The 115,343-nt window shown below is 46.3% G+C and carries 91 protein-coding genes, 1 pseudogene and 1 riboswitch (1 of these 93 running past the window's edge); of the genes and pseudogenes, 47 read left to right on the top strand and 45 right to left on the bottom strand.

Annotated features, from left to right (window positions below):
* On the bottom strand, window positions 1–1,852 hold the 5' portion of the coding sequence (locus QUB63_RS25045) for a GumC family protein (protein ID WP_332948039.1). Its footprint begins 356 nt before the window's first position; the window shows 1,852 of its 2,208 coding nt (coding positions 1–1,852); the start codon lies at window positions 1,850–1,852; its stop codon lies off the left edge, out of view.
* A 546-nt stretch (window positions 1,853–2,398) separates the two neighbouring features.
* Between QUB63_RS25045 and QUB63_RS25040 the strand changes: the two genes are divergently transcribed.
* From QUB63_RS25040 to QUB63_RS24960, 17 genes are all read left to right on the top strand, one after another.
* Window positions 2,399–5,203: a polysaccharide biosynthesis protein gene (locus QUB63_RS25040; RefSeq protein WP_332948038.1), complete on the top strand. Its 2,805-nt coding sequence runs from the start codon at window positions 2,399–2,401 to the stop codon at window positions 5,201–5,203.
* Between the two features lie 73 nt (window positions 5,204–5,276).
* Window positions 5,277–6,662 (top strand): lipopolysaccharide biosynthesis protein, encoded by a 1,386-nt coding sequence (locus QUB63_RS25035; RefSeq protein WP_332948037.1) that lies wholly within the window; start codon window positions 5,277–5,279, stop codon window positions 6,660–6,662.
* Window positions 6,622–7,818, top strand: a complete 1,197-nt coding sequence (locus QUB63_RS25030; RefSeq protein WP_332948035.1) for a glycosyltransferase family 1 protein — start codon at window positions 6,622–6,624, stop codon at window positions 7,816–7,818. Before QUB63_RS25035 ends, QUB63_RS25030 begins: the two co-directional genes overlap by 41 nt.
* Window positions 7,819–7,863: 45 nt before the next feature.
* The gene (locus QUB63_RS25025) at window positions 7,864–9,057 is read left to right on the top strand and encodes an O-antigen ligase family protein (protein ID WP_332948034.1); all 1,194 of its coding nucleotides are present in this window, start codon (window positions 7,864–7,866) and stop codon (window positions 9,055–9,057) included.
* Between the two features lie 71 nt (window positions 9,058–9,128).
* Complete coding sequence (locus QUB63_RS25020) at window positions 9,129–10,409, top strand: hypothetical protein (protein ID WP_332948033.1); 1,281 nt, start codon at window positions 9,129–9,131, stop codon at window positions 10,407–10,409.
* Window positions 10,410–10,478: 69 nt separating this feature from the next.
* Window positions 10,479–11,681 (top strand): glycosyltransferase family 4 protein, encoded by a 1,203-nt coding sequence (locus QUB63_RS25015; protein WP_332948032.1) that lies wholly within the window; start codon window positions 10,479–10,481, stop codon window positions 11,679–11,681.
* Between the two features lie 11 nt (window positions 11,682–11,692).
* On the top strand, window positions 11,693–12,835 hold the full coding sequence (locus QUB63_RS25010) for a glycosyltransferase (RefSeq protein WP_332948031.1): 1,143 nt from the start codon (window positions 11,693–11,695) through the stop codon (window positions 12,833–12,835).
* Window positions 12,832–13,779 carry an NAD-dependent epimerase/dehydratase family protein gene (locus QUB63_RS25005; RefSeq protein ID WP_332948030.1) on the top strand — a complete coding sequence of 316 codons (948 nt, stop codon included), beginning with the start codon at window positions 12,832–12,834 and terminating at the stop codon, window positions 13,777–13,779. The genes QUB63_RS25010 and QUB63_RS25005 overlap by 4 nt, the downstream gene beginning before the upstream one ends.
* Before the next feature lie 402 nt (window positions 13,780–14,181).
* Entirely contained in the window at window positions 14,182–14,391 is a 210-nt protein-coding gene (locus QUB63_RS25000; protein WP_332948066.1) for a sugar transferase, read from the top strand.
* 12 nt (window positions 14,392–14,403) lie between these two features.
* On the top strand, window positions 14,404–15,384 hold the full coding sequence (locus QUB63_RS24995; RefSeq protein WP_332948029.1) for an ATP-grasp domain-containing protein: 981 nt from the start codon (window positions 14,404–14,406) through the stop codon (window positions 15,382–15,384).
* Window positions 15,384–16,082 carry an HAD family hydrolase gene (locus QUB63_RS24990; RefSeq protein ID WP_332948028.1) on the top strand — a complete coding sequence of 233 codons (699 nt, stop codon included), beginning with the start codon at window positions 15,384–15,386 and terminating at the stop codon, window positions 16,080–16,082. The genes QUB63_RS24995 and QUB63_RS24990 overlap by 1 nt, the downstream gene beginning before the upstream one ends.
* Before the next feature lie 200 nt (window positions 16,083–16,282).
* Window positions 16,283–16,570 carry a sugar transferase gene (locus tag QUB63_RS24985; protein WP_332948065.1) on the top strand — a complete coding sequence of 96 codons (288 nt, stop codon included), beginning with the start codon at window positions 16,283–16,285 and terminating at the stop codon, window positions 16,568–16,570.
* Between the two features lie 9 nt (window positions 16,571–16,579).
* Entirely contained in the window at window positions 16,580–16,747 is a 168-nt protein-coding gene (locus tag QUB63_RS24980) for a hypothetical protein (RefSeq protein ID WP_332948027.1), read from the top strand.
* A gap of 128 nt (window positions 16,748–16,875) precedes the next feature.
* On the top strand, window positions 16,876–17,946 hold the full coding sequence (locus tag QUB63_RS24975; RefSeq protein WP_332948026.1) for a GNAT family N-acetyltransferase: 1,071 nt from the start codon (window positions 16,876–16,878) through the stop codon (window positions 17,944–17,946).
* Between the two features lie 13 nt (window positions 17,947–17,959).
* A complete protein-coding gene (locus QUB63_RS24970) occupies window positions 17,960–18,718 on the top strand; it encodes a class I SAM-dependent methyltransferase (RefSeq protein WP_332948025.1) in 759 nt (252 codons plus the stop codon).
* A gap of 17 nt (window positions 18,719–18,735) precedes the next feature.
* Window positions 18,736–19,368 (top strand): sugar transferase, encoded by a 633-nt coding sequence (locus QUB63_RS24965; RefSeq protein ID WP_332948024.1) that lies wholly within the window; start codon window positions 18,736–18,738, stop codon window positions 19,366–19,368.
* A 10-nt stretch (window positions 19,369–19,378) separates the two neighbouring features.
* Window positions 19,379–20,512: a DegT/DnrJ/EryC1/StrS family aminotransferase gene (locus QUB63_RS24960; protein WP_332948023.1), complete on the top strand. Its 1,134-nt coding sequence runs from the start codon at window positions 19,379–19,381 to the stop codon at window positions 20,510–20,512.
* An 86-nt stretch (window positions 20,513–20,598) separates the two neighbouring features.
* On the opposite strand, the gene QUB63_RS24955 is transcribed toward QUB63_RS24960, so the two are convergent.
* Window positions 20,599–21,285: a Coq4 family protein gene (locus QUB63_RS24955; protein WP_332948022.1), complete on the bottom strand. Its 687-nt coding sequence runs from the start codon at window positions 21,283–21,285 to the stop codon at window positions 20,599–20,601.
* Window positions 21,286–21,910: 625 nt separating this feature from the next.
* Between QUB63_RS24955 and QUB63_RS24950 the strand changes: the two genes are divergently transcribed.
* Both QUB63_RS24950 and QUB63_RS24945 read left to right on the top strand, forming a co-directional pair.
* Entirely contained in the window at window positions 21,911–22,849 is a 939-nt protein-coding gene (locus QUB63_RS24950) for a UDP-glucuronic acid decarboxylase family protein (RefSeq protein WP_332948021.1), read from the top strand.
* Window positions 22,850–23,229: 380 nt separating this feature from the next.
* Window positions 23,230–24,618: a UDP-glucose dehydrogenase family protein gene (locus tag QUB63_RS24945; protein WP_332948020.1), complete on the top strand. Its 1,389-nt coding sequence runs from the start codon at window positions 23,230–23,232 to the stop codon at window positions 24,616–24,618.
* A 101-nt stretch (window positions 24,619–24,719) separates the two neighbouring features.
* Here the strand turns inward: QUB63_RS24945 and QUB63_RS24940 are convergent, their stop codons facing one another.
* Both QUB63_RS24940 and QUB63_RS24935 read right to left on the bottom strand, forming a co-directional pair.
* On the bottom strand, window positions 24,720–25,190 hold the full coding sequence (locus QUB63_RS24940; protein ID WP_332948019.1) for a hypothetical protein: 471 nt from the start codon (window positions 25,188–25,190) through the stop codon (window positions 24,720–24,722).
* Entirely contained in the window at window positions 25,187–25,393 is a 207-nt protein-coding gene (locus QUB63_RS24935) for a hypothetical protein (protein WP_332948017.1), read from the bottom strand. Before QUB63_RS24935 ends, QUB63_RS24940 begins: the two co-directional genes overlap by 4 nt.
* A 93-nt stretch (window positions 25,394–25,486) precedes the next feature.
* Here QUB63_RS24935 and QUB63_RS24930 point away from each other — a divergent pair, with 93 nt between their 5' ends.
* From QUB63_RS24930 to ppk1, 4 genes are all read left to right on the top strand, one after another.
* Window positions 25,487–25,705: a helix-turn-helix domain-containing protein gene (locus QUB63_RS24930; RefSeq protein WP_332948016.1), complete on the top strand. Its 219-nt coding sequence runs from the start codon at window positions 25,487–25,489 to the stop codon at window positions 25,703–25,705.
* Window positions 25,706–25,862: 157 nt separating this feature from the next.
* Complete coding sequence (locus QUB63_RS24925; RefSeq protein WP_332948014.1) at window positions 25,863–26,069, top strand: hypothetical protein; 207 nt, start codon at window positions 25,863–25,865, stop codon at window positions 26,067–26,069.
* A 129-nt stretch (window positions 26,070–26,198) separates the two neighbouring features.
* Window positions 26,199–30,173, top strand: coding sequence for a HEAT repeat domain-containing protein (locus QUB63_RS24920; RefSeq protein WP_332948013.1), 3,975 nt, complete (start codon window positions 26,199–26,201; stop codon window positions 30,171–30,173).
* Window positions 30,174–30,656: 483 nt separating this feature from the next.
* Complete coding sequence (gene ppk1, locus QUB63_RS24915) at window positions 30,657–32,840, top strand: polyphosphate kinase 1 (protein ID WP_332948011.1); 2,184 nt, start codon at window positions 30,657–30,659, stop codon at window positions 32,838–32,840.
* Window positions 32,841–33,308: 468 nt separating this feature from the next.
* Here the strand turns inward: ppk1 and QUB63_RS24910 are convergent, their stop codons facing one another.
* The gene (locus QUB63_RS24910) at window positions 33,309–33,479 is read right to left on the bottom strand and encodes a hypothetical protein (protein WP_332948010.1); all 171 of its coding nucleotides are present in this window, start codon (window positions 33,477–33,479) and stop codon (window positions 33,309–33,311) included.
* Between the two features lie 191 nt (window positions 33,480–33,670).
* On the bottom strand, window positions 33,671–33,931 hold the full coding sequence (locus tag QUB63_RS24905; protein ID WP_332948009.1) for a hypothetical protein: 261 nt from the start codon (window positions 33,929–33,931) through the stop codon (window positions 33,671–33,673).
* A 318-nt stretch (window positions 33,932–34,249) separates the two neighbouring features.
* On the opposite strand from QUB63_RS24905, the gene QUB63_RS24900 reads away from it, so the two are divergent.
* A complete protein-coding gene (locus QUB63_RS24900; RefSeq protein ID WP_332948008.1) occupies window positions 34,250–34,801 on the top strand; it encodes a DUF2854 domain-containing protein in 552 nt (183 codons plus the stop codon).
* A 299-nt stretch (window positions 34,802–35,100) separates the two neighbouring features.
* A complete protein-coding gene (locus QUB63_RS24895; protein ID WP_332948007.1) occupies window positions 35,101–35,472 on the top strand; it encodes an FAD-dependent oxidoreductase in 372 nt (123 codons plus the stop codon).
* Between the two features lie 256 nt (window positions 35,473–35,728).
* Here QUB63_RS24895 and QUB63_RS24890 read toward each other — a convergent pair whose 3' ends face one another.
* Both QUB63_RS24890 and exaC read right to left on the bottom strand, forming a co-directional pair.
* Entirely contained in the window at window positions 35,729–36,133 is a 405-nt protein-coding gene (locus QUB63_RS24890) for a DUF779 domain-containing protein (protein WP_332948006.1), read from the bottom strand.
* 180 nt (window positions 36,134–36,313) lie between these two features.
* On the bottom strand, window positions 36,314–37,834 hold the full coding sequence (gene exaC / locus QUB63_RS24885; RefSeq protein WP_332948005.1) for an acetaldehyde dehydrogenase ExaC: 1,521 nt from the start codon (window positions 37,832–37,834) through the stop codon (window positions 36,314–36,316).
* A 281-nt stretch (window positions 37,835–38,115) separates the two neighbouring features.
* On the opposite strand from exaC, the gene QUB63_RS24880 reads away from it, so the two are divergent.
* Complete coding sequence (locus tag QUB63_RS24880) at window positions 38,116–38,853, top strand: A/G-specific adenine glycosylase (protein WP_332948004.1); 738 nt, start codon at window positions 38,116–38,118, stop codon at window positions 38,851–38,853.
* A 276-nt stretch (window positions 38,854–39,129) separates the two neighbouring features.
* Here QUB63_RS24880 and QUB63_RS24875 read toward each other — a convergent pair whose 3' ends face one another.
* Window positions 39,130–40,422 carry an ATP-binding protein gene (locus QUB63_RS24875; RefSeq protein ID WP_332948003.1) on the bottom strand — a complete coding sequence of 431 codons (1,293 nt, stop codon included), beginning with the start codon at window positions 40,420–40,422 and terminating at the stop codon, window positions 39,130–39,132.
* A gap of 460 nt (window positions 40,423–40,882) precedes the next feature.
* Here QUB63_RS24875 and QUB63_RS24870 point away from each other — a divergent pair, with 460 nt between their 5' ends.
* From QUB63_RS24870 to QUB63_RS24855, 4 genes are all read left to right on the top strand, one after another.
* The gene (locus QUB63_RS24870; RefSeq protein WP_332948064.1) at window positions 40,883–43,579 is read left to right on the top strand and encodes an endonuclease MutS2; all 2,697 of its coding nucleotides are present in this window, start codon (window positions 40,883–40,885) and stop codon (window positions 43,577–43,579) included.
* A gap of 373 nt (window positions 43,580–43,952) precedes the next feature.
* The gene (locus QUB63_RS24865) at window positions 43,953–44,558 is read left to right on the top strand and encodes a DUF3038 domain-containing protein (RefSeq protein ID WP_332948002.1); all 606 of its coding nucleotides are present in this window, start codon (window positions 43,953–43,955) and stop codon (window positions 44,556–44,558) included.
* Between the two features lie 39 nt (window positions 44,559–44,597).
* A complete protein-coding gene (locus QUB63_RS24860) occupies window positions 44,598–46,208 on the top strand; it encodes a DUF4335 domain-containing protein (protein ID WP_332948001.1) in 1,611 nt (536 codons plus the stop codon).
* Window positions 46,209–46,253: 45 nt separating this feature from the next.
* Complete coding sequence (locus QUB63_RS24855) at window positions 46,254–46,892, top strand: tetratricopeptide repeat protein (RefSeq protein WP_332948000.1); 639 nt, start codon at window positions 46,254–46,256, stop codon at window positions 46,890–46,892.
* A gap of 148 nt (window positions 46,893–47,040) precedes the next feature.
* Here the strand turns inward: QUB63_RS24855 and QUB63_RS24850 are convergent, their stop codons facing one another.
* Together QUB63_RS24850 and QUB63_RS24845 are read right to left on the bottom strand one after the other, a co-directional pair.
* Entirely contained in the window at window positions 47,041–47,520 is a 480-nt protein-coding gene (locus QUB63_RS24850; RefSeq protein ID WP_332947999.1) for a VanZ family protein, read from the bottom strand.
* Between the two features lie 151 nt (window positions 47,521–47,671).
* Complete coding sequence (locus QUB63_RS24845) at window positions 47,672–48,595, bottom strand: nucleoside hydrolase (RefSeq protein ID WP_332947998.1); 924 nt, start codon at window positions 48,593–48,595, stop codon at window positions 47,672–47,674.
* Between the two features lie 226 nt (window positions 48,596–48,821).
* Between QUB63_RS24845 and QUB63_RS24840 the strand changes: the two genes are divergently transcribed.
* Both QUB63_RS24840 and QUB63_RS24835 read left to right on the top strand, forming a co-directional pair.
* Entirely contained in the window at window positions 48,822–50,798 is a 1,977-nt protein-coding gene (locus QUB63_RS24840) for a S9 family peptidase (RefSeq protein WP_332947997.1), read from the top strand.
* A gap of 235 nt (window positions 50,799–51,033) precedes the next feature.
* The gene (locus tag QUB63_RS24835; protein ID WP_332947996.1) at window positions 51,034–51,252 is read left to right on the top strand and encodes a hypothetical protein; all 219 of its coding nucleotides are present in this window, start codon (window positions 51,034–51,036) and stop codon (window positions 51,250–51,252) included.
* A 147-nt stretch (window positions 51,253–51,399) separates the two neighbouring features.
* On the opposite strand, the gene QUB63_RS24830 is transcribed toward QUB63_RS24835, so the two are convergent.
* The 4 genes from QUB63_RS24830 to ntrB form a co-directional block, all read right to left on the bottom strand.
* Window positions 51,400–52,188 carry a universal stress protein gene (locus QUB63_RS24830; protein ID WP_332947995.1) on the bottom strand — a complete coding sequence of 263 codons (789 nt, stop codon included), beginning with the start codon at window positions 52,186–52,188 and terminating at the stop codon, window positions 51,400–51,402.
* 46 nt (window positions 52,189–52,234) lie between these two features.
* On the bottom strand, window positions 52,235–53,074 hold the full coding sequence (locus QUB63_RS24825; protein WP_332947994.1) for an ABC transporter ATP-binding protein: 840 nt from the start codon (window positions 53,072–53,074) through the stop codon (window positions 52,235–52,237).
* 296 nt (window positions 53,075–53,370) lie between these two features.
* Window positions 53,371–54,801 carry an ABC transporter substrate-binding protein gene (locus QUB63_RS24820; RefSeq protein WP_332947993.1) on the bottom strand — a complete coding sequence of 477 codons (1,431 nt, stop codon included), beginning with the start codon at window positions 54,799–54,801 and terminating at the stop codon, window positions 53,371–53,373.
* Window positions 54,802–55,036: 235 nt separating this feature from the next.
* Entirely contained in the window at window positions 55,037–55,885 is an 849-nt protein-coding gene (ntrB, locus tag QUB63_RS24815) for a nitrate ABC transporter permease (protein WP_332947992.1), read from the bottom strand.
* A 99-nt stretch (window positions 55,886–55,984) separates the two neighbouring features.
* A riboswitch (cyclic di-AMP (ydaO/yuaA leader) is annotated at window positions 55,985–56,198 on the bottom strand.
* 171 nt (window positions 56,199–56,369) lie between these two features.
* On the opposite strand from ntrB, the gene QUB63_RS24810 reads away from it, so the two are divergent.
* Window positions 56,370–57,566 carry a sensor histidine kinase gene (locus QUB63_RS24810; protein WP_332947991.1) on the top strand — a complete coding sequence of 399 codons (1,197 nt, stop codon included), beginning with the start codon at window positions 56,370–56,372 and terminating at the stop codon, window positions 57,564–57,566.
* A 162-nt stretch (window positions 57,567–57,728) separates the two neighbouring features.
* Here QUB63_RS24810 and QUB63_RS24805 read toward each other — a convergent pair whose 3' ends face one another.
* Window positions 57,729–59,066 carry an ArsB/NhaD family transporter gene (locus tag QUB63_RS24805; RefSeq protein WP_332947989.1) on the bottom strand — a complete coding sequence of 446 codons (1,338 nt, stop codon included), beginning with the start codon at window positions 59,064–59,066 and terminating at the stop codon, window positions 57,729–57,731.
* A gap of 207 nt (window positions 59,067–59,273) precedes the next feature.
* Between QUB63_RS24805 and QUB63_RS24800 the strand changes: the two genes are divergently transcribed.
* Window positions 59,274–60,557 carry a HAMP domain-containing sensor histidine kinase gene (locus tag QUB63_RS24800; RefSeq protein ID WP_332947987.1) on the top strand — a complete coding sequence of 428 codons (1,284 nt, stop codon included), beginning with the start codon at window positions 59,274–59,276 and terminating at the stop codon, window positions 60,555–60,557.
* 176 nt (window positions 60,558–60,733) lie between these two features.
* Here the strand turns inward: QUB63_RS24800 and QUB63_RS24795 are convergent, their stop codons facing one another.
* Window positions 60,734–61,096 (bottom strand): hypothetical protein, encoded by a 363-nt coding sequence (locus QUB63_RS24795; protein WP_332947985.1) that lies wholly within the window; start codon window positions 61,094–61,096, stop codon window positions 60,734–60,736.
* A 204-nt stretch (window positions 61,097–61,300) separates the two neighbouring features.
* Here QUB63_RS24795 and QUB63_RS24790 point away from each other — a divergent pair, with 204 nt between their 5' ends.
* Window positions 61,301–63,424, top strand: coding sequence for a VWA domain-containing protein (locus QUB63_RS24790; protein ID WP_332947984.1), 2,124 nt, complete (start codon window positions 61,301–61,303; stop codon window positions 63,422–63,424).
* 519 nt (window positions 63,425–63,943) lie between these two features.
* On the opposite strand, the gene QUB63_RS24785 is transcribed toward QUB63_RS24790, so the two are convergent.
* The gene (locus tag QUB63_RS24785; protein ID WP_332947983.1) at window positions 63,944–64,270 is read right to left on the bottom strand and encodes a PEP-CTERM sorting domain-containing protein; all 327 of its coding nucleotides are present in this window, start codon (window positions 64,268–64,270) and stop codon (window positions 63,944–63,946) included.
* 226 nt (window positions 64,271–64,496) lie between these two features.
* Window positions 64,497–64,679 carry a hypothetical protein gene (locus QUB63_RS24780; RefSeq protein ID WP_332947982.1) on the bottom strand — a complete coding sequence of 61 codons (183 nt, stop codon included), beginning with the start codon at window positions 64,677–64,679 and terminating at the stop codon, window positions 64,497–64,499.
* A 164-nt stretch (window positions 64,680–64,843) separates the two neighbouring features.
* Between QUB63_RS24780 and QUB63_RS24775 the strand changes: the two genes are divergently transcribed.
* The 5 genes from QUB63_RS24775 to rpsU all read left to right on the top strand — a co-directional run bounded on the left by QUB63_RS24775 (window position 64,844) and on the right by rpsU (window position 70,362).
* Window positions 64,844–65,572 (top strand): Bax inhibitor-1/YccA family protein, encoded by a 729-nt coding sequence (locus tag QUB63_RS24775; RefSeq protein WP_332947981.1) that lies wholly within the window; start codon window positions 64,844–64,846, stop codon window positions 65,570–65,572.
* 388 nt (window positions 65,573–65,960) lie between these two features.
* Window positions 65,961–67,556: a tetratricopeptide repeat protein gene (locus QUB63_RS24770; protein ID WP_332947980.1), complete on the top strand. Its 1,596-nt coding sequence runs from the start codon at window positions 65,961–65,963 to the stop codon at window positions 67,554–67,556.
* 110 nt (window positions 67,557–67,666) lie between these two features.
* Window positions 67,667–68,786 (top strand): PCRF domain-containing protein gene (locus tag QUB63_RS24765; RefSeq protein WP_442921848.1). Its coding sequence is split into 2 segments (ribosomal slippage): window positions 67,667–67,740 and window positions 67,739–68,786, totalling 1,122 coding nucleotides; the frame shifts between segments, so codons are not numbered across the junction.
* A gap of 66 nt (window positions 68,787–68,852) precedes the next feature.
* Window positions 68,853–69,963, top strand: a protein-coding gene (gene prfB, locus QUB63_RS24760) for a peptide chain release factor 2 (protein ID WP_332947979.1) whose coding sequence is annotated in 2 segments (ribosomal slippage) — window positions 68,853–68,924 and window positions 68,926–69,963 — 1,110 coding nt in all. Because the reading frame shifts where the segments join, the coding sequence is not laid out codon by codon here.
* A 204-nt stretch (window positions 69,964–70,167) separates the two neighbouring features.
* The gene (gene rpsU / locus QUB63_RS24755; RefSeq protein WP_006632476.1) at window positions 70,168–70,362 is read left to right on the top strand and encodes a 30S ribosomal protein S21; all 195 of its coding nucleotides are present in this window, start codon (window positions 70,168–70,170) and stop codon (window positions 70,360–70,362) included.
* 8 nt (window positions 70,363–70,370) lie between these two features.
* Here rpsU and QUB63_RS24750 read toward each other — a convergent pair whose 3' ends face one another.
* The 13 genes from QUB63_RS24750 to fbp form a co-directional block, all read right to left on the bottom strand.
* Window positions 70,371–71,834, bottom strand: coding sequence for an AtzE family amidohydrolase (locus QUB63_RS24750; protein ID WP_332947978.1), 1,464 nt, complete (start codon window positions 71,832–71,834; stop codon window positions 70,371–70,373).
* A gap of 14 nt (window positions 71,835–71,848) precedes the next feature.
* Window positions 71,849–72,025 carry a DUF4089 domain-containing protein gene (locus QUB63_RS24745; RefSeq protein ID WP_332947977.1) on the bottom strand — a complete coding sequence of 59 codons (177 nt, stop codon included), beginning with the start codon at window positions 72,023–72,025 and terminating at the stop codon, window positions 71,849–71,851.
* A gap of 120 nt (window positions 72,026–72,145) precedes the next feature.
* Window positions 72,146–72,601, bottom strand: coding sequence for a KGK domain-containing protein (locus tag QUB63_RS24740; protein ID WP_332947976.1), 456 nt, complete (start codon window positions 72,599–72,601; stop codon window positions 72,146–72,148).
* 99 nt (window positions 72,602–72,700) lie between these two features.
* Window positions 72,701–73,153 (bottom strand): hypothetical protein, encoded by a 453-nt coding sequence (locus QUB63_RS24735; protein ID WP_332947975.1) that lies wholly within the window; start codon window positions 73,151–73,153, stop codon window positions 72,701–72,703.
* Window positions 73,154–73,164: 11 nt separating this feature from the next.
* The gene (locus tag QUB63_RS24730) at window positions 73,165–73,473 is read right to left on the bottom strand and encodes a hypothetical protein (RefSeq protein ID WP_332947974.1); all 309 of its coding nucleotides are present in this window, start codon (window positions 73,471–73,473) and stop codon (window positions 73,165–73,167) included.
* A gap of 26 nt (window positions 73,474–73,499) precedes the next feature.
* A complete protein-coding gene (gene codA / locus QUB63_RS24725) occupies window positions 73,500–74,765 on the bottom strand; it encodes a cytosine deaminase (protein WP_332947973.1) in 1,266 nt (421 codons plus the stop codon).
* 212 nt (window positions 74,766–74,977) lie between these two features.
* On the bottom strand, window positions 74,978–75,469 hold the full coding sequence (locus tag QUB63_RS24720) for an ureidoglycolate lyase (RefSeq protein WP_332947972.1): 492 nt from the start codon (window positions 75,467–75,469) through the stop codon (window positions 74,978–74,980).
* 208 nt (window positions 75,470–75,677) lie between these two features.
* On the bottom strand, window positions 75,678–77,270 hold the full coding sequence (locus tag QUB63_RS24715; RefSeq protein WP_332947971.1) for a cobyrinate a,c-diamide synthase: 1,593 nt from the start codon (window positions 77,268–77,270) through the stop codon (window positions 75,678–75,680).
* 247 nt (window positions 77,271–77,517) lie between these two features.
* The gene (opcA, locus tag QUB63_RS24710; protein ID WP_332947970.1) at window positions 77,518–78,882 is read right to left on the bottom strand and encodes a glucose-6-phosphate dehydrogenase assembly protein OpcA; all 1,365 of its coding nucleotides are present in this window, start codon (window positions 78,880–78,882) and stop codon (window positions 77,518–77,520) included.
* Between the two features lie 268 nt (window positions 78,883–79,150).
* Window positions 79,151–80,680 carry a glucose-6-phosphate dehydrogenase gene (zwf, locus tag QUB63_RS24705; RefSeq protein WP_332947969.1) on the bottom strand — a complete coding sequence of 510 codons (1,530 nt, stop codon included), beginning with the start codon at window positions 80,678–80,680 and terminating at the stop codon, window positions 79,151–79,153.
* On the bottom strand, window positions 80,681–81,502 hold the full coding sequence (locus QUB63_RS24700; protein ID WP_332947968.1) for a hypothetical protein: 822 nt from the start codon (window positions 81,500–81,502) through the stop codon (window positions 80,681–80,683).
* 516 nt (window positions 81,503–82,018) lie between these two features.
* Window positions 82,019–83,170 (bottom strand): transaldolase, encoded by a 1,152-nt coding sequence (gene tal / locus QUB63_RS24695; protein WP_332948063.1) that lies wholly within the window; start codon window positions 83,168–83,170, stop codon window positions 82,019–82,021.
* A 197-nt stretch (window positions 83,171–83,367) separates the two neighbouring features.
* Entirely contained in the window at window positions 83,368–84,441 is a 1,074-nt protein-coding gene (gene fbp / locus QUB63_RS24690) for a class 1 fructose-bisphosphatase (RefSeq protein ID WP_332947967.1), read from the bottom strand.
* A 767-nt stretch (window positions 84,442–85,208) separates the two neighbouring features.
* Between fbp and QUB63_RS24685 the strand changes: the two genes are divergently transcribed.
* Window positions 85,209–86,387 (top strand): response regulator, encoded by a 1,179-nt coding sequence (locus tag QUB63_RS24685; protein ID WP_332947966.1) that lies wholly within the window; start codon window positions 85,209–85,211, stop codon window positions 86,385–86,387.
* A 40-nt stretch (window positions 86,388–86,427) separates the two neighbouring features.
* Here the strand turns inward: QUB63_RS24685 and QUB63_RS24680 are convergent, their stop codons facing one another.
* The 6 genes and pseudogenes from QUB63_RS24680 to QUB63_RS24655 form a co-directional block, all read right to left on the bottom strand.
* Window positions 86,428–92,925: an AAA family ATPase gene (locus QUB63_RS24680; protein ID WP_332947965.1), complete on the bottom strand. Its 6,498-nt coding sequence runs from the start codon at window positions 92,923–92,925 to the stop codon at window positions 86,428–86,430.
* Window positions 92,926–93,565: 640 nt separating this feature from the next.
* Window positions 93,566–94,150: a class I SAM-dependent methyltransferase gene (locus QUB63_RS24675; RefSeq protein WP_332947964.1), complete on the bottom strand. Its 585-nt coding sequence runs from the start codon at window positions 94,148–94,150 to the stop codon at window positions 93,566–93,568.
* Between the two features lie 43 nt (window positions 94,151–94,193).
* On the bottom strand, window positions 94,194–95,861 hold the full coding sequence (locus tag QUB63_RS24670) for an ABC transporter ATP-binding protein (RefSeq protein ID WP_332947963.1): 1,668 nt from the start codon (window positions 95,859–95,861) through the stop codon (window positions 94,194–94,196).
* A gap of 1,494 nt (window positions 95,862–97,355) precedes the next feature.
* Window positions 97,356–99,059, bottom strand: coding sequence for a tetratricopeptide repeat protein (locus QUB63_RS24665; RefSeq protein ID WP_332947962.1), 1,704 nt, complete (start codon window positions 99,057–99,059; stop codon window positions 97,356–97,358).
* Window positions 98,999–99,796, bottom strand: a complete 798-nt coding sequence (locus QUB63_RS24660) for an RNA polymerase sigma factor (protein WP_332947961.1) — start codon at window positions 99,794–99,796, stop codon at window positions 98,999–99,001. The genes QUB63_RS24665 and QUB63_RS24660 overlap by 61 nt, the downstream gene beginning before the upstream one ends.
* 942 nt (window positions 99,797–100,738) lie before the next feature.
* A pseudogene (locus tag QUB63_RS24655) lies at window positions 100,739–101,161 on the bottom strand (homoserine kinase); the annotation flags it as partial.
* Window positions 101,162–101,833: 672 nt separating this feature from the next.
* Between QUB63_RS24655 and QUB63_RS24650 the strand changes: the two are divergent.
* On the top strand, window positions 101,834–104,344 hold the full coding sequence (locus QUB63_RS24650) for an ankyrin repeat domain-containing protein (protein WP_332947960.1): 2,511 nt from the start codon (window positions 101,834–101,836) through the stop codon (window positions 104,342–104,344).
* 29 nt (window positions 104,345–104,373) lie between these two features.
* Window positions 104,374–105,750 (top strand): serine/threonine protein kinase, encoded by a 1,377-nt coding sequence (locus QUB63_RS24645; protein WP_332947959.1) that lies wholly within the window; start codon window positions 104,374–104,376, stop codon window positions 105,748–105,750.
* Here QUB63_RS24645 and thrB read toward each other — a convergent pair whose 3' ends face one another.
* The 5 genes from thrB to QUB63_RS24620 all read right to left on the bottom strand — a co-directional run bounded on the left by thrB (window position 105,751) and on the right by QUB63_RS24620 (window position 109,895).
* Window positions 105,751–106,761 carry a homoserine kinase gene (thrB, locus tag QUB63_RS24640; protein WP_332947958.1) on the bottom strand — a complete coding sequence of 337 codons (1,011 nt, stop codon included), beginning with the start codon at window positions 106,759–106,761 and terminating at the stop codon, window positions 105,751–105,753.
* Between the two features lie 87 nt (window positions 106,762–106,848).
* Entirely contained in the window at window positions 106,849–107,418 is a 570-nt protein-coding gene (locus QUB63_RS24635) for a Uma2 family endonuclease (protein ID WP_332947957.1), read from the bottom strand.
* 52 nt (window positions 107,419–107,470) lie between these two features.
* Window positions 107,471–107,947 (bottom strand): tetratricopeptide repeat protein, encoded by a 477-nt coding sequence (locus QUB63_RS24630; protein ID WP_332947956.1) that lies wholly within the window; start codon window positions 107,945–107,947, stop codon window positions 107,471–107,473.
* A 4-nt stretch (window positions 107,948–107,951) separates the two neighbouring features.
* Window positions 107,952–108,518 carry a Uma2 family endonuclease gene (locus tag QUB63_RS24625; protein WP_332947955.1) on the bottom strand — a complete coding sequence of 189 codons (567 nt, stop codon included), beginning with the start codon at window positions 108,516–108,518 and terminating at the stop codon, window positions 107,952–107,954.
* 141 nt (window positions 108,519–108,659) lie between these two features.
* Window positions 108,660–109,895: a vWA domain-containing protein gene (locus tag QUB63_RS24620; RefSeq protein WP_332947954.1), complete on the bottom strand. Its 1,236-nt coding sequence runs from the start codon at window positions 109,893–109,895 to the stop codon at window positions 108,660–108,662.
* Window positions 109,896–109,967: 72 nt separating this feature from the next.
* Here QUB63_RS24620 and QUB63_RS24615 point away from each other — a divergent pair, with 72 nt between their 5' ends.
* From QUB63_RS24615 to QUB63_RS24600, 4 genes are all read left to right on the top strand, one after another.
* Window positions 109,968–110,627, top strand: a complete 660-nt coding sequence (locus QUB63_RS24615; protein ID WP_332947953.1) for an ATP-dependent Clp protease proteolytic subunit — start codon at window positions 109,968–109,970, stop codon at window positions 110,625–110,627.
* 202 nt (window positions 110,628–110,829) lie between these two features.
* Window positions 110,830–111,423: an ATP-dependent Clp protease proteolytic subunit gene (locus tag QUB63_RS24610; RefSeq protein ID WP_332947952.1), complete on the top strand. Its 594-nt coding sequence runs from the start codon at window positions 110,830–110,832 to the stop codon at window positions 111,421–111,423.
* 293 nt (window positions 111,424–111,716) lie between these two features.
* The gene (locus QUB63_RS24605; RefSeq protein ID WP_332947951.1) at window positions 111,717–112,928 is read left to right on the top strand and encodes an RNA-guided endonuclease InsQ/TnpB family protein; all 1,212 of its coding nucleotides are present in this window, start codon (window positions 111,717–111,719) and stop codon (window positions 112,926–112,928) included.
* A 33-nt stretch (window positions 112,929–112,961) separates the two neighbouring features.
* The gene (locus QUB63_RS24600) at window positions 112,962–113,588 is read left to right on the top strand and encodes a J domain-containing protein (RefSeq protein ID WP_332947949.1); all 627 of its coding nucleotides are present in this window, start codon (window positions 112,962–112,964) and stop codon (window positions 113,586–113,588) included.
* An 89-nt stretch (window positions 113,589–113,677) separates the two neighbouring features.
* Here the strand turns inward: QUB63_RS24600 and QUB63_RS24595 are convergent, their stop codons facing one another.
* Both QUB63_RS24595 and QUB63_RS24590 read right to left on the bottom strand, forming a co-directional pair.
* A complete protein-coding gene (locus QUB63_RS24595; protein WP_332947948.1) occupies window positions 113,678–114,595 on the bottom strand; it encodes a serine/threonine-protein kinase in 918 nt (305 codons plus the stop codon).
* A 537-nt stretch (window positions 114,596–115,132) separates the two neighbouring features.
* Window positions 115,133–115,343, bottom strand: a 211-nt coding sequence (locus QUB63_RS24590) for a hypothetical protein (protein WP_332947947.1), incomplete at its 5' end; no start/stop codon positions are given.

Genomic DNA, 115,343 nt, shown 5'->3' with positions numbered 1-115,343 from the left:
CGCCACAACTGAGCACTTCTAAATTATCCATCACTTGGGCGATCGCACTTTTCAATTCAGCTTGTCCCACAATCACATTGCTCAAACCCACCTGATTCGGAAGTTCCCAAATTCGGTGCTGAACCGGACGGTGCATATCCGCATCTACCAGCAAAACCTTTCGTCCCAATTGAGCCACAGTCGCCGCCAAATTAGCAGCTACTGTAGACTTCCCCTCATGCGGCAGCGAACTGCTAATCACAATAACCTTTAGTTCTGTATCAGAACTGAGAAACCTCAGATTTGCCTGAAGCATCCGGTAAGCAGCACTGACATTAGTGTGAGGAGTATCTTTCACAACAATCTGTCGAGAAGATGGTTCCGAATCCCCAGCACCAGAACTAGGCCGCAGGAAATTTCGCCAGCTATTTTTTTCAAATTTATGCGCAGGAATCACACCCAGCAAGGTAAACCCAAACAATTCCTTCGCTTCTTCAATAGTTTTGACAGATGTGTCTTGAGATTCTAAAGCTAGAGCCGTAGCTATACCGAACAAGGTTCCCAGCAAACTACCCGAAACTAGCAATAGAGATTTGCGAGAAGCAATTGGTTCTTGAGGAACACTAGCTTTTTGGATAATGCGAGCGTTACCCACTTTCTGACTTTCTGCGATCCGAATTTCCTGAAGTTTTTTTTGCAATTCTGCATAAGCAGATTCAGTTTCTTGCAGTTTCCTGGATAATTCGCGCTGTTCTTTCTCCAGATTTGGCAAATTATGCACCCGCTGCTTGTAGCTAGCTAGCGCGTTTAATAAAAGAGAAACTCGCTGAGCTAAACCTTGCCGTTCTACTTCGACGGAGACCAACTCTTCGATCAGTTTTGGCTTCACTTCTCCTATCTGCAAATTCCCGTCATACCCTTGTTGCTGACCGCCAGGAACCTGCTGTATTTGCTTGTCCAGTAGAGCTTTCAGGGTAGCTTTTTTAGTTTCTAGCCTAGTTATTATAGGGGAAGTGTCCAGATAGCGATTTTGCTCGATTGCCAACTGCCGTTCTACCTGCTGGTATTCTTTGAGAGCTTCCTGCACAGCAGTAGACTGGCTGAGGTTGCTCGCCGTTAATGCCTGCTGCGGATTCATCTGCAATTCTTTTTGGAATGCTTGGGACTTAGCCGTTGCTTTGACCAAATCAGACTTAGCTTCGTCTATTTGCCTTTCTAAAGTCGCCATAACAGTTACTGCCGATCTAGATTCTTCTTCTAAATTGACTACTTTATTTCCTTCTTTAAATCTGCTCAGTTCTGCTGCGGCTTTCCGCATAGAGTTGTCAGCAGTAGGTAATTTCTTTTCAATAAACTGGCGGACAGCCACAGCTTCTAGTCGATTGACTTGCACATTATTTTCTATATAAAAATCCATCATGTTCTTTACAATATCTGCGGCTTCTTTGGGGTTTTTATCTTTGTAAGAAACCGTCAGGATATCGGCTCCACGAATAGTAGTTACTGTCAGGTTTTTCAAAAACGCTTTTATTGTTAGATTATCGCCTTTGTGATCCTTGAGATTGAGTTTTTTTATGGTCTTGGCTGCAAGTTCAACAGAACGAATCAGCTCGATTTCGGTAGTCAAGGGGTTGCTTTGCTCTGCCGCGGGAGTCAACTGTCCTATTTCTTTTCCCAATTCTGTTAAGGCAGAGGCAGGATTTGTCTTTTTAAATAAGAGCTTGCCTTCGGCTTCATAGACGGGCTTTTCCTTGAGTACACTATAGCTAGTTAATGCGAGAACCGAGGCAAATACGACTAAGGCGGGCAACCAACGCCTTTTCAAAATCTGCCAGTATTGCTGAAACCCTATACCAGTTTCTGCGGACTCCATAAATTCCTCCTAAACTTATGACATTAAAATTATTTTATTGTCTCATATTTCGTAGCCTATGTCAATAATACTTAAGTATTATATTTTTTTGATATATTTAGTTTTATTACAACAAAAATCAATCAGTAGCGCTCAATAAGTGAAAGATTTACCGTGTCTATACTATACGAATTCCCTGTAACAGAGGTGCCAATTTATACATATATCTAAATATTATTGGTTTGATAAAGTATTTAAAATACTAGAACAAAAGCAAGAGGTTGGTGGGATAATAAAGAGCGTACATCAAAGTGGAATCAAAAAGATGGCAGATAGTAGAGCTTCTCTATGCGATCTCCTTTCAGCGATCTGCTTTAGGTTCTCCCCCCGAAGCGGTTAAAAATTGGAGCGTGCGGGTGTGGGTCTACGAATAGCTTATAAGCAGTGGCAGTCAAAGGTAGATAAATAGGATAAGTAGGATTCTCCCAGACAAGAGGGAAGGAAGATTCTACATTTTAAAGCAATTTGGTACGATCGTAAGCTGTAGTTGTTGTTGTAGGGCGTGTTATGAACCGGATAATCAGAAAAATCAGCAAAGGTTTGCTGAGATTGAGAAACCGTCATTTTTTATTGATTGACACGATTTGTTTGGCGATCGCGCCCGTATTGGCGCTAGCTATTCGTTTAGATGATTCTTTTACTCTTGCACCCTACTTGTACGGGCTAGCGGTAGCTACTGTATTGTTCGTTGCGCTCAAACTAACTGTATTTTATAGCTTCGGGTTCTACAGGCGTTACTGGCGGTATGCCGGTATTGACGAATTGGCACAAATAGCGGTGCTGATCGGTGTGGCTTTAGCAGTAGAAATTATGCTGTTCCAAGAGCTGGCTCACCTGAGTATTTTTGGGGTCAACAAACTGCCGCGATCGCTGCCGCTGCTCGATGCGATGCTGAGCTTTTTGTTAATTGGCGGCATTCGTTTCAGCATTCCCGCGATCGAAAGGTTGAGCCAAAGACGGCGGAAATTTCAGCGTTGCGATCGCTTGCTGATAGTCGGTGCAGGGAGTGCAGGCATTTCTTTGATGCAGAAAATGCAGCGGAGTCCGCAGCTAGGGCTTTATCCTGCGGCTTTCATTGACGACGACCCGAAAAAGCTCAACTTGCGGATTCGCGGAGTAAGTGTAGTAGGCGATCGCCATCAAATTCCCCAAATAGTTAGCTCGTTAAATATCTCTAAAGTTATCATTGCCATTCCCACAGCTCCGGGAAGAGAAATTCGAGAAATCGTTGAAATTTGTCAGTCAATTGGAATTCCCACCAGTACGCTGCCCGGCATCAATGAAATTATCAACTGCCGCATCAGCTTAGGCAGCGTCAGGGAAGTACAAATTGAGGACTTGCTCCGTCGCGAATCCATCCAAACTGATGTCGAGAAAGTTTCCGAATTTATCAGAAACAAGAAAGTTCTAATTACCGGAGCTGGTGGCTCCATCGGCAGCGAACTTTGCCGACAAGTTTTAAAATCAGCACCTGCGGAAATGATTCTTGTAGGACACGGAGAAAACTCTGTATTCAACATTCAACAAGAACTCAACAGGGTGATTGCCGATCTCCAAAAAGCAGGCAAAATCATCAACATTCCCCAATTAACAACATTCATAGCAGATATTCGTTTTATCGATCGCTTAGAGTACGTCTTTGAAAAAATCAGACCAGATATTGTTTTTCACGCGGCTGCTCACAAACACGTACCCATGATGGAATTAAACCCGCCAGAAGCCATTACTAATAATGTGCGGGGAACAAAAAACCTCTTGGATCTGGCATTGAAGTACGATGTCGAACACTTTGTGATGATTTCGACTGACAAGGCGGTGAATCCAACTAACATCATGGGAGCCAGCAAAAGAGTTGCTGAAATGCTGGTGCTGCAAGCTGCCAAAACAAGCGGAAAACCCTTTGTAGTTGTGCGTTTCGGCAATGTTCTCGGCAGTCGCGGCAGCGTCGTCCCCACCTTCAAACGGCAAATTGCTGAAGGCGGCCCGATCACCATTACCCATCCAGATATCTGCCGGTATTTCATGACAATTCCCGAAGCAGTACAACTGCTGTTGCAGGCGGCAGTGCTCGGTGACGGGGGTCAAGTATTCATGCTCGACATGGGGCAGCCAGTCAGAATTGTTGACTTGGCAAAGGATTTAATTCGCCTCTCAGGATATGAGTTGGGCAAAGACATTGATATTGTTTTCACGGGGCTGCGGCCTGGAGAAAAATTGTTTGAAGAACTGTTTATTCCCGGCGAAACCTACGACAAAACTGAACATGAAAAAATTCTGATTCTCGGCAATGCCAGCCGCATTGTCCGAGAAAATATTGAGCAGGAAATAGAAACCCTTTGTCAAGCAGCTCATCGGAATGATGGCAATTTAATTGTGTTTTTGCTAGAGCAGTTAGTGCCTGAATACATACCGGGATATTCAACGGTTAATTTGCATGCCAATACAGCCAAAGAAAAAACGGAACTCGCAGGAAATTCCTCGCAGGTTCAGACAAATTCCAACAGTGCTGTATCGGTTCAGGTAGAGAATGATTTGCGGCAGGCTCTTAAACTTGAGGAGTTTCGCCTTTACTATCAACCGATAGTATGCCTGAAAACTCATAAGATTACTGCTTTTGAGGCGCTGTTGCGCTGGCAGCACCCGACTCGCGGATTTCTTGCCCCAGACGAGTTTATTCCAGCGGCAGAAGCCACGGGCTTGATTTTGCCTATTGGCGAGTGGGTGCTGCGGCAAGCTTGCAGTCAGTTGCGAATTTGGCAACAGCGATTTGATATTGACCATCCCTTAAGTGTCAGCGTGAATCTGACTAGCAAACAGTTTTTCCAGCCTGACTTAAGCGAGGTACTCTACCAAATTCTAACGGAAACTAAGCTTGATGCTTCTAGTTTGAAGATCGAGATTCCTGAGCAAGTTGCGATCGACAATTCTGAGTTGGCTACCGCTGTGTTTGTGAAACTCAAAGCTTTAGGGGTGCAATTCCAAATCGATCACTGCGGTTTGAGCGATCGATCTTTAACTCGCCTCCACCGCTTGATACGCATGAAGTATGGGAAATTCGACAGTTTGAAGCTAGATTGCTCTGTGGTCAGCGGGCTGGAGGATAATCACGCTAATTTAGAAACTCTCCAAAAAATTATTGCGATCGCGCAGGAGCTAGATATGGGTATGATTGCAACTGGGGTGGAAACATCCGAGCAAATAACTCAGCTCAAAGCTTTGAAATGCGTCTACGGTCAGGGATACTTTTTCTCGAAGCCCGTGGCAGGCTCTAAGGTGGAGACATTGATTGGGGCTATGACTGCTAAAAGTTAATGGCGGCATTTGTCAAGGAATTTTGGATTAGAGATTTACGGTTTTGAATTGACAAATTAATCATTAGCTACGAATGCAACAGCTCAAACCACTAACATTACGCCGGAATTTTTCCTGGACTTTCACTGGTAATCTCGTTTATGCGGCTTCCCAGTGGGGGATGTTGGTGTTGCTTGCTAAATTGGGCAGTCCTGAAATGGTGGGTCAATTTACTTTGGGTTTGGCGGTGACAGCACCTGTTATCATGTTTACTAATCTGCAACTGCGGGCTATTCAGGCGACAGATGCTAAACAACAGTATGTTTTCGCCGACTACTTGGGCCTGAGACTAATTGGCACTGGTTTGGCGCTGCTGATTATTGCAGGAATTACGTTGAAAGCTGGTTATCGCTGGGAGACTTCGCTAGTGATTTTGGCGATCGCCCTAGCGAAGGCTTTCGAGTCAATTAGCGATGTGTTTTACGGCTTAATTCAGCAGCACGAACGGATGGATCGAATTGCGATCGCGCTGATGATTAAAGGCCCTCTGTCGCTGTTATTTTTAGGTCTCGGAGTGCATCTAACTGGGAGCGTTTTGGGAGGTGCAGTGGGATTAGCTGTTGCTTGGGCGATCGTGCTAATTGCCTGCGACATTCGCAACGGTGCGTTAATCCTAAACAATTCCCAAAAGGCAGAAGAGAACAATTTTGTAGAGACAGGATTCATCGCATCTGAATTCGGGGAGCATTCTGAATCAACCGAAAATCCACCCCCACCCCCCCCTTGCCAAGGGGGGGAGAAAATTCAAAATCAGTTACTCCCCCGCTGGCATTGGAAAACCTTGGGAAAGTTAATATGGCTGGCTTTGCCTCTGGGTTTTGTGATGATGTTGATTTCGCTGAATACTAATATTCCTCGATACTTTATCGAGCGGTATTTGGGAGAGCGACAACTGGGTATTTTTGCTGCAATGTCTTACTTAATGGTGGTCGGACAAATGGTGGTGAGCGCGCTGGCGGAGTCTGCTAGTCCCCGACTCGCGAAATATTATGCAGCAGGAAATACCACTGCTTTTCGCACACTTCTATTCAAGTTGGTAGGGGTTGGTGCAGCGCTAGGAGGGGCGGGTGTTTTAGTCGCTGTTGTTGCTGGGCGGGAGATATTGACTCTTCTCTATCGACCAGAATACGGTCAACAAGCTGATTTGTTTGTGTGGCTGATGGTGGCGGCGGGAATGGGTTATATGTCTTCGTTTCTTGGTTACGGGATGACGGCTGCTAGATACTTCCGGGTGCAAATGCCTTTGTTTGCTTTGGTAACAGGGAGTTCTGCGATCGCTTGTCTGTGGTTGATTCCGACTATGGGAGTGCGAGGGGCGGCGATCGCGCTGATCGTTGGGGCAGTTGTTCAAGCAAGTTTTAGTTTAGGGGCGATCGCTCATGCAATATACAAGCTCGACAGATATACAGAAAGAAAATAAAAACTGCAAAGGATCTCGTTCCCTACGCATTCTTCATGTCGTCGGTGGGATGAACCGGGGCGGGTTGGAAACGTGGCTGATGCACGTTTTGCGACATATCGATCGCGATCGCTTTCAAATGGACTTCCTGGTTCACACAAGGGAACCCTGTCCTTATGACGACGAAGCGCGCAGTCTTGGTAGCAAGATTATCCCGTGCCTCGATCCGTCAAAACCTTGGCTGTACGCGAGCAACTTCAAACGAATTTTACGCGAATACGGGCCCTATGACATTGTTCACAGTCACGTCCATCACTTCAGCGGTTACGTGCTTTGGTTAGCAAAACAGGCCGGAATATCTGTCCGCATTGCTCACAGCCACAACGATACCTCTTCAACAGAGGCTAAAGCAGGATTGTACCGACGTTTGTATCTTGATTTAAGCAAATGGTCGATCGCCCGATATGCAACAGTTGGTTTGGGATGCAGCCACAACGCTGTCGCGGATTTATTCAGTTCAGCTTGGAAAACTGACCAGCGTTGGCGGGTACTTTACTACGGAGTGAATCTGAAATCGTTCCGCGATCGCGTCAGCGCGATCGTCGTTCGTAGTGAATTGGGCATTCCTGCGGATGCTTTTGTTATCGGTCACGCCGGCAGATTTGAAGCGCAAAAAAATCATCTATTCCTTCTAGAAATTGCAGCAGAAGTTATCAAGCAAGAACCCAAAATGCACCTGTTATTGATGGGAGACGGCTCACTACGTCCAAATATTGAGCAGAAAGTTGTCCAAATGGGTTTGGGCGCTCGCGTCATCTTTGCCGGCAACAGGTCGGACGTACCCCGACTGATGTTAAATGCTGTAGATTTATTTCTTTTTCCATCCCTCCATGAAGGTTTGGGCTTAGTATTAATCGAGGCACAAGCAGCAGGACTGCCCTGCGTTTTCTCGGACGTTGTTCCAGCAGAAGCGGATTTAGTGAGACCTCTGCTACAACGAATTTCCCTGTCTAAATCCGCATCAGTTTGGGCAGAAGCGGTTATGTCAGCAAGAAATGGCGCATCAGCGATTAGCCAAACAGATACCTTAGCTATCGTTGAAAACAGCCCTTTCAATATAGCAGCGAGTGTCAAAACCCTGACAGAGGTTTACGAAGCTAACCTCTCAAACTCCTGACAGCAATCCGATCGTATCGTTCGTATTAAACCAGTTATTCAATTTATGTTGCGACAAGTCATTATAGTTATCGCGCTATCTGTGCTGTTTGGTGGCACATCTCTAATTAGCTTGGGCAGTTATAATATTCCTCTCGATCCAGCCGTCCTTAAATTGCGCTATTTGTTAGTGGCCTCAAGTTTACTAATTCTCATCCTCATGTCCCCGTTCAAACAGTGGGGTTTTCATCGTCAAGCTCGACCTCTTCTCCTGTTGTGGATGCTATTCGGCTGTGCATTAGTCGTATCGGGACTGGTTAACAATGACAAAGCTGTTTTTACGAACGGTTTTTGGCAGATGATTGCTGTCCCATTAGTTTTTTTTAATGCTCTACCAAAAGCTATGAAAGAAAATGCTAACATCCTCATGGGAATGGGACTTTTTCTAGGTCATACTCCCTATATTGTTACCTCTCTTGTCTCCTCTCCCCCTGGCAACGGTACACTATATCGCGGAGTATTTGCTAACTCCAATCAAATGGGATTTACCTGTGCAACCATGTCCGCTGGTTTATTTATTTTACTAATTGGTGCTTGGTTTGCCAAAAAATTATCGCTATATTTATGGCTAATTGCTGCCGGTTTGTTCAGCACTTTTATGCTAATTATTTTAGCAAACTCTCGGACTTCAATGATGGTATGCTTTATTATGCTTGCTATGTTTTTTTGGCAGGTTTTAAAAAATCCCATAGCAGTCAAAAAAATGATAACCATCGTGGCTGTGAGTGTGACGACAATCTTGCTATTTGGAGGAGAACAAATTGAGGCTATTAGCAAGAGTCTCAACAATAACTTTGAAGCTAAGGAAGGTTTGAGCGGAAGAGATCACATTTGGGGACAGACATTAGACGAATCAGATTTAGTGGGTCACGGCACCAATTATTTTCAGTTAAACTTTGGACTGGGAGGACATAATACAATTATTGAAGTCATCGGACAAAATGGAATTATAGCAGCATATTTGCTAGTCGCTTTTGGGAGCGCGAGTTTTTTCTATAGTTATGCCTATTTCAAAACTTATATCAAAGAGGATTGTGCTGCGATCGCTCCCTTCCTGATTACAGTATGCTTCTGGTTTTTATCTATGGCTGAAGGGATGTTTGGATCGTTAGGCAACGCTATGACACTTGCCTATATGCTGTCTGTAGGTATTGTGATTTCTAAACCACTAGAAACCAAAAGTAGGAAGGCCGAAATATGACTCAAAAATCTCCATTATGCCTAATTTAAATCAATTCTCTCGACCTGGACATTCAAAGAAAACAAGACGGAATGAATTACAAATATCGTAAAAAAAATGGCAACAAATGGCGTCGCTCGATTCTACGGCCCTCTCTCTTATTGATGTGGGCAATTATTTTTACTTTCGGTTCTAGCCTGATGGCAAATGTTGACTCATATTGTTCTCCTGCTATTGTCGCACCTGTAGCTGCTCTAACTCCGAAAAACCAGAAAATAGTAGAGATTCGTGCTGGCGGTACTACAGTGATTAATAAGAAACCATTTTTTCCATTTGGTTTCTATCACGTTTCCTGGGAATCAACAGCGGAAGAACGAAAGTCTGCTCTCCGCGATATCGCTGCTGCTGGATTTAACACAATTCATGCTTCGGCTACTAACATCGATGATTACGGAGATTTTCTAGACGAAGCTGAGCGGCTGGGAGTCTATGTTTTGACAGAGCAAAATTCCATCGGTCTCCAGAATTTAGTCAACGCTTTTAAGCAAAAACCTGCTGTACTCGGCTGGAGTATTGCTGACGATGTTGATAACGGCAAATGGAATGGCGATGATATTTTGAAATCTCACCAGCAAGCGAAGACAGCAGATCCAAACCACATCACTTACGTTAGCGGCTACTCAAATAAACTCAAGGGGTTTGGGAATTGTGCCGATGTGATTGCGAGGCAGTCTTATCCCATCAAAGGTCGGAAACCAGAAGAATTGCCGGCGACTTATTCTGATATATCGGAGGTGTGGGAAGCCACATCTAAATTTAATCGCTCTACTTATGCTAATTTACAGACATACAATTGGCAATTTCACCCTTCCAAAAAATACGAAGGCTCGCAAGCACCCACGTTTGAGGAAGTGCGCAATATGACCTATCAAGCCTTGCTTGCCGGAAGCAAAGGGATTCTGTACTACACTTATCACGATTCGGTTTGGCATTTGCCAGACCACCCTGATTTGTGGGAGGGAGTCAAATCTTTAGTGCCTGAATTGAAAGCAATTAGTCCACTATTGCTCGAAGGAGGTTTCCAAAAAATTGATACGAAAATGTCTAATATAGTAGCGGGGATATGGGTACGCGAAAACCAAGCTATCGCTGTTGTCGTCAACAGCAATTACGGCAAACCAAGAGAAGTGACCCTAGAACTTCCCATCGAGGTGAGGGAAGCGATCTCGATGTTTCCGGGGCGTCCTTCTGGTATGAGTCTCAAGGGCGGTCAACTTTTTGGCTTGCTCAAACCTCTAGAGGTTCATGTTTACAGACTTGTTATTCGATCGGGACTTACGCAAACATCTGTAACGCCCAACCGCGATTTATGAATGCCAGCAATATTTGGAAAAAGTGCGATCGCACTTTTGGAATAAAATGCTAGGAGAATTGCAAATTTTATGAAAGTAATTGTAACTGTTGAGCATCGCTTCGATCGCACCCCCGACGGAGCAGTGTGGACGCAAACCATGTTCGCACATTCGTACTGGATGCGTTACTTTGACGTTTTTGATGAAGTCGTGGCGGTAGCCCGCATCCGCGAAGTCTCTGTCGTGCCTTCAGACTGGATACGCGCCGACGGTGAAAGAGTTTCATTTGTGGCTGTTCCCTACTACATAGGCCCGTGGCAGTATCTGCTAAAAGCGCCACAAGTTCAGCGCGCTGCCAGACAAGCAGTTGTCGCCAACGCCAATGATGCCGTCATTTTTTACGCTCCTTCTCAGATTGCTTATTGTATCGAACCCCTGCTGCGGGCCAGTGACCGTCCCTACGGCGTATATGTCATCGCCGATCCTTACGATGTCTTCGCCCCAGGCTCTGTCAAAAGCCCTTTGCGCCCGTTCTTCCGCTGGCAGTCTCCCCGTCGGCTGCGAGAACACTGCGCCAACGCTAATGTCGCTGCCTATATTACAGAAAAAGCTCTTCAATTGCGATATCCGCCCAATCCAGAAGCTTTTAAAACCTACTATTCGATGGCCGAATTGCCCGACGCTACCTGCGCTTCTGTTCCCCGATCGCCCCAGGCAGCAGGCAGTCCGCTGACCCTGATCGCTGTGGGTTCCCTAGCTCAACTCTATAAAGCTCCAGATGCGGCGATCGAAGCGGTGGGTATCTGTATGCGAGAAGGATTAGACATCAAGTTAATTTGGGTTGGAGACGGCAAGTACCGGGCAGAAATGGAGGCTCTAGTTGCCACCCTCGGGTTAGGGGAGCGGGTCTTTTTTCGGGGGCAATTGACTGCTGGCGATGCTGTACGCACCGAGTTGGATCGAGCAGACCTTTTTATCATGCCGTCCCACCAGGAGGGTTTACCCAGAGCAATGGTTGAGGCGATGGCACGAGCACTGCCGTGTATTGGCTCCACCGTAGGCGGCATCCCCGAATTGCTTCACCATGAGGATCTGGTACCACCGGGCAATGCGGCTGCTTTGGCTAGCAAAATTCGCGAGGTAGTGACCGATCGCGATCGTATGGCGCGGATGTCAGCCCGTAACTTAAACAAAGCCAAAGAGTATACAGATGAAGTGCTCCGCTCCAAGCGAAATGCGTTTTATCGCTGTGTGCGAGAACAAACCGAAGCATGGATAGATCGAAAATCATGAAAAAACTTTTAATGGTTACAACTATCCCAGATACCCTTCGGGCCTTCTTCCTGCCTTTAGTAAGCCGTTTACGAGATCGGGGCTGGCAGGTAGACGGCATGGCTAAGGGAATTTCTAATAATCTTGAATGCGTGCGGGCTTTCGATCGCGTCTGGGATGTAGAATGGTCGCGCAACCCGCTAGATGGGAAAAATTTAATTGCTGCTCCCGGACAAATTCGGCAGGCATTTTCGCAAGAGCAATACGACATAGTAAATGTATCCACGCCAGTAGCAGCCTTTGTTACCCGATACGCCCTTAAGGATTTGAGAAAGCAGGGAAAAGTGAAAGTAATCTACACTGCCCAAGGCTTTCATTTCTACAAAGGAGGCTCCTTATACAAAAATGCTATATTCTTGGGACTGGAAAAGATTGCTGGGCCTTGGACGGACTATTTAGTAGTAGTTAATCGGGAGGACGAATCAGCAGCAAAGCGCTATGGTCTGATTTCTCCCGAACGAGTCCGTTACATCCCGGGAACCGGTTTAAATCTCGATCGCTTTAATCCCAGTGCTATTCCTGAAGCTGATATCATGCGCGTCCGTCAAGAGTTGGGACTAGGGCGGGAAAACCCTTTATTCTTGTCAGTAGCTGAATTTATTCCCCGCAAGCGCCCTGGAGATATTTTAAAAGCATTTGCCCAACTAGGTCGGCCTCAAGTACACTTAGCCTTGGCCGGAAATGGACTAATTTTTGAAGAAATGCAGCAATTAGCATCCGAGTTAGGGATTCAAAAGCAAGTACATTTTTTGGGCTTGCGGCGAGATATACCCATTTTGATGCGTGCCTCGGTAGCTACTCTGATTGCTTCCTCCCAAGAAGGACTTCCTAATTGTGTCATGGAATCTTTGTGCATCGAAATCCCCGTCATCGGTACAGAAATTCGAGGCACTCGTGATTTATTAGAAGGTGGCAATGGTTTGCTGGTAAAATTGGGAGATATCAACGGAATAGCATCAGCAATGACCTGGATTTTAGACCATCCAGAGGAAGCTCAACAGATGGGCAAGCGCGGACGAGAAAATATGGTTAATTATGACCTGCCACATATCCTGAAGCAATACGAGGATTTGTATGCTGAAGTCAACAATCAACAATCAACAATCAACCCATGAGTAATATCGTTACAGGCGCGGCAGGTTTCATCGGCTCTAACTTAGTCGAGACTCTTTTAAACCAAGGTGAACAAGTGCTCGGCGTTGATGAAGTCAACGATTACTACAATCCCGAATTGAAGAGAAAAAATCTCGCTCATTTTGAAAAAGATCCGAATTTTAAACTAATTGAGGGCAATATTTTATCTTTGGATTGGAAACCGCTATTAGCCAATGCCGAAGTCATTTACCACCAAGCAGCCCAAGCAGGAGTCCGTGCTAGTTGGGGAGACGGTTTCCGCAGCTATACGGAACGCAATATCAATGCAACTCAGGTACTCCTAGAAGCAGCAAAAGATGCACCGCAACTGAAAAAGTTTGTATTGGCTTCTTCGTCGTCAGTGTACGGCAATGCTGGAACTTTTCCTACTAGCGAAACTGCCTGCCCTCAACCAGTTTCTCCCTACGGCATTACCAAATTAGCCGCTGAGCGTTTGTGTTCGCTTTATTATCACAATTTTGGCGTTCCGGCAACTATGCTGCGGTATTTTACTGTTTACGGGCCTCGCCAGCGTCCCGATATGGCATTTCACCTATTTTTTAAATCAATTTTGCGCGGCGAACCGATTTCAATTTACGGAGACGGACAGCAAACGCGAGATTTCACATTTATCAGCGATTGCATTGCTGCTAATTTAGCTGCAGCTAAAGTGCCGGAAGCTGTCGGGGAAATCTTCAATATTGGAGGGGGAAGTCGAGTTGCTTTAGCAGAAGTTATTCAGACTATGGAAAGCATTGTCGATCGCCCAATTCGCATCAATTACCTAGAATCTAGCAAAGGAGATGCGCGAGATACTAGCGCTGACGTATCGAAAGCTCAGAAAATCTTAGGATATCAGGCACAGGTTTCTTTGAGAGAAGGGTTGAAGCAAGAATGGGAATGGGTGCAGTCTTTGTACGGTTAGAGTGTGCTGAACCTACTCAGATGCTGAAGATATTTCTTCAGCATCTGACATTCTATGCGCTAGCCAATCAATGTATTAAGTAGATGAGTGATAAAATATGTATGTCATTGCGAGTGCAACTCTCTGCGTGAGTGCTCTCTTATGAAAGCAATCGCAAGTATTTTGGCAGCTTTACATTCTGTCACATAGCAAAATTTACTTGCGTTTACCTATTTAGAAGATCAATTGCATTTATGTATGGTAGCATTGAATGACGTGCAAAACATCTAAAAATCGAGTTGGAGAAGCTACTGAATACCAAATTTTCCCCTGCATATCACTCTCAAAGATGAGTATGATGGACACAAAAAAAATTACAGCACAGCATAATTTGATAGTTGGGGAGATAAAAAACAAAGGAAAATTTTATTATGCTGTAAAATAATTATTTCCCAAAGCCGCAATGCTATAAACTGGGAAAATAAATTTCAACTCAATGTTTGGTATGTTATTCGCTGGAGTTTGTGGCTAGACTTTAAGATTCTTTTCTCAACTGCGTTCAAAGTCTGTAGGCAAGAAGGAAGGAGTCAGAATGGATACGGAACCAGGCATGAATTTTCAGGTAAAAATTAACAATTTTAGAATATGGATTCTTTCAATATCCTGTTCACGAGTGTAGGCAGAAGAGTAGCACTGATTCAATCATTCAAGCAAGTTTTGAGCGATTTGGGACTTGATGGCACTATTGTCACAACAGATTTAAATAAAAGTGCTCCGGCTGCTTTCGTAGCTAATGTTGCTGAACAAGTCCCCCCAATTTCCGATGCAAATTACATTAATAGTTTGCTGGAAATTTGTGAAAAATATCAAATCAAGCTGCTGATTTCGCTGATCGACCCTGAACTGTATTTGCTCTCGCTGCACCGACATAAATTCGAGGCGATAGGTGTTACTGTTCTCGTCTCTTCTCCTGAAACAAATCTGATTTGTTTTGACAAACGAAATACTTTCCGGTTTTTCAAAGAGTGTGGTTTGCCCACTCCTGAATTGTTAGATGGAGACAAAATTTTTGCAGATAATAATGCCCCTTATCCTTTTTTGATGAAACCTGCGGATGGCAGTTGCAGTGTGGGCGTTAATAAAATCAGAAATGCTAAAGAGTTGGAGTTTTTTCGAGAGTACATTGCTAATCCAATTATTCAGGAATTCCTCGTGGGAGAAGAGTACACTTTAGATATTTTGGTCGATTTTCAAGGAAAGGTGCGATCGGTTGTTCCCCGACTTCGTATTGAAACGCGAGCTGGGGAAATTAGTAAAGGGATGACGGTGAAAAATCCCGCCTTGATTGAAGCTGGAAAAAAGGTGGCTGAGTCATTACCTGGTGCTTTGGGCTGCATTACGGTTCAGTGTTTTTTGCTGAGTAACGGAGACATTAAATTTATTGAAATTAATCCGAGATTTGGTGGGGGATTTCCTCTCGCATTCCAATCTGGTGCTAATTTCCCGCGTTGGATTATAGAAATGATGTTAGGAAATAATCTAGAGATAGCGATTGACTGCTGGCAGGATGGAGTTGTCATGCTGCGGTATGATGATGCAATTTTTGTAACAAAGGAAAGTATATAATGATTAAAATTATCGTCTTTGATGTAGATGATACTTTGTTTCCCGAACGCGAATTTGTGCAGAGCGGATTTCAAGCTGTCGGTGAGTGGATGCTAAATAAATATGCTATTTCAGGATTTTTTGAAATCGCGTGGAAGTTTTTTGCGGAGGGAAAGCGAGGTCAAATTTTCAATTGGGCTTTAGCAGCAATTGGTGTAGAGGATGAACCTGAAATTATTCAGGAAATGCTGCAAATTTATCGAAACCACGAGCCTCAGATATCTTTGCATGAGGATGCTCGGTGGGCGATCGCTTATTTTAGGGGTCATAAAAAATTAGGCGCGATCACAGACGGCTACTTAAAAACTCAGCGCAATAAAGTAGAAGCATTGGCAATTGCAGATAGTTTTGATACGATTGTCTATAGCGATCTCTATGGTAGAGAAAACTGGAAACCCAGCCCCGTTCCCTACTTAAAAGTGATGGAATTAACAGGATGCAGTGGCTCAGAATGTGTCTATATAGGAGATAATCCTCATAAAGATTTTGTCACCGCTAAAAAACTGAATTGGATGACCGTTCAAATTTGCCGCCCCGATGGAGAGTATTCCCACATTACACCTGCACTTGGTTACGCAGCCGATCGCAAAATTTTTTCTCTCACCGATCTGGAATCTATTCTACCGCTAAATTCGATCGAAAGGTCAGATCATCGATGAATATGAGAATCATTAGCTCTTTTCTAGCATTTTGTGGCAAGATTAATCCTGTAGCTGTGGAAATGATGCAATAAAAAAATATGCGGAATCAAACTGATACTAATACAAATGTAGCCAAGAGAAATTTGTATTAGTATCTGCTATTGAGCAAGAGCTTATTCGGCTTGATAGCCACTTTTTTATGGTGGCTAATTTTATAAATTCCGAGTGGCGTAATAGCAATTATTATTTGGATAACAGACGGTTGTTTCATGTTGTATAGTCAAAAAAGAATTGGCAAAGAGGGAGAAATTTTTACTTTCAAAAAACAATGGACTATGAGCGTGCGGCCACTGGAAGGTAGGTCGATTACAGTTGCAGGCGATTCGCGAATAACGCCAATCGGGCGTTATTTGCTGCGGTGGAAATTAAACGAGTTGCCGCAACTCTGGAACGTACTTGTTGGTGAAATGAGTTTGGTTTGCCCCAGACCAGATGTTCCGGGTTAGGCGAATAAATTGAAAGGGAACGATCGCAGATTGCTCTTGCTACGACCGGGAATTACTGGCCCTGCAACTCTTGTTTACAGAAATGAAGAAGAAATACTGGCAAAAGTTAGCGTTCCAGTTCGCTACAACGAAGTAATTTACCCAGAGCAAGTGCGAATCAATTTAGATTATCTATAAAATTGTTCTTTTACTCAGGATTTACATTGCATCGGGAGTAGGTTTTTTGTAAAAGTTGACAAGGAGCAAGTTGGCCCAACTTAGCTAATTATCGAGCGAGCGAGTATGGCAACATATTTTATATCCCAATGAAAATTCAAATTCTTGATTCATCTAGCCCTTTGTGGATGGAAACTCTGGAGCAACTCCGCCACGATGTTTACCATTTGCCAGAATATGTATGTTTAGAAGCAAAAAGAACTCAAACAGCACCTGAGGCAATTTTAATAGCGGAAGATGACAAAATATTTTTTCTGCCTTATTTGTTACGTCGGTCCGATGACTTATTTGACGAACAGTTAGCCGAAGAAGTTTTTGATGTTGTATCGCCCTATGGCTATCCGGGATTTTTGTTAAATGAAGCAGCAGTTAGCAATCCTAATTTTTTGATCCGGGCAATCGAACATTTAACACAGGCATGGCGCGATAGAAATATTTGTTCGGCTTTTTTACGGCTGCATCCTATTCTAAACCCGGATGTTAATGCTTTGACAAAAAATGACTTATTTACACTCAATGGAGAAACTGTTTCTGTTGATTTAACTCTCGACAAAAGTGAAATTTGGCGTCAAACGAGATCTGAACATCGCAATAAAATAAATAGATGCGTCCGCGAAGGTTTTTCGGCTAAAATGGTGCCAATTCACGAATATATCAATGATTTCAACGCAATTTATGAGGAAACAATGGCTCGGGTTGGCGCTGCACAATTATATTATTTTGGAACCAATTATTTTCAAAAATTTATCGATGTATTAGGAGATAAATTGCATTTATGTATGGTAGAATTGAAGGGAGAAATTACCTGTGGTGGTTTGTTTACTGAGTGCTGCGGCATCGTTCAATATCATCTGGGTGGTACTAAGTCAAGCTTTTTGAAACAAGCACCCACAAAATTAATGTTTGATTATGTTCGCTTCTGGGCTAAGGAACGGGGTAATCAAGTTTTGCATCTAGGGGGTGGTTTAGGAGGTTCGCAAGATAGTCTCTACCATTTTAAGGCAGGTTTCTCTAAGGAAAGACACACTTTTTTCACCCTCCGCTTAATTACAAATGAAGAAAAATATCTTCATTTAGTTAATTTACGTGCAAAATATCTGAACATTGAGGTGGAGCATCTACTGAACACCAATTTTTTCCCTGCATATCGCTCTAACTGATTAGGATAATTGTATGATGGACAACAAGCAAGTTTACAGCACAGTAGAATTTGATAGTTGGGCTGATAAAGAACAATTGATTGAGGAAGAAAAGTATCTGATAGAAAACTATTTAGCTCGAACAGGAAACACCCTCGAAGCTGGAACCGGGGGAGGAAGAATTTTGTTAGAGATGAAACAGATGGGTTTTACATCTCTTGCTGGTTATGATTACGTGCCTGAATTTATTGAGCAGGCAAAAAAAAGAGATGCGACGCAGAGTATTTCTTTTGAAGTTCAGGATGCAACTAGCTTAAACTACGAAGATGCTAGTTTCGATCGCCTACTTTATCTACAACAAATTATTTGTTTGATAGAAGATGAGTCAAGCAGATTAAAGGCGATGGAAGAGGCTTACCGCATCCTCAAAATGGGGGGGGTTGCATTATTCTCATTCCTCAGCTTTGAAACGAGAGTTAGAAGTCCCATCTACAAGTCATATTTATCTTATCTCAGGCTGCTACGGAAGCTTCGCGGATCAAATCGTTCTCTTCAATATATTCCTTGGCTGAAGCTTGGTGGAAAACCAAACTGGTTATGCCTTCTGGATCGAGGTCCTTATCCTTATTGGTATCAAGTTGAGGAGGCTGAACTGATTTTGAAAAAAGTGGGTTTTCAAGTAGTTGCTGTGGGTTCTGGTTATCAGATAAAACAAGGAAGAATGCCAGAATCAATTGAAACATTAGCGAATGAACGCCTACAAGGAATGCTTTACTTTGTCTGTATAAAATGAATGATGAGCAATGAACCATGAATAATCACCAATCGCCAATCACCAAATTCAGCCGATTAGTTAAGTGGGTATTAGATAGAGTGGTTTCCGCGATCGCCCTACTGATTTTTTCTCCTCTAGTGTTAATAGTGGCGATCGCCATTTACATCCGCATGGGAGGCCCGGTTTTTTTCACACAACCCCGGCCGGGTAAAGATGGGCGCGTTTTCAACTTCTACAAATTTCGCACGATGACGGGCGATCGCGATACCGAAGGAAATTTGCTCCCCGACGAACAACGCCTGACTGCGATCGGTCAATTCTTGCGAAAAACCAGTTTGGACGAACTTCCGCAACTGTGGAACGTTCTCCAAGGAGATATCAGCCTTGTTGGCCCTCGTCCCTTATTAGTAAGATACCTAGAACGCTACAGCCCCGAACAAGCACGCCGCCACGATGTGATGCCCGGAATCACCGGGTGGGCGCAAATTAACGGTCGCAATGCCATTAGTTGGCAAGAAAAATTCAAACTAGATGTTTGGTATGTCGATCATTGGAGCCTGTGGCTGGATTTGAAAATACTTTTCCTGACAGTAGGTAAAGTTTTGGGACAAAAAGAAATCAGCCAAGAAGGTCATGTTACAAGTGAAGAGTTTAAAGGTAATGAATGAAGTCTCCCCAATGACCAAACAAATCCTCCTCTCCACTCCCCACATGGGCGAACTAGAACAAAAGTTCGTCCGAGAAGCCTTTGACACCAACTGGATCGCCCCCGTGGGCCCCCATGTCGATGCCTTCGAGCGGGAATTCTGCGATGTTGTCGGTTCCAGTCACGCGGCGGCTCTGAGTTCAGGGACAGCGGCTTTGCATTTGGCTTTACAATTAATTGGTGTCGGTGCTGGCGATGAAGTTTTTTGCTCGACTCTGACGTTTATTGCTACGGCGAGTCCGATTACTTATTTAGGCGCAAAACCGGTTTTTATTGATAGCGATCGCACTTCTTGGAACATGAATCCAGATTTATTGCGAGAAGCCCTGGACAAACGAGCCAAATTAGGAAAGTTGCCCAAAGCTGTTGCGATCGTCCACCTCTACGGTCAAAGTGCCGATATCGACCCAATTCTAGAAGCTTGCAACACCTATGAAATACCGCTAATTGAAGATGCGGCCGAATCCCTAGGAGCTACTTACAAAAAGCGTTCTCCGGGAACTTTTGGCAAAATCGGCATTTTCTCATTCAACGGCAATAAAATTATCACCACTTCCGGCGGCGGAATGTTAGTTTCCGACGACCCTAAACTGGTAGAAAAAGCCCGTTTCTTGGCGACGCAAGCTCGCGATCCGGCTCCTCACTACCAACACACCGAAATCGGCTACAACTACCGCCTCAGCAACGTTTTAGCGGGGATTGGGATCGGTCAATTGCGCGTGTTGGAGGATCGAGTGCAGGCGAGACGGCACAATTTTGAAGTTTACAAACAAGCTTTGGGAAATCTGCCGGGAATCGAATTTATGCCGGAAGCTGATTTCGGACGCGCTACTCGCTGGCTGACTTGTTTGACAATTAATCCTGCTGCTTTCGGTGCGGATAGAGAACAAGTTCGCCTCGCACTTGCTAATGAGAAAATAGAAGCGCGTCCGGTTTGGAAACCTTTGCATTTGCAGCCTGTATTTTCTGAGTGTGAATGTATCGGCGGTGCAGTTGCTGAAGAGTTATTTGAGCGCGGTCTTTGTTTGCCTTCTGGTTCTAATTTAACTGAAGAAGATTTAGAACGAGTCACCAGCGCGATCGCAGAAATTCATCGAACAGCTTGAGGGATAAAAAGGGATTCAGCTCAACAAAAAAAAACGGTTTTTTTTAGAAACCGGGTTTTGAAATTGCCGCGAAGTTGGTCGCTGAATTAGCTTGACAGACTGCCAGCAGTCTCCGGTACTCTATTTAAATTTAAGCGCTCGCGCACTTCTTCCAGCGGCGTTTCCCACAGCTTATTCCACTCAATTCCAAATAGTGATTTAGCCTGTTTTCCCCGCAACCAACCTCGGCATAGCGCATCCATATAATCGCCGCTGGTTTCAATTTCTTGTAATGTGGATTTTAACAAATTTTTAGCAAGGAGTGCCAGCCAAAAACGAGAAGCAGACATCTGCGCCACATAAAAAGCCTCTAACTCAATTTCTCCTGTTATATGGGTGCTGCAACCGGTCACGACGTGCCAACAATCATGGGTTTCAGTAGTATGAAAAGCCAAAAATGCCAAGTCATCATCAGGAATTTCTTTGGCTGACAAAACTTTGAGGTTATTGCTTAGCATATGAACTGCATAATGATAACCCAGCGTATTTTTCGGCAATTGGTGGAGTGCTTCCAAATCGACATTTCCCAAACGCGGACGTTCTTGAAATGCCCGTTTTCCTTGAGGTTCCTGGGAAAGAACATCTATTATTAGCTGGAGGCTATAACGATCGCTCGCAGCTTTGAACAAGTGTCCGAGAGCCTCAAAGTCTCCGTCAGGAGATTTCACCATGTTAATAAAAGCTTCAAGAAGCTGCGCTTCCCACTGCTGTTTTTCATTGACGATGTTCTGCATTGGCTCATCCTCCTTCCCTAATAATATTTCTGGCAACTGATGCAGTATTTGAGATCGCAGTTTTATTTGACAATCCCAGGCAATTTACACCATTATATTGATAAATATTGACATTTTTATCATTTCTAGCTAATGACTTGACTTTACATCTAACTGGAGACTATAGGATAGGGTCAGATGCGATCGCCCCTGATTTTATCAAAAAAGTCCGTGAAGCGCAGCTATCCCGTAGGGAACCGCCCTTTTCTTGATTAGCTGAAATAAATATCGCACTCGCCACCAAAAATGCGATCGCCTAACCCAACTCACCTACAATAGGTTCTGTTTGCTCACTAAATTATAGAGAAAAAATTAAATGTGCTAATTATATATTCAGTTTGAGGATAATGTCAACAGTATTTTTTCGTAAATATCGAAGTGTAAATAAAACTCACTAGCTTGGAAGCATCGATCGCACTCAGGTGAATGTATTTGAAAATGCTAAGTTAATTAAAGATTTTATGAAACTTGCGATAAGTCTTTACATTCTCGCTCGAAATTTTGTTATTCTGTTAGCAAGTTTGATTCGATCGACTGAATTGTTGTACCACAGTCTTGCACTCTAAAGAGAACGGCAGTTTCCACCATGAGAATTTTAGTCACAGGCGGTGCGGGTTTCATCGGTTCCCATCTGATCGATCGCTTAATGGCCCAAGGACACGAGGTAGTCTGCCTGGATAACTTTTACACCGGGACTAAGCGCAATATCCTCAAATGGATGGACAACCCCTATTTTGAGCTGATCCGGCACGACATCACGGAACCGATTCGGTTAGAGGTAGATCAGATTTACCATCTGGCTTGTCCGGCTTCGCCAGTACACTATCAGTTCAACCCCGTCAAGACAATCAAAACGAATGTCATCGGGACACTAAATATGCTGGGATTGGCGAAACGGGTAAAAGCAAGATTTTTTCTGGCTTCCACATCAGAAGTTTACGGCGATCCCGATGTCCATCCCCAAACAGAAGACTATCGCGGCAACGTTAATTGTATAGGTATTCGGAGCTGTTACGACGAGGGGAAGCGAGTAGCTGAAACCCTATCTTTTGACTACCACCGCCAAAATGGGGTAGACATTCGAGTTGTACGAATTTTTAATACCTACGGCCCGCGAATGTTAGAAAATGACGGCCGAGTTGTCAGCAATTTTATCGTTCAAGCTTTGCGAAATCAACCGCTGACTGTGTACGGCGACGGTTCCCAAACGCGGAGTTTTTGCTACGTTTCTGATTTGGTGGAAGGATTTATTCGCTTGATGAATAGCGACGAAATCGGGCCGATGAATTTGGGGAATCCCGGCGAATACACTATCTTGGAACTGGCACAGAAAATTCAAAACATGATTAATCCTGGGGCGGAAATTATTTTTAAACCGCTGCCGCAAGACGATCCAAAACAGCGACAACCGGATATTACTCGTGCTAAAAGTTGGTTGGGGTGGGAGCCAACTGTGCCGCTGGATCGAGGTTTAGAGTTGACTGTGAAAGATTTTCGCGATCGTATCGAGGGAAACCAAAAGTAGAGAAGGGGAGAGGGGGAGAGGGGGAGAGGGGGAGAGGGGGAGAGGGGGAGAGGGGGAGAATTTTTACTTCTTACTTCTTCCGACTTCACGCTTGACGAAGTCAATCTGCCCTCTGCCCTCTGACTAATAACAACTGTCAACTCTTAACTGTCAACTGTTAAGCGGTCAACTGTCAAACGATTTTAGATTTGGGATTTGGGATGCAAGGATTGGGGATTGAGGATTGAAGATTTTTGATCGTCAACTGTCTCCGGGTCAACTGTCAACTCTTCCTTCTTCCTTCTTCCTTCTTCCTTCTTCCTTCGTGACAACTGTCAACTGTCAACTGTCAACTGTCAACTGTCAACTGTCAACTGTTTACTAACTTTGAGGACATTTATATGCGTGTTTGCGTCATCGGTACAGGATACGTCGGCTTAGTCACCGGCACTTGCTTGGCCCACATCGGCCACCACGTTATTTGCGTAGACAACAACGAAGAAAAAGTTAAATTAATGAAGTCCGGACAGTCGCCAATTTTTGAACCCGGACTGTCTGAATTAATGTCCTCTGCTTCTCAATCGGGAAATCTAGAATTTACTTCGGATTTAGCAGCAGGAGTCGCTCACGGGGACATTTTATTTATTGCTGTGGGGACGCCTCCTTTGCCTACTGGGGAAAGCGATACTCGCTACGTGGAAGCGGTGGCGCGCGGAATTGGAGCTCACCTCGACGGCGATTACAAAGTGCTGGTAAACAAATCCACAGTGCCCATCGGTTCGGGGGATTGGGTGCGGAGAATTGTACTAGACGGTTTGGCTGAACGTCAAAAAGCTCAAAGCGGTGACGGCATTACTGGTGAGGAAGTAGCAGCAAAAACTGGTGTGCAATTTGATGTGGTTAGCAATCCGGAGTTTTTGCGGGAGGGCTGCGCTGTTTTCGATACGTTTAATCCCGATCGCATTGTTCTCGGCAGCACCTCTGGGCGCGCTATGGATATGATGCTACAGTTATACAGGCCGATTGTCGATCGCAAGTTTGCAGAAAATCAGTCTTTGCCTGCGGTACCTGTGGTGATGACTGATATCAGTTCCGCGGAAATGATTAAGTATGCAGCTAATGCTTTTTTGGCTACGAAGATTAGCTTTATTAATGAAGTTGCCAATATTTGCGATCGTGTCGGTGCAGATGTTACCCAAGTAGCGAAAGGTATCGGTTTAGATTCGCGGATTGGTGGCAAGTTTCTGCAAGCTGGCATCGGTTGGGGCGGTTCTTGTTTCCCCAAAGATGTTTCGGCTTTAGTTCACACTGCTGAGGATTACGGCTACGAGGCGCATTTGCTGAAAGCGGCGGTGGAAGTTAACGAACGCCAGCGCTTGATTGCAATTGAAAAGTTGCAGCAAGTTTTGAAGATTCTCAAAGGTAAAACAGTCGGACTTTTGGGTTTGACTTTCAAGCCGGATACTGATGATTTGCGGGATGCTCCTTCCCTGAATTTAATCGATAATTTGAACAGATTGGGAGCGAAAGTTAAAGCTTACGATCCGATTGTTTCTCAAACTGGGATGCGTCACGGTTTGTCGGGAGTTTTGGTAGAAACCGATCCGGAAAGGTTGGCTGACGGTTGCGATGCTTTGGTGTTGGTGACAGATTGGGAACAGTTTCGCAATTTAGATTATGAAAAAATGGCCCAGTTGATGAATCATCCGGTGATGATTGACGGCCGCAATTTCTTAGATAAGAAGGTTTTAGAAGCGGCTGGTTTCCAATATGTGGGGGTTGGAAGATAAGGAATAGTTTTTGAGCAGAATCTCTATCCCGTAGGGTGCGCTGCGGCGCACCTTACATTTGCTGGTGGCGAACAATCGCGGGTTTACTCGCCCCGCCTGCTTTAGAAACTTTCCATCAATGTTTTTTCTTGAGCGTAAACATCGCGTAGCTGTTGCAGTGCTGAGGCAGAAATTACCGATTTAACTGTAGCTACTAATTTACCCCATTCAAGCAAGCTGTCAACTGAAACAGCGGCTTTGAAGTTGTACGTATAGAATTTAGTCCAAAATTCTGGTGCTTGCGTGCGTTTCCAGCGTTTGTACCATCCGAGATAGTCTCGATCGCAGGCTGGTTTTACTTCTAAGATTGGGGGGAAATCGGCGTAGCTGACAAATCTGCTGAGGCCTTTGGCGTGCACGTACACCATGTTGTGACAGCATTCGATCCGGTAAATTTGGTCGGGTGTGATGTTGAACAAAAGTGCTACTGTTTCTTCGGTGACAAATCTCGATCGCGGATTGACAACGGAAGATTTGTGAATAATTTTTGAGGCGCCGATCCCTGACGATCTTAACTGATTCTCTGATATCATTGTAGTTGCATATCCTGGTGGTAGGTAAATCTATCTGCTGGGTGCGATCGACAGTAATTATCTGTCGGAATTAATTTTAACAGGCGATCGCCTTTAGTTTCGCTGACTCCGCCGAAAAACGGATACAAGCCCCGACTTCTGCCGTGAGCGGCCCAAAATTTTACACCAACGTTCAAGCTCCCAGATTCATCTTTAGAGTCCATCTAAAATCTAAAATCTAAAATCTAAAATCGCATGACCGGGGCGATCGCTTTTTGCTATATTATACTAAATCCAAAATTTTGTAAAGAGTTTATATGAGTAAAGGCTTAGTCAGGCTGCGGGTTCGAGAGTTGGCGGCCGAGAAGGGATGGACGCTCAAGGAGGTTGCGGAGCGCTCGGGCGTGGGCTACAGTACGATTAGCAATTATGCGCGTTCTGAGGGGATGGCAATGGTTGACTTTGCCGCAGTGCACAAGTTGGCCCGCACTTTTGATGTGATGATTGAGGATTTTGTGGTCATCATGGAAAAGTAGGTGCTGTTTGGCGATCGAGCATTTGGTGTAGATTATATCAGTTTTAAATCTGATAAACTGGTTCCAAGGCTCTGCGAAAGGAACCCAGATTCAGAGGCAGAGCCTCGGCTGGTAAAATGGAGGGAGATCGTCCAGATATGCGTTACCAGGCAGAGCATTGGAAGAAGTAGATAATCGTCCCGAAATTCGGACACAGCAGTGCAATTTCCCTACCGGAAATTTGATGATAAAAGCCACAGTAATCGTAGGGTGTGTCGCCTGCGAAGAATCCCTAACTTGCATATCGAAAATCTCAAAGCGACGCACCTATGCGATCGATCGCAACTCTCAGTCGATCGCCTATAATGCAATACGGTTAAGTTAACATTCTTTGTCATTGCCAGGAACGAAGCAATCGCAGGATCTGCTTTTCATATCGTGCGATCGCAACTTTCAGTCGATCGCCTACAATCAAACTAACCCCCTTCGAGCCGGAAATTAGGAGAACCGTCACATGATAGATGCAGCGCTACTATTGGGAGGGCTTTTCACCGTCGTGTGGCAAGCCATCGTAGGGACTCAAGCCAATGATGCAGCAAAGCACCTCTGTTTGACAGGGATAAAAAAATTATCACAAAACGGAAAACTTGTCAATCACGATTTAGAAAAAGCGCTAAAAACTTCTTTCCTGAAAGCTCAACAACAAATCGCCTCAGAATGTCACAAAGAATTGGTTGAGCCATCTCGCAGGGCTTCTAAAGGAATCGTTATTTACTTACCTCAACACCGTCCAGATTTAGAATGGCTAGATAAGAAGATTAAGCAGTTAAAATCTGAATTGGAAAAAGTCGATAAAGAAACAGTCCCGTCTGGGATTCCGATTGCAGGTTTAGATGAGATTGAATTGCTGCTGACTGCCACAGATGAGTTAAAGCAGAATCGGGTTGAAGCAGTTAAGCAAAAACTGCTGGAAGTTGCCCTAGACAATTGCGATGTCGCACCCTACAAAACAAAGTTAGAGCAAGACTTGTTTGCCTTGGTTTCAGCATACTTTGCTCGGGAAATCAAGGAAAATGAAAAGGTTTTTCAGATTTTTACCGGGCAAACTTTGACGCGGATTGATAGCAGAACCCAAGAGATGTATGCTTTGCTTGAGGAGATTGTTGCAAAGAGCCGCATTGTTTACCAACCGATTGACTGGCGGGCTATTTGCCAGCAGATTTTAGACGAGAAAGAACAGCAGCGGCTTAGTAGCAATCAGCTAACTTTTGGCAACCATCAAATTGATGATGTTTATGTGCCGCTGGGATTGGTGGAACGGCACAAAGTACCTGACAAGCGCCCGGATTTGGCTGCCGAGGAAGGTTCGGATTTGTACCGAGAAAAAGAAGTTACTCAAACCTTTGAACATAGCGAGTTTCTCGAACAAGTGCTGCGGCAAGGAAGTAGCCCGAAAAGCAATGGGAAGCGGTTAGGAATTATTGGGGAACCGGGGGCTGGGAAAACTACGCTGTTGCGGCGGATTGCTAATTGGGTGGCTGCTGAAATTTCCGAGGCGATTGTAATTTGGATATCCTTGGCGGATTTGCAGGGGAAGGAATTAGAAACCTATTTATTTGATAGTTGGCTGCTGGCGGCAATTAAGAGAGTTGGGAAGGCTGAGGCGACGGCGGATATTAAGGATGATTTTTTGGCACAGTTTAATGCCGATCGCGTTTGGTTGGTGTTGGATGGGGCGGATGAGATGGCTGTCGGAGATGAAAATCCTTTGGCGGAAATTCAGCGGCACATTAGAACTGGCGGCTGTATTCAAATGGCGCGGATTGTGCTAAGTTGTCGGCAGAATGTTTGGGATGCGATCGGCTCTGCGTTGGATACTTTTGATACTTATCGCACTCTGGAGTTTTCCTATCCCCAACAAGTGGAAATATTTATCGATAAGTGGTTTCGAGCCCCCCCTAACCCCCCATTAATTCGATCCCCCCCTAACCCCCCCTTAAGAAGGGGGGGGACAAGAGAAGAAGGGGACACTCTTACTCCCGCTTTTTCAACGGAGGCGACAGGAGAAGGGGACACTCTTGCTCCCCCCTTAAGAAGGGGGGCTGGGGGGGATCTCTCCCAACAGCTACGCGAAGCATTAGCATCACCGGGAAAAGAGCGAATTCGAGATTTAGTAAAAAATCCCCTGAGATGTTCGCTGCTGTGTGGCACTTGGCAGTCGTTGGATGGGGATTTGCCGGATACTAAGGCTAAGCTTTATCGGCGGTTTGTGACTACATTGTATCAGTGGAAGGAACCGCGCCTGAATTGGATTCAGCAGCAGGATTTGAATACGGCTTTGGGGAATTTGGCTCTGGGTGGGATGTTAAATGAAACGGAGCGGTTTCAGTTGCGAGAAAGTGTGGGATATCGGGTGATGGGTGCATCGCTGTTTGAGTTGGCTGGCGATTTGGGTTGGCTGAATTTGGTGGCGAGGGATGCGGAGACGATGGAAGGGATTTATGCTTTTTATCATCCGACTTTTCAGGAATATTTTGTGGCTTTGGCGGTTGAGGATTGGCACTTTTTCTTGAATCATTTTCCTGGGAATCCGCAGCATCCTGATGCTAGGTATCGCATTTTTGAGAAGCAGTGGAAGGAGGTTATTTTGCTGTGGTTGGGGCGTGAGGAGGTTGGGAAGGATGAGAAGGAAGGGTTTATTAAGGCTTTGGTTGAGTTTGATGATGGGTGTGATGATTTTTATGGAGCTCGTGCATATTTTCTAGTGGCTGCGGGAATTGTTGAGTTTAAGGATTGTAGTCTTGCTGATGAGATTGTCTCGCAGATTGTTAAGTGGGGATTTGTTGATTTTAATGAGGACAAACAGGAGTGGTGGAGATGTCTTGCTCCAATTGCAGAGGGAGCAAGGGAAGTTCTGAAAGAAACGGATAGGGAAAGGGCTATCTCAGCTTTAGTCAAGTTAATAGGTATTTGTCAGATTGATGAAGACACCCGGAGGCTAGCGGCAGAAAGCTTAGGAGAAATAGACAAAGATAATCCAGTTGCAATATCGGCTTTAGTCGAGTTGATCCGCAATTCGAGTGATGAACTTACCCGTTGGATACTGGCAGATAGCTTAGGTAAAATAGGCAAAAATAACCAAGTCGCTATCTCCGCTTTAGTGGACTTAATTCGCAACTCATCTGCTCAAATTCTCCGTTGGCATGGGGCGTATATCTTAGGTAAAATAGGCAAAGATGACCCAGTCGCTATCTCCGCTTTAGTGGAGTTAATCCGTACTTCTCAGGATAAAACAACCAGAAGGCAAGCGGCAATAAGCTTAGGAGAAATAGGTGAATATAACCCAGTTGCGATATCCGGTTTAGTAGAGTTAATCCGCAATTCAGGGGATAAAACTACCCGGAGAATAGCAGCATCTAGCTTAGGACAAATAGACCCAGATAACTCAGTTCTACTCGCATTTTTCGAGGAATTTAGTGGTATTTGTTCCACTGAAAATATGATGATGCAATTGGCGTATGGATTAGCAAAATCATTAAAAAACAACTCAATTACACTCGCAAATTTCGATAATTGCGAGGAGTTGATTGGTACTTCCGAGGATGATAATACCTGGAGGAGTGCCATAGATAGCTTAGGAAAAATCGACAAAGATAACTCAGTCGCGATCTCAGCTTTAGTCGATTTAATCGGTACTTTTCAGGATAAAAATACCCAGAGGAGAGCGGCCGTAAGCTTAGGGAAAATATGCAAAGATAACGTAGTTGCGATCGCCACTTTAGTCGATTTAATCAGAAATTCAGATGATAACATTGCCCGGTGGCAAGCGGCAGATATCTTAGGGGAAATCATCGAAGGTCAATACTTCGCGATCGCAGTCTCAGGATTGAAAGATTGCCTAACTTCCGAAATCTACGAAAACGATTTTAATCGCTATAAAGATTGCTACAAAGTCATCTGGGACTGCGCCCAAAATATGACTTACCCAGAATTTTATCAAGCATGGCACACTCAACCCACCAATTCCCCAACACCCGATCGCAACCACCCACAAAATACAGATATCCCCACACTCCTAAAACAACTCAAACCCACAGATAAAGCCTTCCCCGCGCCTCTCAACATTCGCGCCCTAGAAGGCGAAACAGATACAAGTGCGATCGCCCAAGAACTCTGTACCCAACTGTATCAAACAATCTTCCCCGCAGATACAGACATCCCCGCCATCCGCAACGCCCCCGAATTCAAGCGATTAATTCCGCAACTCAAAAACCGGCTGCAAAAACAGCACATCGCCTTAATTTTGCACTCGTGCCCGTGCGAAAATGCGCTTTCGTCTTTCACCCGCAAACTCGCGGACTCTCACATGGGAATTCATATCGCCTGGATTACCGATACACCGCTGGAATTGCCGCTAACAGGTTTTGCCGCGGATGCAGAGGATTTGTTGGATGCGGTGCAGGATTGGATTCGCGGGATTGGTGCGTGATGTTGGGGCCGAGGTATTCACAGACTGCTGCTTATCGCTGAGGCCAGATCCCCCCTAGCCCCCCTTAATAAGGGGGGGACAAGAATCGTTCTCAAAGTCAACCCCTACTCCCCTTGGGAAGGGGGATGCGAGGGGGATCTGGTCTCGGGCATAAACGAGAGATAAAATGTGCGATCGTACACAACATAAACCATAAACTTCGATCGCTCTTCCTCTTCAACCCGCGGAGGCGGGTTTTGTTTGTGTAGGCGCGATTTCAATCGCCCGCTACTCCGGGGCGGGCTAGGAGCATCGCCCCACAAGAGTTTTAATTTCTTCAACCCGCTTGGAGTGCGTGAGTGTCTGTTTGGCGTGCGATTTCAATCACCCGCTACTCTGTCAAGACGCGATTTCAATCGCCCGCTACTGCGCCACTACCGCGATACTACTGCGATACTAAGGGTAAAGATACAACCGAGCCTCCCCGCAAGACTCCCCCAAACCATGTCCAAGCAAAAAAAGACCCCAGCCAAAACCTACACCGAAATCAACCTCAGCGATCCCCAATACTACTTCAACCGAGAACAAAGCTGGCTAGAGTTCAACAACCGCGTGCTCCACGAAGCCCTCGACCCCCGCACGCCCCTCCTAGAAAGACTCAAATTTCTCGCTATTTTCAGCTCAAACCTAGACGAATACTTCATGGTGCGCGTGGCCGCCCTCAAACAGCAAGTAGAAGCAAAAGTCAGCAAATTGACCTCCGACGGCAGCACGCCCCAACAACAGCTAGATGCCATCAACAAGCGGCTTTTGCCAATGGTGACTCAGCAACACTCGTATTTTGAGCAAACTCTGCGGCCCAAATTAGCAGCAAGCGGCATCTACATTCTCGACTACATCGACCTCAATCAAGAACAGCGCAATTACTTGCACCGCTACTTCAAAGAACAAGTATTTCCCGTACTCACACCCCTAGCAGTTGACCCCAGCCACCCATTCCCATTCCTCTCTAATCTCAGTCTCAATTTAGCAGTAGTTGTCAGAGACCCGGACACCCGCGAAGAACTATTTGCGCGCGTCAAAGTACCGCAGGTTTTGCCCCGATTTTTGCCCTTACCTGCAGATTTGCAGTGGCAGCAAAGGGGCAAAACTCCTGTGTGGACGGGCGTACCTTTAGAACAGGTAATCGCCCACAATTTAGAGGCTTTGTTTCCGGGGATGGACATTCAGGAATATCACCCGTTTCGGATTACTCGCAATTCCGATTTGACTGTGGAGGAAGATGAGGCAGATGATTTGCTGCTGGCCATAGAACAGGAACTCCGCAAGCGCCGGTTTGCAGGTTCTGCGGTGCGCATGGAAATTCAAGCGATTATGCCGCCTGCACTGCGAGATATGCTGATGGACGAGTTGGATCTCGGCGAGCAGGATGTTTACGCCGTGGAGGGGCTGCTAGGCCTCAAGGATTTGATGTCTTTTGTGGGGCTGCCTGTGCCGGAACTCAAAGATCCGGCTTGGACTCCGGTTGTGCCGCCGCGCTTGCGGAACTCGGAACCGCCAAGGATGGTAGACAAATCCATTTCCCATGTTGATGAGGGCGAGGATATTTTCACGACTATCCGCCGGGGAGATGTGATGCTGCACCATCCTTATCACTCGTTTGCGGCGACGGTGCAGCGGTTTATTACTGAGGCGGCGCACGATCGCTCGGTGTTAGCGATTAAGATGACTTTATACCGCACTTCTGGAGATTCGCCGATCGTCAGCGCCTTAATTCAAGCAGCGGAAAACGGCAAGCAAGTAGCCGTTTTAGTCGAACTCAAAGCGAGGTTTGACGAAGAAAATAATATTCTTTGGGCTCGCAAGTTAGAACAAGCGGGAGTTCACGTTGTTTACGGTTTGGTGGGACTCAAAACCCACACCAAAATTGTGATGGTAGTCCGCCGCGAGGACGGCTACATCCGCCGCTACGTCCACATCGGCACGGGAAATTACAATCCCAAAACAGCCGGACTGTATACGGATGTGGGTTTGTTGAGCTGTCGCGAGGATTTGGGTTCGGATTTGACGGACTTGTTTAATTATTTAACCGGTTATTCGCGGCAGGTATCTTATCGAAAATTGTTGGTGGCGCCGGTCAATATGCGCGATCGATTTTTAGCTTTAATCCGCCGCGAGGCCGACTTCTGCCGCTTGAATGCCGATAGCGGCATGGGTAGCTGCGGCCGCATTGTCGCTAAAATGAATGCTTTAGTTGACCCTCAAATTATTGTTGCTCTGTACGAAGCTTCGCAAGCGGGTGTTAAAATTGATTTGATTATTCGGGGGATTTGCTGTTTGCGTCCGGGTGTTGAGGGTGTTAGCGAAAATATCAGAGTTATCAGTATTATCGGCCGCTTTTTAGAGCACTCGCGGATGTTTTATTTTTTCAACGGCGGCGACGAAGAGGTGTATATTGGTTCTGCTGACTGGATGCAGCGCAATCTTACAAGGCGGGTTGAGGCGATCGTCCAAGTGGAAGATCCAACGATTGCTAAGGAGTTGCAAGAAATTTTGGGTGTGATGTTGGCGGACAACCGCCAAGCTTGGGATTTGCAGCCTGGGGGACACTATTCTCAGCGGCGCCCGCCTGCTAATAACCCGGAGGTGAGCTCTCAGCAGATTTTGATGCAGATGGCGATGAATTAGTCAGTTGAGAGTTGGCAGTTGACATTAGTCATGAGTCCGGCCGTCATTAGTCATTGGTCCGGCCGTCATTAGTCATTGGTCATTGGTCATTAGTCATTGGTTAAGCTGTCGCGCATCTAATTTTCACAGTTGTTTTTATTTAAACTTTTGTGGGGTGGGCATCTTGTCATTGGTGCCAACTTAACAACGCGCTTTCCCACAGTCCGGCAGGGGTTAAAACCCCTGCCTCAAAGCAAAAGTCCTCTGAAGAGGACTGATGAGTTCAAGAGTCCTCATAGCGAGGACTTTCGCTATTAGACAGGGGTTTTAACCCCTGGCGGACTGCGGGTTAAATGCTAAGTTGACACCGATCGCATCCTGTCAGCCCCAACGGTACCAATTAAATGCAAAACAGCTTATGAGCTAAGGACTGACAACTGCCCACTAACAACTGCCAACTGCCACAGGTCAACTGTCACAGGTCAACTGTCAACTGTTAAAAGTGCGCTTAAATTCTTCCAACAAATCATCAATTTCCTCGATCGCCTGACTGACATCGATTCTCACGGCTCCCAAGTCCGATCGGTCTAACAGCCGCACGAGGGATTCCCGCTTGATCTCGATTTCTGCTACGCGCTCTTTGATTGTCTGTGCATCCATTGTTTTTTGCCTTTGCTAGTATTAACAAAAATATGTGACCTTCCCCCCTGCGAACAGACGGGGATTCTTAATTCACCGACGTACCTTTCTGGGCTAATCCTTCACTGTTTTTATATTGCAAGTGATGAACGCGCTCAGGGTTTTTGGGTATGTGTTATAGTTTGATTGTACATCAAAACTTTAGCCCGAGTTCAGCGCAGAAAAGGCGGACGTTTACTATCTGCGGGTTTGTTTTTCATCACTTCAGTTAAAAATCGCTTCAGAGCCTTCTCGCGGTTTTTCATAAAAGCAGACCAAAATCCCGGTTGATATTCATCCATTGTCTTGGCTAGGGCCCAGACATCGATCGCTAAGATATTATAAAGCCTTTCATCTTCGCGCTTGAGCGAGTTAATCTGGTCTAGAACAGACTTGTTTGCGACCGCAGTTTGTTTGTCTTCGTCCTTAATCATGTCCGAAAATTGGTTGAAAGGGCAAGAGGGTCGATCGCGATCGCCGCTCTGTATACTTTGATGATACTGCCGATCTCGATTGCCTTCTGGAACCAACGCCCCGCAATTAACACGGATCTTTATCGGTGGCGCCGCGGCGAGTCCAAGCGGGATAGTTTTTTGAAGCTAGAGACAAGATTGTGGATGCACAGATATCCCGCGCTCATCGATGCTAGCAGTTTTCCCGGGTCTTTTGGCAAAAAAACTAAATTTATTCAAGACTTCTTGCCCGATAATAATTAAAGTATATTGTTGATTCCAGCTACTTACCTCACTAATATGTTACGTAAAATTTCTTTAGCAAGCCTAGCCTTAGTTGTGGGCGGTATCTTAGCAGTAGTCGGGTTCTATGCCTACTTCACTGACAAACCTACCCTGAACCTAGCCGGGTTTTTTTATGGGATTCCGCTGTTGCTGGGAGGTTTGGCCCTGAAAGCAGCCGAACTCGAACCCGCAGAGTTCACCGAACCGACTTCTGGTGAAGTTCTCCTGCTGCGAGAAAGTCAGGCCACGGATACTCAAAACCAAGTCCGCAAAGATATCACCCGATTTCGCTACGGCCAACCCGCGCACTTAGATGATGCTTTGGAGCGCTTGGGCTTGGCTCCGACAGACGAGGAACGCCCCCTCCTCAAAGGCTTGCGGGAAGTTGATGTTGACGGTGCTTATGCGTTAATTCTAGAGTTTTATTCGCCGCTGATGCCGATCGAACTCTGGGAAGAAAAGCAAGAAAAAATAGCTAAATTTTTTGGCCCTGGTTTGGACGCACAAGTGACTCAAAAGCCTGATGACAAAATTGAATTGGCTTTAATTACCAGCCCTAAAGCTTAAAGCAGTCTTAAGTTTTGAGTGCGATAATTTTCAACTCACCATTATATTATGTCCGGTCGATTGACCACAATCTCTAACGGTTCGCAGTCAGGACTTTAGTCCTTCTTTCCCTCGGACTAAAGTCCTGACTGCGAACCAATCTTATTATGGTCGTTAGAGCTGACATGATATTAATTATTAATCCTGCATCACTTCCAATACTGATTTTAGCGGCAGCTTGAAACCTGTCGCTATCACCAAAAGCTCGATCGCCCATCCAGACCTATCCCAAATTTGATTTTCCTTAATTATAATATTACTTGAGGAGCGATCGCAATCTTAAATCAGGAGAAGCACAAATCGTTTCGTCCCAAAGCAGGATAGGTATTATCGGCGCAGGAACATCAGGAGCTTATCTGGCAATTCTGCTGATTCAACAAGGGTTTCAAGTTGACTTGTTTGAAAAAGCACCCCATCCGCGCACCGATGGCTGGGGTATCCCGATCGTGCAAGCAGGTATGACTTCAGGTTGGGAAGATGGTTTGTCTTTATCGCGACATCTCACGTCTACTGCTAATATGGCAGAAGCTCTAGCAAATTTTCAAGCTGAAAGATTACCGATTGTCCACGAATATCAACGCACTAGCCGTGAAATTAGTCAGCAAATCAGGGCAAACGCCTCTAAATCCTGAAAGCTTTACCCTATCAGGGGTTTAATTTTGGGCAACCCAACTCAAATAATGGCTGAAACCTTTGTCGCGCAAGTATTCTAAAAATAAGATGCGTTTGCCCTCCTCAGAAAATTGGTCGTCGTTAGCCCACGCGAGAAACTTAGATAAAAATTTAAATAAAAATAGGTTTTTTCGCTCCCATGAAAGAAACCGGGTTTCAGGCTTAAGCAAATTCATGTTTTTAGAGAAACTGGAGGCAAGTTAAGGATAAACAGAGTTAATCAGCATTCACAAACAAGCGAGAACGAGTAATAAAACGCTCTCCATCGGGCCCTTCCAGGGAAAAATCGCTGCCTCCGGGCCCCGAGGCCACGTCTATAATTAACTGCGTTTTCTGCCAATGTTCGTATTGCTGCGCTGCAATATAAAAGGGACAACCGCCTATTTTTCCCAGCAATAAATCCCCATCGCCGACGATTAATTCCCCGTTGGGATAGCACATGGGAGAACTACCGTCGCAGCAGCCGCCGGATTGGTGAAACATCAATTCTCCGTGCTGGGTTTTGAGGTAGTCTATTAGTTTTAAGGCTGCTTCTGTGGCGGTGACTTTGGGGATTGTTTGCATGGGAGAAGGAAGTTCGGCAACGGATGGGGTAACGGATTTAACGGATGTAACTACCAATATGTAGTAGTTATTGTAGGGTGCCGGGCGGGCTGAATGTTTTGACTGTAAACTCAGAATTTTAGTTTTGACGCACCCTACGGTTGGTTATTGTAGGGTGCCGGGCGGGCTGAATGTTTTGACGGTAAACTCAGAATTTCCCCCGCCTGACGCACCCTACGGTTGGTTAGCATTCACTGCTTAGAAGAAACCTAAAGCCTTGGGGCTGTAGCTGACTAATAAGTTCTTGGTTTGTTGGTAGTGATCCAGCATCATTTTGTGGTTTTCGCGGCCGATACCGGATGATTTGTAACCGCCGAAGGCTGCGTGGGCGGGATACAAATGATAGCAGTTTGTCCACACGCGGCCTGCTTGAACGGCGCGGCCCATGCGGTAGGCGGTATTCATGTCGCGCGTCCAAAGTCCGGCGCCTAAACCGTACAGCGTATCGTTGGCAATTTCTAATGCTTCGGCTTCGTCTTTGAAGGTGGTGACTGCTAATACTGGGCCGAAGATTTCTTCTTGGAAAATTCGCATTTTGTTGTTTCCTTTGAAGACTGTCGGCTGGAAATAATAGCCGTCTTGCAAGTCGCCCGGTAAGATGTTTCTTTCGCCGCCAATCAGGCATTCTGCGCCTTCTTCACGCCCGATTTTGACGTATTCGGCGATTTTTTCCATCTGGTTGACGGAGACTTGCGCGCCGAGGGCGGTTGTCGGATCTAGGGGGTTGTCTTGCTTGATTTTGCGGATGCGATCGATCGCCCTTTCCATAAATCGATCGTAAATTGACTCTTGAATTAACGCCCGCGAAGGACAAGTGCAAACTTCGCCTTGATTGAAAGCAAACATCACAAATCCTTCGACTGCTTTGTCGAGAAAATCGTCATCTTGGGCGCAGACATCCTCAAAGAAAATGTTGGGGGATTTTCCGCCTAATTCTAGGGTGACGGGGATGACGTTTTGGGAGGCGTACTGCATGATCAGTCGGCCCGTGGTTGTTTCGCCGGTGAAGGCTACTTTGGCAATTCGGGGGCTGGTGGCGAGGGTTTTGCCGATTTCGGCGCCGGGCCCGTTGACCACGTTGATGACGCCATCCGGTACTAAGTCGGCGATGATTTCCATCAATACTAGGATGGATGCGGGGGTTGGCCCTGCTGGTTTGAGGACTACGCAGTTACCGGCGGCGAGGGCTGGGGCGAGTTTCCACGCAGCCATGAGGATTGGGAAGTTCCAGGGGATGATTTGTCCGATGACGCCTAGGGGTTCGTGGAAGTGGTAGGCGACTGTGGTTTCGTCGAGTTCGCCGATCGACCCTTCTTGAGCTCGGATGCAGCTTGCGAAGTAGCGGAAATGGTCGATCGCCAGCGGGATGTCTGCTAGTCTGGTTTCGCGAATTGGTTTACCGTTGTCCCAGGTTTCGGCGATGGCGAGGCGATCGAGGTTTTCTTCGATGCGATCGGCAATTTTGTGCAAAACCCGCGCCCTGTCTGCTGGGCTCGTCTTACCCCACTTGTCTTTCGCGGCATGGGCGGCATCTAGTGCCAATTCTACATCCTCCGCGCTCGAGCGGGGAATTTGACAAATTGATTTTCCGGTAATTGGTGAAAGGTTTTCCGAGTATTTCCCTTTCACCGGCGCTACCCACGAACCGCCAATAAAGTTGTCGTAACGAGCTTGAAAAATCGACTGACTGCCGGATTGAACAGGTGCTGCTACTACCATTTTATTACCTGATTTAAACTTGTTTTCGCGGACTGTTGAAATCTCTTGAATTTCAACTATCGTCTATTTTCGGGAACTTGGCTAATTTCTATACAAAATTTTACATATTCAAATATTTGATATCGAAGTAGTTTCTCGGTTCCCGGGTCGGGCGGTTAATCAGACTTTTTACAACTAACCGCAAAGCAGGCTATTGACGCAGATAAAAACTATTTTACAAATCCTTTAAATCTGCTATTATATAGATATAAACTTGGCAATTTATCAAAAATACAAATCAAATGCCTGCATTAAATGCCGCTGTTTTGGATTCTGATGTCGCGCCTGGGTTAAAGCATTTGAACGCCGCCAAAGTCCGCTGGTTCCGCCGCCGGCTGAAAGCTTGGGCCCAGGATAATTTCCGTGATTTTCCTTGGCGGCGCACCTGCGACCCCTACGCGATTTTAGTGGCTGAGTTGCTGCTGCAAAAAACTACTGCTGCTACCGTGGCTCCAATTTATCAGGAATTTATCGGTCGATATCCGACTCTCTCGGATTTGGCGATCGCGCCTGCTGCGGAAGTTGCTAGTTTGTTGCAGCCTTTGGGTCTTTTTTTTCGGGCGCAAAAGCTGCGGGAATCGGTGCTGGTTATCCTGGAAAATTATCAGGGAAACGTGCCGCGCACGGAAGCTCAGTTGCTGGAACTTCCGGGAGTTGGGAAGTACATTGCGCGATCGGTTTGCGCTAATGCTTTCGGACAGCCAAAAGCGGTGCTGGATACGAATGTTGCTCGGATTTTGCAGCGTTTTTTTGCGATTGACGGCGGCAAGGTAAAATCGCGATCGCCCGAACTTTGGGAAGCAGCAGAAAGAGTCGCTCCCAAACAGCAAGTCGGGCTGTGGAATTTAGGACTGCTGGACTTTGGAGCGGCAGTTTGCACTGCCAAAAACCCCCGCTGCGGCGAGTGTCCGCTGCAACAGCAGTGCGAGTACAAAATTAGCACGGAAGTCAATTCTCGGCTAATTTCCCCACTCAATTAACAAATATTGTACCGCATTTGTAGGGGCGGGTTCGCCAAAAATCTCTGACTAAAACCAACAATCTCAAAAACCCGCCCCCACCCAACGGTAAATACAAATGTACCAGGGTTAAAAGGGACGGATTTATGATAAATTTACCCCAGCACGCTCATCTCACAACTATTAATTATACCACTTTCAAAAAATGATACAACTGTATGCAAGCTCCCAACCCTTATACAGTAAGTCATCCCCCATCGAAAATCCAAAATCCCAAATCCAAAATCGAAAATGGTATTAACTGTGCCGCAGCGGAATTTCTATCCGAAACTTAGTACCTTTACCCGGTTCCGAAAAACACTTTAACTCTCCTTTGTGCTGCTCTACAATTATTCGATAGCTGACAGTAAGTCCCAAATTGCTGCTGCGCTCCGCAGGTTCCGCCATCAACAATAAATCTGCAATTGGCTCTGCTATCTCTTCGCTGATTGTCATGCCGTTATCACCAATCTCAATAGCAATTCGCTGAGCATCGACTACCTGAGTGCTAATCAAAATCACAGGTCTAAATTTGACCGATTCCGACTCATCCAACTCTTGGATCGACTCTTCCAAAGCATCGATCGCGTGATTGATAATATTCAGAAAAGCTTGATTGAGCTGACCCGCGTAACACTCAACTTGCGGCAGATTTCCGTATTGCTTCATCACCTTGATGTCCCGCCGCCCATCGCGCGCCGGCAAGCGGTGCTGCAACAACAACAGAGTGTTTTCTAAACCGTCGGAAATATCGAATAACTGCCAGCCCGATCGATCGCTGCGGGAAAAATCCTGTACCGACAAGATTATTTGGCGGATGCGATCGCTCCCGGTACGCATGGAACTCACAATTTTCAACAAATCGTCGAGGAGGAATTCTACATCCATATCTTGCTGTTTTTGCAGAATCTCCGAGTCGGGATTGACGAGCTGTTTTTGATACAATCGCAGCAGTTCAATTAAATCGGTAGCGTAACTTTGGACGTGAGTGAGATTGCTGTAAATAAAAGTAATTGGGTTGTTAATTTCGTGGGCGATACCAGACACCAATTCGCCCAAGTTAGACATTTTTTCACTTTCCAGGATTCGATCGCGCGACAGTTGCAATTCTTGCTGGGTTCGTTGCAACTCCAGCCTCAACTCGCGCCCGCGCAAACCCGCGCGCACCCGCCACAACAATTCCTGCTCAACTATCGGTTTAAACAGAAAATCGTCCACCAGCGCCTCCAATTCTTGAGCCCCGGTAAATTGTTCGGGTGTTGTCAGCAGCATAAAATAAGCTGCACCCAATTCTCGTGAAGCGAAGCTATCCCGTTCCCCGTAGGGGTTCCCGAAGGGTAGGGAATCGGCTTTCACCAGCCGGCACACCTCCAACCAGTTGATTTGAGGCGAAGTCCCATCGCAAATTATCACATCCGGCGACAATTCCCTCGCCAAGTCTAAACCATCGTTGGCGTCGGGAGTGACTTTCACCTGATGTCCCTCCCTCCCCAGTAACTCTTGCGCGACTTCCAAAGTCGCAGCATCCGCGATCGTCAGAATCTTTGCCATAACACCCGCTCCAGAACTTACCCTTTAGGATACAACCGCCAGAATTGCGCGGACATATTTAAAATTACACGATAGTTCAATCCTAGAAAAAACAACAGATTTTAGCTGCCTCAAACGCACAAATAGCTCGGTATAAGGTATAATTTTAGACGCACCACCCAAAAAACCAAATTCTAGCCTTGCTAATTTGTGACTTTGCCCAAAAACAGATACAAGTTTCCGACACTCGGATCGGGCAGATCAAAATGGTAGACCCCAGTTCAAGCTCCCAGATTCATCTGGAGGACTACATCTCAAATCTTCAATGCGAAAAATGAAAAATCCACTGACAAGTATCCTAGATACTTTCTCAAGTTGCGCCCGGAAACAATAAAAAAACTTTAAAATTAATTAATCGTCTCCTCTAATTCACCTTCTAGGTCAGCGCCTGGGAATGCCAATCACCAACACCAGCTCAACTTTGATTCAATCCGAAACACTAGAACTATTAGAATGGCCGCGCCTGTGTCAGCACTTGGCTACCTTCGGGGCCACCAAACTCGGCGTCGCCGCCGCCCTGGATCTCCAAATTCCGCCAACTCAAGCTCAAACAGCCGAACTCCTGGCCCAAACTCAGGAAGCTTACCAGTTAGAGAGCCGCGCTGGCGGTGCTTTGAGTTTTGAGGGCATCCAAGACATCGGCCCTGCGCTGCAACGAGCCGAACTGCAAGGTTTGCTCGGCGGTGAAGAATTGCTAGCAATTGCTACTACCCTCGCGGGGGCGAGACAATTGCGCCGGATCGTTGACTCTGCGCCCGATGTCCCGACGCTCAAAGAACTAACATCGCAACTGCGGACTTATCCCGAAATCGAGCAAGAAATCCACCGCTGTATAGACGATCGCGCTCAAGTAGCCGATCGAGCCACTCCTAAATTAGCAGGAATTCGAGTGCAAATGCGGCAGTTGCGCGATCGCATTTATCAAATACTGCAAGGCATTTTACAGCGCCAATCCAACGCCGTCCAAGAACAAGTAATTACCCAAAGAAGCTCGCGCTTTGTGATTCCGGTAAAAGCTCCCCAAAAAGATGCTATCCCCGGCATCGTTCACGACTCATCAGCCAGCGGCGCGACACTGTACGTAGAACCCCACAACACAGTCAATCTTAACAACCAAATGCGGCAGTTGCTCCGGCAAGAACAAGCCGAAGAAGAAGCAGTCCGCCGCGCCCTCACCGAGCAAGTCGCAGCAGTCAAACCAGATTTAGACAGATTGGTGGTGGTAGTAACAACTTTAGATTTAGCTGCGGCTAAAGCGCGCTACGGTTATTGGCTCCAAGCAAATCCGCCGAAATTTATTGAATTGGGAGAGCCAGAATTATCACCAAAAAATACAGAAAATTTAGACGAGGAAAATTCAGGTGAGGAACCAGCAGAAAACAGCAAAGTATTAATTCCCAACCTGCGATCGCAAATTACCCTCCGTCAATTGCGCCATCCTTTATTAGTTTGGCAGCAACAACACGAACAAGGCTTTGCAGTCGTACCCGTCGATTTGACGATCGCGCCGCACATCCGCGTCGTCGCCATCACCGGCCCCAACACCGGCGGCAAAACTGTCACCCTCAAAACCTTGGGATTGGCTGCTTTAATGGCGAAAGCCGGAATGTTTGTGGCGGCCCGCGAACCCGTAGAATTGCCTTGGTTCGACAACATTCTCGCCGATATTGGTGACGAACAATCTTTGCAGCAAAGTTTGTCTACTTTCTCCGGCCACATCCGCCGCATCAGCCGCATTTTAGAAGCTTTAGGCAATAAATCGCAGGCGGGAAATTCAAAAGAAGGGGAAGAAAATTCAAACCTCCCAAATCCAAAATTCCAACAGCAAGACGAGGAATTAACAGATACACAGATAGCTGTTTGGGCTCCTATTCTCAAACCTAAATTACCAATTCCCAATTCCCAATTCCCAATTCCCCATGCCCCATGCCCAATTCCCAAATCTTTAGTTTTGTTAGACGAAGTAGGAGCGGGGACAGACCCATCTGAAGGCAGCGCATTGGCGATCGCCCTATTGCAATATCTCGCCCAACATTCCCTACTAACAATCGCAACTACCCACTTTGGCGAACTCAAAGCCCTCAAATATCAAGACGCCCGCTTTGAAAATGCCTCAGTAGAATTTGACGACAATTCCATGCAGCCAACCTACCGCTTGCTGTGGGGAATTCCCGGACGTTCCAACGCCCTCACCATTGCCAAAAGACTCGGTTTGCTAGCATCCATAGTCGAAGAAGCTCAAACCTACGTCGGGGGAGCATCTCAAGATGTCAATCAAGTGATTGCAGGACTAGAAGCCCAGCGCCGGAAACAGGAAACCAAAGCCCGAGAAGCAACTCAACTGCTCCACCAAACCGAAAAACTGCACAGGGAAGTTTCTCAAAAAGCAGCCGCTTTGCAAGAGCGGGAGCGAGAACTAAAAATAGCTCAGGAAGTGGCAGTAAATGAGGCGATAGGCACGGCAAAATCAGAAATTGCTCAAATTATTCGCCGCTTGCAGGCGGGCGACCAAACGGCTCAAAAGGCCCAACTGGCGACAGATACTTTAAATCAAATTTCCCAAAAACACCTGCCCTCTCGGCAACAACCGGCGAAACCGAAACCGGGTTTTATGCCGAAAGTGGGCGATCGCATCCGCATTCCCACCCTGGGACAAACCGCCGAAGTCCTCAGCGGGCCCGATGCTAACGAAGAGTTGAGCGTGCGGTTTGGGATTATGAAAATGACTGTGAAACTGGCAGAAATTGAATCCCTCGACGGTGAAAAACCGGAAACTAAGGCTCAAACCGCCAAGATTGCAGCTCAAGCAGCAGCTACCGCCAAAGCTAAGCAAGCAGCGTCGGAACCTGCAAAAGCCCATCCCGAAATTGCCATCCGCACTGCAAACAATACGATCGACCTCCGGGGCGCCAGAGTCTCAGATGCCGAAATCGAAATCGACAGAGCTCTTTCCAAAGCCGTGGAATACGGCGTGCTGTGGATAATTCACGGCAAAGGTACGGGACAGTTGCGGCGCGGGGTTCACGAGTTCCTGGCTACTCACCCGCAGGTTTCTCGCTTTGAACTCGCCAGTCAAAAAGAAGGAGGTGGAGGCGTGACGGTGGTTTATCTCAAATAAGCTGGCGTGCTTCTAATTTTCCGGCTCGTGTTCCTTCAAACTCTTGTGGGGCGCGCAGGAGAGCCCGCCCGAAAAGTTAAATCTTTTGCACCCCAACAGCTCAGTCGGAACACACAAAATTGATTTCGGGCACGAGGCGGCGTAGGATGGTTGGGGGTAAAAAAATTATGGGTTTTGGTGGTTGCTGTCGATCGTGCGGAAGCAACCGCAACTTTCAACTCGCAAATTCGTCCAACAGTCACGATTGCCGGAATCAAAGCAACGAGCTATGGAGAAAAATTAACAGAATCTGCTTTTGTCCGGCCGCCAAACAAAAGCACTGCATACTGTTCGATATCCTGCCTCAACCTGTCTTATTTCCCGTGCCCAAGCCATGCGCTCGACCGTAAAGTCATCCGCTCCCAAAAACGAAACGGGCCCATCTCCCAACTGGGAAGAATTGACCCAAAAAGCACCAGAACCTACCCAGTTGGACAACATTAAAGCCCAACTGGATTTAGTGCTGTTAGCCCTAGAAGCGCTGGCAGAAATTGGCTCGGAGGCGATGCTCAAAGTAGCAGCCGAACTGAATTTAGAGCCAATGGTAGCCGATCGCGTGGCTTTGTGGCGGCTGCGCCAATCTAACCCGCTGCGCAAAGGCCAGGGAGGGCGGAAAAAACTGGATGTAGAAGAAGCTCGATCGCTCGTTTTGATAAGCTGTCATTTAGCTTCACAGCACCAAGCTTTAATCCGCCGCGCCGTGGCTCTGCTGGAACAAATGGCAGAGCAAAACCGCGAACCTCACACAGTCGCTTTGCTTGGAGACTATATTGATAGGTTCAGCAACACTTATGCCGATCGCATGGAAGATGCAGAAACTTTATCGGCAAAAGAACTAACTAATTTGGCCCTGAAACTCCTGATCGATTTGCTGTTTTACAGCAGCCCCGGCGGCCACAGGCGGCTCTGGCTGGCTCTGCTAGACCGTGCTAAGAATTAACAATTCGGTATTTTTAAAGTAGAAATTTTAATTCCTGCTATGGTTCTCAAACGGTACACGCCCCCCACTTGCACGCTGGAAATTACAGCCAAAACTTCGCCTCTATCTCGCTGGGCGGGTCAACCCGTGTTTAAATCTTTAAATTTCGAGTTGCGGCTTGACGACCCCAGGCTACCAGATACCCAACACGTTACTCTCAGGGGCGATCGCCTGCAACTCGAAACCCTCCACGAAGCAGTCAGCAACTACGTCCAAAACTTGCTCGGCGAATCCCGCGATTGGGACAACAACCTCAATTCTCAAATTAGTTTTACCGCTGACTCAGACTCGCCACAAGCCGCGCGCAATGCCGTTATATTCGATCGACCCCTCAACACATCCGAACGGGGAACCGCCGCCCCAAACACTTCCTACCTTCCGGTTCCCCCCCGCCTAGAGCCCCGCGGCTTGCTCGCCCACAACTTGTTTTTAGGCTCTTTGAGCGCCGCCGAATCCGGGCCGACGGTAAACTTGAGCACCCTGCAACTCTTTGACTTGGCCACAGCACTAGATGACTGCGCCGCCGAAGTCATGGCCCTCCCCAACCTCAGCCGCGAGCGCGGACGGGCCAAAGCAGTACCCTGGCTGAATGTGGCAGCAATGCTGGTCGCCAGCGTCGGCCTGACGACAGGAATTGTCAAAATGCTCGATCGACCCGCCACCTCCCCGCAAACCGCCACAGCCCCCACCACAGCCCCCGCCAATCCACAATTCGCCCCCGCACCAGGACAGCCCCAGATAGTAGCTGGCGCCTCCCCCAGTCCAGTTCCCGCCCCCACCACCTCCCCCACGGCATCCCCAACACCAACAGCCGCAGCCACACCCGGTTTACCCCCCCTACCGCCCCCGCCCATCAACACCGCCGCCGCCCCACAAAGCCCCAGCTTGCCCCCAATCGCGATCGGCCCGGCCCCAACCACCAACAAACCCAGCCCCATCCAGCAGCCACCCCTGCTATTTCCCCCCAACGGCAGCGCACCCGCAGCCTCAAATAGCGCCCCAGCCCGGACTCAAGGGCAAATCATCACAATTCCCGATCCCGCACCAGGCCCACCAATTGCCGCCCCCCAAGCACCCGCAGCAGTACCCTACCTGCTGCCCCCCCTACCGCCGAGACTAGCTCCCGCCGTACCGCCCCCCCTGCCGCCCTCCCTATCCGCTTCCCGGTTTCCCGTTCCCCCGCAGGAACCCTTCCCCCGCCTCCCCCAGCCAATTCTTCCCCCCGCCAGCACCGAACTCCCACCCCTTGAGGACGCTCAACCGCAAGCCGAGTCAGAGGACAACAACCAGGCTGCCGCGAGCAAAAAAAACCGCACTTTATTTGATACAATTCCTCAGGTTTCAGAAGCTAGAACCTACTTTGAAGAACGCTGGAAGCCACCAGAAGGAATGGAACAAACCTTGGAATACAGCCTGCTGATCGATGAAAACGGGTCAATTCAAACTATTGTGCCCATGGGAAAAGCAGCAGCCGATTATATCGATCGCGCTAGTATGCCATTAGTCGGCGAGCCGTTTGTTTCTGCCGTTTCCAATGGGAAAAACCCGAAAATTCGAGTTGTTTTGAGACCGAACGGTCGAGTACAAACCTTTTTGGAAGAGAGTGAGTGAACCCTCTAAAAAAATGTCGAGATGGGAAATCCAGGTTAATTACTAATGCTAAAGGAATTCAAAAAAAATCAATTTTTAACTGCGGCCGCAGCCGCCAGTCTATTGACAGTTGCTCCAGTTTATGCTGCAAATATCTCTTTATATCATGTCCGGTCGATTACCATAACAAAAACGCTTCGTAGTGCGCGCGAAAGTCCGCAGCCAGAGAGCGGACTTTTGGGCGCACTACAAACCAATCTTATTGTGGTCAATCCACCGGACACGATATTACCGGTGCGAACCGAATTACCAGTAAAAAATATTTTAGTTCAAAACCCTGGGGCGAACGAATATTTTCAGGAAGGCTTAAATTTGGCAGCACAACAAGATAGGGCCGGTGCAGAAGCCGCCTTTCGCAGAGTCATTCAAATAGACCCCAATTTTGCCGAAGCTTACGCTAACTTGGGCAGCATTCTAGCCAATCAAAACAAACTAGCAGAAGCAGTTCCCAATTTTGAAACCGCAATTCGCCTCAAACCCAACAGCCCAGAATTTCATTATATGTTTGGACAAGTCCTGTACGCACAAAATAAAATGTCAGAGGCAGTAGAGTCGGTAAAAAAAGCCAGGGATTTATTCAGAAGCCAAGGCAAAACTCAAGAAGCAAATTCACTCGAACAAGTGCTCAAAAACATGAGAAAGTAACTGAGGCTGGGAGCGCACCGTCCACCGCACCCTAATTTACAACTTCTCATAAAAATCTACTGAAACCCCTGCGGAGAATGGCTGCTTCTTTCTATCCGTTAAATCCGTTAAATCAGTTATAAAATCCGTTGCCGAACTTCCTTCTCTATCACTTCCCTTTTTTTCTATCCCAAACTTCTCCAATCCAATAAAAAACTACAATCCCCGAAAAACTAAATAAAAAATCTTCAATACTAGCAGTACGGTTGGGCAAAATCGCTTGCAGCATTTCTTCCCCAGCAGTGAACACAGTAAAAAGTGCGGGTCCGAAAGGAATGGGATAATTAAACACGCTCATCATTTTTTTGCCAGTAGCTCTATGGCATAAAAAAGAGGAAATTCCGTACAAAATAAAATGTCCGAGTTTGTCAAAAGGCGGATGAGCGAGAGGAAAGTTGACTAAGAGCCCCATATCTGCCACTAGCATGATACTGAGAATAATCAAAAAGTACAAAACACAAGCAACAATCCAGAATTTATTTGATGATTTCATCTTGTTTTTTACTAAGAAAGAGAATACACAAACTAAGCCGTAGGGTGCGTCGCCCAGAGAAATCCACTGCATCCGACAATCAAGCGAGCGACGCACCTGAAAAATCTGATTTTACCAGAAAGAATTGGTTTAAAGCCCCAAGTCTTCTAGGGAGAAATTAAAACAAGACTATTCATTACTCGAATCCTCTTCCTTGCAGGTAGAGGTCGCCCTCAACTGTCACAGGTCAACTGTCAACTGTCAACTGTCAACGCGCCCACTGCTGCAATATGTAATTGTAAAATTTCTCAGTATCTACTCGATCCATTGCTTGAATTTTTCGCCCTCCCTTTTTAACTTTTGTGCGCCCCTGACTGACACCTTCAGTAACAATTTCAGTTTCCCATTCTCGCAATTCGTAAAATTCTGGATGCGCCAAATAAGCCGTTGCCAAAATGTCCCAAAAATAGTAATCTTGAGATATTGCTAGGGCATAACACTGTCCTGCTAAGTCGGAAATTGGATGTTTGCGCTGTCTGGCTAAGCGATTGGAAAATTCCACAGTCAGCGGTACGTTATTGGTGATATCTAAAGGGCACATCACGACGGGGATTTGTGTTTGCCAAATTCTATCGATGGCTATCGGGTCCCAGTAAGCATTCCATTCGGCCGACATATCTTGTCCCGGTTCCATATCTTTGCTAACATTCCCGGGAACGTTGAGTGCGCCTCCCATCCACACAATTTCTTGAATTTTGCTTTCAATTTCTGGTGCAATATCTAAAGCTTGCGCTACTGTTGTTAGCGGCCCCGTTACCATTAAAGTGACCGGTGCGGGGGCATCCCGCAAAACTCGCACCATAAAGTTTTGTCCGGGTTCTGATATTAACGGCGCGTCAACGGTTGCTTTTTCATTTAGAATGGGAAGTCGATCGCACGCAAAGGAATCTCGCCGAAACAAAACCGGAAAAGGGTTGAGTCCCCGCACCGTACTCGCCGCCACCGGAACCTCTGAACGCCCCATCAAATCAAGGATTTTGCGCGTTGCACTCACGGCCGGTTGAATGTAGCAGTCCGCCGGAGTGACAATTACTCCCAGAGTTTCCACTTCCTCCATCGTCATCAGCAACACGACTGAGAGATAATCATCAACTGCACCGTCGTGATCCATTAGTACCAATTTTTTCGACATTCTGCTTCCCGGGTGACTGAATTCCTGTAAAATACAAATATAAATTTATTTGTTCGAGAAATACAAGTGACTCAACTATAGCCGTTCTCAAGTGAGCTACTCGCCAATTACCCATTACCAATTCCCCATTACCAATTCCCCATTACCAATTCCCCATTACCAATTCCCCATTACCAATTCCCCATTACCAATTCCCCATCTCTACCTCACTTGATAATTTATATATATGAATACAGTATCACCTTACGGCTCTTGGAAATCTCCCATTACCTCAGATTTAATTGTTTCGGGAACTGTCGGACTCGGACAAATTGCTATTGACGGCGACGATATTTACTGGGTAGAAGGACGACCCTCGGAAGCAGGACGAAGCGTCATCGTGCGGCGCACTCCCGACGGTAAAATAACTGACGTAACACCGCCGCCTTTTAATGTTCGCACTCGCGTTCACGAATACGGAGGCGGTGCTTTTGCAGTTGCTGGCGGTGCGGTCTATTTCTCTCATTTTGCCGACCAGCGCATTTACTGTCAAACATTAGATTCTCAGCCCGAACCGCTGACACCTGCTGCTAATTGTAGCTACGCAGATGCGATTGTTGACAAGCAAAGAAATCGCCTGATTTGCGTGCGCGAAGACAATGCAGGTGAGGGCGAATCTGTGAATACAATTGTTAGCATTAATTTAGATAACGGCGCAGATATTCAAATCTTAACTCAAGGCAACGATTTTTATGCTTCCCCTCGTTTGAGTCCTGACGGTTCTCAACTTTCCTGGATTTGTTGGAACCATCCGAATATGCCTTGGGATGGCACCCAATTGTGGGTAGCAGAAATTAATGAGGGCGGTTATTTAGGCGAAAAATATTTAGTTGGGGGCGGGGTTGATGAGTCGATTTTTCAGCCGGAATGGTCGCCCGATGGAGTTTTGTATTTTGTTTCTGACAAGTCGAACTGGTGGAATTTCTATAGAACCCCCCTCAATCCCCCCTTAGCAAGGGGGGAAGCAAAGATAGAAACAAGCTTGCGCGAACAACCAGAAATTGAACCAGTTTGCGAAATGGCGGCTGAATTCGGTCTTCCTCAGTGGGTTTTTGGAATGTCTACCTATGCTGTTGTCTCGGAAAGCAAAATTATTTGCACCTACACTCAGCAAGGCAAGTGGCATTTAGCGAGTCTCGATTTAGCGACAAAGGAGTTGACAAATATTGAGACAGGTTACAGTGATATTTCGTCGGTGCAAGCGCGCGGAGAAATAGCGGTTTTCCTGGCCGGTTCGCCGATCGCACCTACTGCTATTGTACAGCTAAATTTAGCCACAAGTCAACGGGAAATCTTGCGGAAGTCGAGCGATTTAAGCATCGATTCGGGTTATCTTTCCGTACCGCAACCGCTGGAATTTCCCACGGAAAACAATTTGACTGCTTTCGGATTCTTCTACCCTCCGAAAAACAAAGATTTCGCTGCACCTGCGGGTGAAAAACCGCCGCTGGTTGTAAAAAGTCACGGCGGCCCAACTGCTGCTACTTCTAGCAGTATGAATTTGAAAATTCAATATTGGACGAGTCGCGGTTTTGCCGTGCTCGATGTCAATTACGGCGGCAGCACCGGTTACGGCCGGGAATATCGCAGAAGGCTGCAAGATAGTTGGGGAATTGTTGATGTTGATGACTGCACTAACGGTGCTAAATATTTAGCCGAACAGGGTTTGGTAGACGGTGCAAGAATGGCGATCGCCGGAGGCAGTGCAGGGGGCTACACGACTCTGTGCGCTCTGACTTTCCGCGATGTGTTTAAGGCCGGTGCGAGCTATTATGGAGTGAGCGATTTGGAGGCTTTGACAGCGGATACTCACAAGTTTGAGTCGCGCTATCTGGATGGATTGATCGGGCCTTATCCTGCACGCAAAGATTTGTATGTAGCTCGATCGCCCATACATTCGGCCGAACGTTTATCTTGTCCCGTTATCTTCTTTCAAGGATTGGAAGATAAAGTCGTGCCGCCGAATCAAGCCCAAATGATGGTAGAGATATTGAAAGCTAAAGGTTTGCCGGTGGCTTACGTTGCTTATGAAGGGGAACAGCACGGTTTTCGACGCGCTGAAAATATTAAAAGAACTCTTGATGGCGAGTTTTATTTCTATTCCCGGGTGTTTAAGTTTGAGTTAGCTGAACCTGTGGAGGAAGTGCCGATTTACAATCTTTAGAAAAAATTAAGTTTGCAGTTGCTCTGTTTGCGCTCAAACGCAACTGCAAGCTTGAGGCATAATTTGGCAATATTGAATGTGATGTCCTTCACAAATTTTGCTGTTTGCTGTCACAAATTTTGCTGTTTATTGTCACAGCTTTTAAGGGAATATCCGTACAAACTATTAGAGTGCGATCGATCTTTGTTACCGCAGAAAAGATCGATCGCGCGATCGTCTAGTTCTGAGTCAATCTATGGAAACCCCTGTCAACCTGATTCCATCTGCTTTGGGCGAGCTGTTTGCCGAAGTCAATCATAGAGGCTACATTACTTTAGCCGATCGCTACGGTTTAATGGCGGCTATTTTTGACGAAACTTTGACTGAGGATGACAAACGCTCGATCGATCGCCTCCTGCGCTCTGTGTGCCGGGGCCGGATAAAATTAGTTAACGAACTTTCTGCGCTCCGGTAAGCATTAAAAACCCCTTCATAAGACGGGCGCGATTGAAATCGCTACTACACAAACTTTCGTCCCTCTCGCTTGAGACTAAGAAATAGCGGTAAGGTGCGGTGTGCATGGAACCCTAGATATAGAGGTTTTTCGTAAGTTCCAACCAGTTTAACGTGCAGGCATAGCTGTAGCTAACTGCAAGTTGCTCAAACTTTCTTCAGCCCCAAAATCCATCTGATAGCTGAGTGCCGCAGGAATCCCCAGCACGCAGCAGGGAAAATTCTTACTTAGTTCCCTAACCAGCGGGTGGTTGCTAGAATTGCAGCCTAAAAACAGTAAATTTGCTGATTCTAATTCTACCACATTTCTCAGTTCTGTGGCAACCCGACCGATGCGCAAATGAGCTTTGAATAAACCGCGCCATTCCTGCGCCAAACAGCGCGCTTGCCACAGCAACTTATCTGCTACCTCGTACTCATTGTTTTGACTAAAAATTGCTCGTAAATAAGGCGGATCGATCCAAGTTGCCCGCTGGGATACCGATTGGATTCCGGCTGTAGGTAATGCGATCGCAGGCGCTGCACAGTAAAGAGCCGATGTTTCCTCTAAATCCGACAGTTTCGGCTTCGTAGCCCAGGCATTTTCCACGCCCAAACTACAAGTATCTTCATCGTAACTGTTGGGCGTTGCGTCGAGTACGTAGACGACTTGCACCGTGACTTCTTTTGTGGTTACTAAACGAGTTTGATGCGCAATCCACAGGGTAATGTCCAGAGCTGTTTGACTTTTGGGAGAACTGTTGTAACCGACAATAAAATTGATTGATTTTGCCGCTTTTGGAGATTTTAATTTCTTAGAAACAGGCACTTTTGGCTCCGGCAGCAACACCATTTCTTCTGCTAAGTTTTGGTATCCCAATGCACTTTCAAAACGCGCTAAAATTGTTTTGAGATTCACAGGCTTGACCTCTCTTAAGTGAATAGTTTTGTCTCTGCGTCTGGCGTTATTCGTCTTGCGTAAAGTAGCGATCGAGAAAATTCAAGGCGTAGTTGCGCAGTTCGTAATACTCCTGAGATTCCCGCAACTCCTGGCGATCGCGCGGATGCGCAAACGGTACTTCCAAAATCTCGCCGATTGTCGCCGCCGGGCCGTTAGTCATCAACACAATGCGATCGGACATATAGATAGCTTCGTCCACATCGTGAGTAATCATCATGGCAGCTTGTCTGTGATTTTCCCAGATATCCAGCACCTGTTTCTGCAACTTGCCGCGAGTCAGAGCATCCAGCGCTCCAAACGGTTCGTCCATTAATAACATCTTCGGCCGAAGTGCCAAAGCTCGCGCAATCCCAACCCGCTGTTTCATGCCCCCTGAAATTTGATCGGGATATTTATCTGCTGCTGCTGTTAAGTTTACCATTGCTAGGTGTTCGTTGACAAGGCTAATCTTCTCGGCCCTGCTGAGATTTTGCAAAACTTCATCAACTGCTAGGCGAATATTTTCCCGCACCGTCAGCCAAGGCAGCAATCCGTAGTGCTGAAATACCATCATGCGATCGGCACCCGGTTTGCGAACTTCTTTGCCATCGAGTGTCACGATTCCGCCGCTTTGTTTTTCCAAACCTGCCACTATTTTCAGCAGCGTCGATTTGCCGCAACCCGAGTGACCGATTACTGAAATAAATTCGTTTTCTCCAATACTTAAGTTGATATTTTCCAGAACGCTAAACTCGGTGCCGTCAGCATTTTTATACGACTTGGACAAGCTGTTAATTTCCAGAAAGGCAGAGGGGTTAGGGACTTGGCTATTAGTGTTGATAGAAGTAGCAGTATGCTGAGTCATGTGACGCTCCTGGTAATTAGTAATTGGTAATTGGTAATTGAGGTGGGGGCGGGTTTATTCAACCTATCTCCACCATTTGAATTTCTGGGCGAACCCGCCCCTACAGGATTGATAAGAATGATGTTTTTCGGTGAATTTCAACGGAGATTGGGCATCCCCAAGCAATAAACTCGTAGGGGCGGGTTCGCCAATAGCCTCAAAAATTGCTTCGAGATTAAATAAACCCGCCCCCACCCCGCGATTGAGCTCGCTCGTCACTTTCAACCCCTAGCAGGAGGCTAGGAAAAACGGCAGATTTAAGACATAAAAAAAGATTGAGGGCGGTTGGCTCTAATCTCAAAACTATTGAGATAACCCACCGGATCGCTCGGGTCAAATGCTTTTTTGTCAATAAAAACTTCCGCAGGTTCCACTTTGTAATCCTCCTTGGGACAATCGATCGCCATTTCGGCAACAATTTTGCGGTAAAGGTCGGTTCTCCAAGCTTGTTTAGCTAATTCATCAGCATTTTTCGGCACCTCCTTAATGTGTCCCCAGCGGGCGGCTTGAGTCATCAACCAAATACTGTGAGACTGCCACATAAATGTTGAATGATTTCCCGGTATTTGGGGCAAGTTATTAGGAATATCATAGAAAATAGTTGTATCTTCCGATATTATAGTGCGGTCTTTTTCGTCAAACCCTCCATAGTTGTATTCGCCAACTATTCCCGGCTTGGTAAATTTGTCGATCGCCCCGTTTTTAGGTTTAGCTCCAGTAAACGATCGATCGGTCAACAGCGCTGCTATTTGACTGCGATTTTCCGGCTTGCTGCAATACTGACAAGCTTCCACCATTGCCTTCACCAGCGAGTAATAAGTCTTCGGGTTTTCGTCTATGAATGACTGCATTACTCCCAAAACGCGATCGGGATGTCCCAGCCAAACTTCCTTACCTTGCGCGAAGGTAAAACCCACTCCCAAATTGCCTGTAATCGCCCGCGTATTCCAAGGTTCTGCTACCATGTAAGCCTGCATCGCCCCAATTCTCATGTTCGTTACCATCTGCGGCGGCGGCACAATAATTACCCGAAATTCTTTGAACGGATCGACACCGGCGGCTGCCGATATGTAGCGGACAAAGTATTCGTAAATCGCCGAACTCAACACAACAGCCCAAACTTTCTTTTCCGGCGGCTGACTGTCAAAAAAGGCGCGAAACTGTTTGCCAAATTCTTCAAAATTGCCGTTGTATTCGTGCCACGGGCGCAAGCCGAAATCCCACATCGCTTTGTTCATCGTCATGGCGTTGCCGTGGCGGTGAATTGTCATTGCCGCGCACAGGGGTGCGTGGCGCGCTCCTTCGGCACCTATTCGGGCGTTTGTGACGGCGCCGGATACGACTGGGGAGGCGTCGAGGCGGCCGAAGATGATGCCGTCGCGGGAGGTTGCCCAGCTTGCTTCGCGGTTGAGTTTGACGTTTAAGCCGTATTTGCGGAAAAATCCTTTTTTCCAGGCGATCGCAAATGGTGCACAATCGTTAACGGGTACGTATCCTACGGTTAAATTGGGTTTTTCTAAGGTTTGGGAATTGACGATCGGCTTTACCGCTTCGGCTTCTTCTGTGAGTCCTTTTGCCGATCGATCGGCATTAATTCCGCAAGCGGATAAAGTCATTCCTGCCGCCGCCGCACCCATTCCTTGCAAAAACTCCCGCCGGTTCCATTCATTGGAAAAGTTATCACTCATACAATTTTAGATTTTAGAATTGAAGAATTGAAGAATTGAAGAATTGAAGAATTGGCAATGACTGATGAGTTAAGAGTTTGGCTCTAGCAAATCAATTGCATTTTATTTGGCAACTCACTCTGATATAATTCTCGATCGTTAATCGCTAACTATCCGCCATCTCAAACCTGAGTTTTTAGCTAATGACTAATGACTGATGACTAATGACAACTGACTGCTGACTGATGACTCTTGACTAATGACTCTCGATCGATCGGTGCGTTACCATTTCCTGAACTTTGCCAACTGCATAGTCAAGCAACAAACCAGTTAAGCCAATTACAAACACCGCTAAAAATACCGAACTCAGATTCAAACGGCTCCATTCATCCCACACAAAAAAGCCAATTCCCACACCGCCCGTCAGCATTTCCACCGCCACAATCACCAACCAAGCAATCCCCAAACTAATCCGCAAACCTGTAAAAATGTAAGGCAAACTCGCAGGCAAAATTATCTTGGTAATCCGCCTCCAGCGCGGCATTTCCAACACTCGCGCCACATCCAGATAATCCTTGGAAACGCTAGAAACTCCCAGAGCCGTGTTGATAATTGTCGGCCACAAAGAGGTGATAAATATGACAAAAATTGCCGACGGATCTGCTAAATTAAAAATCGATAGAGCTATCGGCAGCCAAGCCAGCGGCGACACCGGTTTGAAGATTTGAATCAGCGGATTGAGCGCCATCATTGCCGGTTTCGACATCCCGATCAGAAATCCCACGGGAATCGCCACTGCTGCACCCAGCAAAAATCCCAGCAACACCCGCCGCAAACTCGCCAGCAGCAGCCAGCCAATGCCTAAATCTCCGGGCCCGCGCTGATAAAATGGATGCAATATGTAATCTAAATTAGCGATTAACGCTTGATACGGGGTGGGAATTAAATCGCTTTTGAAGCTGGCAACAATCCACCACAGGCCAAGAATTCCCAAAAAACCAGCGGCGGGCAACAATACATTATCTCGGATAACAACGGGTTTTGCTCGTTTCCACGCTGCTTGTCCGGCAACTGCGATCGCAGATAAATTAAGCTGAATCGACATTTTAATCTCCTTCAGAGTCAGGGGCGGTACAAGAATCTTGAACAATACCAACCTGAGACACTGACGAAGCCAAACTATCTTTTTCAGAAATTTGGCTTTTCAGTCTCTTCTCAATGCCTGCGAAGTTAGCTGACGGGCTAGGACTGAGAGATGTCCTTCTCAAGAGATTTCCAAATTAAAAATTACATTCAAATTTTGCAACTTTTAACTTTGCTGTTTAATTCTCTAGAGATTCGCCCCGAAAATTGGTTCCTCCGCTCCAGCGACACGCTTTAGTGCGATCGCGCACTGCTGGATTAGGCTTGACTTTTACAGCCAATTTCAATTAACCTAGCACGAGCGTAGAATTTTGTCAATACGTCTCTAGGAGTAGATATTGGCGATCGGGGAAGCTGAAAACTTGGAGATCAGTAAAAAGGTTAATTATTAAACTAACCTCGTAGAGATAAAATGCGATCGCTCGCTTCATTTGCATACAAAAGCCATGATAGATTTTAGCCAAGCGCTACAAGATAAAATAGACACAATTACCGAAAACTGGATCGAAGCTGTTCGCTGCGACGAGCAAATCGGAACCGCCAAGCAACTCACCTACGATTCCGTGCGCGACAGCCTTCCCATCGTACTGGGAGCGATCGCAACTATGCTGTCCCAATCCCAAGAGAGCGAGGAGATTCTGACAGTCGTAGAACAAAGTTTAGACCACGGGAGTGTCAGGGCAAAACAAGGCTACGATGCCGAAGAAATTGCGCGGGAATACCGCTTGCTGCGGAGGGTAATTTTCTCGGCTTTAGAGCCAGACTTGCTAAAAGGCTCAGCCGCTGAAGTGAGCCGAGCTTACCGCTTAATTGACACGGCCCTCGACGAAGCAATTGCTGATTGTTTCAAAACCTATACCCAGGAAAGATTGCAAAAACTACAGGATTTGCAGCACGAATTGCAACTTACAAATCAAGAGCTGACTCGCTTAGTTCGGGCCAGTCAAGAAAATCTATCTCACTTAGCTCACGAATTGAAAACTCCCCTCACCTCTATTATTGGTTACTCAGAACTTTTTTTAAGGCACAAAAAAAATGAGGAACTTAAAGATGCTGCTCCCAATTTGAAATATATTGATAAAGTCCTCACCAACGGCAGACAGTTACTTAAATTAATTAACGATACTCTGGAAATCTCGCGGTACGACGCGGGACGCATACAATTGCAGCTAAGTCCCACAAACGTGCGATCGGCGATCGGCACTGTTGTCGAAATAATCGAGCCTTTGGCGAAAGCAAAAAATTTAGAGATTACTGTTGAGTGCGATCCGGTTCTCGATCGAGTTGTGACAGATTACTTGCGCTTGCAGCAAATTGTCACCAACTTGGCGAGCAACGCCATTCGCTACACCCAAGCTGGTACTGTTACCATAAAAAGCGAATTATTGTCAGACCAACATTGGACTATCTGCATCACCGATACAGGAATTGGCATTGCTTCCGAAGACTGCGATCGGATTTTTGAGCCTTATTTTCGAGCCGGCAACTCCCTGGCTTCTCACATTCCTGACAGTACCGGCTTAGGGCTAGCAATTGTCGCTCGATTAGTCAACCTCTTGCAAGGTAAAATCGAATTAGTTTCTGAAGTAGGAGTTGGCTCCTCCTTCACTGTAATTTTGCCCTTAGAATTGGAGGGATTGTAGATTACTGTTGGCTGTTGACTGTTGACTGTTGACTGCTGACTGTTAACTAATGACTGTTAACTAATGACTAATGCCCTGTTTGGCCTGTTTGGCCTGTTTGGCCTGTTTGGCCTGTTTGGCCAATGTCCTGCGCAGGCCAATGACTAATGACAGATGACTTCTTCAAATCAGAAACCGGATAGTTACATAAACAGCCGCAGCCACCAATTGCAACCCCATCACAGGAAACCCGTAACGCAGAAAAGTTTGAAAAGAAATCCGTCGCCCGTGCAGCTCAGAAATTCCCGCCGCCACAATATTAGAAGAAGCTCCTACCAAAGTGCCATTTCCCCCTAAAGTTGCCCCGTACATCATCGCATAAAACAGCGGTAGCACCGCCGGTGGAAACTGGCCTGCAAAATCCGGCGCCAGCACCTCTGCCGGCGCGAGCCCGACATTGACAACATACTGTTTTAGCAGCGGCACCATCGCCACCACCAGCGGAATATTTGGCACCACGCTCGACATCAAACCCACGAAAAATAACAAAGTTAAAGAACCCAAAAAAATATTTTTACCTAAAATAACTGCTAATACTCCCGATATACTGCCGATGACTCCGGTTTTTTCCAAACCGCCAATCAGCACAAATATCGACATAAAAAATAGCAGCGTGCTCCAATCTAAATCCCGCAAAATATTGTTAAGAGAATCAATTTTGCTGTGGTGAGCTAAAAGCATTGCCAAACCAGCTCCCAACAAAGCAACGGCTGCCGGTGAAATTGGCACCGGTAACGACTCTCCAACTACAAAAAATGTCAGCACGAAAGCTATAATTAAGCTGCCCGCTGCTAAGACTCGCGGGTGATTGATTTTTGGGTGTGGCAAATTATCCAAATTATCCAATTCTTTGTGCCATATTTCTGGGAACATCCACGGCAAAATAACTAATATGACTGCTACTGCGATCGCCCCGCCCAAACTTAACTTTAGCAGATAATCTGCAAAGCTCATGTTAATCGCATCGCCGACAATGAATGTCGCGGGATCGCCCACGATTGTCAGCAGTCCCGAACTGTTGGCAACAAACACCATTAAAATCAGCAGCGGCACAAAATCTACACCGACTTCTTGTGCCATTGGCGGAATTAATGGCGCTAGCAGCATGACTGTCGTCGCGTTGGGCAAAACTGCACAAATTGGCGTAGTAATCCCTACAATGCCCAGCAAGAGATTTTTGCCTTTGCCTTTCGCCAACAGCACCATTTGAGTTGCCAAGTAGTCGAATACTTTCGTAGGCTCAAAGGCTCTCACCATTACCATGACTCCGAAGAATAAGCCCAGCGTTGCGTGACTGCGATTGATATATTCGATCGCGTCCTTTAACGTCATCACGTGGGTAAAAACCAGAATCAGCGCTCCCAGAAATGCCGCAACTGTGAGGTGTATCCATTCTGTAATTATTAAGAAAACTACACCGATAAATGTTGCCGCCGCGATCGCAGCTTGCACGTTTTCCATTTAGTCCCCTGACAAAAATCAAACTTAAAAATTCAAAACCCTGGGTTTGAGGAATCCTACTACTTTATGGCTATTATGTCAATAAGTTTAAGTGCTCCTTTTGGCAGCACCAAGCTGGGAGCTAGTCCTGGAGAGAGTTGCGGCACAGGGTAAAAATTACGTCAAAACTACTTCTTTTGGCAGGGGCTCGATAGCCCGAAATTTGGTATGGCGATCGGGCGATCGCTCAACTACAATGAAGCATGGGCAATATCTGCCAAAATTCACCCCCCCGCCGACATCATGGACTACAGCCAACTGCTCGCCGACAAAACCGATACGATCGTCCAAAACTGGATTGAAGCAGTACGCTTCGATCGGAAAATTGAAACCGCTGACGCCTTACCGCACTCAGCGATCGAAAATCACATACCTTACCTGCTGGTGGCGATGGCCACAGTGCTTTCCCAAGATCGCAACAGCGAAATAAAACTAATAATTGAAGCCAGTTTCGATCACGGATTTCTCCGAGCCGAACAAGGCTACGACGCCGCAGAAGTAGCCCGGGAATACCATTTATTGCGTCAAGTAATATTCTCTCACTTAGAAGCCGAATTGCTAGCAGGAAGCACCGCCGACGTATTCAGAGCTTTTCGGCTCATAGATGCCGTAGTAGACGAAGCAATTGCCCAGTGTTTCGATAGCTACGTCGCTCAGAGGCTGCAGGAACTTCAACAAATCCAAACTCAGTTACAACTCACAAATCAAGAACTCAATCGACTCGTCAGCGTCAACCAAGAAAACCTCTACCATTTAGCTCACGAACTCAAAACTCCCCTCAACTCAATTATCGGTTATTCCGAACTGTTTTTGCGCCAAGAAAAATGGCAATCCGAAATCAAAGATACCCTCCCCGGCATCGAACACATCGAGCGAGTATTGCGCAACGGCAGACAGTTGCTGCGCCTGATTAACGACGCACTAGAACTTTCTCGCGCCGACGCCGGAAAAATTAAACTTAACCTGCGGCAAACTAATGTACGATCGGTAATTAACACCGTAGTAGAAATGATGCAGCCAATGGCTGACGCTAAAAAACTAAAGCTCGCTGTTACCAGCGACTGCGCCCCCACACAAGTAATCGCCGACGGACAGCGGCTGCAACAAATTGTCACCAACCTGCTGAGCAATGCCATTCGCTATACAGAAGCTGGTAGCATTGAATTAACTTGCTGCCGTGCTGGAGAAGCAAATTGGGCGATCGCAATTACAGATACCGGCATTGGCATCGCCCCCGCAGATACAAACCGCATCTTTGACCCCTTCTTTCAAGCAGGAGAAGCAAACAGGCAGCACTTTCCGCCCGACAGCACCGGTTTGGGATTAGCCATAGTATCGCGGCTGGTTAAACTGCTGCAAGGCAAAATTGAGCTAGTATCAGAAATAGGAGTTGGCTCAACTTTTACGGTAATTTTGCCACTGGAAGTCAAAACCTTGCAAGAAGTAATTTAAACTTTTTAAGTGGTGATTTTTAAATTAAATTTTCCTGGTAAATAAGAGCTGTTTTTAGTAAATGTCGGTCATAAAAATATTACCTTTGAGTGAAGCAGCCACCAGGCGACTTGGGATTTCAATAAAGTTCTTGATTTCAAACAGAGCACTCAAAACTCACAACTTTCACCGGCCTGCTATCTTCTAAACAAGCCATCGATCAAAGATGATACCGAGCTAATTAACCAGACGACAGCGCCAGCCAGGAAAATGTTTTCTCGAAGTTCTCTTTTATTTATACTGTAACCACCTCTGCGCCCGCCACTGCCAGCACCGTCTCTCTCCAAATCATAAATTACTTTCTCCGCGTACCATCTCTCCGACTTGCCGGGATACCTATCTCTCGCATTAGCCAGCAGTCGTTTGGCCAGAGATTTATTTCCTTTAACAGCCTGTAACAAATTTCTGTCTATGCCCTCAGTGTTCTGGGAATCTTGCCATATCAAAAAAGCGATCGTACCAATTAGCGCTACCAGACCAATTGTGATTAATGGTTTCACAGTTTACTTTTTGGTTAAATTATGGGATGATTTTATCTTCTAGATTTGAGCGCGACAAGAGGCAAGTCTAATATCTATACAATTGTTAATATTTTTTGTCGGTCGTAGCTGTTGGTTGCAAAAACTCGCTTGCCAGAAATGCGATCGCCCGCTCAACGCAGTATGATTAAATTATCAAAGCCTGTTCGAGCAAAGACGATTTAAATGCCTGCCCCCTACGCACCCCCCACCGTAACAGCCTTTCCCCTAACAGCCGTTGTTGGGCAAGAAGCGATTAAATTAGCGCTGCTGTTGGCAGCAATCGATCCGGGATTGGGAGGAGTCGCGATCGCCGGTCGTCGCGGCACAGCCAAATCAGTCATGGCTAGAGCCCTACACTCCCTGCTGCCGCCCGTTGAAGTGATTAAAGATTCATTCTGCAACGCCGAGCCCACTCGTCAAGAGGAAACAAATCTTGTAGAGACGGGATTCATCACATCTGAAATCGTACCGTTCGAGGGAGAGAATTCCCTAGTTACTCAAATAATTCCCGCACCCTTCGTACAAATTCCCCTCGGAGTCACAGAAGACAGACTGTTAGGTTCAGTCGATGTCGAACAATCAGTAAAATTCGGTCAAACTGTATTTCAACCCGGACTCTTAGCCCAAGCAAATCGAGGCGTACTTTATGTAGATGAAATTAATCTCCTCGACGACAACATAGTCAACCAACTGCTAACAGTATTAACCGAAGGGCGCAACCAAATAGAACGCGAAGGAATTAGCTTCCAACACCCCTGCAAACCTCTATTCATCGCCACCTACAACCCCGAAGAAGGGCCGCTCAGAGAACATTTGCTCGATCGCATCGCGATCGTACTTTCAGCCGACGCAGCACTCGAATTAGAAGAAAGAGTCTATGCAGTAGAACAAGCTTTATCCTACTCCAGCTCCCCCCAAGAATTTCTCAACCAATACGCCGAAGACACCGACAACCTCAAAACCCAAATCATCCTCGCCAGAGAATGGCTCAAAGATGTCACCATTAAACGCGAACAAATAGCCTACCTAGTAGAAGAAGCCATCCGCGGCGCAGTTCAAGGACACCGCGCCGAACTGTTCGCAGTTCGAGTCGCCAAAGCCGCCGCCGCCATCGAAGGACGCACAGAAGTTAACGCCGAAGATTTGCGCCGCGCCGTAGAATTAGTCATCGTACCCCGCGCCACCATCGTCCAAACTCCCCCAGACGAAAACACACCACCTCCTCCTCCCCCGCCACCGCCACCCCCAGAACAATCGGAACAAGAACAAGAAGAAGACGAGGAAGAAGACAAAGAAGACGAACCTCCAGAAGAACAAGAAGAAACCAACATTCCCGAAGAATTTCTCTTCGATCCCGAAGGCGTAATTCTCGACCCCGACGTGCTGTTTTTCGCCCAAAATGCCAACCGCCAAGGCAAATCCGGCAGCAGAAGCACCATTTTTTCGGAAGATAGAGGCCGTTACGTCAAGCCAGTATTGCCCAAAGGCCCCGTCCGCCGCATCGCCGTTGACGCCACGCTGAGGGCGGCGGCACCCTACCAAAAAGCCCGCCGCGACAGGAATTCACACCCCCCCCAACCCCCCCTTGGTAAGGGGGGGCAAGATACAAGTCAACCCCCCCTTACCAAGGGGGGGCAAGAGGCGAGTCAGCGCCGCGTATTTGTGGAACAGGGAGACATTCGGGCGAAGCGCTTGGCGAGAAAAGCTGGGGCTTTAGTCGTCTTCGTCGTGGATGCTTCGGGTTCCATGGCCCTCAACCGGATGCAGTCGGCCAAAGGTGCAGTCATGCAGCTACTCACCGAAGCTTATCAAAGCCGCGACCAAGTTGCTCTCATTCCCTTTCGCGGAGAACAAGCGGAAGTATTGCTACCGCCGACTCGCTCGATAGCCTTGGCCCGCAAGCGTTTGGAACGGTTGCCCTGCGGCGGCGGTTCCCCCCTCGCCCACGGTTTGACTCAAGCCGTGCGCGTGGGAGTCAACGCGCGGCAGTCTGGAGATATCGGTCAAGTGGCGATTGTCGCTATTACTGACGGACGCGGTAATATTCCTTTGGCCCGTTCTTTGGGCGAACCGATTTTAGATGGCGAAAAGCCTGATATTAAGCAGGAATTGTTAGAAATTGCTGCTAAAATTCGCGGTTTGGGAATGCAGTTGCTGGTGATTGATACCGAGAGCAAGTTTATTTCGACCGGCTTTGCGAAGGAGTTGGCCAAGACTTCTGGCGGGAAATACTATCATTTGCCGAAAGCTTCCGAACAGTCGATCGCAGCTATGACTAAAAATGCTCTGCGCGACGCGATCGGCTAAAATTCTTAAATCGAGATTCCATCCGCATTGAGAGTGGCACAGGCATCCCGCCTGTGTTCCCTCTGCCCTTAACAATCAAAAACTCGGATTTTTGCTAAGTAAATTCACCTCATTAAACGTCAAATACGGATCGCTAAAAAGATTGCTGTGTATAGCAGTTTTCAGAAAGATTCGCGGACGCTTGGGTTTTCGGGAAAAAGGTAATCAGAAAAAGGTAATCAGAAAAAAGCTTGCTGTTTAAAAGCTGGTGCCGTGCCCATTACCCATTACCCATTACCCATTACCCATTACCAGACATACCTCACTCGGGGTGAGACTCGGCTATATGTCTTCTTCCTTCTTCCTTCTTCCGACTTCCATCGGACTTCTTCCTTCTTCCTTCTTCCGACTTCCATCGGACTTCTTCCTTCTTCCGACTTCCATCGGACTTCTTCCTTCTTCCTTCTTCCATCGGACTTCTTCCGACTTCCATCGGACTTCTTCCTTCTTCCGACTTCCATCGGACTTCTTCTTAAAACTCTAATTTTTAACTCTCGCTCTCCGGCGAGTCACCACCAGCGAACCCGCAACTAAACCCAACCCCCCCAGCATTGAAGGCTCAGGAATTTTCACCGGCCCCGGCGCCCGGTTTACAGTTCCCGGGTTCGGGTTGACAGAAGTTATAGCTTGGGGGGGTTGACCGGCAATCGCCAGCAGCAAATTTTCTGAACTCTGGGATGAAGCAGCAGTATAAACGGCTCCGACATTAGCTGCAAGGGCAGCTTGGCCGCCGGACATCACGGCGGCGACAGCCAAGAAAATTCCGGCTGTAGGTGGCAATAATTTGCGAGCAAAAAAGGTGGGCATGAGACATTACCTGTTTGGCATTTTGTCGATCGAACTCAATCTCTCGATCGTTAATTTTTTGAGCATTCCCAGTCTGAGCTACTGCGAGCAACTAACCCAACCGATTTAAGATTTAGATTTAAGATTTAAGATTTAAGATGATTGCGGTTTGCTGTCCCTAGTTTGAAGTAAGTCGCCAATCAAAAACCTAAAATCAACTGTGCCCCCTGCCTCGATCGTAGACTCCTCAATCCCCAATCGTAAATGCCAAATCCCTAATTGATTGACCTGTGCTATCTGCGATGCGATCGACTTTCAGCTTGCCCCTCGCCGCAAATAGCGCCCGCACTTTCACCTCAATTATACCTCTGCCGCGACTGGCCAAGATGCCAGAGGGCGATCTCGTCCCGAGACAACGAGGGCGCGGCACAGACTTACTTGTACGCCGTCGATTATAAACAATCGCTCGCTGCTTGGAAGTGATCTCATCCCCATTCTTTATCAAATCTTTAAACTATTTCAGGTTTTGTCAACAGACTGTAAAGCTGTCAAAATATAGATAGCAAATCTCAGCCAAAATTAGGTAAAATCCTCGTGAGTAACACCAGCAACTTCCGCGAAGCCGTGCGCGAGGCCAAAAACCACGCGCTGGTAGGCCCCAACGTCATCTCCAACGCCCTCCCCTTCGTGGGCGGCGGACTCGTCTTAACAGCTATCGGCACCTACGGCGGCCTCGGAGTCATCCGCAACTATCCGGGAATCTTCTTTCCCACGTTTATTGGCGCGATCGTCCTAGAATTAATTCTATTCTTTGTCGCCAGCGCCGCCGCCGAACAAAACAACAAAAACACCGCCTTGCCCCTGCTGGCCACCTACAGCCTGCTTTCCGGCTACACCCTCAGCGGATTGGTGTTTGTAGCACTCAGAAGCCAAGGAGTCGGCATCGGAGGCATCGGTTTTGCAGCCCTCGGCTGCGGCATTACTTTCATCGCCGCCCGCCAAATTGGCTCGAACCTTTCCGAACAAGACGGCATGGCCCTCACCAAAACTATCAGTTTAGGTGTGATTGCTTTGTTAGTCGTTGTTGGCGGTCAATTTTTGCTGTCGCTTTTCGGCGTCTACGCCCCAACCTGGTTGGAAATTGGCATTTCTGGCATCGGCGTCTTTATATTTGCCGGCGCTGCGATCGTCGATTTTTACATCTTACCCCGCAGCTACCGCGACGACCAGTATTTGCCCGCCGCTTTGTCGATGTACTTGACCTACATCAACTTGTTCATCTTCATTCTGCGCCTGCTGATTGCTCTCAACGGCCGCGATTAATCCTTGAAAGTTTAGCTTAAAAACAACCGCAGCCCGATCGACATCGGGCTGCGGTTGTTTTTATTAAGATTTGCAACAAAGATCGCCATCAGTCGATTTTAGATTTTAGATTTTAGATTTTAGATTTACTTGCAGCGCAGAGAATCACCGGAACCCGAACTTGGGTCTAAAATTTGGGACTCTGGACTCTGGAGTGTCGGAAACTTGCATCCGTTTTTGGGCGGGTCATCGCGTCCTCTGTCCGTATCGTACACAAAACTTATATCATCTTTGCAGCCTGAAGGCAGGAGGTATAATTTTAGTTTTTAACCCCTCAATCAAAAATCTTGTCATCTAATTCTGTCGATCGCGATTTCAACATTAATCACAAATCAATAGGAAAACACTCATGTACTTAAAATATGAAGATATCAAGAGAGTCAGCGTAGAAATCACTTCTAGGTGCAATGCAGCTTGTCCCCAGTGTCCGCGCACCGACAACCCGATTTTGCCAGCAGCAGAATTAAAGATCGAAGATATTGAGAGAATTTTCCCACAAGAGTTTTGCTCTCAATTGGATTTGGTCTATATGTGCGGCAACTACGGGGATGCTATGACCAGCAATACCACAATTCCCGCGATCGACTATTGGCACCGCATGGGAGTTCCTCAAATCGGCCTGTACACCAACGGTAGCGGGCGCAACCCCGACTGGTGGCGCACCCTGGCACAGACAATGACAGGAGAACACGATTCGGTCACTTTTAGCATCGACGGATTGGCAGACACTAACAGCATTTACCGCCAAAATACCAACTGGGACAGGATAATGCAATCCGTTAATGCCTTTATCCAAGCTGGCGGCAAAGCAGTCTGGCACTACTTGATATTTGAACACAACCAGCACCAAGTAGAAGCCGCGCGGGATTTAGCCAAACAACTAGGATTTGTCGAGTTTGTACCAAAAGCTACCTCTCGTTTTGTGGCGCAAGAACTGTTTACCAAACCGTCTCAAAATCAACAGCCGCAGCAGTCGCAAAACTCCCCGGTAGAGGCCCGGGTAGAGGCCCAGATCGATCGCCCAAACCAACCGGAGACGGCAAATGTGTCAGCCCCTGGGCCTGAAGAAATCGCAGCAGTCAAGTTGCACCGACAAGCCGAGGTATATTTAACCGCAGGGAATCTGTCAGAGGCCATATCCGCCTGCCAACAAGCCCTAAAAATTCAACCTAATTTTGCAGCAGCATGGAAAACTTTAGGAAATGCTTTCCAAGGTACGGGGCGATTGCAAGCAGCAGCCGACTGCTATACAAACGCGCTGAAAATTCAGCCTAATTTTGCCGAAATTTATGCTAATGTAGGCAGTCTTTACGCTCAACAGCAACAGTGGCAGCAAGCTACATCTTATTACCGAAAAGCGATCGCCCTCAAACCAGATTTTGCCGGCGCTTATCGCAATTTGGCTAAAGCATTGACCCAGTTGGGAGAACCAGCACAAGCAAATCAGGCTTGGTATCGCGCAGTAGCCCTCGAAATTCCTCAAGTACCCCCTCAAACTCAACCTCTCCCCTCAAAGCCACAAAGCCCAGACCTCCAACCCCCCTCCCAGGAACAATATCAAAATCCAGAGGGAGAGCAATTTCTCAAAGTTGTAGAAAGCTACGGCGGCTTAAACAATTACTACCGCAACGTAGAAATTAGCTGTCAAACTCAAGCTAGCAAAGATATTTTCATTTCTTTTGAAGCGGAACTCTGGCCTTGCTGTTGGGTAAGCCATACTAAATACGCTGTTTACAACCACACCTACAGACCGCAAATGCTGGCTTTACTTGAAAAGTACGGCGAGGGATTTAATTCTCTAAAAACTAAATCTATCAAAGATGCGATCGCCACTGATTGGTTTCGGGAAGACCTCACAAACAGTTTTTCATGTTCCAAAAGGTTGGACGTATGCGCTCACGAATGCGGTAAAGCTTTCAATTCAACAGGTTCGCAGTACATTTAGCAAGATCCGCGTTCCTGAGCGCTCAAAAAATCTTTCTCAGTTTTTTTGCCACAACAAGTCAGGCACAAGCTAAGATTAATACAATCACCCACAACGCTGGAGAAATCACAGTGGAAGTTCTAGACATCAAACACAATATCGAAACTTTGTGCGATCGACTAACCAACCTACAAGACTGTCTTTAGCTCAGCATTAACCGCCGAGAGCCAAAAGTTACAACAGCTAGCGGCACAGCCGAAATCGGGCAACCGCATCAATACAGGCGAACGGCTACTCCAAGAACTAGACGCACTCCAATCCTATCAGGCAAAACTCAACCAGTGCCAAACAATTTTGGCAGATGCTACAGCAGCACTGGAGTTACTCGAATTTCAAGCCGACGAGGAACTAGAGCAAGAACTTCAAACTAATTTAGCTCAACTCAACTGCTCTCTCGAAGAGTGTGAATTAGAGCAATCCTTGAGCGGGCCTTGCGACAAAAATGGAGCCTACCTGATAATTAATGCAGCAATAGATGACTTAGATGCTCAAGACTGGGCAGAAATGTTGCTGAGAATGTATGCTCGTTGGGGACAAAACCGAGGCTATAGAGTTCTGTTAGTTGAAGATTCCCTATTGGAGTATCTAGAAATTAATTCTGCAATTTTGGTAAGAGGAGGAGTTAATTCTGTAACTTTGGCAATAGACGGACGTTACGCTTACGGCTATCTAAAGTCAGAAACCGGAGTGCATCTACTGAAACGTACATCGCCTTTTAATATTACCAGAAAGCAGGCGAGTTCAGCGACGGTGGAAGTTGTGCCAATGTATGTGGAACTGGAGATTCCACAGCAGGATTTAGAATTAATAATCTTGCCTCGTAGCAACCTGAAGAGTAGTGACCCACTCGAAACTTGGAGGAGGATTGTTCACATTCCTACTGGTATTTCTGCAATATCTGGGGAGGAGCGGAGTCGACTGCAAAATACAGAAAGGGCTTTGGCGGTTCTCACCAGCAAACTGTTTGCTATTATGCAAAGACAAGGAGTTCAACAGCTTGCAGATATTCAGGTCGAGAGCCTAAAAACAGTCCTTAACCAACCAATTCGGGAATATCAATTTGCCAGCGACAGCGCGAACCAGGGCAAAGTTTTGGATGTCCGTACAGGAATCCAAACAACAGCCGTCGCCGACGTGCTCGACGGCAAACTTGACTCATTTATCAAAGCTGGTGTGCTACTGAAACATTGATTTGCACATTTAGAGCAACATTTCAGCTAAACTCGAAAATACACCCCACAACCAGGAGAACTCACAGTGGAAGTTCTAGACATCAAACACAATATCGAAACATTGTCCGATCGACTGGGTACCACCCAGGACTATCTTTGACATCCCCGCACTCACAGCCAAAATCCAAGACTTAGAGCAAATCTGCGCCCAACCAGCATTTTGGGACGACCAAGATCGAGCTCAAGAAACCCTCCAAGAACTCAACGACTTCAAATCTCATTTAGACCAATACCGCGGCTGGCAGACTAGCCTAGAAGACGCTAGAGCTATTTTAGAACTGCTGGAGTTAGAAGCCGACGAGTCCCTGTTCCAAGAAGCCTCATCGAGTCTTTCCCAATTAACCCGCGAACTCGACCAGTGGGAATTGCAACAATTACTGTCCGGGCCCTACGACGAAGGCGGCGCCGTTTTGACAATTAACGCCGGGGCCGGCGGTACAGATGCTCAAGATTGGGCCGAAATGCTGCTGCGGATGTACACCCGCTGGGGTGAAAGTCACGGTTACAAAGTACATTTAACCGAGATTTCTGAGGGAGAGGAAGCAGGTGTTAAATCTGCGTCTTTGGAAATTGTCGGCCGCTACGCTTACGGCTACATGAGGTCGGAAAAGGGCACTCACCGCTTGGTGAGAATTTCGCCTTTTAACGCTAATGACAAGCGTCAAACCAGTTTTGCGGGCGTGGAAGTGATGCCTGTGCTCGATCGATCCGTTAAACTGGATATTCCAGAAAAAGATTTGGAAGTCACGACTTCCCGCGCAGGCGGTAAGGGCGGACAAAACGTTAACAAGGTAGAAACGGCCGTCCGCATCGTTCACCTTCCTACCGGTTTGGCCGTCCGCTGCACCGAAGAACGCAGTCAGTTGCAAAATAAAGAAAAAGCTCTCGCCTTGCTCAAAGCTAGGCTGTTGGTGGTTGCTAGGGAACAGCGCGCCGCCGAAATTGCCGAGATTCGCGGCGACATGGTAGAGGCAGCTTGGGGCAACCAAATTCGCAACTACGTGTTTCACCCCTATCAAATGGTAAAGGATTTGCGAACAGGAGTCGAAACAACTGCGATCGCAGATGTGATGAACGGCGAATTAGACCCGTTTATTCAAGCTTACCTGCGCCAGGAAAATCAGTTGGTCAGTTGACAGTTGACCTGTGACAGTTGACCTGTGACAGTTGACTACTGTGAAGACTTCAGTCGGCAAAAAAGCAGGACTTGCATTCCGAACGATCGAACCAAATTTCTGGTATAATTTTGGGGTTTTGGTCGATCGCCCGACATCCAACAGGTCGCGCCGTCAAAAACCTTGATATGATAAAACTTGATCTAACGAACAAAAGGAGAAAGAATGACCCAAGTTGTAATCGGCGAAAATGAAGGGATCGAGTCAGCCCTGCGACGGTTTAAGCGACAAGTTTCCAAAGCGGGAATTTTCCCCGACATGAGAAAACACCGCCACTTTGAAACCCCCCTCGAAAAGCAAAAGCGCAAAGCTATTGCTAGAAGGACTAAGAGACGCTTCCACCGCAACAACAAACCCTAGAACTAGCACTAAATTGATTCGGCAGATATAATGCCTTGCGATTCTAGTACCGCAGCGACTCGGAGAATCACCGCTTCGCTGTAGGGAGCACCAACAATTTGTACCCCCAAGGGCAAAGCGCCGGGCCGCTGTACGGGCACGCAAAGCACCGGCAAGCCTATAAATGATAGGGGTTGGGTGAACAGTCCCAGATTGGGACGCACTAAGATTTCTTGTCCGGCGACGACCATTTTCTCGACACCAATTTCAGGAGCAGCGATCGGCGTGGCAGGTGCGAGAATGATATCGGTATCTAGGAATATTGCACGAATTCGAGATCGGTACCACTGTCTGAATCTCTGCGCTTGCAAGTACCATGTCGCAGGAATCAGGGTTCCAGCCAAAAAACGATCGCGCGTGGCAGGATCGAAGTCTTGAGGGCGCGATCGCAAATTTTCCAAATGCAAGTTTCCACCCTCGCAAGCAGTAATTATAAACGCTGCCGCCCTCGCGCGATCGGATTCCGGTATCCTAACAGTCGCAAGCCCCCCGATTTTTGGGGGGTTTGTTATTGTTTTTTCCGACTGCATACCACATTTTAAGACATTTGTCAAGGCTCGGGCAACTATTTCTACAGCATCCATTGCTTCCGGTTCGGCCCCTTGGGCGAAATACCCGCCAGCAACAGCAATTCGCAATCCTTCGATGCCTTGATTTAACTGCTGCGAACAAAGTTCTGGCGGGCGTTGAGTGCAAACTGGATCGCGATCGTCCGGGCCTTGCAGGATATCGTACAGCAGCGCCATATCTCGGATCGATCGCCCGAACGGCCCCACGCAATCCAAACTGCTCGAAAACAAAAAAGCACCGGCCCTTGACAAACGGCCGTAAGTAGGCTTAAACCCAAACACACCGCACAAAGCAGCGGGTACGCGGATGGAACCGTTAGTATCGGAACCGAGGGTGAAGGGTACTAAACCGGCGGCGACTGCTGCTGCGGAACCGCCGCTGGAACCGCCGGCGATGCGGGTTGTATCGCGGGGATTGCGAGTCGGGCCGTAGTGGCTGTTTTCCGTGACGAAACCGTAGGCGTACTCATCCATGTTGAGCGTGCCTACAAGGATTGCACCAGCTTGTCTGAGTCGAGCGACCCCCGCCGCGTCTTGGCTCGCCGGAGGGTTGTCAGCGTTGATTTTTGACCCTGCTAGGGTGGTAATTCCGCTGACATCGAAGAGATTTTTGACCGCGAAGGGAACGCCTGCTAAAGGGCCTGGGTTTTCGTTGCGCGCGATCGCATTATCTATCTTTTCGGCTGCTGCGATCGCACTTTCTGCGGTGATAGCTGTAAAGCAATTTAGGGTTTTGTCTCGATCGGCAATTCGTTCTAAAGCAGCATTTACAACCGCTGTCGCTGCAATCTTACCACTTTTAACCGCCGATGCTGTGGCGACTGCATCCGCTCCTGCTAAAAATTTGGCTTCATCTGCGTTCATCGGCGGTTAAAAATCTAAGGTTCAAACACTGGCGCAGCTTCGATTTCTGGGGGTAAGGGGAATTCTGTAACGAGTCGGGCGATCGCCGCTATCCTCTCGAAGTTTACCACAACACCGGGCCGATGTTCCGGGTCTAACGGTAAGTTTATCAGTTCGGCAGTGCGATCGACATATTCTTCTACATTTACCATGAGTCCCTCTCAAAAAAACATCAGCGTTCATCCGCGTACATCCGCCCCCATCTGCGGTTAAAAATCTAAGATTCAGATATAAGTGCGATCGATTATTGTATTGTAAGCGCGATCGGGCTGTCAGTTGTTATTGCTCAGTTTTTTGTATTCCTCGGATTGTCTGATATCATCTAAAGGAGATTTTTGCTTTGCTGGTTCATCTGGAAAAAACTTTATAGATGTCTGCGTTTTCCCAGAATATTCTAAACCTCCATTAATTTCTATTTGAAGCTTTCCTTTTTGCCAACCTTTAGAACCAATTTTGAGAATTTGACAAGCGATTCCTTGTTGAGAGGTTTTCCAGGTTATATTCCCTCCCCTAATTTTTGTTTCTTCGTTAATCTGTAGCTCTTCCATCATCGTAGAAATCGTATCATATCGATTCTTATCTACAGAAATATCAAGTATACTCCTAAACTTGCTAGCGGCTAGCTCTTTCAATCGGCGCACCGTAAAAGTAGCTTTACCCAATAACAAAACATCATCATCGCCGTTTAGTATCTCATAGCTTCTATTTAGTTCATTTTTTTCGTTCATTTTTATTCCCCAATTCTAGTTATTCCTCTTTGATACCATTTCAAGGTATCTGAGTCAAGGTGGTAAAGAAACAATTTGCGATAATCACACTTTTCCAACTCAAACACTGACATTTTCCCGCAACTTCTCAACTGCAACATCCAGCGGAGGCAAAGCAAAATCCTCAGCATCCATTAATTCCTTAACCTTCTCAAAAATCTCAACCTCCGCCTCTTCCTGATCCGTCAGCTTATCATAAAAATAAGGGTCAGTAAACCACTGCTCAAAGGCTATCATTAACAAACCATTGGGCGAAAGTTCAAACCGCCAATACTTAGAAACCCTACTGTCAACCACTTCAAACAGCGGTGCCGGATTATGGATAGGATAATAGCTGTAATTATCATTGCAGATGTAGTACCAAATAGTGCCTTTCCATTCTCGGATAGCATAAACAACATATTCCTTGCCTATAGTTAGTGGCAACTCAACTCTTCTAGTATAACCGCGTGGCGGATCTATATATATTTCAGGCAGAGATTCACCCGTATTAGCAATACAACGAATTTTCATAACTTGATTACCTACAGATTTTTAGGGGCTGTTTTGGGATACTGTCGCTTGAACTTAAACTCCACATCTTGAAGAGTCTGACTGTTCCGAAACCAATGGACTTGTACAGAAGCTCCATTAATTTCAAAAGCCTCAATACTTGTCATTTTATCCCAATCCTCAGCATTTCCGCCATAAACAGCAATAAGTCTCGCTGCATCTCCCAACAATCTATCTGTACCGCAATGAATTACTATGCAATTACCAGCCTTAGCATCTTGCAGGAGCAATTGCTCTGGTAAATTTCTCGGACTTTCATCGGGAATAGCACCTTGATTCACAATTTAACAGCTTCAAATATTGTTTGTCAAACAGGATAAAAACTAATTTTAGCAGGTTCAGTTTCCGCCAGCAACTTACCCCGCGAAATCACATACCGAACCGCAGCCCGCCTCCTAATTGCATCATAACAATCCTCAGCATCCAACACAATCAAATTTGCAGGTTTCCCCGCCTCTATCCCATAATTCTCATCTCCCAGATTGAGAGTTTTAGCACCGTTGACAGTCACCATATTAAAACAAGCTGCAATCTGGGCCATTCCCGTCATCTGACAAACATGAACCGCCATATAAGCGACATCCAACATATTTCCCGTACCTAAACTATACCAAGGATCTTGCACGCAGTCGTGGCCAAAACTCACATTCAATCCCTGCAGCCACAACTCCTTAACCCGCGTCACCCCACGGCGTTTGGGATAAGTATCAGCGCGGCCTTGCAGGGTGATATTAATTAAAGGATTGGCAATGAAATTAATTCCCGATTTTGCCAAACTTCCCATCAGCTTAAAAGCATAAGCATTGTTATAAGAACCGAAAGCAGTCGTGTGACTCGCCGTCACCCGGGAACCAGCACCGCTTCTAATCGCACAAGCGGCTACCACTTCCAAAAACCTCGACTGTTCGTCATCTATTTCATCGCAGTGTATATCTATTAATCTGTTGTATTTTTCTGCGAGTTCAAATATGCGGTGAACCGACTTCACCCCATCTTCCCGCGTCAACTCATAATGCGGAATCCCGCCCACAGCATCCGCACCCATATCCAGAGATTTCTCTAAAAGTTTGTCATTTTCTGGACTTCCGTAAATCCCGTCTTGGGGAAAAGCCACAACTTGCAGAGTTATCCAATCTTTGACTTGTTCTCGAACTTCCAAAAGTCCTTGCAAAGCAGTCAGCGTCGGTTCGCTAACATCAGCGTGACTCCTGACAAACAAAATCCCTTGAGACGCTTGCAGCCTTAAAGTTTCAACAGCCCGTTTTTTGACATCATCCAGAGTTAAACTTTGCTTGCGTTCCCCCCAGATTTGAATTCCCTCGAACAAAGTGCCGCTTTGATTCCATCGCGGTTCCCCCGCAGTCAAGGCAGAATCGAGATGAATGTGCGACTCCACAAACGGGGGACTGACTAAATTCCCTTGAATGTCGATTTCGCGTTCGCCAAATTCTGAGATGTGCGGCGAAACGGCGACTATTTTGTCCCCATCAATAGCGATATCCACTGTTTGACTGTCGATCGCACCTAACAAACGACATTGGCGCAGAACAATGCTATACTTTTGCTCAGGCATGACAATTGCACCTAAATTTAACACTGGTAAACGCGATCCTTCCTAGTTGCTACTCAGCCTAGTGAGACCAAAAGAATTCCCCAATCACTTGCCAACCCCCTCCTTCTCCTCCTCTGCGTCCTCTGCGCCCTCTGCGGTAAAAAAATCTTACTCAAAAAACCAACCTATAACAATAATCACCAAAAAGAAAGCGCAACTACAAATCGCCAACATTAGACAATCTCAAACACCAGATTGTGATGTTTCACAAAATCAAAAGTAAAATGGTCAACCACATTAGTATCGCTCAATTCCAGATTGTAAAAATCAACAAAATCCGCATCAAAATACGGCCCAGCGTGCCAAGTCCCCACATCTAACTTAATAAAACAATTGCCCGGAATCCGAAAAGCAACAATATCATCTAAACTCGGTTTATCCATATCCCCAGGAGGCGCAACCGCCATCAACCAATCCTTCCCCTCCAAAGAACCCAAACACTGAGTACATTGAACGTGCCGCGTAATTTTGCCAAACTTGCGACCTTTCTCCTGCTGCCGCATAAGGTAAAATCTAGGAACACCATTTTGCAAATTTAACTGAGCATCCTCAGCATCGAAAGACTTGCCATCAACAGCCGCAAAGATCACTTGACCGTAACGCCGAAAATTATCCGGTGTCACCCATTGCGCAAACAACTGCTTAGTCGAAATTGCTTCGCTCATAAATCCCAACATCCCTAGCTCGATCCGTCATCAATATTCTAATATAAATAGTAAGACCACTTTATTTATACTCTGGGCGCAGCCAGGAATAGGCTTTTCGACTTCCCAAAAAACTTAATTGATTTACTGCCAAATCGCTACAGACATTACCTATATTCTGCTTCCTCTTCATTCTATTCCTTCGTGTCCTTTGCGTCTTCGCGGTTCGTTAAAAAGATATTAATTGAGATCGATCGCCCAAAACACCCTTATAATAAAAATCAGCACACTGCTGCAAAAAACGAGCCGGAATATCAGGACGAGCACCCCAATGCAAATGCAAATAAGAAGCGTGCACCTGACAAACTCCCCAACCTTCAGCAACCGCCTCAACCTCCCCTCGGTTGCCATACCTCCAACTGTGATAAACTGGATTGGTCGGTTCCACTGTTAAATGCGATCGATGAAACTCATGTCCCCAAACCTCATCAAAAGCAGTTAACACCGAACTATCCCTCAGGGCCACAGCTTCTCGGTATCCCAGCGTCAAACGCTTTCCCATCGCAGCAGAAGTTTCCAACACACCCACCCCTTGCCAAGAATTGCCATCGAAGTCTACAATAGAATCGCACAAGTACATCAAACCGCCGCACTCCGCATAAGTCGGCATTCCCGAAAAAATAGCACTTCTTACCGCATCCCGAATTAAAACATTACCGCTCAATTTTTGAGCAAACACCTCGGGAAAACCGCCGCCAAAATATAACCCTTGCACATTGTCAGGAAAAACCGAGTCATCAAGGGGACTCCAAAATACCAACTGAGCACCCAACTCTTCCAACAAATCAAGATTGTCCTGATAGTAAAAATTAAAAGCCCGATCGCGCGCAACTGCAATCCTCACTCCAAATTGTTTACCCAAAGAGTTGACAACATCATCTTTTTGAGTTACAATAACCGAAGGGAGAGTGTGCCTACCAAAAAGTTGCTCAGACCCCTCACCCCCCCCATTTCGAGTTGCAGCCAACAAAGGCAAAAGTTGCTCCCAGTCAAAACTAACAGCAGCCAAATCAGCCAGTCGATCGATCGCAGCATGAAGATTCGGCAACTCCTCAGCAGGAATCAGCCCCAAATGTCGATCGGGAATCGTCACAGCCTCATCCCTACGTAAAACCCCCAAAATCGGTAAATTGAGCGGTTTGAGAGCATCTGTCAGCAACTCCAAATGTCGGTCGCTCGCCACCCGATTCAGCACCAAACCCGCGAAATTAAGATTTGGGTTAAAAGAACGAAAACCGTGGGCGATCGCAGCCACAGAACCAGAAAGTCGGCTGCAATCAATAACAAACAATACCGGCAAATTCAACAAACAAGCAACATGAGCCGTAGAAGCAAAGGAAATAGAATAATGTTCTTTTCCTTGTGCTTTCATTACATCCGTTACATTCCCTACATTGCCTGTTGCCCAATTTCTATCCGTTACATCCGTTAAATCCGCTACCCCATCCGTTGCCGAACTTCCTTCTTCCTTCTTTCGAGAAACCCCATCAAATAAACCCATTACCCCTTCAACCAAAGCACAATCGACATCTTGAACATGACGGGAAAAACACTTTTTAACATAAGATTCAGACGTTAAAACCGGGTCTAAATTTCGACAGGGGCGGCCAGTAACAAAAGCGTGAAACATCGGATCGATGTAGTCAGGGCCGACTTTAAAAGACTGCACGTTCAAGCCGCGGCGGATTAAATAAGCTAAAAGGGCGATCGTTACAGTGGTCTTTCCCGCCCCGCTGCGTTCGCCAGCAATTACTAAAGCCATATTTCTAGATTAGTCATAAAAAATACTGAAAATAGATGGGTAATTGGTAATTGGTAATTGGTAATTGGTAATTATCAAGCCACACCTCACCCAAACGAAGCAATCTCATAACTGCTAAAAAAGTAGGGCAGACATTGCCTGCCCCACTGAATATTAACTCAATCCGTCTTCCTTATTCCTTTCTGCTTATTCCATCCATCCGTTACATCCGTTACATCCGCTACACAATCCGTTGCCGAACTTCTCTTTACCGCTTAGCCAACTTCAGCATTTGAGCCGTCACCGCCAAACTTTCTTCGTAAAGCACATCTCGGCCCCAACTCTGCAAGTGCTGACCCAGCAAATGTTCCGTCACCTGATCGAACAGAGGAGTCACCTGGTTAAATCGATCGGTTTGAGCGCCGCCCTTCATTTCCATCCGCATACAGCCCCCTGTTTCCGAACACAGAACAGTACCGCAATCGGCCTTCTCGTTGGTCGAATTCAAACGCAGAGCAATCAAATCGCCTGGGACATCGCCCGTATCGGCAGTAGGAATAGCAGCTAACTCGGCTTCTACAACCCGTTCGTCCGCACCCGCAAATTTAATCCGCTTGATTTGATAATCCCCCTCCTCTTGCTTGAAAGCAACCGGACGCCACTGCATACGGCTCGCCAGCCAGCCTAAATACATCAGCGCTTGAGTAGAATTTCCTTGTTCGTAATCGATCGTCACTCGATCGATCTCCCGAATTGCCGCCCGACGTTCCGGCGGATCGAACGCCTCAGCAGCTAACTCTTGCCACGCCGCCAGCCTGCGCCAATTCAGATCTGCGATCGGAATTCCCTCCTCGATCAGACTTTGCATCAACAGCAATTCCGCTTCAGACTCGGCAAAACTGCTAGAGTCGATAATCACAGAACTGCTAGTTTCCGCCAGCCGCTGAAACAAACCTCGATCGGCATCGGGATTTGCCTTCCACCACAGCAGCGTCGGCAAATCCGCGATCGTTAGCGCTGTCACGATCGCGCTCACCCGTTCTAGAGCAGCTTCCGTTCCCCGCAGCGTAATGTACTCGCAGCAGATTAGATTGCCGCTGCCCCGCTTGTGCACGGGACAGTAAGCAGCCACTTGAGCCTGCACCCCCGTATCTTCCCCCGCCGTCGGACACAGAGCAATAATCCGGCAGGGATTCGCCGCCACGATCGCATCAGCCACCCCCGATCCCCCGGAGCCCAAGCCAGTCGGGCCCAAAAGCTCGCCGCTGGAATTTTTGCGAGCCACTTCTTCCCGCAAAGTCGCCAGCAATTCAGCGTTAGGTTTGCCAGTTCTCGGCATTCCGTAAGCTTTTTGAGCCGCCCTGATGCTAGATGCCGTCATCGGCCCGGTAATACCGTCCACCGGCCCGTCGTAAAATCCCAGATCCGCCAATAACTGCTGAGTTTCTTCCGGTTCGTACACCACAAAAGTAAAAGTTGTTGCCCTAGTAGCGATCGGAAAATCGCCCTTTGACCCGGATTCTCTGTAACTTTCCCAGATTTGACTCAGTTCTGCCTCTATCTGGTCGAGCGACACATCTTTAGGACTTTGCAGCGAAACCAGAGGCGGAGCTTTCATCGGTGTCATCGTCATAAATCTTGTCTCCTTTCTTATTAGTTATTAGTCATTGGTCATTGGTCATTAGTCATTAGTCATTAGTCATTGGTCATTGGTCATTAGTAGATTTGAATTGCATAAATCTTCGATCCAAGAAGACGAAACCGCTCCTTAACGCCGATTAACGCAGATGTATTTCCTGTTATGGAGAGCGAATTCTGGCAATTCAATTCGTTTCATAACTACTGCTGACAACTGACAACTGTCACAGGTCAACTGTCACAGGTCAACTGTCAACTGACTCTTAAAGTCTGCGCCACTTGCGGCCGTCTCTGTTAATCAGCAGTTCTGCTTCCGCCGGTTCCCAAGTACCCGCTTCGTATTTAGGAACCAGTTCCTGTTCGTTGGACGATTCCCAAGCCATCAGCGCCGGCGTTACCACCCGCCAAGCTTCTTCTACTTCATCAGAACGGGTAAACAAAGTTTGGTCGCCCAGCATACAGTCAATTAACAGTCGATCGTAAGCATCCGAAGATGTCACCCCAAACGAAGAACCGTAACTGAAATCCATATCCACCGTCCGCGTCCGCAAATCCGGTCCCGGCATTTTTGCCTCAAACCTCAGCGAAATCCCCTCGTTGGGATGCACGCGCATCGTCAAAACGTTAGGAGTAGTTTGTTGGGCAGCAGACTGAAAAATTAACAGCGGCACTTCCCGAAACTGAATCGCAATTTCGCTAACTTTTTTCGGCAACCGCTTGCCGGTGCGCAGGTAGAAAGGCACTCCCTGCCAGCGCCAGTTGTCAATCATAAACTTCATCGCCACAAAAGTCGGCGTCGTCGAGTTGGGAGCAACCCCCGGTTCATCGTGATACCCCGGCACGGGTTTGCCCTTCATCCACCCTGCGGAATATTGACCGCGAATCGCCGAGAATTCCAAGTTATTCAAATCCGCCAAGCGAGTTGCTTGCAGAACTTTCATTTTTTCGGTGCGGATGCTGTCAGCGTCGAGGGAATTCGGCGGTTCCATCGCCGTCAGACAGAAAATCTGCATCAAGTGGTTTTGCAGCATATCCCGCAACGCCCCAGAGGATTCGTAGTAACCCGCCCGGTCTTCTACGCCCACTGTTTCTGCAACCGTAATTTGTACGTGATCGACAAATTGCCGGTTCCACAGCGGTTCAAAAATCGCGTTAGCAAACCGGAACACCATTAAATTCTGAACAGTTTCTTTACCCAAATAATGGTCGATCCGGTAAACTTGCTGTTCTTGGCAAACCTGCTGCACGACTCGGTTGAGAGCTTTTGCCGAACTCAAATCCCGGCCGAAGGGTTTTTCAATTACCAAGCGGTGTTTGACTGGATCTGCCAGCAGCCCGGCAGCCCCCAGTTGCCGAATCGCTTCTGGGAAAAAGTTCGGGGAAACCGAGAGATAAAAGATGTGGTTGCCGCGAGTTCTCCTTTCTTCATCGAGTTCGGCTAAGAAAGCTTTGAGTTTTTGATAGCTTTCGGGGTTGTCAATGTCGCCCGGACAGTAATACAAGCCTTTAGCGAAATCTTGCCACAATTCCTCATTGCCAATACCGCCGCCAAATTCTTCGATCCCGAACCGCATTTGCTCTCGGAAGTAATCGTGACTCCAGGGACGGCGCGCCACGCCTACGACTGTAACTTCTGGCGGCAAACGCCGATCGCGCCTCATCTGATAAATTGCTGGTACCAGTTTGCGCTGGGTGAGGTCTCCCGAAGCTCCGAAGATTACCAGAATTTGCGGTTCCGGCATCCGTTCCTTTCGCAAACCGACCCGCAGTGGATTTTCTAGTAGCGTTACCATTTATTTTCCTTTTGCTTCTAGTGCTGTTAGTCTTGCCAATACCGCGTGATAGTTGGCTGTCATTTCTGCTAATTGCTGGGTTAGAGAGTTAATCTGTCCTTCGTATTCAGCTTTGACTTCCGCCCGGATTTCCTCTCTGAGTTCTGCCCGGATTTTCACTCTTTCAGCAGCCAGTCGAACTTCCCAATCTTTATCGCGTTGTCGCAATTCAGCTTTTAGCGGCCTGTTTTCGGCCCTCAATTGCTCCAATTCCAGCGCTACCGCAGCAGCACGCCGATCCCTTTCTCTGTTTTGCTCTCGGATTTGCTGTCTCAGGCGCTGATTGTCCGATCGCAACCTCTCTAATTCTGAATCAGTATCCTTGGGAGTTCGATCGCTTCCGTCTGAAGGAAATCGCTCCTCAACCAACCGCTTAATCGCAGCACCCGTGGGAATCCCGTTGGGGGATGACTCTACTGCCTCTTGCCAGATTTGGATTTGTAATTCTGGGGACAGTTTGGTCAAAGGACGAACTTGATTTTCCTTTTTAGGCAAAATGTGCGCAATTGCGCACAAATTTTCCATCACTTGGGCTGCTTCAATAAATTGATAGGCTGTCCGCCTTGCTATGTTCCACTTTTGTAAGCAATAAGCCTCAAAGGTCTTGTGGGTTTCCCGGTACAGTTTCCGTACTAGAATTTCGTCAAGAGCTTTTCCAACTTCGTAAAATGTTTGAAGTCCTTTTTCTACAATGGATTCCAGTTCTTGAAGCCTAGCCCGTTCAGCGACATCAAGTTCGTCTGTTGGATGGTTGCTCTCTATTAGATTATTGGTAATCTGCATAATCATGCCTCAGCGGTTGGAGATGGAGAATTCCAGTTGTATATCCGGCTCAATTCCTGCTCTGGGACAAAAGAGATTTTTTTGTCGGGGCAAAATGTGCGCAATTGCGCACATTTTGCCTAGAGAGGATTTAAAACTAAGCATTGAGGAACCAAAATGATTATGTATTCCCAGTCCTAAATGCTTCTGCTTTTCAGGATACAGAGCTCTCTCTAGGCGACAGGTGAGAACTTTTGCACTTTTTCTGCCAAGGAATCCATCATGGATTGGCAGTGGCTGACAAATTTATCACTCCCGTCCACGAGCAGTACCTCAGCGGTTGGAAATGGAGAATTCCAGTTGTATATCCGGCTCAATTCCTGCTCTGGGACAGAAGGGATTTTTTTGTCTGGGAAAAATGTGCGCAATTGCGCACATTTTTCCCAGAGAGGATTTAAAACTCAGGAGTCAGGAGGCAAAATGATTATCTATTCCGACTCCTGAGAGTTTCTGCCCTCACCGATACAAATCGGCTCGCTACACCGGTGCGAGGCGCTTAACTTTCTCTTCCAAGGAATCCATCAGGGATTGGAAGGGGCTGACGAATTTTTCGATCCCGTCCAGGAGCAAATCTTCCATCACTTTGTCCAAGTTGATGTCGATGTCGGGATCTTTGAGACTTTCGATCAGGGTGTAAGCTTCTTCAATTTTGCTCTCAATCCGGGGTGCGACATCGCAGTGATCGAAACAAGCTTCAACGGTGTTCGGAGGCAAAGTGTTAACCGTGTCGGGGCCGATTAGCTCATCCACATACATCACATCGCTGTAGTTGGGGTTTTTGGTGCTGGTGGAAGCCCACAGCAAGCGCTGGACTTTGGCTCCTTTGGCGGCTAAAGCTTGCCAGCGATCGCTCGCGACGATCTCTTTATACTTCTGGTAAGCTACCTTGGCATTGGCGATCGCAACTTTCCCCTTCACCGCTTCCAGTTTGGCTTTTGTGGAAATATCTGTGACATTTTTGAGTTTCTCGTCAATCTTGCCATCGATATTGATGTCGATCCGGCTCAAGAAGAAACTGGCAACAGAAGCAATATTGCTCACATCCAAACCTTTAGCAGCCCGCGCTTCCAAACCGCGAATGTAAGCCCAGAAAGTTTCGACGTAGCTGTCAACCGAAAACAGCAAAGTCACGTTAACGTTAATCCCTTCGCTGATGACTCGCTCGACTGCGGGCAAACCTTGAGCGGTTCCCGGAATCTTAATCATCACGTTTTCTTTGCCGAGCGCTTTGTAGTAGCGCATAGCTTCGCTAATCGTGCTTTCTGTGTCGTTGGCGATCGTCGGTGGTACTTCAATGCTGATGTAACCGTCCAAACCCTTCGACTCTGCGTAAACCGGGGCGAAGATGTCGCAAGCGTTGCGGATATCTTCAAATACCAGAGATTCGTAAATCTCCATGACAGATTTGCCCGCCCGGATGCCCGCTTCGATATCCGCGTCGTAGATCGCATTACCCGCGATCGCCTTCTCGAAAATCGCCGGATTAGATGTGATTCCCCGCAGTCCCCGACTTTCAATCATCTGTTTGAGTTCGCCGGACTCGATCAGATTGCGAGTCAAATTGTCCATCCAGATACTTTGGCCAATTTCTTTGATTTCTAACAGGTGATTCGTTGTCGTTTCCGTCATTACTGTAACTCCTATTGATAGTTGATAATTGGGAATTGGTAATCGGTAATTGGGAATTGGCAATCGGTAATTGAAATTGGTAATTGGCAATTGGCAATTAAAACATTCTTCCATCCAGCCATCCGTTACATCCGTTACACAATCCGTTGCCGAACTTCCCTCGAACATCTTGTACACTGCTCGTTGCCGGACTTCCTTCACTCTCCGACTGTCCTAGAATTGCGAGCTCGATCTTGAATAAAAGACTCGACCATCGCTACATTGTCTTTGCTGCCAACAATCAAGGGCGATCGCTCGTGCAGTTTAGTCGGCACTAGGTCTAAGATGTCTTGAGTACCCGTACTGGCGCGCCCGCCGGCTTGCTCCATCAAAAACGCCAAAGGAGCCGATTCGTAGAGCAAGCGCAATTTGCCCTCGGGTTGTTTCACCGTTCCGGGGTACAAAAACACGCCTCCCTGGAATAAAATCCGGTGGAAATCTCCCACCAAAGCCCCGCCGTACCGGGCTGTGTAGCCTTCGCTGCGGTGTACGTAGCGAATGTAGTCCCTCAAAGATTCCTCCCACTGCCAGAAGTTGCCTTCATTAACGCTGTAAATCGGGCCGCGCGAGGGAACCTTAATGTTTTCGGTTGCTAGAATAAACTCGCCCAAACTGGGATCGAGGGTAAAGGAATGAACGCCCTGCCCGATCGAATAAACCAGCATGGTACTCGGGCCGTAGAGCACGTAGCCGGCCGCGATTTGTTTGTGTCCGTGTTGCAGCAAGTCAGAAGCAGAACCGTCTGCATCGTCCCCTTCTTGCTTGCGGATGCTGAATATGGAGCCGACATTGAGATTGATGTCAAGATTGGAGGAACCGTCTATAGGGTCGTAGAGCAGACTGTAGCGTCCGATCGGACAGTTTTCGGGAATGTAGTAGGGTTTTTCCATTTCCTCGGAAGCCAAACGGCAGACAAGTCCGCTTTGCTGGAATACCGAGATAAACACTTCATTAGCATAGATATCCATCTTTTTGACGGATTCTCCCTGCACGTTCACAGCCCCCGTAAACCCTAAAGCATCTTCCATTAACCCGGCCCTGCTGAGCCGCCGCGCGATCAGCTTGGCGGCGAGTCCGATGCGATTCATCAGAGCGCTGAGATCCTGAGCATCTGCTGAAAAGCTGTGGAGTTGCTGGAGTACGTGACGGGATAGAGTCGTGCAATCGCGGTCTAAGGCTTGTACCTGCTCGGTCGGGCCCAGACGGGTTTCCCCTGTTGGCGCGTTTACCATGATGTTGATGTTCTCCCTGTCTTGCTGCTCGCTAGTTGGGGATTTTCAGGTGCTTGGCGTTTGCCCCTCGATCGGCTTTGAGGTCGATCGTCCCCTAACTTCTATCTTAGGAAGGGTTTGGGAAAAGGGGGTCGAACTTTAGGGTAACTTTAGATCCCCATTTGGACACCCTCCACTTTCACTATCGGTTTTTACGCTCTTATTTCCAATAACTCTGTTATTTATTATACATTAATGTGAAAAATTAGACTTCAGCAGCTTTCGAGACAGACGGTGAAGAACTATGAGACTTATCAACAAACTCCTGTGGGGAGTAGGGTTAGGCATCCTGCCTGCCGAGAGACAGGCTGTTCGCGCTGATGCCCCTGACTGTTATGACGGTGTATGGGGAGCTACTTCAATCCCCATGCCTTGTTGCTGAATTGGGATATAAAATCCTCCGGGGCAATCCCCCCTGGTTGCCCCCACCGCCCTCCCGGGTAAGCACTCTTGGCATTACCCCGGAGGGCAAATCATACTTTTATTAACCAACGCCCTGTACCTAACCTAATGGGGTTAAAAACCGCACTCAGGCGATCGAAACCGGGATTTTAAACGCAAAATCTAGGCAGAAGGTAGAAGCAGCGGCAAGAAACCCAGTTTCTGACCTTCTTGGTGCAAAATGTGAGATGTAGAAAAATTTAATTTGTAGGTAAAAAACAACCGTAATGATACGGATTTTAATTAAAATATCAGAAAGATGAACTAGGGTAGAGGAATAACAAACTTTGTCATACGATACCGAGCCAATGATGACCTTGGAAGAAGCACTGCAACTTGTAGAAGCAACCCTAGAAGCCAAAACAGGTAAACAACTGACTTCCTTAGAAAAAGAAATCCTCAAAGCTGCCTGGGACAACGAAACCTATAATAGCGTTGCCGAAAGCTTATATCTCAGCATCGGTCATATTAAAGATTTAGCCTCCCTGTTATGGCAAAGCCTTTCAGACACCTGCGGGGAAAAAATCACCAAAAATAACTTTCGACGGATAGTAAGATCCCTTGGAGGCACACCCACTTCCCCTGAAGAAACAATAACAGAAAACGACAGGGAGGAAAATTCCGACCCCAAAGGCAATATCTTAATTGTTGACGACCTGATCGAAAATCTGCAATTTTTAACAAAACTATTGAACAAACACGGTTATAAAGTTCGCAGCGTCACCAACGGTAAGATGGCCTTAAGAACAATCCACCATAACGCTCCCGATGTCATTTTACTCGATATTAAAATGCCAGAAATGGATGGTTATCAAGTCTGCGAAACTCTAAAAGCAGATGAAAATACCTCAGAAGTTCCGGTGATTTTCTTAAGTGCGCTCGATGAAGTTTTAGATAAAGTAAAAGCTTTTAAAGTAGGCGGAGTTGATTATATCACCAAACCCTTTCAAGCAGAAGAAGTCATCGCTCGGATTCAAACTCAAATAACTATCCAAAAACAAAAAAAACAGTTAAGCAAACAAATCGCAGAACATCAACAAACCGCAGAAATTCTATACCAATCTCGCACTTTACTTGCCACTTTATTAAATACTTCCAAAGATGGAATTGCCGCCGTGCAAGCGGTGAGAGATACGCTCACCGAAGAAATTCAGGATTTTCGCTGTGTGGTGGTTAATCCCGTCTTTGCCAAATTATTGGGTCAAAAGCGAGAAAACCTCATGGGTCAAACCATCCTGAAAAAAATGTTCTATCGACTTACTCCCACACTGTTTGATTCACTTGTAGAGGTAGTTGAGACAGGAGAAGCGAGCGAACAAGAATTTTATTGGGAAAAAGATGACTATCAAATATTGTATTATTTGAGTGCCGTAAAATTGGGAGATGGTTGTTCGATTACTGTCCGCGATATCACCATGTTTAAACTACTTCAATTTAAGGTAAAGATGGAAGCACATTTAAAATAATCTCAGACCCCGGTTTCTTTGAAAAACTGGGGTTCTGCAATCATTTTTCCACAAAGCCTTCGGTCAGCTCCAAAATCTTCTCAAACTCAAACTTATTAACCCAATCCCTAAGAGTCTGAAGTTCTAGCACGTAGGATGAAGGGATTTTATCCAACAATCTCGATAATAATTCTGAGTCAGCTTCAAGAGCAGCTTCATGCAATTTTACCATCCATTTTATTGACATTGCTGATATAAATTTAGTTAAATTAACAGGTTTTTGAGCCAGATCGTCAGGACAATAATTTAACTCGGACGAGTCATAAACATAACTGAGTCCCAGATGTTTAGCCATTATATGAAATATAGTTTGTTCTGGGAAGGGTTTTCGCACCAAGTCATCGCAACCGGTGGATAAAATCATCGTCTTTTCTTCTTCCAAAGCGCTAGCAGTAATGGCAATCACAGCAGTAGCTTGACCTTTAGTGGTAGCTTTAATGCGTTTAGTTGCTTCATAACCGTCCATAATCGGCATTCGCATATCCATCCAGATGAGATGCGGTGAATATGAATTCCAAATTTCAATCGCATCTTGACCGTTATTCGCTTCTTGCACTTCAAAACCAATTGAAGTAATGATTTTAACTAACAGTTTTCGATTGTAATCGTTATCGTCAACAACCAGAATGCGATAGTTGGGTTGCTGGGGAGCTAGGCCAATGACGCGACGGCTGTGGGGTTGGTTTTGAATTACTAGAGCATCAGCAATACCCACAGAAATGTCAAATTTAAATGTTGTACCAGAAGTCGGTATATCTGTTGTGTCGTCGTGGAAATCCTTGAGAGGCATTCCAGGGGTGAAAGCTTTGCCGCGACTGATAACGGTGATTTCACCCCCCATCAAGCGGACAAATTGACGGCTAATGGTTAGCCCCAATCCCGTTCCTTGCTGCATTCGCTCGCCCGATGCTGTTTGCACGAAGGGTTGAAATAGGTTCTCCAGTTCGTCCGCGGCCATACCAACTCCCGTGTCTTTTATTTCAAAGGCGATGGTCATTTGTCCTTTGTCATTTCTCATTCGTGTTGTTTCTTGACCAATTGCTAATGAGGGATGACTAATGACGGATATCTGCACTGACACGCTTCCAGAAAATGTAAATTTAATCGCATTATTAATTAAATTAATTAGGACTTGCCGCAGCTTAACTGGATCGGTGCAAATTAATTTAGGGACATCAGGAGCACAGTCAAATCCTAGCTTCAAGCCTCGAGCTTTTGCTGTCAAGGAAAACATATCTTCGACATCAGCCAATAAGTGATGGAGATCGAAGTTAGTTTCGTTTTTAGCCATGCGTCCAGCTTCGATTTTGGAGAGGTCGAGCACTTGATTAATTAGAGTCAACAAATGCTCTCCACTGCGATGAATGATGTTGAGGTTCTCTTTTTGTTCGGTTAAGAGATTTGCGTCCTGGTTCATCAGTTGGGAAAAGCCGAGAATGGCGTTCAGGGGAGTTCGCAATTCGTGGCTCATGTTGGCAAGGAAGGTGCTTTTGGCAAGGGATGCAGATTGCGCCGCTAAGGCGGCTTGTTCGAGTTCTGTTGCTGTTTTTTTACGCTCGCTAATTTCCTGTTCTAAGCGAACATTTTCGATGAGTGCTTTTTGGGCCTGCTGGCGTTCGCTAATATCTTGAAAAGCTGCGATCGCATACTCGACAGCACCGGTCTCGTCGAAAATCGGCGTACTGGTTGATTCTATTGGAACAATGCGATCGCGCTGGTGGAGTTCCAAGTCATCCGCCCAAGCTTTTTCACCGCCGAGCGATCGCACCACAGGTAGCTGTTTTGCGGGGTATATCTCCCCAGTACCTGCCCGATAAACGCCATAGGTATCTGAGAGTTGTTCGGTTTCGGCTGTGGGTAACTCTTGAATGTTGAGTAACTGCTGTGCAATTTGATTGGTGTAGATGATTTCTCCTTTTGCATCGTGAACGGATATGCCAACAGGAATGGCATTGAGGAATTTATTCAGGCGATTTTGCGTCGATTGTACTTGGGTGTAGAGCCTAGCATTGGTAAGGGCGATCGCAGCTTGTGTCGAGAGCATTTGAATCACTTGCAGGCGATCGGGCGTAAAAACACCATCCGCTAGATTATTTTCCAGGTACACAATCCCAATCAGTTGACCCCGATCGAGCAAAGGAGCGCAAAGGATAGACTTGGGCTGATATTTTTGGATATAAGCATCTTGAGAAAATCTGCCTTTAGCAGCGACATCCGTTTCAATCAGTCCTTCCTGAGTCCTTTCAACATAATTAATAATCGACAAAGGCAAGCAACTTTCGAGAGAAATCGATTGCAACAGCATCACCCGATTTGAGCTAGCCTCGCCCGACGCCTCGACCCTCAGTTGTCCGAGAGACTCTAAAATTAGATAGCCCGTTTGTGCGCCCGAGATTTCCAACAATATTCTCATCAAAGTCGTCAAGAGTTTATCCAGCTCAATTTCACTAGCAATTGCCCCTGAAGCTTTCATCAGCGCGGCCAAATCCAGAACTTCACCAGAAATACTACCAGAATTATTAGACAAGCTGTTGCGCGAATCTATGGACGTATTGGCTTTCGTAAAACGCTTTAATAGTTTCGGATACTGTCGTTCTAAATCTTTCACTTTAGCTGTTGCACCCCAACGTAAATAACAGTAGTAAGCACTTGTGAGATAAGCTTGGGCAACTTGCTCTTTTCCCCAACCGATATAGAATTTGGCAGCCAGTTCATTAGCCAAAGCTTCTTCGTTGAGATACTCATTTTCTTTTGCCCCTGCAATGGCGCGATCGTAGCACTCAATCGCCCGAGCATTTTCACCCAAAACTCGATGTCGCTCTGCTTCCACTAAATATAATTTATGGAGGTGAGTCATCGGAGCAGACTGCGCCCATTTTTTGAGTTTTTTTAAGTTAGCTTTCACCTTTTGGAGGATGAGTTTTTGTTCTGATTTTGGTGCGTCAGAATAAAGGGCAAGATGGACTAAAGAATTGTAGAAATGGTAAAGAGGAATCGTTCCTACAGCACTATCGCTATATTTTTCTGCTGACTTAGCATTTGACAGAGCTTGTTCGTAATCTTGAAAAAGATAGCAGAGAACTAACTTGTGAAAATAGAGAGAGCGACAAATATTTTCAGCATTTGTCTCTATATGCAGAGGTAACATTTTTGTTTCATCATAGCTGTCACCGATTAAAATGCACCTATCTTCAGAGTGCCCCATTAAGTTCAATACAACCTGTCGATTGAGTTGGTTGTAGTAATATGATGTTTCTAGCTTGAGTTGACCCAGAGCATTACTATACATTGCCATCTCTCCCTCAACTGTTGCCAATTCCTTACCCAATACATAGGAATGGTAACAGTATACGCAAGCTGAATAAGCTGCATATTCTAAGTCTCCAGTTTCTAAAGCGAGCGAGTAAGCATCCCGCAAAGGATTTAAGGTTTCTCTCAGATGCTCTTTCCAGTGCTTGATAAAGTAATTAACAATAAAGACTATCCTAGCTTTGAATTTTTTGGCATTAAACTTATCGACCAGCTTAAGAGCCAGTTGACCGAATTGATAGCCCGCCTCAATGTCTCCTACAGCTTCCCCAGAAAGAATGAGTCCGTAAGTGGCATAGGCATAGGAAGACACAGAAGTATTCCCGTATTTGATTGATAAATTAACTTGTTTCAACACAATCAGCCCAAGCAACTCAGGCGCTGCCAAATAGGCAGCAGAGGTTACGCGCGATAGGATACTCATAGCTGCTAGCTTATCAGGGTCAATCATTGCTGGTAGGTCGATCAAGTCCTCGATTCGTTTCCCTACCAAGCTTAACTTTGTCCTCACCAGTTCAAGTAAAACATCTAATTTATTTGGCTTTCTTGGGAAGTTAATTCCCAACAGCTTCAATATAAAAAATGCCGTTTGGATGGCTTCTAGCGGTTTATTTTGTGCTGTACAGGCTTGGATTTTGACTTCATAGACTTTCACTTTGTCCAGCAACGAAGTAGCTTGTTGCAGCACAAGGGAAGCCCATTTCTCCATTTCCTCAAAGTTACCCCGCGAACAGGCTACCTCGGCTGCTTCTACATAGAGTCCCAAGGTTAAGTCATACTGACTAAGCCAGCTATCTGCACTGAGGTAATCCCTGGCAATTCTTAAGTAATTCCCGGCTAATTCCCAGGCGGCGGATGCCTTCGCTTTTTTGCCAGCGACGAGATTTAATTGAGCGAGTTTATCTCTTTCTAACTGAACGTCTATTGCTGCAATACCGAAGTTGAGTTGATTGACAATATCAAAAATCTTTTGTTGGATTACCTGTGGTGGCGTATTTTGTAACAAAAGTTGTCCGACTTTCCAGTGAACGGCTTGCTTGTCGTCTGGAGGAATTAGGGAATAGGCGGCTTGCTGGATGCGGTCATGAGCAAATTTATAACTAATTTTTAATTCAGGATCTTCTCGGCCTGTTTCAATAAATTTGTAGTCATCGCCGACGGGTAATATCAATCCCGCTTGAATGGCATCCCATAATTTATGAGCCGTTGGTTTTTGAGAAGTTTCATTAATGATTGAAAGGGTTTTCAAATCGAATTGGTTGCCAATACAAGCGGCTAACTGTAAAGCTTTTTGTGCTGGCTCTGATAAACGTTGAATTTTTTTGGTCATCAATTCAACAACATTGTCAGTGATGTTTCTGATTTGAATTTGTTCTAAATCCCAAGACCAAGCTCTAGCCTCCTTATCAAATTTAAGTAATTGGTCTGTATAAAGTGACTTCAGAAATTCTTTGAGAAAAAAGGGATTCCCCTGTGTTTTTTCCCAAACCAACTCAGCTAATCTTTGGGTATGGATGCACTCAGTCTTCAGCGTATCCGCAATAAATTCATTTACCTGGTTTAAATTTAAGGGTAAAAGGGAGATATTATTAACTACTACTCCCTGCTTTTTTATCTCAGATAAAGCCAACATGGCAGGATGAGTTGCACTGACTTCGTTATCTCGATAAGCTCCAATCAAAAACAGATACTGAGTATTAGTATTGGTCACGATCGGCGGGAGCAATTGCAGCGTGGCGCTGTCCGCCCATTGAAGGTCATCTAGAAATAGGACGAGGGGATGCTCTTTTTGACACAAGACTTGGATCAACTTTTGGAAAACTAAATTAAACCGATTTTGTGCTTCTGCTGGAGGTAACTCGGGGACGGGATGCTGTTTGCCAATAATCAGTTCTACTTCGGGAATGACATCAATAATAATTTGACTGTTGTCTCCTAATGCACGTTGAATCTTCTGTCGCCAATGTTGTAACTGAGGTGCGGTTTCGGTGAGCAATTGCCGAATTAATTCTTGGAACGCAGCAACCAATGCCTGATAGGGAATATCGCGGTGAAGCTGGTCAAACTTGCCTGCAATAAAGTATCCGCGTTTTTGAGTAATGAGCTTGTAGAGTTCCTGGGCTAAAGCTGATTTCCCGATGCCAGAGTATCCAGAAATTAGCATGAGTTCAGTTGGTCTTTGTACGGGCGGGTTTTGTTCTTGAGTTATCGTTGGGTTACTAAGGTTATGTGCTAAACCCGCCCCTACTCGGTCAAAGGCGGTTAATAAACTCTCAATCTGCGGTTCTCTCCCGTACAGTTTTTGAGGAATTTGTAATTGATGAGAAATATCTTGGCATCCCAAAGTAAACCTTTGGATTGCACCGTTTTTATATTGAGCAAGACAAGTTTCTAAATCTGCCTTGATTCCCCAAGCACTATTATATCGTTGTTCGGCCGTTTTTGCCATTAATTTCATGACAAGTTCTGAGAGGTTCAAAGGAATTTCTGGATTGACTTCGTGAGGAGGGATTGGTTGTTTCGCAATATGGCAATGGACTAACTCAAGTGCATCAAGAGATTCAAAAGGGAGTTGGTTGGTTAGCAATTCGTAGAAGGTGACACCCAGAGAATAAAAATCGGTGCGATAGTCCAGCGAGCGATTCATCCTGCCTGTTTGTTCGGGAGACATATAAGCCAATGTCCCTTCTAGAACATTGGGACTTTTGAGGCTGGTATTCTCTTGGGATAGCAGGGTAGATAAGCCAAAGTCAATGAGTTTTAATTGTCCGGTTTGAGGATTTAAGACAATATTAGATGGATTGATATCTTTGTGAATGACATTGTTTTGATGAACTTTGCCTAACGCATCTGCAATTTGGATGGCAATTTGGAGAAACTCTGCTAAAGCAAAGGGACGACTCTCCCGCAGGATTTGTAAGGACTCTCCTCCAAAATCCTCTAACAACATGGCTTGTGTGTTCTGGTATTTCCGCATTTCGTAGGCTTTAATCGTTTCTTCTAAATTGAGACGGCGAGTGATTTCGTATTCCTGCTGATAGCGGGTGAGTTCGGCAGGCGTGGGATAATCTTCTTTGAGGAGTTTCAAAATTAAAGGTTGCTGATTTTTCTTGAGGAGGCCTCTGTATATCAGGGAATTAGCGCTTTCGTAGATTTGGTTGATAATTGTGATATCTGGCAGTGAAATCATGTTGAGAATTACTGCTGTCTAAAAAAAATCAGCAGTATTCAATTATAGCAAGGGCTTTCGTGGGTTATGGGATAGGTTAGAGTAGTGTGGGATTGTTGAGTCTCTGGAACTGCAATACTTCGGACGGTTTCATGGCCCACGCGATAGGTAGCTAGAAACCCGGTTTCTACGAGTTTTGGGACGAGTCACGATAAATTTAGGAAGAAACCGGGTTTCTGAGCCCGCGCGATAGGTAGCTAGAAACCCGGTTTCTACGAGTTTTGGGAGGAGTCACGATAAATTTAGGAAGAAACCGGGTTTCTGAGACTTTCATGATGTCCTCTTTGTCAATGCAGGTGCTTTCCCAAAATCCTCAACCGAGAGTTTCTTTCTCATACCGGGCGAGAAGATGCCAGAGAAAAATATCCGGGTCGTCATGATCTATCATCTCTTTAAACATGGAAACAAAAGGCTCATAGTCCAAAAACTGCATCTCCAAACTGAGTTGTTTTAATCCCGCTTCTTTAAAGATGCGATTTAACCGCAAGGGAGTGTAATAAATTTGGGCATTTTGCCACTCAGCATCCCAAACTTTATTGCCGTAGACATCGATAAATCCCTCTGTAACACAGTGAGCGTGTTTGCGACTGAAATAGGCAATTTATAAGAAGCATAAGGTGGTTGGAAAATATCCGTATATCTTGCCACCTGGCTTGAGAACTTTACCAAATTCTCGAATCATCTCGCGGTTGGTTTTATCCTCACTGGAAACCACGGAATTTACAACGAGGACGTAATCAAATTTCTCGTTCCACTCCGGTTTTTGTTCGGTGATTCGCGTGGAGTCTACTTGCTCAAACACGATTTGCTGATTGTTGAGTCGGGAATCTCCATCTGCTGTTTTCCAGTCTGCTTGTGCTTTTTCAATGGCTGTTTTGGAAAAATCGGTACAGTAGATTTGTCCAATTTGGGGGCAAAATTCTAGTAAGGTTTTCTGAAGATAAATTTCCGAGCCACAACCGGGAATTAGGACTTTGATGTCAGGCGAGTTGGGAATATCATAGCCGGGAGAACGCTCTGGACGGATTAAGTTTTTGCAGATTTTGGGGTCTTGGGTGATGCTGAAAGCGGTGTTGGTATAATCTTCGTGGTTTTTATCCCACATCTCTTTCTCTTCTTCAATAGATTTCGACCCAAGGCCATGAGAAGAGGGAATTAGCCATTTGTAATCATTTGTGCCGGTCATAATTTTTAACTCCAAAATGTTCAGTACAGGTCAAATCTGTGTGTCAACCGCTAACAACCAAGCTGCCGTTTTCCAGCACGTACATGACATCCGCACGCAAGGCATGGGCCATGCGGTGGGTAATCAAAATCACGGTGCGTTCTTTGGTGATGCGCTCGATGGTGGCGAGGATTTCGGCTTCTGTGGCGGGGTCGAGGGCGGATGTGGCTTCATCGAGAATTAGAATTGCTGGATTTCTCACCAAGGCTCTAGCTAAAGCAATTCTTTGCCGTTGTCCCCCTGATAACTGTCCGCCCCTGTCACCAACGGGTGTGTCGTAGCCTTGGGGTAAGGACAAAATAAATTTGTGAATCTCGGCGGCTTTGGCTGCGGCTTCGACTTGTTCGTCAGTGGCTTCTAGATAGCCCATGCGGATGTTTTCTCGCACCGAGCAATTAAAGAGAATTACATCCTGAGAAACGAGTCCGATTTGAGAACGGAGGGAGCGTACTGTTGTATAACGTAAATCAATTCCATCAAACAGAATGCGTCCTTTATCCGGGTCATAAAATCGCGTCAGCAAGTTGACAATTGTACTTTTGCCTGCTCCACTTTGACCGACAAAGACCGCAAAGTCTCCTTGGCGAATCTTTAGGGATAGATTTTTAACTCCACCTCTATCTTGGGAGTAGCTAAAGGTAACATCGTCAAAGTAAATTTCACTGGAAAAGTGAGGTAAATCAATCGCACCCGGTGCATCCTGAATCGCCGGGGTTTCTGATAATATATCGCTGATGCGTTGCAGCCCTGCCACTCCATCAATAAATGCAGGTATTGACGAAGTTAAACCAAGAATATTGAGATTCAACCCTACCAGTAAAACTTGAAAGGAGGTAAGAGTTCCTACAGAAATTATATTCCTGTAGGTCATCACTGCACCAATACTTAAAACGATAAGCTGGGTCATGACAAAACCAATCATGGGGGCTTTCTGCACTAAGTAGGAGAGAAAGGTTGCCCGGACATAAACCTGTTTTAAGTCATTCAAATCGTTGGAAAAATCCTTACTCATTTGGTTCTCCAGCCCGAATATCTTGACAACGGTTTGCGAGAGGATATTCTCTTCGACGACGCTGGCAATCTGTCCTTCTTTTTGCAGCAACTTATAACCGACTTCGGTGGCAAGGCTGGCAATTTTTACTGGGGCAATGGTACAGATAGTTAAACCGATTAAACTGAGCAGGGCTAATTGCCAGTTGAGGAAGAAGAGGAAAACCAGAGAAAATAGGAAGTTACACAGTTCTAAAACAACAACTGTCAGCCCCATTGTAATTACACCATTTTCCACCTTTTGGACATCGGCGATGAGACAATTGACAATATCCCCGGCTGAACGTCGCCCAAAAAACTCCATTGAAAGGCTTTGGAGATGCTCGAATAGAGAGTGTCGGATATTGTTTGTGATTAAAATGCCCAAACGCGCTCCTAGGAAAATTCCTAGCAAACCGATGCAAGCATATAGAATTGCTCCGACAACTAGCAAGGACAGGATTAGAACCAGAAGACTATAGTTTTGGGGAACGATGGCGGCATCGATGATAAATTTTAAGCTGGCTCGGAAGACTGAATCGAATGCTGCGTCGAATATCAGGCAGATAAAGAGTAAAATGAATTGCCCTTTGTAGGAGGCAATGTATTTGTTGAGGGTTTTAAAGAACCAAATAAGTTCCATGAGTTATGGGAGTTTGTCTACAGGCAAGATTTATACTTTGACTTGTGCAGTTTCAATTGGGATAGCCTTCTTATTAAGCAGGGTGGGCATTGTTCACCCTACAGGGATTTTCAGTTGTAATTTATCAGCACCATCAATAGGATTTTACTGATTAACTTTTAAGTTAAAAATAACGGGATCGCACAATTTCCCTCCTTTTTGTTGTTAGCTTACTTGTTGTCTTGATTGAGTTTTTGTCCTCAACTTTCTCAATATTAGTCGAGATTTAATAGGTTTGTCAAGCTTAAGAAACAGAGTTTACACAAACTTTATCTTACCTAAAAACACAAATAAATCAACAGGAAACAATCCGATGCTATTATTTTAAGCTCGGATTATTTCTCTTTATTCTGCTGTTTTAAATAGCAGATGTGAGGCAAGTAAATGGAAGGTGGTTAAAGAAGCAATGCTCTCTTGACTCCTGAATTAGAGTGTGTTGAGGCGCGATCGCCTTTAAGGGTTGCGTCAGACTTTTACTCCTAAAAATGCTTTACACTCTGAAGACGATTACCAGCGATAATTTCTGAATTTCTAGAGTTAACAAAAGCCTCGACTAACGATTCCTAACTGAAAAAATCATTTTGGGATAGGTGGAGTGCGATTGCACTTCCTTATCAAAGGTTAAAATATCAAACAGAAGACACTCTACGCGATCTCCCAGGAATCGATTGGCTCACAAGCCCTTAAATTAAGGCTGTTACTGTATATCCAGGTGAACATTGTGAAATATATTGCTCAGCTAAATCGTGTATTCGACCGTTAATCACGCTACAGGGAACATACCAAGGGCTATCTATACATTGAATTTGAAGTGTTTCATTCGATGGATTATAATTCCATGTGACCGTGAATCCATCCTGAGTATATGAACCACTCTTGCCCGAAATATTATATCCTTGGGATCTAGCTGCTGCCTCTAAACAATCCAGAAGGTTTTGAGTAATGTTACTGAATGTTTGTAATGCACAAGCGCTCATAAAGTATCCTTTTTTTGTTGTTCATCCTTAAGACGAATCCAGAGGTCGATTTCTGAATTTTTCGAGTTAGGCGCTGTTTTTTCCTAACTCAATGCACCCCATGAAACCACCTCAAACACAAGAACTATAATTTCCACCCATTGCACCAGATTTTGTCATTTAATTAAGGTCAGCAACAAAAGATGTAGGGTGAGCCGGGCCCACCCTACATCTATTTTAAATCACATTTAATCAGCTTACAAATGTAGTTTGGCTGATTAAAATATTGGTTTTAGAATCCTCTACGCAACATAATTAGCCTCCTTTGATATTAGTTTGATTTTGGTTTTTAGTCGAGACGAAATTGTATTTTTGTCTCTACACCTATAAGACGAATCCAGAGGTCAATTTCTGAATTTTTCGAGTTAGAGGCTGTTTTTTCCTAACTTAATGCACTCTGAGAGGTTCAGATCCCCTACTTCCCTAAGAAGTCAAGGCTCTACGCTTTAGCCCGAGATCCCTTTCGCCTCTTACCTTTCAACCGTTTCACAGCCTCCTCAACCTCCCCGCGAAAAGGGTAGAGCAACCGCCGCTTCAGCGCACTTCGATAAGCCTCCACTGCCTCCGTCACATCCCCCAACCCCAACAACGCTCTCCCTTGCCAGTAGCAAGCCATAGCCGGGTCAAACTCCATCAATTCCTGAGCGAACTGACAAGCCTTTTCCAACCATTTCCGACTCGCCACCTCATCCCCCAGCCCTCGATAACTCTCCCCCAGCCACACCGCAGCAGACACCGATTGCAGATAACCCCCCTCTTCCGGTAACAACTGCCATCCTTGCGCCAAAGCCTCCACCGCCTCCCGGTGTTTAAGAGCCAGTGCCAACACCCGCCCATGACCAAACCAAGCATCTGGTAACTGCGGTTCAAGTTGCGTCCCCTTCGCAGAGACACTACACCCCCGATCGATTTCCTGAAAACTTTCCACCAACACCCGCCCCGCCGTCGTCCAAACATTCCAGCGATCGGGAAAACGATCGAGCATCTCTTCTACTATTGATGTAAGGCTTACTTGACGGTTCGATCCCCCTAAATCCCCCTTAACAAGGGGGACTTTGAGACTGGTTCCCCCCTTGGGAAGGGGGGCGGAGGGGGGATCGAGAGGAACTGGGGGAGAGGTAACAGGCAAAATCTCACACAACGCCCGATAAATTTCACCATCCTGGGGATACAGACGATAAGCTTTCAGCATCGCCTCAGCCGCCCTCTGATATTCCCCGGTATGGAACAAGTAACGCCCATAGGAATACCAACCCCTCGGATGATTCGGGTGTTCCTCAGTAAACCGTTCCCACACCCCAACCCCATTAGCCGACTCCCCCCGGAACAGGTGATAATATGCCAGCAACTCGCGGGCATCCGCCGCATCAGGAGCCAGTTGCAGCAAAGAACCAATTATCTGTTTAGTCTGCTTCCCCTCCTCACCGGATACCAATCTCATCCGGCAACGAGTATCCGCCAGTCGTTTGAGTACCCGGAAATCACCGGGAGCAAGCTCTAGCACTTTGCTCAACCGCCGCTGCGCTTGGCGCACATTACCCACCGCCTGACTCGCGTCGTAGCTGTCAATCAGCGCTACAACATCATCCGGGTTCAGTGACAAAACCCGATCGAACGATCGCTTCGCTGCAACCGCATCCCCTCTCCCCATTTGCACCTGCCCCAACGCCAGCCAGTGAGCTGCATTATTTGGTTCTAGGGAAGCCGCCGACTCAAAAGCGAGTATCCCTGCCTGAGTGTCATTTCTACAAAGTGCGATCGATCCGCTGATATGCTGCCGAGTCGCCTCATTCCGTGAATTAGCCAAGGCACTTTCATAAACCGCTACTGCCTCAACCTCTCGTCCCATAAGCTGCAAGAGTTTCGCCAATTCCAAGTGGACGGCGATCGATGGTGGTTGCTGCAGATCGATCACTTGGCGATACTCCTCAACCGCCTGCTCAATACGACCCATTGCATACACCAGATTCGCCAATTCCAACCGTTTCTTCCATCCCGAAGGATACTGCTGCACGTACTCACTTAATGTTTTCAGCTTCTGGTCAATTCGGGCTGGCTTTTCGTCTAAAACTAGGTAAGCATTCAACTCCACCCCAGAGGACTGAGTGAGGGATACCACCCGGAGTGCAGTGTTTCTAGACATATTGCTGTTACCTGATAATTAATTGTCTCGGCAATGTTCTGAGGGATGGGGGCGATCGAGTCGGATGCGATCGTTTCATCAGATTGGGGACTCTCCACCACAAGCTTTTCCCTTTTGCCAACCTTGGAAGAATCTAACAGAGCATCATCCAACCCAGACAAATACCTGCTCAAACGCTTTTGCAGAATATCTCGCGCCTGTTGGATGCGCTTGTAAATGTTATCGAGGGAGATGGCGAGTTTTTGGGCTATATCTTGATAGGAAATTTGGTCGCAGTAACGCATAGTAAACGGAGTCCGCAGTCGAGGATGAAGAGAATCTATTGCCTCGCGAAGGTACTGTCCCAACTCATGATTTAGAAGTGCTAATTCAGGAGAGTCAAAACCAGAAATAACCGCTGAGTTGTCTTGAGTGACTATTTCTTCAAGATTCTCTATTTGTATTGCCTTTTGGCGGCGACGTTCTCGATGTATATCTATACAGAGATTATGGGTTAAGCGGGTGAGCCAAGCTCGGAGGTTAGTGATTTTTTCGGCATAGTCTGGTAATTTATCCCAAGCTTTGACCATTGCGCGACTGAGCGCTTCTTCCGCATCCATAGAATTACCGCCCATCCACTTGAGACAGCAACGGTAAAAATAATCTCGATTCTGCTCCCATAGCTGCCAGAACGTTTTCTCTATATCTTCAGAGCAACTACGAAGGCATGAGGCATTAACGGATGGAGAATTTGACATGACGATTTCTACCTGAGATTCAGCTTACTTTTAATTTTTGGTTTAACCTAAAGTAGTTTTCTGCACCCGATTAATTATGTTGCTTGTTCCAGCCTTTGTTGGAAATACCAGCAATTGTTTTAAATGTCAACGCTTATCCACAGGTTTTTTGGGAAATTTTTGTGGTTTTTGTGTAAAGTTGCCGCCCAGCAATCAGACCAACACCGTGAGGTTATTCAAACCCAAAACTGAAACTTCATTAGTCAAATTTGGCAGCAAATTTGACTGAGGAAGTGTTTATGTTATGCCTTGAGATACCCATCCTCTTAACTGTCCACAGGGCTGGGAGCAACCTTGACAGGGTTAGTTGTTGCAGGCAGCCGCAACAACTATATTATCTGTCCCACTAACAGTCTAATCGGAAAAGTCGGGTTTGAAAGTCGGAAAAGTCGGATTCTAAAGTCGGAAAAGTCGGGTTCTTCGGAATTGTCTTGACAAAATCCCAAATGGGTTCTATGGGCTTAACCCGGAGAAAGATAAGTTTGGATAGGTTTTACGAAGCAGAATAATGGTGCTTAACCACATTCCGCACGCGCGAGCGTGTCACACAGCATAATTACCTAAAACAATCGATTTTAAAAGTTATAAATTAGGCATTTAAAATTTTTAATATCCGTTAATATACGGTATAAAACTCTAATTTATAGCTTAATTGGTCGATAAAAATAAGTAAAAACCGATGGTGACAGTTGAGGGTGCCGAATGTGGGCTTAACCAGGGATATGTATTGCTGATTTGTTCTAGCATGAGGATTTATACTTAGGCGGCACGCGATCGCATTGTATTGAGCTACTTGAAGTTTTCTTAATGCCTTTGACAAAAAAAACAAAAAAAGTGTGACTGGTCGATCGCCCTGTCACACATCACAAATTATGTATTTTGTCAAGCTAAAAGTAGGACTAATTAACTAAAAATTATCGCTCCTTCGGTATCGATCGCGATCGCCCGTACATCAGCCTTCACCCCAAATTCCATCCAACCAGCCGCCATTTCCCTGACAACCGCATCAGCATTAGTAGCATCCGTTAAAGCCAAAATCGTCGGCCCCGCACCGCTAATCACCGTACCGCAAGCGCCAGCAGCCACCGCAGCTTCTTGCACAGCTTCATATCCCCGAATCAGAGATTGGCGGTAAGGCTGGTGAATTTTGTCTTGCATGGCGGCGCGCAGCCAGTTTTCATTGCCAGTTTCCAAAGCCCGCACCAGCAAACCCACGTGGGCGGCATTGAAAATCGCGTCAGCCTTACTGTAATCCTTGGGCAAAACTTTGCGCGCTTCGGCTGTAGAAAGCTCAAAATCGGGAATGGCCACCACCGGCACAATGTCCTCCCTGTCTTGCTGCTCGCTAGTTGGGGATTTTCAGGTGCTTGGCGTTTGCCCCTCGATCGGCTTTTAGGTCGATCGTCCCCTAACTTCTATCTTAGGGAGGGTTTGGGAAAAGGGGGGTCGAACTTTAGGGTAACTTTAGATCCCCGCGCAAAATTGAGGAGTGCGATCGACTGTTGAGCCGGGATTGTATCCAAAATCACTAAATTTTTGATTTACCGCAGAGGACGCAGAGGGCGCAGAGGGAGAAAGTGTTGGCTTCGGGATGTCGGTTTGCTGTATGGCAGAAGGAAGTTCGGCAACGGATTCTGTAACAGATTTAACGGATGGAAGTCAAACGATTTTAGATTTTAGATTTACGATTGACTTAGCCCACCTGGGGCGGGGCTTGAGGATTTTAGATTCGTTATGAGTGCGATCGGTCAAGATTGTATCAGACGAGCAATCGTATTTTAAAGGTGATATGACACTCCCAAATTCTGGGTAAGCTATCCATAGAAATACGGTCATTGAAATTTAAGCAAATATATAGAGTCAGTCATTGACTTTTCGATCGACTTGTTTGAAATTTACTCAAACGCTCGATTTGCATTGCATAATTTTCTCAAAATCTGGGTTGTAAAAACCCAAATAGAAAATGTTTGTTGGTACTCATCAACCCAGGATAACGCTATGGATATTGTTCAACAAATTCCCCATAACTTAGTCAAACACTATCAAATTAAAAAGCTACTCGGAGAAGGCGGTAGTAGCACAACTTATGAAGCCATTGACCTCAAAACACACCAGCGAGTCGCACTCAAAGCTTTGTCTTTACAAAAGATGAATGACTGGAAAGTCCTGGAACTATTTGAACGAGAAGCCAATGTTTTATCAAAATTGAATCATCCGGGAATTCCGCGTTATTTGGATTATTTTTATGTCGATACTCCCGATAACCGTTGTTTTTATATAGTACAAGAACTGGCCGAAGGGCCATCTCTAGCCAGTTTAGTCGAAAATGGCTGGCACGCTAGTGAATCCGAAATTCAACGCATTGCCGCACAAATTTTGGAGATTTTAGTTTATCTCCATTCACAGACACCACCTGTTATCCACCGGGATATTAAACCAGAAAATATTGTTTTCAAATCGCCGATCGATTCCCATCAACAAAAAGACTGGGCAGTCTGCTTAGTAGATTTTGGAGCAGTGCAAAACACTTATTACAATACTTTAATGCGAGGAAGTACCGTAGTTGGAACCTATGGTTATATGGCTCCAGAACAATTTCTCGGACAAGCCGTACCTGCAACAGATTTATATGGTTTAGGAGCGACATTGTTGTATTTACTAACCCACCGTTCCCCCGCCGAATTACCAACAAATATACTAGAGGAAGATTTTCGCTCTCAAATTCAGATTTCAGCAGCATTTGCCGATTGGTTAGAAGAAGCGATCGCGCCAGATTTAGAAAACCGCTTTGAATCGGCAAAAGAAGCGCTTGAATTGCTGCGCAGTCCTCAAATATTTAGCGTTAAATCCAATCCAGCAACGTCATGGAAAAAACGCCTCAAAATAGGAATTGCTGCTATTGCTACTGTTGCTGTTTTCAATCACTTTAAATATCCCATCCTCAACCGGATTGGATTTACACCCCATGCAGTTGTCGAGGCTGCCCGCCAGGGAGATACTAACACTATTAGGCATTATCTGGATCTTGGTATTAGTGCCAATAGCAGGATAGGCAGTCAGAATTTACTACACTTTGCTGGCTCAAAAGAGGTGGCAGAATTGTTAATTGCCAAAGGTGTAGATGTCAACGCTAAGGATACATATGGCTTGACCCCATTACACATGGCTGCTGTGTTCGATCGCATAAAAGTAGCACAGACGCTAATTGCTAAAGGTGCAGATATTAACGCCTGGACAGGAAGTCAATATTTTAATAGAACTCCTCTGTTCTTTGCCCGATCGCCTGAAATGGCCAAGTTGCTGATTGCTAAAGGTGCGGATGTCAATGCCAAAAACAAAAATGGCATGACTCCTCTACATACGGCGCGATCGAAGGCGATCGCACAAATACTACTCTCTGCGGGCGCAAAAATTAACATCAAAGAAGAAAATGCCCGAAATGGCGGTACAACTTTATTACATAACGCAGTCAAAATAGGCTTTAAGGAGTTGGTACAACAGCTAATTAAAGACGGTGCAAATGTGGCGATTCTGGATAGTGAAAAAAGAACTCCACTGCACTATGCAACCACAAAAGAAGTTGCTGCTTTGCTAATGCTGGATATCAACGCTATGGACCAATCTGGAAATACTCCGTTACACCTAGCTGTCGATCGAGGATCTCAAGATATCGCTGAACTGCTAATTGCTAATGGTGCAAGGGTTAACGTTAGAAATGAGAACGGTCAAACTCCATTGTATCGAGCGATCGCGATCGGACACAATGAGATTGCTGCACTGCTAATTAACAACGGTACAGATGTCAATAATATAGATGGATCTGGCACAACTCCACTGCACAAAGCCGCACATTATGGCACTGTAAAAATCTTAAAATTGCTGATTGCTAAAGGTGCAGAAATTAATATCCAGGATAATCAAAGAAAAACTCCACTGGATATCGCCGTAGACCTGAAACTTCAGGATACAGTGGCGCTGCTAATTAGTAAAAACCCAGATGTTAATAGTGAAGACAAAGAAGGCAGAACTTTACTGCATATCGCTGTCGATTTCAAACTTGAGGATGTAGCCAAACAACTCATTGCCAAAGGTGCATTCGTTAATGCCAAAAATAACTTGCTTCAAACTCCCCTGCATCTTGCTGTTGCTCAAGGATCTCAAGATATCGCTGAACTGCTAATTGCTAATGGCGCAAGGGTTAACGCTAGAAATGCGAACGGTCAAACTCCATTGTATCAAGCGATCGCGATCGGACACAATGATATTGCTGCACTGCTAATTAAAAACGGTGCAGATGTTAATAATAGAGATATGTGTAACACAACTCCACTCCACAAAGCCGCACATTATGGCACTGTAGAAATCTTAAAATTACTGATTGCTAAAGGTGCAAAAATTGACGCTACAAACTGCGAGGGCGACACGCCGCTAAAGATAGCAAAAACCAACTGGAACCCCGACCGAGACCCAGCAGCCAAAATACTCAGATCTCGCGGTGCAACCTACTAATTATCCAAAATCAACCCAAGCATAAAAATATGGAAACATTAGAACAATCGGAAAAAATCATTGCTGAAAGATATCGCATTATCGGCAAATTAGGACAGGGTGGAGTTGGGATCACCTATGCTGCTGTAGATTTAAACAGCAATCAAAAAGTTGCACTCAAAGCTTTATCCCTGCGCCTGACAACTGAATGGAAGAAAATCGAGTTATTTGAACGAGAAGCAAAAACTTTATCGGGATTGAATCATCCGGGAATTCCTCGCTACATTGACTACTTTCAAGTTGATACTTCCCAAGATCGTTGTTTTTATATCGCCCAACAACTCGCACCGGGAAAATCTCTCGCACAGTTGATAGAAAATGGCTGGAAACCAAATGAAGCTCAAGTTCGTCATATCGCCTATCAATTGCTAGAAATTCTCGCTTACCTGCAATCGCTGTTACCTGCTGCGATCCACCGAGATATTAAACCTCAAAATATTATTCTGCAAAAAAATGGGCGAGTCTTCCTAGTTGATTTTGGCGCAGTTCAAAATACTTACCATCATACCGTTACTGGAGGCAGTACCGTTGTCGGAACCTACGGTTACATGGCACCAGAACAATTCAGAGGAAAAGCTGTATTGTCAACAGATTTGTATGGATTAGGCACAACGCTGCTTTTCCTGTTAACCCAAAAATTTCCATCTGATTTACCCAGACAAAAGCAGAAGATAAAATTCCGCGAGATCGTCTCTATTTCTACAGAGTTTGCTGACTGGTTAGAGAAGATAATTGAACCCGCAATTGAAGATCGATTTCACTCAGCAAAAGATGCTTTATCAGCGTTGCGAGGGGAACAGCCAAGCGGGATGAATCCAGAAAAAATGTTTAAGCGATCGCCCCAATCCCGAATTACTTTAATTGACACTAAACGGTGGTTATTCATTAAGATATACCCCGCTCGTTTCCCTAGCAAACTCAAATGTTTTTTCCAATTTATTCATCTGAGTTATAAAGTTTTACTTCCCTTATCTTTGATTCTGGGATTTTTTTTTAACCTATGGAACATAGGCTTTCCCTGGTTTAAATACGCTGTAGCCGACTGGCTAAATAAATTATTTGAGCAATTTTTCGTTAGATCAATCCAAGCTGTAATAATATTTACCGTATTTTATGCTTTGATGTGGTTGTGTAGGTTATTGTGTAGGATTGCTTCTCCTCTATTCACCAGACCAATTCAAATCAGTCCTCAAGATATCCAGCGGGTGAAATTGAGCGGAATTCATCTGCCATTGCTCAAAAAATCGATGACTTTTTGCCGGATTCGTGCCAATTCGCGTAACTATTGTTTTGGCTTATTTTTGCCGCAAGCTGAGAAAGAATGGTTGGTAGGGGAATTGAACAATTTTTTAAGTAAACTAACTTAATTAAGTGGAGACTTGCGCGCCTTGAGTATCGATCGCGATCGCCCGTACATCAGCCTTCACCCCAAATTCCATCCAAGCAGCCGCCATTTCCCTCACAACCAGATCAGCATTAGTAACATCCGTTAAAGCTAAAAGCGTTGGCCCAGCACCACTAATAACCATTCCACAAGCCCCTGCATTCAACGCAGCTTCTTGCACAGCTTCATATCCCCGAATCAGAGATTGGCGGTAAGGCTGGTGAATTTTGTCTTGCAGGGCGGCGCGCAGCCAGTTTTCATTGCCAGTTTCCAAAGCCCGCACCAGCAAACCCACGTGGGCGGCATTGAAAATCGCGTCAGCCTTAGTGTAATCGTTGGGCAAAACTTTGCGTGCTTCGGCTGTAGAAAGTTCAAAATCGGGAATGGCCACCACCGGCACGATATTGGAATGCCAGGGAATATCGCAGATTTGCCAAGAAACCCCCCCCTGCCCCCCCTTGTTAAGGGGGGGTGTAAGAGGGGATTCTTCTCTTAGCCCCCCCTTACTAAGGGGGGGTTGGGGGGGTGTATTACTAGCAGCGAGGCGACAACCACCCAATAAAGCGGGGACAACGTTGTCGGGATGTCCTTCAAGTTCGATCGCCAACTGCATCACATCCACCTGACTCAAAGGCTTGCCGGCTAAACAATTCGCAGCGACTAACCCGCCGACAATAGCTGTAGCGGAACTTCCCAAACCCCTCGCCAGCGGTACTTGCATATCTATATGTATCGTCACTGGCGGCGGCGGTTGGCGGAGGTATTGGTATAACTTGACAAAGGCTTGGTAAGCGAGATTGCTGTCGTCTGTCTTGACTTTGGCAGCTTCGGCGCCTGTAACGGTAACTTTCAATTTCTCGGTTGCTGGCGGTTCGATGAGGGAGAATTGGAAGGAGTTGTAGAGGCTTAAAGCGGCGCCGATGCAGTCGAATCCGGGGCCGAGGTTGGCGGTTGTGGCGGGTACGGTGACGGTGACGGTGGAGGTTGCAGGCATTTTTTGAATGGTTAATTTGCAGTGTTCAACCGCTGATGGACGCTGATGAACGCAGATGAATATTTGGTGTTTGTGCGATCGACTATTTTAACCGATTTCTAAAACATCTTCATAAATTGAGGCGATCGGGCATTCAAAATCTGCGCTATCCAAGCGAACTTCGGCGCCAACACCGTAAGGATAAAGTTCCCAACGGCCCTCTGAGTTGCGGCGATAACATTCTACGCCGATGCTTTCTTGATTGATAATTACGTATTCTTGTAAAGTTTCGATGGTGCGGTAGTCGGCAAATTTATTGCCGCGATCGAATGCTGCTGTTGTCGGAGATAAAACTTCTACGATTAAGCGCGGGTAGCGTTTGAAGTATTGAAGGCTTCTATCTCTTTCATCGCAAGTAACCATGATGTCGGGATAGTAAAATACATCTGCCTCTTCAATTCTGGCTTTCATGTTTCCTGCGTAGATGCGGCAACCTCTACCTCTAACGTGACTTGTGAGCAAGTTGACGAGGTTGATGCAAATTGTTTCATGTGCATCGCTTGCTCCCGCCATTGCGTAGATTTCTCCTTGTCGGTATTCGTGTTTTATCGGGCTAATTTTTTCGCCTTCTAAATAGTCTTCCGGGGACACGTAGTTGTAGCTTTTACTTAATGTCATAATGGGAATTTTTTAAAGCTGTGGTGATATTATACCCTATTTTCCCCAAAATTTATAGTAGCAGCCTGTGCAGGTGTTTCATTGCATCTTGATAATCTTCTGTTTTGCCGTCTTTTTGATAAAATTCTGCCGCTTTTTGGTAGTCAGCAATTGCGCCCGGTTTGTCTTCTAAGAAATAGCGGACTTTGGCGCGGTTGTAGTAAGCATCGGCATACTTCGGGTTAATTTCAATGGCGCGATCGAAGTCGGCTTTGGCTGCTGGATAGTCTTTGAGATAGCGGCCGCGAATGATACCGAGTTTGTTGTAGGCTTTGGCGTAGTTGGGGTTGATGGCAATGGCTGCGGTGTAATCTGCGATCGCCCCTTGAATGTCTCCAGCCTCTGACTTGGCTAAAGCGCTGTTGAATAAGTCTTCAGCCGAATTTTGAACTATTAGTATTGGTGAGGGTTGGGTACAAATGCCAGGGTATATGCCGCCCAAAACGCTAACAAATCCCCATAGGGCGATCGCCCTGTAAAAGAGTTTCATAAATCTAAGCAAAAATTTGAGCGACAGAGCAACTAAAACCAGGTAACAAAGGCGAGGTCAATTCATCAGCGCTCAACAGCGTAGCAACTAACCTTAAACTTGCTTGTTCCCTGCGATAAACCTCAATTTGCTGCAACCGCCAATTCGCAATCCAGTATTCCTGTACTCCCCGCACTGAATAAAGTCTGAGTTTCAAATCTCTATCCCGTCTTTCATTGTCTGTACCAGCCGATAATACTTCAACAATTAACTCAGGTGCGGCGGTTAAATGTCCGGATTCGTCTAGCAAGATAGCCAAGCGTTCGTTGCTCGCCCAAACTACATCAGGAATGACGTTATCAGCATCCGTGAAAATAAGACCGGGATTGATGGCAGCTCGTCCTAAACCAGCAGACATCGACCAAGTATCAAGCACAGAGAAAAATCTGCCACAAGTCTGTTGATGACCCCAATGCGGTGCTCTAGTCGCAAATAACTCTCCATCAATAAGTTCGTAACGATCGCCGTTATCGGGCAATAGTTCTAAATCGGCGGTAGTCCAGCGTACTTTATCAGATATTGTCTGGCTCATACAAGCACTCTCGATAGGTGGTACAAACATTATAAACCGGTTCGTAGTAAGGACTTGGGTCCTCTCTGTGACTTTTAGTAAATCAGGACTAAAGTCCTTACTACAAACAATTGTGCCGATCGCAATTAACCGGACATGACATTACTTCAGAACAGTTTTAGAAGCTATGCGGGTTTTCTTGCGATCGGCTTCACTCAATTGTTCACCAGACTGCAAACGAGTAGCAGAAGTTTGCAGAACGGTTGCCGCACTTTTATCGCCCATTTGCAGAGCAGTTTTAGCCGCAGTTTGCAGCATCGTGGCGGCACCGGCGCGATCGCCCTGTTGCAATCTAGTTTCTGCGAGTTGAGTTTGGCGGTACTTAGCCAAAGCTAAAATGTGCTGCTGCACTGTCGGGTTAAGTGCCGGCTGATAAACTTTTAGGACATTAGCGGAAACTGCAACGGGATCGGAAAGTAAACTTGAACCGACAGTCGGATCGTCGTAGCGAATTTGCAATTGCCCGATCGCCTGTGTACCTTCTGGCAACTGTCCAATATAAATATTAGCCAAAACTACTCGCTCTACATCCTTCATTAAATCTCCCAGACGCACCATAAAGCGATCGCCCTCTTGCTGCACCGGTAATTCGATCGTGTCTGGGGCAACTTGGGCGATCGGTTTAAGTTCGGCTAACCGCACTTTTGGCATCAGCGAAAATAGCAAATAAGCATTAGTCAAACCTACACCTTGGATGCGGGTAAACAGCTTGCCAAACTCATCAACCGCATCTTCTGGCCGCTGAATGTGAGCCAGAGCACCGCCGCCGGCATCAGCAATCTTTTCCAAAATATCCTGGTTCCAGTTATCGCCAAATCCCAGAGAATTTAAAGTCATGTTATACTCTGCCGCCAGTTTCGCCAACTTCAAACAGCGGCTGTCGTCGCCGTGTTCGTTTTCGCCGTCTGTCAGCAGAAACGCCTGAGATATAGCTTCTTTTTTGCCTTTGCCCAACTCTTCAATACCTAACTTAATGCCCTCATCAATTGCTGTGCCGCCGGCCGGGCGCAATTGCTCGATTTGCCGTTTGATGCTAGCGGGATCTCCGACAACTTGATTGGGGACGAGGACTTTGGCTTTGTGGTCGAAAGCCACCGCGCAAAAGCGATCCCCTGGCTTCAACCTGTCCAGCAAGCGTCCGGCGGCTTGTTTGACGGTTTCTAAGGGGCGCCCGCCCATCGAGCCGCTGTGGTCGAGAATCAGGCACAGGTTTAAGGGTACGCTGGAGTCGATCGAGCTTGCCGTCGCCGACACTGAAACGGCTAGCTGGCGCTGGGTTGAGGGCGCGGCAGCGTCAAGGTTGGGGTCGTTTAACACCGGGAGCAAACTAACTTTCATGCGGGATACCTAAAGATTGCGTTACTATTTCTTATAAGAATAGCTCCATCAGTTCAGGCAACATTTCGGTTTATGAACACACCAATTAAAGCTGTGCAATCGCAATACTACGGGGATGGCAACTCTCGGACGCCGCCTCCCGATTTGCCATCCCTGTTGCTGAAGGAGCGGATCGTTTATCTGGGTATGCCTCTGGTACCTGCGGTAACAGAACTGATTATCGCTGAACTGTTGTTCTTGCAGTACGAAGACCCGGATAAGCCGATCAAAATCTACATCAACTCGACCGGCACTTCTGGTTACAGCGGCGAACCCGTCGGCTTTGAAACGGAAGCTTTTGCTATCTGCGACACGATCAGGTACATTAAGCCGCCCGTGCAGACTATTTGTCTCGGTTCGGCAATGGGCATGGCTGCGATGCTGTTAGCGGCGGGTACAAAGGGCTTTCGAGCTAGTTTGCCCCACGCTTCGATCGTGTTGCACCAACCCAAGGCTTACACGCGGGGTCAAGCCAGCGACATTCAAATTCGGGCTAAGGAAGTGCTGGCAAATAAGGCGACGATGCTCGATATTTTGGCAAGCTGTACCGGCCAACCGATCGACAAAATTGCTAAAGATATGGATCGGTTGCTGTACATGACGCCCCAGGAAGCTAAAGAATACGGTTTGATCGATCGCGTTCTTGAAAGTTCGGAAGAATTGCCGAAACCGCTGGCGGCGGGAGTTATCTAATTTGGTTATTAGTTATTGGTTATTAGTTATTGGTTATTAGTTATTGGTTATTAGTTATTGGTTGTTGTCACCAAAAACTCCAAACCAAGAAATAACAAGTAACGAATAACAAGTAACAAGTAACAAGTAACAAGTAACTAATAACAAGTAATCAATTCCCAATCCCCGATTACCAATTACCAACTAAACGGAGTTCCGAATTATGCCTATAGGTGTGCCAAAAGTTCCCTACAAAATGCCTGGTGGTTATGATACTCAGTGGATTAATATCTACGATCGCCTCTACCGGGAACGGATTATTTTCTTGGGCAGGGACATTGACGATGAAATTGCCAATCAAATCATCGCTGTGATGCTGTATCTCGATTCGGAAGATTCGGGCAAAGATATTATTTTGTACATCAATTCCCCCGGCGGGATGGTGTCGGCAGGCATGGCTATTTTTGATACCATGCAGCACATTAAATCCGACGTGGTGACGATTTGTGTGGGCTTGGCGGCTTCGATGGGTTCTTTCCTGCTGGCTGCCGGTACCAAGGGGAAACGGTTGGCTTTGCCTCACTCGCGGATCATGATTCACCAGCCTTCTGGGGGCACGCGGGGACAAGCAACGGATATTCAGATTGAGGCGAAGGAGATTCTGCGCCTGCGCCACCAACTCAACGGTATCTATGCTAAAAATACCGGGCAGCCGATCGAGAAAATCGAGAAAGACATGGATCGCGACTATTTCATGTCCGCCGAGGAAGCCAAAGAATACGGCTTGATTGACAGAGTTGTCGAAGATCGTCCGTAACTTATTTTTTCGCTTAAGTAGTGCGGGCAACCCTCGCACTAAAGCCTAGTTCGCAGTTAAATATGGCAGAATCTTTACATTTAAGGATTTTGCCATATTTAACTACACCCCCTTTCATCCCCCACGCTTGGCAGGTACGCGCAAGCGTGGGGGATGAAAGGGGGGCGAGATGACGATTGCCCCGTCAAATAATCTGACTCTTCGATGCTAGACGGCGTGAGGGGACGAGAAAATTCCTTGCCTTTGTTAAGTCATTGTGCTACGATAATTATCACTAACCTAAGTTTATGGTAATGTACCAAGCTCATAAACTCCGAATCTATCCAACAACCGAGCAGCAAATATACTTTGCTAGTGCTTTTGGTTGTTGTAGGTGGTTCTGGAATTACAGCTTAAGTCTATGTCAAGAAACCTACCAAAATACTGGAAAAGGGCTGACTAGGGGTGCCATCCAAGGATTGCTCCCTCATTTAAAAAAGGAATATCCTTGGCTGAAAAATGCCTATTCCCAGTGCCTACAAGTAGTTGCTCTCAACTTATCAACTGCCTATAAAAACTTCTTTGATAAACGGGCTGGTTATCCTAGCTTCAAATCAAAACATGGTAGGCAATCGATTAGTTATCCTCAGAATGTCAAGCTAGGTGATAGTTCAATCAAACTTCCCATTATTGGGGAGGTTCATTGCCGAATTCATCGAATAATTGAAGGGACTATTAAAACAGTTACTATATCTAAAAATACAGATGGCAAATACTATGCTTCTGTGTTGGTTGATGATGGACAAGAGATACCAGAAGGTAGTGCTGAGGGCAAATCTATTGGCTTAGATGTTGGACTGATAGATTTTTGTGTAACTAGCGATGGTAGCAAATATGCCAATCCTAGACATCTCAAAAAACACAGCCGCAATTTGAAGCGAAAACAGCAAAACCTCAGTCGCAAACAAAAAGGTAGTAATCGAAGAAATAAAGCTAGAAGATTGGTGGCTAAAGTTCACTCTAAAATCAAGAGAGTGCGCGAAGATTTCCTGCACAAGCTATCCCGCAAGATAGTCAACAAAAACCAAGTTATCGCAGTAGAAAATCTCAACATCAAGGGTATGGTACGAAATCACTGCCTAGCCAAAGCAATTAGCGATGCTGGGTGGGGAATGTTTGGGACAATGCTCAAGTACAAGGCTGAGCAAGTGGGAAAACTCTATATCGAAATTGACCGTTTTTTCCCGAGTTCTAAAACTTGCAATAATTGTCTCCATAAAGTATCTGAAATGCCTTTGGATGTTCGTCACTGGAATTGCCCTAAATGTGGGAGTTGCAATGATAGAGACATCAATGCAGCGAAAAATATCAGGGATGAAGCCTTGCGGATTTGGGCATTGGGAACCAATGCTTCTGCCAATGGAGGGAATGTAAGTCGTGGTGGCAAGCCTTCGGTCTTGTCGGGCGCAGTTCCCCGTGAAGTTGGAAGCCCCCAGCATATCGGTACTCCGATTGCTGGTGGGTAGTTCACTGGTATTATCAACGCTCATTTATGGTAAATGGATATTGCAGATTATTACCGACAGTTAGGACTGAGATCTGGTGCGAGTTTATCGCAAGTTAAGGCCTCTTATCGAAAGTTAGCCAGACAGTATCACCCCGATGTGAATCCGGGAAACGAACAGGCTAAGAATAAGTTTATTGCTATTACTGAGGCTTATAAGTTCCTGGTGAATATTGCCCCCGCCGATGTTGCGGAGTCGAAAGTTGCCAATTCACCTGTGCCGCCGGCTGCGACACCGCCAGCGGAGGCGGTGAAAGCTCAACCGCAGACAGTTAAGGTGACTCGGAAACAGCAATCGACTCAAGATAGCCCGGATCTGTCGGCGGCGGAAGAAAAGTTAAAGAAAGATGCTTATTTTGAACTGCAACAGTTGCTGAAATATCAAAGGTTCCCGCGGGCGATCGCCCTAATTGAGGGTTTGGCCCAGCGGGTGCCCGAAGATCGGGAGGTGCGCCAGTGGCAGGCGATCGCCTATCAGCGCTGGGGACGGCATTTAATTGGGGAAAAGCAGGTTGACAAGGCGAGAATTTATTTGAAAAAGGCTGTGAAAACTGACCCTCACAATCGGGCTTTGTGGGCGGAAGTTGAGCGGGATTTTCGCAGGTTGGAAGAAATTTATTGATTGGGGAATCGGGAATCGGGAATCGGGAATCGGGAATCGGGAATCGGGAATCGGGAATCGGGAATTGGGCCCAAAAGGATTGGAAATTATTAGTTCGATTCTGTGGAGGTAATCAAAAGGTCTATATTTTTGAGTTTTTCTAAAATGACTTGGGTGTTTTCCGGTCTGTTTTCGGGTAGCGGTTCCATCAATTCGTCGATCGAGTCTACGAATGACTGGTCAACATCTAAAGCCTGGTTCCTCCAGTTAATCTTACCAGTTTGTTGATTGACGGGAAAGTCGATCGGCGGTAAGCCTGTTAATAAGTGTACAAAAGTACGCCCCAAAGCGAAAAAGTCCGATCGCACTTCTGCTTTACCGGCAATTTGTTCGGGCGCGCAGTATCCAGCAGAACCGATGGGTGCGGTATCTGTGTCTGCTTCTGCTGCGCAGCCGAAGTCAATTAATCGCAATTTTCCATCGGCTGCAAGCATCAAGTTGGATGGCTTAATATCCCGATGTACTAGATGATATTTGTGAATGGCCTGCAAAATATGGAGGATTTGTTGCAGCCAATCGACAGCTAGGGTTTGAGAAACCAACTGGTTTTTAGTTAAGAATTCTGCCAAGTTTTCGCCGCTAATTTTTTCCATCACCAAACAAGACAATTTCTGGGAGTTATTGGGGAGTTTGATTTGGAAATAACCATCTGGTTCGACTTGGGGAACTCTTCCCTTTCCTCCTAGCCAAATTAATGCCCGCGCTTCTTGTTGAAACAAACAAAGTAAATCGGGATTGTGGGCGTGTTTCAAGACTTTTAAAACTTTGACTGTTCCCCATTCGTTGTCCCCGGTTCCCAAATCTTCGACTTCCAAGATGTCTGTGGGGCGTGCGGGATTGGGCGATCGCACTGGTTTAAGGATGCGGTAGCGATCGGCAATTAGTAAAGCCGTGCCGCAAGCCTGACAATTTTGAGCAGCAGCAGGATTTTCCCGTTGTTCGCATTGAGGGTTGATGCAGTAAATCATATCATGTCCGGTGGATTGACCACAATAAGATTGGTATGGAGTGCGCCCGAAAGTCCGCAGCCGGAGAGCAGACCCAAGTCCAAACGATCGAACCGTTTTTGTTTGTAGTGCGCCCGAAAGTCCGCAGCCGGAGAGCGGACCCAAGTCCAAACGATCGAAATGACTGATACTTTATTGGTTGAGAGCTTGCTCGGGCATTCTTTTTTGGTAAAGCGTATCGCTTTGATTGATAAATTAGCATAAAACGCAACAGATTTATGCAACCTCTTTATTTCCAATACTTTCAGGGTCTAGCTCCCTTATTTCTATCACTCGTCTAGCAAAACAGTCATTTTTGGGGCGTTTCAGCCCTTGTTGTGACCCATTTACTTACTTCAGTGTCCCCTAGCCGGTACTCGGTTACAAGCGAACTCTTCTATCAATCTTCTAGCTTACCTCTGCATACTCGCAGGCAAAAAAATTCCCGCTACCCCTAGCGGAGCAACGAGACAGCAAAAATAAATTCTTGATTAGAACCTTAGCATTATTTATTTCGGTCTAGCGACACCACACAGTATCTGCACGTGACCCCAGGGGGCGTAAATTCTCGTTACCCTTGTCAATTGCCTCTTTCCACCACAGTTCACCGTACCCGTCCCGCACGGCGGTGTTGTAGGGCATAGTATCGAGCCTGTAAGCGCTGAACCCGCGCTCTATCATATCCTTGCGAGAAAGCACTTGCACCCAGTAATCTGGTTTTGACTCCTGG

The organism is Microcoleus sp. ARI1-B5 (genome assembly GCF_036705795.1).
Lineage (GTDB): Bacteria > Cyanobacteriota > Cyanobacteriia > Cyanobacteriales > Microcoleaceae > Microcoleus.
The sequence above is the reverse complement of the archived record's forward strand: the minus strand, read 5'-3'. Positions and strand labels throughout refer to the sequence as shown.

Bases quoted from the DNA above. Each gene is read 5' to 3' on its own strand.
- ppk1 (WP_332948011.1), top strand. From the start codon at position 30,657: ATGTCCAAGCAAAAAAAGACCCCAGCCAAAACCTACACCGAAATCAAC.
- exaC (WP_332948005.1), bottom strand. From the start codon at position 37,834: ATGGTAGTAGCAGCACCTGTTCAATCCGGCAGTCAGTCGATTTTTCAA.
- QUB63_RS24660 (WP_332947961.1), bottom strand. From the start codon at position 99,796: ATGTCAAATTCTCCATCCGTTAATGCCTCATGCCTTCGTAGTTGCTCT.
- QUB63_RS24750 (WP_332947978.1), bottom strand. From the start codon at position 71,834: ATGAACGCAGATGAAGCCAAATTTTTAGCAGGAGCGGATGCAGTCGCC.
- QUB63_RS24720 (WP_332947972.1), bottom strand. From the start codon at position 75,469: ATGAGCGAAGCAATTTCGACTAAGCAGTTGTTTGCGCAATGGGTGACA.
- QUB63_RS25030 (WP_332948035.1), top strand. From the start codon at position 6,622: ATGCAATATACAAGCTCGACAGATATACAGAAAGAAAATAAAAACTGC.
- thrB (WP_332947958.1), bottom strand. From the start codon at position 106,761: ATGCCTGCAACCTCCACCGTCACCGTCACCGTACCCGCCACAACCGCC.
- fbp (WP_332947967.1), bottom strand. From the start codon at position 84,441: ATGGTAAACGCGCCAACAGGGGAAACCCGTCTGGGCCCGACCGAGCAG.
- QUB63_RS24855 (WP_332948000.1), top strand. From the start codon at position 46,254: ATGCTAAAGGAATTCAAAAAAAATCAATTTTTAACTGCGGCCGCAGCC.
- QUB63_RS24600 (WP_332947949.1), top strand. From the start codon at position 112,962: ATGGATATTGCAGATTATTACCGACAGTTAGGACTGAGATCTGGTGCG.
- QUB63_RS24670 (WP_332947963.1), bottom strand. From the start codon at position 95,861: ATGGAACTTATTTGGTTCTTTAAAACCCTCAACAAATACATTGCCTCC.
- QUB63_RS24920 (WP_332948013.1), top strand. From the start codon at position 26,199: ATGATAGATGCAGCGCTACTATTGGGAGGGCTTTTCACCGTCGTGTGG.
- QUB63_RS24785 (WP_332947983.1), bottom strand. From the start codon at position 64,270: ATGCCCACCTTTTTTGCTCGCAAATTATTGCCACCTACAGCCGGAATT.
- QUB63_RS24875 (WP_332948003.1), bottom strand. From the start codon at position 40,422: ATGGCAAAGATTCTGACGATCGCGGATGCTGCGACTTTGGAAGTCGCG.
- QUB63_RS24615 (WP_332947953.1), top strand. From the start codon at position 109,968: ATGAACACACCAATTAAAGCTGTGCAATCGCAATACTACGGGGATGGC.
- QUB63_RS25040 (WP_332948038.1), top strand. From the start codon at position 2,399: ATGAACCGGATAATCAGAAAAATCAGCAAAGGTTTGCTGAGATTGAGA.
- QUB63_RS24605 (WP_332947951.1), top strand. From the start codon at position 111,717: ATGTACCAAGCTCATAAACTCCGAATCTATCCAACAACCGAGCAGCAA.
- QUB63_RS24940 (WP_332948019.1), bottom strand. From the start codon at position 25,190: ATGATATCAGAGAATCAGTTAAGATCGTCAGGGATCGGCGCCTCAAAA.
- QUB63_RS24810 (WP_332947991.1), top strand. From the start codon at position 56,370: ATGATAGATTTTAGCCAAGCGCTACAAGATAAAATAGACACAATTACC.
- QUB63_RS25015 (WP_332948032.1), top strand. From the start codon at position 10,479: ATGAAAGTAATTGTAACTGTTGAGCATCGCTTCGATCGCACCCCCGAC.
- QUB63_RS24965 (WP_332948024.1), top strand. From the start codon at position 18,736: ATGAATAATCACCAATCGCCAATCACCAAATTCAGCCGATTAGTTAAG.
- QUB63_RS25010 (WP_332948031.1), top strand. From the start codon at position 11,693: ATGGTTACAACTATCCCAGATACCCTTCGGGCCTTCTTCCTGCCTTTA.
- codA (WP_332947973.1), bottom strand. From the start codon at position 74,765: ATGCCTGAGCAAAAGTATAGCATTGTTCTGCGCCAATGTCGTTTGTTA.
- QUB63_RS24930 (WP_332948016.1), top strand. From the start codon at position 25,487: ATGAGTAAAGGCTTAGTCAGGCTGCGGGTTCGAGAGTTGGCGGCCGAG.
- QUB63_RS24620 (WP_332947954.1), bottom strand. From the start codon at position 109,895: ATGAAAGTTAGTTTGCTCCCGGTGTTAAACGACCCCAACCTTGACGCT.
- QUB63_RS24650 (WP_332947960.1), top strand. From the start codon at position 101,834: ATGGATATTGTTCAACAAATTCCCCATAACTTAGTCAAACACTATCAA.
- QUB63_RS24790 (WP_332947984.1), top strand. From the start codon at position 61,301: ATGCCTGCCCCCTACGCACCCCCCACCGTAACAGCCTTTCCCCTAACA.
- QUB63_RS24865 (WP_332948002.1), top strand. From the start codon at position 43,953: ATGCGCTCGACCGTAAAGTCATCCGCTCCCAAAAACGAAACGGGCCCA.
- QUB63_RS24665 (WP_332947962.1), bottom strand. From the start codon at position 99,059: ATGTCTAGAAACACTGCACTCCGGGTGGTATCCCTCACTCAGTCCTCT.
- QUB63_RS24955 (WP_332948022.1), bottom strand. From the start codon at position 21,285: ATGCAGAACATCGTCAATGAAAAACAGCAGTGGGAAGCGCAGCTTCTT.
- QUB63_RS24610 (WP_332947952.1), top strand. From the start codon at position 110,830: ATGCCTATAGGTGTGCCAAAAGTTCCCTACAAAATGCCTGGTGGTTAT.
- QUB63_RS24700 (WP_332947968.1), bottom strand. From the start codon at position 81,502: ATGCAGATTACCAATAATCTAATAGAGAGCAACCATCCAACAGACGAA.
- QUB63_RS24910 (WP_332948010.1), bottom strand. From the start codon at position 33,479: ATGGATGCACAGACAATCAAAGAGCGCGTAGCAGAAATCGAGATCAAG.
- QUB63_RS25020 (WP_332948033.1), top strand. From the start codon at position 9,129: ATGAATTACAAATATCGTAAAAAAAATGGCAACAAATGGCGTCGCTCG.
- QUB63_RS24900 (WP_332948008.1), top strand. From the start codon at position 34,250: ATGTTACGTAAAATTTCTTTAGCAAGCCTAGCCTTAGTTGTGGGCGGT.
- QUB63_RS24735 (WP_332947975.1), bottom strand. From the start codon at position 73,153: ATGAAAATTCGTTGTATTGCTAATACGGGTGAATCTCTGCCTGAAATA.
- QUB63_RS24835 (WP_332947996.1), top strand. From the start codon at position 51,034: ATGGAAACCCCTGTCAACCTGATTCCATCTGCTTTGGGCGAGCTGTTT.
- QUB63_RS24995 (WP_332948029.1), top strand. From the start codon at position 14,404: ATGGATTCTTTCAATATCCTGTTCACGAGTGTAGGCAGAAGAGTAGCA.
- opcA (WP_332947970.1), bottom strand. From the start codon at position 78,882: ATGACGATGACACCGATGAAAGCTCCGCCTCTGGTTTCGCTGCAAAGT.
- QUB63_RS24745 (WP_332947977.1), bottom strand. From the start codon at position 72,025: ATGGTAAATGTAGAAGAATATGTCGATCGCACTGCCGAACTGATAAAC.
- QUB63_RS24860 (WP_332948001.1), top strand. From the start codon at position 44,598: ATGGTTCTCAAACGGTACACGCCCCCCACTTGCACGCTGGAAATTACA.
- QUB63_RS24635 (WP_332947957.1), bottom strand. From the start codon at position 107,418: ATGACATTAAGTAAAAGCTACAACTACGTGTCCCCGGAAGACTATTTA.
- QUB63_RS24840 (WP_332947997.1), top strand. From the start codon at position 48,822: ATGAATACAGTATCACCTTACGGCTCTTGGAAATCTCCCATTACCTCA.
- QUB63_RS25005 (WP_332948030.1), top strand. From the start codon at position 12,832: ATGAGTAATATCGTTACAGGCGCGGCAGGTTTCATCGGCTCTAACTTA.
- QUB63_RS24820 (WP_332947993.1), bottom strand. From the start codon at position 54,801: ATGAGTGATAACTTTTCCAATGAATGGAACCGGCGGGAGTTTTTGCAA.
- QUB63_RS24800 (WP_332947987.1), top strand. From the start codon at position 59,274: ATGGCGATCGGGCGATCGCTCAACTACAATGAAGCATGGGCAATATCT.
- zwf (WP_332947969.1), bottom strand. From the start codon at position 80,680: ATGGTAACGCTACTAGAAAATCCACTGCGGGTCGGTTTGCGAAAGGAA.
- QUB63_RS24990 (WP_332948028.1), top strand. From the start codon at position 15,384: ATGATTAAAATTATCGTCTTTGATGTAGATGATACTTTGTTTCCCGAA.
- QUB63_RS25035 (WP_332948037.1), top strand. From the start codon at position 5,277: ATGCAACAGCTCAAACCACTAACATTACGCCGGAATTTTTCCTGGACT.
- QUB63_RS24770 (WP_332947980.1), top strand. From the start codon at position 65,961: ATGTACTTAAAATATGAAGATATCAAGAGAGTCAGCGTAGAAATCACT.
- QUB63_RS24625 (WP_332947955.1), bottom strand. From the start codon at position 108,518: ATGAGCCAGACAATATCTGATAAAGTACGCTGGACTACCGCCGATTTA.
- QUB63_RS24740 (WP_332947976.1), bottom strand. From the start codon at position 72,601: ATGAACGAAAAAAATGAACTAAATAGAAGCTATGAGATACTAAACGGC.
- QUB63_RS24880 (WP_332948004.1), top strand. From the start codon at position 38,116: ATGCCTGCATTAAATGCCGCTGTTTTGGATTCTGATGTCGCGCCTGGG.
- QUB63_RS24950 (WP_332948021.1), top strand. From the start codon at position 21,911: ATGAGAATTTTAGTCACAGGCGGTGCGGGTTTCATCGGTTCCCATCTG.
- QUB63_RS24680 (WP_332947965.1), bottom strand. From the start codon at position 92,925: ATGATTTCACTGCCAGATATCACAATTATCAACCAAATCTACGAAAGC.
- QUB63_RS24905 (WP_332948009.1), bottom strand. From the start codon at position 33,931: ATGATTAAGGACGAAGACAAACAAACTGCGGTCGCAAACAAGTCTGTT.
- QUB63_RS24975 (WP_332948026.1), top strand. From the start codon at position 16,876: ATGAAAATTCAAATTCTTGATTCATCTAGCCCTTTGTGGATGGAAACT.
- QUB63_RS24645 (WP_332947959.1), top strand. From the start codon at position 104,374: ATGGAAACATTAGAACAATCGGAAAAAATCATTGCTGAAAGATATCGC.
- QUB63_RS24805 (WP_332947989.1), bottom strand. From the start codon at position 59,066: ATGGAAAACGTGCAAGCTGCGATCGCGGCGGCAACATTTATCGGTGTA.
- QUB63_RS24960 (WP_332948023.1), top strand. From the start codon at position 19,379: ATGACCAAACAAATCCTCCTCTCCACTCCCCACATGGGCGAACTAGAA.
- QUB63_RS24945 (WP_332948020.1), top strand. From the start codon at position 23,230: ATGCGTGTTTGCGTCATCGGTACAGGATACGTCGGCTTAGTCACCGGC.
- QUB63_RS25025 (WP_332948034.1), top strand. From the start codon at position 7,864: ATGTTGCGACAAGTCATTATAGTTATCGCGCTATCTGTGCTGTTTGGT.
- tal (WP_332948063.1), bottom strand. From the start codon at position 83,170: ATGACGGAAACGACAACGAATCACCTGTTAGAAATCAAAGAAATTGGC.
- QUB63_RS24845 (WP_332947998.1), bottom strand. From the start codon at position 48,595: ATGTCGAAAAAATTGGTACTAATGGATCACGACGGTGCAGTTGATGAT.
- QUB63_RS24630 (WP_332947956.1), bottom strand. From the start codon at position 107,947: ATGAAACTCTTTTACAGGGCGATCGCCCTATGGGGATTTGTTAGCGTT.
- rpsU (WP_006632476.1), top strand. From the start codon at position 70,168: ATGACCCAAGTTGTAATCGGCGAAAATGAAGGGATCGAGTCAGCCCTG.
- QUB63_RS24970 (WP_332948025.1), top strand. From the start codon at position 17,960: ATGATGGACAACAAGCAAGTTTACAGCACAGTAGAATTTGATAGTTGG.
- QUB63_RS24935 (WP_332948017.1), bottom strand. From the start codon at position 25,393: ATGGACTCTAAAGATGAATCTGGGAGCTTGAACGTTGGTGTAAAATTT.
- QUB63_RS24715 (WP_332947971.1), bottom strand. From the start codon at position 77,270: ATGGCTTTAGTAATTGCTGGCGAACGCAGCGGGGCGGGAAAGACCACT.
- QUB63_RS24675 (WP_332947964.1), bottom strand. From the start codon at position 94,150: ATGACCGGCACAAATGATTACAAATGGCTAATTCCCTCTTCTCATGGC.
- ntrB (WP_332947992.1), bottom strand. From the start codon at position 55,885: ATGTCGATTCAGCTTAATTTATCTGCGATCGCAGTTGCCGGACAAGCA.
- QUB63_RS24595 (WP_332947948.1), bottom strand. From the start codon at position 114,595: ATGATTTACTGCATCAACCCTCAATGCGAACAACGGGAAAATCCTGCT.
- QUB63_RS24825 (WP_332947994.1), bottom strand. From the start codon at position 53,074: ATGACTCAGCATACTGCTACTTCTATCAACACTAATAGCCAAGTCCCT.